The organism is Paenibacillus sp. 2RAB27 (genome assembly GCF_052115445.1).
Taxonomy (GTDB): domain Bacteria; phylum Bacillota; class Bacilli; order Paenibacillales; family NBRC-103111; genus Paenibacillus_E.
On record NZ_JBFRGR010000004.1, the window covers coordinates 115,344 to 230,686 of the forward strand.

A 115,343-nucleotide genomic window follows, 5' to 3' on the forward strand; every position below is an offset into this window, starting at 1 on the left:
AACTTTCCGAAGAAAACGATCTTTCTAAATAGCGGTGCAGAAGCGGTTGAGAATGCTGTGAAAATTGCAAGGAAATATACAGGGAAGTCTGGTATCGTCTCCTTCTCGCGAGGATTTCATGGTCGGACACTCTTGGGCATGTCGCTTACAAGCAAGGTCAGACCCTATAAGTTCCAGATGGGGCCGTTTGCCCCGGCCACCTACAAAGCACAATTCCCGTATCCGTTGCATCGTCCGCAAGGCATGTCGGAGACAGATTACGCGCTCTATTGTGTTCAGCAATTTGAAGATTTCCTCTATACGGAAGTCGCACCGGAGGAGTTAGCGGCGGTTATTATGGAGCCGATCCAAGGTGAAGGCGGCTTCATCGTTCCTCAGAAGGAATTTGTTCAAGGTATATATGAGATTTGCAAAAGTAAACATATTTTGTTTATTGCCGATGAAATTCAAACAGGTTTCGGACGTACGGGAGAAATGTTCGCTTCCACCCATTTTGGTATTGAACCCGATTTGATGACGATGTCGAAATCCATTGCAGCAGGCTTGCCGATATCGGCCGTAACGGGTCGTTCGGAAATTATGGATTCACCTGCACCTGGCGAAATCGGTGGTACGTATGGTGGAAGTCCGCTTGGATGTGTAGCAGCATTGGCGGTTATCGAGAAGATGGAACGCGAGAATCTCGTTGTGCGATCACGTGTTATCGGTGAGACGATCCGTGGATTCTTTACGGACTTGCAGAAGACAGTCCCACATATTGCGGAGGTGCGTGGACTAGGTGCGATGTGTGCAATCGAATTCGTTCATCCCGATACGAAAGAACCAGATAAAGCGAATGCTGCTGCGATTCAAAAAGGCTGCTATGAAGCAGGCGTGATCCTATTAAGTGCTGGGGTGCATAGCAGCGTCATTCGTTTTCTAACCCCACTCGTCATCACAGATGAAGAGCTTGCTGAAGGCCTTGATATAATTCAACATGTTATAATTGAGCAGTATGCCGTAGAGAGAAAGTAGGGAGTACAGATGAAAAGGCATTTGTTTATTAATGGACAATGGAAAGAAGCTGCTCGTTACGAAGCACTTTACTCACCTTATTCAGGGGAATGGATTGCAGATGTGGGGCATGGGAATGAAGCGGAAACGGATGAAGCAATCCAAGCTGCGCAAGCAGCTGCACAGGTCATGGCTCAGATGCCAGCTCACGAGCGTACGACTATTTTATATAAAGTGGCTGAATTGTTGGAAAAACGCAAAGAGGAGCTCGCGCGTCTAGTGGCCCTGGAAGCGGCAAAACCGCTCAAGACTGCACGAGGCGAACTCGCTCGGACGATTCAAACCTACAAATTCGCAGCGATGGAAGCAAGTCGCATTCATGGAGAAACGGTACCGCTGGATGCAGCACCTGGCGGAGAGGGACGCATTGCCTTTACGCTGCGCAAACCGCTGGGGGTGATCGCGGCTATAACGCCATTTAACTTCCCCTTTAATTTGGTCGCACATAAAGTAGGCCCAGCGATTGCGGCGGGGAACACAATTGTACTTAAACCCGCAGGGCAAACGCCACTCTCCTCCTTGGTGCTTGCCGAAATTTTCCAAGAAGCGGGCCTCCCCAATGGGGCACTGAATGTCATACCCGGACCTGGTTCGGTCGTGGGAGAGAAGCTCGTGAGGGACCCGCGGGTGAAGGCTGTTACCTTCACAGGGAGTCCTGCAGTCGGGATTGCGATGAAAAACAAAGCCGGTTTAAAACGAGTTACCTTAGAATTAGGTTCGAATTCAGCTTTACTTATAGACAAAGCTTACGAGATTACAGATGAGTTAATCAGTCGCTGTGTGCTCGGTGCCTATTCATATAGTGGTCAAGTATGCATTTCCATTCAGCGGATTTTCGTCCACGAGCTTCTTTATGATGATTTTATGAAAAGATTCAAAGAGCAAGTGGAGAAATTGGTTATCGGTGACCCGCTAGATGAGACAACGGATGTTTCCGCGCTGATTAGTGAGAAAGAAGTTCGGCGGATGCAGGATTGGGTAGACAGTGCGGTCGCCAAAGGAGCCGTTGTGATTACAGGTGGCAAAGAGCTGAATTCTCGGATATATCCACCGACCATTTTGACGCATGTAGCTGCGGATGAGCCTGTTTCCTGTGAAGAGGTGTTTGGACCGATCGTTACGGTTGCCTCATTCAGCTCGCTGGATCAAGCCATTCAGGATGTCAATCATTCTCGTTATGGACTACAAGCAGGCATTTATACGAATGACATCCGTGCCGCGATGCGTGCTGCTGAGCAATTGGAGGTAGGAGGCGTTATGATTAATGATTTCCCTACATTCCGTGTGGATAACATGCCTTATGGCGGTGTGAAGGAAAGTGGCTTCGGACGGGAAGGTATTCGATATGCGGTCGAAGAGTTGACGGAGCTGAAGTTCATTTCGATTAAGTTATAGGCTACTCGAACCAATTAACTGGAAAATGTACAGCTATTTCAGCTGTTTTTCTTGCTTTTTCTTGAATAACTGGATTAGGTACAGCTAATTTAGCGTAATTTGAACATGCGGCAAGAAAAGGCTCGAATTAGCTGTATGAAATCCAGTTATTCCTAATAGATCAGTTTTTTCAGCGATATTAGCTACATATAATCCATCTAATCTTGAAGCGCTGCACGGAAAAGGGGGAAAAGTCTTCTCAAGGTGAAGATGTTCAGGAAAAGGAGGTTGAAACATCGGTGTCTCCAAGTTTAGGTGCAAAAAAAAGAAGAACCGGTATTTCTACCGGTTCTTCTTGCTAAATACTTATTTACACAAAAGGAAGCTATATGTTAGAATACAAAGACCATTGTCTATTTATTTATTAGTTGACATAATTAATACATCTTATCTTTAATTAAATTTTAGCACGAAGATTGGCTGGTTGTCAAACATTATTTTGTTTTTTTCACACAAGACCCATAAGGAGCGTGTTCGTGAAGATGATCAAGGTGAACGAATGGCAGCAAGAACAAGAGCGATTAGATATGGTTACGGACAAATTACGATCTGCTATTGTAGAAATCGAACCAGAGGTAGTCGGGTTGCGCGATCAGGTTACGGATTTCCGCAAGCGGTTTTGGGAAGAAGTGTCGATCAATACGAGTACACATGAAGATTTTGAAGAGGCCTTTTATAGTATTAGACAGCAAGAAGCGTTGTTATCGGAGCGGGAGCGCAGTCACCAGCAGCGGATGCAACGATTGAAAGGCATGAAGCGGTTGCTGCCGTCGCCTTATTTTGGGCGGATTGATTTTCAAGAAGATGATACTCGCTTCAGTGAGCAAATTTATATTGGCGTTTCATCTTTTGTTGACGAAGACGGCTTAAGTTTCCTAGTCTATGATTGGCGTACTCCCATTGCAAGTATGTATTATGACTATTCCCCAGGGGCTTCGGCCTATGAAACCCCCGGGGGACGCGTCGAGGGAGAAATGACGCTGAAACGGCAATATTTCATCGGCGACGGCCAGTTAAAGCGTGTGTTCGACACGAGTATAACCATCGGTGATGAATTGCTCCAGCAAGTGCTTGCCCAAGGTGCAAATTCACAAATGAAGAGCATTGTGGCGACTATTCAGAAGGAGCAAAATGCCATCATTCGCAACGATAAGACGCGCATGCTCATTGTGCAGGGAGCGGCAGGCAGTGGAAAGACATCAGCAGCTCTGCAGCGAGCTGCCTACTTATTATATAAACACCGTGATAAGCTTAAAGCGGATCAAATTGTTCTTTTTTCCCCGAATCCAATGTTCAACAGTTATGTATCAACCGTTCTTCCCGAGCTCGGTGAGGAGAATATGCAGCAGACGACGATTCAAGAATATTTGGTCTATTGGCTTGGAGCCACGTTGCAGCTGGAGAGTCCGTTTGAGCAAATCGAATATATCCTGACGTCATCCTCGACTCCCGATTGTGAAGCACGAACCAGTGGGATTCACTATAAAGCATCAGAGGTATTTCTCCATGCCCTGCAGCAATACGCGGTATGGCTGGGAAAAGAAGGCATGCTCTTCCGCAGCATCCAATTCCAGGATCGTGAGTTAATTACTGCGGAGCAGATCCAATCGCAATTTTATAGCTATGACCATACGATCCGTTTGGCTAATCGAGTCGCTCTTTTACAGGAATGGATCCTGCAAAGGCTGGCAACGCTCGAGCGTAAAGAACAAAAAGCGCATTGGGTCCAAGATGAACTCGATTACCTCGACAATGAGCAATATGCCGAAGCCTATAGAGAGTTGCTGAAGAAGTACCGGCAAGAAGAAGAAGTGGTCCTCCATATGAATGAGCAGCTTCTGGATGATTATGGACAGTTTCTTGGCAAGGAGCAAGACGAAGAGCATAATGTTGATTTTGCCATGCAGGAAATAGAAGGGCTGCTTCGGAAGATGATCGTGAGTGGGCATTATAAGCAATTGAGAAATGATGTAAAGCGATTTAAATTTATAGATATCATTGGATTGTACGATCAATTGTTCAGTGACGAGGCTACTTATCGGAACATGACGAACGAGACTGCGGTGCCTGAACAGTGGGCGGAAATTTGCAAGCAAACGAAGGAAAAGCTGAGTAGGCTCGAACTGTTTTATGAGGATGCGGCGCCATTCTTGTGCTTGAAAGAATTCGTAGAAGGAACTCGGAGGAACACGAATGTGCGGCATCTCTTTGTCGATGAAGGACAGGATTATTCACCATTCCAATTCTATTTCCTAAAGCAGCTATTTCCACGCGCCAACATGACCGTTCTCGGAGATTTCAGCCAAGCGATCTTCCCGCAAGCAACTAATCTATCTGAGGTGGATTCGCCACTTATTAAGCTATATGGTCAAAATGAAACGAGTCTGATTCGCCTTGTGCGAAGTTATCGCTCCACCCGCGAGATTGTGGAGTTTACGAAGGCGTTGTTGCCTAGTGAAGAAATCGTACCTTTTGAGAGGAGTGACCAGAAGCCCTATCTCATTCAGGCTAGCGGCAGTGCTGAGAGAGCTGAACGAATGATAGAGCATCTCGCTGAACTCAGGGCAGAGGGCTTCGAGTCAATTGCCGTTATTACGAAGACCGCAGCGGAGAGCCGTGAGGCTTATGACGTGTTGATGTCTCATGGCGCTGAGACGCTGCGACTCATTACGAAGGAAACATCAACTTTTGAGAAAGGGACGATGGTCATTCCAGCCTATCTGGCCAAAGGTGTCGAGTTCGACGCGGTGCTGATTTATGATGCATCCTCACAAGTGTACGGCCGAGAGAGCGAACGTAAGCTATTTTATACCGCGTGTACGCGCGCGATGCACCGGCTCCTGCTCTATACAACAGGGGAATGGACGCCATTTATTCAGTCACTGGATCCGAATTTGTATATTTTTGTAGATAGGGGTAATCTTCAAAATGTTACTGAAAAATGAGCGATCCGTCAGTGTGAAGGGGTTTTATTCAGGTACAGTTTGAGGTACGATGAGTAATGGGGGTATTTCCCAAGAAGTGAGGTAAGCTGCATTTGCAAACGGAGGGGACACAACTGGATAACTTTGCATGCTTATACGTTGTGCGCGGTGAGCCCTATCGAGCGGGCACTTGCGTGAATTTAAACCAGGAAGAAACAAATGTCGGCCGTGTATCCAATGAGTTAACGCCGGATTTGGCTTTTACGAACGCGTTTATATCCCGGAAGCATATCATTATCCGCAAAGAGCAAGACAAGGCGGTGCTTTATGATTTAGGAAGTCGCCACGGCACTGAAATTAACGGTGTACGGCTAACACCGCACACGCCGTATCCTTTGAACAATTTTGATATTATTAGGCTTGCCAAAGGGATGACCGTCATCCATTTCTCATATATGTTTGCCGATCAAACCCTTGAAATTGAACCGCTCAGCATCACCATGCAGTTAGAAATCCCCAAACTCCCGTTGGAAATAAGTTGGGAGAAACGGGAATGTGTGGTGGATGGCAAGCGAATCCTTATGTCCGAGAAAGAATATCTATTGATCCGTGTGCTGCATGAGCATACAAACCGCCTCGTTCCCATGGAGGAAATTAAGTCCAAGGTGTGGCCTGAACGATCACCGGGAGCAGAAGGCTACTCGGATGTGACGCTCGACGAACTAAATGCACTTGTCTATCGGGTGCGCAAAAAATACGGGAAAGACACCTTTCTCATTAGTGCCGTGCGCGGCGGTGGTTATATGCTCGAATCCGAATTGAAATCGTCATAACGAAAGTTGGGATCCCTTCATGAAGTATATACAAGCGGAGTACTCAGGCCCACTGAACGGAACGGTACACATACCAGGAGCAAAGAATAGCTCTCTTGCCATACTTGCAGCTGCATGTCTGGCGGATAATATCGTAACGTTAGAGGGTATTCCACACATCGATGATGTTCGTCTTATTACGGAAATTGGCCGAGAAATCGGCCTTAAACTCACACAGAATGCCGGACAAGTCATCATTGATCCACGCTGGATTCACAGCTCAGTCATTGATCCGGGCAAAGCATCGAGCTACAGAGCGTCTTATTATTTTGTAGGTGCTTTACTGTCCAAATTCGGTAAAGTCACAATCGGATTACCTGGTGGAGATGATTTCGTTTCAAGACCGATGGATCAGCATATCAAGGTGTTCCAAGCGCTTGGAGCTCAGGTGCGGCTCTACAAGGATTATTACGAGGTTGAAGCGGCGGAGCTGAAGGGGGCAGACATTTATTTCGATACCCTTACCTCGGGTGCGACGATGAATGCGATGATGATGGCTGTATTGGCCAAAGGACGTACTCAGTTGCACAACGCGGCTGTGGATCCGGAGGTGTGCGATACGGCAAGATTCCTGAATCAACTCGGCGCACGAATTTATGGGGCAGGGACGGATCGCATTCGGATTGAAGGTGTTCCTTACTTGAATGGAGGTATCCACACGGTAATTCCAGACAGACTCATCGCCGGAGCATTCTTGATGGCGGCTGGGCTCAATGGGGGACAAGTTACCGTTAAGGATGTCATTCCAGAGCATCTGGGCTCCTGTCTAGCTAAGCTGGAGGAAGTCGGACTGCATGTGGAATGCGGAGAAAACAGTATTACTGCTTATGGGACTAGTAGACTGAAAGCAACGCGAATTCGCGCCGGCATGTATCCGAGCTTCGCCACCGATTTACAGCAACCTATGACAGCACTCCTTTTGCAGGCTGAGGGCAAGAGTATCGTTACCGACCGTGTGTATCCAAAAAGGTTCGCTCATGTTCCGCAGTTAAGACGGCTTGGTGCAGAAATAGAGCTGCGCCAAGAATCTGCGTTTATTCGCGGCGGACTCCCCTTGCGAGGCGGTTGGGTGCATGCCACAGATGTGCGTGCAGGCATTTGCTTGCTGATGGCGGGTTTCACCGCGGAGGGCAGCACATGTATAACAGGTGTTGAGCACATCGAGCGCGGCTATGAGGATGTGATCGGCAGTTTTCGATCCATCGGAGCTAGGCTCTCGATGCGTGAGTTGGATGCTCAGGAGCTCTCCAGCCGAATCCACATGCCAGGGTAAATGTAATCAATGTCATCCCTTATATATGTTAACGAGTAACTCACTTAAGGATGGTGTCTTCCCCTGATGAATACGAATAGTCAAATTGAGAAGTATATGGAACGCATCGGATTTCATGGTTCGCTTGATGGCAGCGCAAAGACATTAGCTGATCTGCAGGAACGCCATCTGCACACGGTTCCCTATGAGAATTTAGACATTCTCGAAGGGAGAGCGTTATCACTTGATCCGCAGGATCTATATCAGAAGATTGTTATACGCCAGCGTGGCGGCTATTGTTTTGAAACCAACGCCTTGTTCGGTTGGCTGCTTCGTGAACTTGGCTATACGGTGACGGATTTGGTTGCCAGATTTTGGCGTGATGAGCCGAACTTGCCGCCCAAAAGGCGTCATCATGTCTTAAAGGTAGAAGCCGAAGGCGCCCACTACCTCTGTGATGTTGGAGTTGGCGGGATTGTCCCTCGCAGACCTCTTTCTTTCATCGAAGGCCTTGTCCAGCAACAAGGGGATGAGAACTACCGCCTCGAGAGAGATCCTTATGACGGTTGGGTGCTTTGTGAACAGAAACATAAGGTATGGCAACGCATCTACTCTTTCACAGAGGAGCCTCAGCTGCCGAAAGACTATTTATTTGCGAGTTTCTGGTGTGAAAAGTCCCCAGATTCAGTTTTCAACAAATCCCCGATTGTTGCGATACGTACGCCCGAGGGACGGCATACACTTGCTGACAAGGAGTTCCGAATATTCAGCGCTACAGACGTAAGAACCTACACTCCTGAGACAGATGAAGGGTATAAAGAAGCGTTGTTAACGTATTTCGGCATTCGTCTTAGCTAATAGAAGCGTGTGAGAAGGCAGCTGACCTCGTGGGTTGGTTGCCTTTTTGGACTACTATGGAAAGAACAACGAGGGACACTGTAAGGAGGCAAGGAATAGACTCACCCCCTAAAATCGACGAAATTCGACGAATTGTATACAAGTTATTGGATAAGGAGTGAATCACGATGGCGAACAATTACAAACGCTTCATTCATAATCAATTCGAAAAAGCGAAGTCTACCGCATCCGAGTTCATTTCTTCAAGAAGTGTGGAACAAGATGAAGACATGATCGATCTCGACCCGCGTTATGTTGATCAGTTAAAAGATATCGCTATTTTGCAGCATACAACTGTAGAAGCTATCGTTAATGGACTTATTGCACAATATCTGGCAAGCGCCTCTTACGAATTAACTCCCATCTCTGTGGATCAAAAGGAAGCAAATCCGCTGCTGTATTTGGATGGCATTTGCAAACATGAGGATTAAGGAGGTCTGATCTATGGATAATCAATTGCATGTTCAGGATGCCATTTTTCTGGACGAGACAGCTCTAGCCGCTTTAATGAACCCTAAGGACCCACGATATACCAAAGCACGTTCCATGTTTCTAGATTTGCATGATCTTGAACGTAATTACATGACGACGAATTCCATCGTATTCGATCTTCACGAATGGCTTCGTAATGAATACAGCTATGAGCAGGCGGAATATTTTCTGAAGGCGATTGAAAAAGCCGTAAGTAAAGGCAAGTTGGCAGTTATCTCAAGCGGACCTGAATTCGAGGGGGAATCGCGCAGATTGTTAATGGACAGGCCGGAGCTCCGCTTCTCGCTTAGCGAAGCCCTTACGGCTGTGACCATGTCGTACTACCAGGTGAAACGCATTTTTACATTTAATCGTAATTTCATGATGCTTGCTAATTTGGATAAGGATATTCGGATTATTCCATCCTATCATTTCGGCAACTAAGGCGTAACCGGATTTGCCTGAGCGATAGGCGCAACGCCGGAATGGACAGCAGTTACTTCCATTTGGTCATTGTAAGCTATCACATACCAAGGTTCTGATGCCGATTCTGATTGAACTCCAATGTCAATTTCCCATGGAGATTCATAACTGACGCCGAGGAATTGATTGCCTTGATAAATCGCGATGGCAAAGGGTGGTTTACCTTGTTCATTCGTAAGCTTGGGATAGACGAGAACGGTCTGTTGACCACTAGGAAGAGAACGGTCTAAGACTGGTGTATAGCGGTATTGAATGGGATCTACTCCTGGCTCTACCTTACTTAGAAACCAATCGGATGCAATCAGCCGTTGATAGTAGCCGTCCATAAATGGATTTTCCCCGATGTCGTAGACATAGGTCCCGTTCGTTCGAATCGCTTGAGCTTTGCTGAAATTAAAGTAAGTGATGGCTTTAACTTGAGGAAATAATCGCGGAAGAAGACCATACATGTAACCCAACTGGCTTTCTGCCCAGCTCCAATAAGCTTGGTTAGTCGGCAAATACGTATGAGCAACAGCACCCTCAGAAATCATAATAGGTTTATGGCTATATCGTTTATAAAGAGGAGCGAAGGTATCGATCACGGTACCCTTTAGCTGCTCTTTTTCTGCTGAGATCGGCGTGCTATATAACGAGAAGCCAACCCAATCCACGTAGGCGTCACCTGGATAGTAGCTATCGATCGTATCGGGCGGCCAGAAGTTAGGCGACCACACCATGGCGACATTAGGTGCTTCTTCAGACATAATGTCGTGAATCAGACGGAATTTCTCTATATATTTCTGGGGCTCTCCATGCCATGGCACCCAAGCTCCGTTCATCTCTGAAGCATAACGCAGGAAAATGGGGATGCCGGAGGCTTTGGCTTCACGTGCGAAACGGCGAACATATTCATCATCCTGCACGTCGTCTAAGCCAAACCGCGGTTCCCAACCGATCTGAAGGGCACCGTCAAGTTCCTTTACCCTTTCGGCAGTACGAGCCGGGAAATAAGTGTTGGTATCGGTCTGCACTTTGCGCCAACCAACATAAGACAAATACAGCGCGTGCTTGCGACCGTAGACGTCTTCAATCTTTGTAACATCGTAGCCGACTCTGCGATCTGCCCCGAGCATACCGATATAAACCCCTGATGCAGGCTCATGTTTGGCTAGCGTGGAAGCTGCGGGGATCGCTGATTGGGTTGGTTTAAGGGGTTGAGCAGACTGAACGGATTGAGCTGACATTGGAACGCGGAGATAGAGCTCCATATTCGTTGAAGGGGTTTGTATGTTAAGCCTATTAGGCTTCATCAGTGGCAACGACGGAAGTCCAGCTGTATATACATCGATCCGGTTACGATACGCTGCTGCGGTCTCTGTAAGTCCTGCTTGCTCGGATTTCTTCTCTTGGTTAGCCCAATAGGTTAAGATATCAGGCTGCTTAGCTCGTGAAGAAGGGACAGCGGCAGGCGGATTTTCCAGCATGGCAACTGCATCAAGTGAATTTTGCACGGGCACATTGCTTTCGCTTTCCAGAACGAATTGATATAACGCGATACAGCTCGCCAAGCCGAGAAGGGCTGTAAGTACCCAGACAACTTTATTTCGCATGATACAGGTTCCTCTCAAAGGGGATTCCTCTTAATAGTATGCCCTAACCTGAGAGGCGGTCAATGGGGCATATAAGATGAAAACGAGGTTTTCCCCGCCATCTACATGGCAAATAGGAAACCCTCGTTTATAGTGTCTAGGAATAGCTTATCCTTGTTTGGTTTGAAGACGAATAACATTCCAAGATGCTTTGCCAAGGTTGCTTTTGACGTGTCCATTGTCAAGAACGGATACACCGCCACGATGAGGCGTAACATGATGTGGGTTAGCCTTCGTGTTCACCGCTTTCAGGTCTTCGTGTTCCAGCACGATGTGCTCGCTCAAGCTAACATCGCCGAAGCTGCGGATGTCGAGATCCAGTTCCATAGCTTCTGAGAGATGGCGATTGACAGCAAAGACCGTAATATAACCTTGCTCCTCGTCGTACACGCAAATCGATTCCAGATAAGGGACATCTGTATAATCTTTGGAATCATATTTGGGTGAAGAATTGACGGTATGAAGGACAGTTCCTCGTCCATAGATGGAAGCATGAAGGAATGGATAGTAAGTCGTTTGCAGCCATAGCGGACCGCCAGTCTCTGTCGTAATTGGTGCGATAACGTTAATCAATTGCGCCATGCAAGCCATTTTGACACGATCAGCATGCTTAAGTAACGTAATAAGGAAACAGCCAACGGCCAGTGCATCTTCATGGGTATACACATCTTCAAATTCGGGTGGAGCAATCTGCCAACGCTCTTCCGCGCGACTTGATCCAATCGTATGCCAGACATTCCATTCATCTAAGGAGAGCATGAGTTTTTTCTTACTGCGCTTCTTGGCTTTCACATAATCACAAATGGCTGCGACACTGCTAATAAACTGATCTAAATTCAGTGATGTGGCAAGGAAATTGGCTGTATCGTTGCTATTATTATTGTAATAAGCATGCAGCGATAGATTGTCAACATTGTCATAACTCAAATCCAGAACGGTAGCTTCCCAATCGGCAAACGTACTCATACCGCTTGATGAGCTGCCACATGCCACTAACTCGATGGTAGGATCTACCCAGCGCATCACTTTGGCGGTTTCATTCGCGAGGCGACCATACTCCACAGCAGTCTTCGTGCCGATCTGCCAAGGTCCATCCATTTCGTTGCCCAGGCACCAGGTTTTGAAGCGATGAGGTTCCTTATAGCCATGTGAAATACGTAGATCACTATAGTAAGAGCCTGAAGGATGATTACAATACTCGATCAGATTTCTGGCATCGTCGATGCCGCGTGTGCCGAGATTAACCGCCATCATAACCTCTGAACCAACTAACTTCGCCCAATCAGCGAATTCATTCGTACCGACTTCATTCGTCTCTGTAGTCCACCAAGCAAGCTCTAGCAATCGCTTACGGTCTTTCTTAGGTCCGACGCCATCCTCCCAATTGTAACCAGAAACAAAGTTGCCGCCTGGATAGCGAATAATCGGAACTTGCAGCGTGCGGATAGCTTCAATCGCATCTTGTCGGAAGCCATTCGCATCCGCAGTTGGGTGATCTGGTTCGTAGATACCACCATAAACAGCCCGTCCCAAGTGTTCGATAAAGGATCCATATAGACGAGGGTCAATTTGAGCTAGAACAAAATTTTTGTCGATGAGCATTTGTGAACGTAAAGACATGATCGCTCGCTCCTTATATTAAGAATTAGCCTATTGACGAATTCATAACTTATTGATTTCATCTTTATTATGTACGATAATAGAGATAATCTTCAATAACTATTTTATAGGATTAACAAAATTGCATATTCTAAGGGTGTGAACCGATGTATCTAAAGACGGATGCTGCGTCGCTTCAGGTGTATGAAGCATTGGCGAGTGAAGTTCGCCTGAAAATCATAGATAAATTATTCATCAAGGAAATGCATATTAAGGAACTTGCTGCCGAGCTTTATCTCAGTAATGCAATTGTCAGCAGCCATGTGAACAAACTCGAACAAGCCGGACTCGTTGGGAGCAAGATGAGGCGAGTTAACGGCGGTACCTACAAATATTGCTATGTGAACACGTCCTATTTGCAAATCAAGCTATCGCCAGAAAGAACCTCCTTGCACAAATGTAAGGAAGTGTCTGTCCCTATTGGTCATTACACCGATTATGAAGCATGGCCGACATGTGGACTGGCGACTACCGAGAAGATGATTGGCCACTATGATAATCCGACCTATTTTATGGATCCGGAGAGGGTAGATGCAGGTATTCTCTGGTTTGCGAAGGGATTTGTCGAGTATAAAGTACCCAATTATTTGTTAAAAGATGACAGTTTAAAAGAGATCGAAATTTCGTTGGAAATTGGATCGGAAGCTCCTCAAGTGAATGAAAACTGGCCCTCCGATATTTGTTTTACGCTCAGTGATACGGTGCTGGGCAGATGGACTAGTCCAGGTGATTATGGGGAAACGAGGGGGAAGCTAACGCCAGAGTGGTGGCACTCCGACGTGAATCAGTACGGGCTGCTGAAGATTCTTCGCATTACGGAAAGTGGCACGTATATGGATGGTCAGCGCCTTTCGGATATCAGCATCACGGACCTGCGAATTGATCCGAAGTACTGGGTATTTCGAATTAGCGCGGAGGATACGAAACGTGGGCGCGGTGGTTTAACACTTTATGGTAAGGGATTTGGGAATTACGATCAGGATATTTGGATGAGATGTTTTTATGGGTGAAGTTTGTGACGCGGTTCCTGCTCGGGGGATCGTGTTTTTTTGTATGCAAAAGACGGAATGTTATTGGAAAAAAAAGGTATTGTTCTATGACTATGTGAGATAAAATAAGATGGTATATATGGTTTTACCTGAGGAGGGATTGCGTGCATTGGTCGCGTAAAGAGTTGAAGAGTCGAGCGAAACAAGTACTGCGAACAACGTATTGGAAAGCATTTCTGGTCAGCTTGCTGCTTGCCGTCGTTGGTGGCGGGGTTCCGAGTTGCAATTGGAATTCAAACAGTGGCTCGTCATCGTCCTTTAACTTAGGTAACTTAGATCTAGGCATGGGAGATATCTCGAATGGTGTAGGTGCACTTATTCTAGCTTTCATCGTGATCGTTGCGATTGTAGCTGGCTTGGCAGCACTTGCATTCAGTATCTTCGTGTTGAATCCGTTCAAGGTGAATGCGCAGCAATATTTTAAACAAGCCTCTCAAGGTGATGTCGACATGCACTATCTGCTTTACGCTTTTGGCAAAGGGAGATATATAGGCACGGTTGTTAGTATGTTTTGGAGTGCTTTGCTTAATTTCTTATGGTATTTATTGCTCATCATTCCAGGCATTGTGAAGTCCTATGCCTATAGCATGGTTCCGTATATCCTCGGTGACAATCCAACGATTGGTCGTAAAAGAGCCGTTCAACTCAGCAACCAGATGACGCGAGGCCATAAATGGCGGATGTTTGTTCTGGATCTATCGTTTATTGGGTGGTTCCTTCTCGGTGCCTTAGCACTTGGCGTAGGCGTATTATTCGTATTACCGTATTATAATTCTACGAAAGCAGAGTTATATGTGGTATTGCGTCAACAGGCATTATATGATGGACGGAGTACCCCTGAGGAATTAAATTTACCCCTTTCATAAGGAGCTGATTGTTGTGTCTGTCCAAATAGAGGTGAGTAGGGCACGTGTAACCACGACTACGTCCAAGCATTCGATCACGATGATCATGGGCATGTGGCTTATCATTGGTTTGTTTATTGATGGTTTTGCCCATAACCATGGTGCTGTAGAAACTTTTTTTACACCGTGGCACGCGATTCTGTACTCTGGCTATTTGGCTTGTGCGGTGTGGATCTTTATGATGATTCGTTCGAACAAAATCAGGACGCAATCAACCTCTTGGTTCACGGCAATTCCCGTCGGTTACAAACTTGGTGTTGCTGGTGTCATTCTCTTCTTTGTAGGTGGGCTTGGTGATATGTACTGGCATACGGTGTTTGGGATTGAAAAAAATATCGAAGCCCTGCTTAGCCCCACGCATCTTCTGCTGCTTTCGGGTGCTTTAATGATTCTGACAAGTCCCTATCGTGCGATCAGCGCTGCTGAAAAGGGGACTGCACCGACATTTCGCCAATTGTTACCGGCGTTAACTTCGATAGGGCTAACCTTTACGGTGTTCGCCTTCTTCCTTATGTACGCATGGTCGTTCCGACAGAATCTATGGATGGCTAGAGGCGAGGATGCTATTGGAAGAGCTGTGGTGGATTTCCTCATTACGACGATGATTCTTGTGATTCCATTGATGTTTGTTCTGCGCAGATGGAAACTGCCGTTCGGTACAGTTACTTTCTTTTTTCTATTTGAGTCGATATTCCTAGCTGTGCTGGACGGATTTAGAGACTCTAGCTCGATAATCATATTGCTCATAAGCGGTGTGATCGGTGATGTGTTATTTCGAGAAATCAAAGAGCGGGACGCTGCAGATTGGCGGTATAAAGCTGTCTTCTTTGTACTGCCTGTCTTGATCTGGGGGCTATATTTCGCACATTTGAAATTATTTGAAACGTTGAACTGGTCCCCAGAGCTCTGGGGTGGCTCGATCTTCCTGTGTGCACTGTCCTCGTTGGGATTAAGTATTCTTGCCGCACCAGTTTCATCCGACTCAAGCAAATGAGATTAAAGACATGGCCATTAACTTGCTTAGTTGTACTCCTATCCGCTTGCGGTTCGTCAGCCACCACGACGATTGATATGTCCGATATGTCGAGCATGTCGGGTATGACGATGTCATCGTCGTCCGTTACACATCAACATACGAGCGATGCGATTGCTCATTTTTCGGTGGATTCACCGAATTATTTACCGAAAGAGTTATTCGACATCACGATTCTGGTTCAAAATAAATGGAATCGCCCCATCGAGAAGTTCGAAGTGATGCACGAGAAACTTATGCACCTTATTGTGGTTAGCAAGGATTTGTCCTACTTCGAACACTTGCATCCAACCTATGCAGGCGCTGGGCGATTTGATGTCCAAACGTCGTTCCCAGCAGGCGGCTATTATCAGCTTATTGCTGATTTCACGCCAACGGGCTTAGGAGAAAGTGTGCAGTCCCATTGGTTAGCTATTAACGGGAAAGCTCCGAAGGCTGTTAAGTTGCAGCCGGATAAAAGCCTAACGAAACAGGTCGGCGACAAGGAAGTCACTCTAGCCTTCGATCATCTGATGGCGGGCATGACGCTGGACATGGTGTTCACGTTCAAGCAGGGAGCTGCCAAAACGCCTGTAACGAATCTGCAGCCATATCTTGGGAGTATTGGGCATGTTGTTGCCATTAGTGAGGATGGGAACGATTTTGTCCATGTGCATCCGGCTGACCCAACAGCGACTTCGGGGCCAACCGCGGCGTTCAAAGTTGTATTTCCTTCCAAAGGGATCTACAAAATTTGGGGCGAGTTTCAGCAAAATAACGAAGTTTTCATCGTTCCTTACGTGATCAATGTAAATTTGTAATATAAAAGAAATATAGTAGACATCTGCCATACATGTAAGTCGGTTATAATAAAAGACGACCCCCTTTTAAAATATAAATCTTTAGACCCGCAGCCCGTTGCTGTGGGTCTCTTTTTGTCCATCTATGGTGTACAATAGAATGCATACATCGAATAGGAGTGAGACGAATGACTGCAGGCGTGAATGAGCAGGAGCTTTTACAATTCATCATCAGCAAGACGAAGGCAGATCCGAAGCAAATTGAGTTAGTTTTGAAACATGAGAAAGCCTATATTGCCAAAGCGGAACAAGGCTCGAAAGGTGCTGTAGATATCGACAGCGATGATCTGATTGATCATATTCTAGGCCGTCCAGACGTGAAGCTAAGTGAACTTGCAGTGGATACGATTCTGGAAGCCGAGATGGAGTACTTGATGAAAAATGGCATGGCCGGCTACATCGACTAATTTATGAAATGAGGACCCTCACGTAGAGAATATCTATGTGGGGGTCTTTTTGATTTGGTGGCAACGCTAATGCGAAATAGCTGGAAAATATCCAGTTAAATTCTGCGGATTTCAAGCTTTTAAAGGAATAAATTAGTTAAACGTGCTTGTGGGTGGGGAAAGTATGAAAGGAGGAAAGGAGTAGCTTGTTGGAGTAGGAGGTGGATGGGGAGGTGGAAAGTGATGAAATTTTGGGGGGAGTGAGAAGGGGGAAGTATTAATGAGTAAGAAGTGAGTAATGAGGTAAGAAGTGAGTAATGAGTAATGAAGTAATAAGTAATGTGAAGAGTGAGTAAAAAGTGAGGTTAGTGCCATTAGATAAAACATTAGATTAACTTAAAAGTTAATTGAATAACATGTATTGACTTTATTTTCGGGCGATTGCATAATGAATTTAGGAATTATTACGTTATTTAGTTAACTTATATATTATCTAATTGGAGGTTTTCCTTTACAATGAGCAACCAACCGAGAGCTGAATATCCTAGACCGCAATTTGTACGAGATAGCTGGATTAACTTGAATGGAGAATGGCAGTTCGAGTTCGATGATGCTTCCGTAGGAACGAAACAAAAATGGCATAAAGGTGAAAAAGTGTTCTCGCAGACGATTCAAGTGCCGTTTGCTTTTCAAAGTCAATTGAGCGGGATTGGCAGTAATGAATTCCACGATATCGTTTGGTACCGCCGCGAGCTCGAAATTCCGCAGTCGTTTGCCGGTAAACGAATTCTGCTTCATTTTGGTGCGGTGGATTACCTAGCATCGGTTTGGGTGAACGGTATTCTAGTAGCCACTCACGAAGGTGGTCATACGCCATTCCATGCGGATATTACGGAAGCGCTTCAAGCGGGCACGAATATGCTTGTTGTGAAGGCTGTGGATTTTAGCAAAGACGTAACACTCCCTAGAGGAAAGCAGTATTGGAAAGCGGATTCCGCAAGTATTTTCTATACGAGAACTACAGGGATATGGCAAACGGTTTGGATGGAGGCAGTTTCTGAGAACGCCTACTTAGATAAGGTGAAGATGACGCCAGATATTGATGCCAAGCAGATCGAAATCAGCTACGCAATCGAAGGGATCGATGCACATTCGACATCCAAGTACCAGTTGAAGGTGGCTATATCTTTTAAAGGCGAGCTAGTTTCAGAAGATGTGTATGGGATTAGAAGCGGGACAGGTGCACGGAAGATACGTTTGAATGATTTTAATGATCATGGGCTTGGCGGATGGTGGACACCAGAGAAACCGAACTTATACGATGTTACTTTTACGCTGCTTGTCGATAATGAGGTTGAGGATGTTGTAGGAAGTTACTTTGGTATGCGCAAGGTTTCGATCGAGGATGGCAAATTGTGCTTGAATAATCGTCCTTATTTCCTGAAAATGGTGCTGGATCAAGGCTACTTCCCAGATGGAAACTTAACACCGCCGAGCGACGATGCGATTAAACAAGATGTTGAGCTTACCAAAGCGATGGGGTTCAATGGGGCTCGGAAGCATCAGAAGCTGGAGGATCCAAGATTCCTCTACTGGTGCGATGTGCTTGGGCTTGTAGTTTGGAGTGAAGCTGCAAATGCCTATGAGTATTCGGATAAATACGTAGGTCAATTTACGAAAGAATGGATCGCTTCGATGGAGCGGGATTACAATCACCCATCCATTATTGCTTGGGTACCGCTCAATGAAAGCTGGGGTGTCCCGAACATTCAAATCGATAAACTGCAGCAGCAGCATGCTTTAACGATGTATCATTTGAGCAAATCGTTGGATCCGATGCGCCCTGTTATCTCGAATGATGGATGGGAGCTGGTGACGACCGATTTATTCGCCATTCATGACTATGAGTGGAGGGAAGAGGTTCTGAGCGAGCGTTACAGCTCCAAGGAAAAGGCCGTTCATGCGATGCCGGCGAATCGACGTTTGTTTGTAGAAGGGTTCCCTTATCAAGGTCAGCCGATCCTGGTAACCGAATTTGGCGGAATTGCTTACAAGAAGAGTGAATGGGAAGGCTGGGGCTACTCCGGTGCAGATAATGACGAAGATTATGAGCAAAAGCTGCGTGCCGTCATTCGTCCACTGTTGAACTCAGGCGTTGTGCAGGGCTACTGTTATACGCAATTGACGGATGTTGAACAGGAAATCAATGGGTTGCTAACCTATGATCGCAAGCCGAAAATCCCTGTGGAAATCATCAAAGCGATTAATGATCGTAATTAATTAAACAAAGCCGAGGCTATTGCTGCCTCGGCTTTGTTTGCCATATAATGTATGTCCAGATTCCAAGGCAGACTCTGCGTCTGCCTAACCAAGTAAAATATTGAGCCTGTGCCTACGCTCAAAAAAAACGCCGTCCCTCCAGTACGGAGCGGACGACGTTTGTGGTAGTTACCCTTTGACAGCGCCAATCATGACGCCTTTCACGAAATATTTTTGAACGAAAGGATAGAGGATCAGGATTGGTACAGAGGCAACCATGATGGTGGCATACTTGATCGTTTCTCCGATCTGAAACTGATCAGCCTGATTCGCACCAGCGGACATCATCTCGGTGTTATTCGCGATCAAAATTTCCCTGAGCGTGAGCTGCAGTGGATACAGATCACGATCTTTGAGGAAGATGGAAGCGTAGAACCAGCCGTTCCACTTCTCAACCGCATAATACAAGATCATAACGGCGATTACGGGCATGGAGAGCGGGATAATGATTTTAAATAAGATGGTGAAATGATTGGCTCCGTCCATTTTGGCCGACTCTTCAAGGCTTTCTGGAACCGCCATAAAGGCTGTACGCATGATTATCAAGTTAAACGTGTTAACCGCGAAAGGTAGAATTGTCGCCCATAAGGAGTCGATTAAGCCAACGCCTTTCACAACGAGATACATTGGAATAAGTCCGCCGCTGAAAAACATCGTGAGAACAACAATGAACATAAATACGTTGTTCCACATCACATTTTTTCGAGAGAGTACATAGGCGCCTAAAGCTGTGACAATCAAGTTAGTGCAAACACCAAACACAAGGATAAACAACGTATTCCGGTATCCTCTTAGAATAGCAGGATTTTTAAACACACTGTTGTAAGCTTCTAAGCTAAAACCAAGCGGTCGATACAAGAAGCCTTTATGCGTAAGGAGTTGAGCGCCGTCGCTGATGGAAGAGAAGGCAACATAGATGAGCGGATATAAGGTTAACAAGACTAATACAAGTAAAAGAATATGGTTAATGGTGATGAATGCTCTGTCTGAAAAACTGATTTTCATCCTAGTTCCTCCTTCTTACCATAAGCTGTTTTCGCTGAATCGTTTACTTAGTTTATTGGCTGTAATGAGCAGCGCTAAATTGATGACGGAATTGAATAGACCAACCGAGGCAGAGAAGCTCCAACCAAATTCGAGCAAACCTTTCCGATACACGAAGGAGGAGATGACATCGGCTGTATCGTAGGTGCTTGGATTATAGAGCAGGATGATTTTCTCGAAGCCGACGTTTAATAAATTCCCCATACGAAGAATGAACATAATCGAAATGGTTGGGAGAATGCCTGGTAAGGTGATATGCCAAATCGACTTGAGTCGGGAGGCGCCATCCATTTTGGCCGCTTCGTACTGCTCCTGATCGATGCTCATTAGCGCAGCTAGATAAATGATTGACTCCCAGCCGATTTTTTGCCAAATTTCCGATAAGATATATATGGTTCGAAACAGCTCCGGCTTTTGCAGCATCGCTGTATCATTCACACCAAAATGAGTCAGAAACGTATTCACTAAGCCGCCATTGTTGGTAAAATCTTTAATCATTCCCGCGATGACGATCAGTGAGATAAAGTACGGCATATAAGTAACCGTTTGCACAAAGCGCTGAAACTTCTTGTTCGTCAATTCGTTGATCAAAATTGCCAGAATAATGGGGGCAGGGAATTCAAAACAAATGGAATAGGTAGAAATTAAGATCGTATTTTTGAGGATACGCCAGAAGTAGTAGCTGGTAAAGAAATCATGGAAGTTTTGAAATCCAATCCAGGGACTTCCTAGAATCCCTTTGATCGGGCTGTACTCTTTGAAAGCAATGATGGCTCCATACATCGGCGCATAATGGAAAGTAAAGTAGTAAGCCAGAACGGGAACCATCATCAAGTATAAATATTTATTTAAAAGAAAATCGCGTTTAAAGCGAACGGGAAAGCTAGCCTCCGCTGGTTTACGCATAATATCTCTCCTTTCGCCGCAGAAATTAAAGGCATGGAGGGAGGAGGTGTTACTCCCCGCCCCCCATGGAACACATTATCTTTTGTTGTAACGATCCAGGGAAGCTTTCTTAATTTCAATCGCGCGGCTTAATTTAACATTATTGAATTTCTCTACATACTTCTCGAAGCTGTCGACAGGCTCTGTTCCCAAAATGATTTTCAACGTCATCTCATCCACAAGTGTGTTAAGATCTGTCATGATTTTAGCAAGCTCTGTGCTTTCTTCTGGTGTAGCTGTGATAGGTGGCAATTTGTGCTTATCTACATTAGTTTTGGACCAGGTGGATACCGCATCACGTTGTGTTTGCATAGCCAAATATTGCTCAATGTAACGTTTGTCTTGAACAAATGGACCGTTGTAGTTACCGCGGATATACAGGGACAATGCTTGTGCAGGAGCCAGTTTATCCGGATTGTTCATTACTAAATCCGTGTACTTCGGATAGTTGTTTTCCATTTTGTAGGAAGTACCTTCAGTTCCGAAATTGAAATACATATGACCTGCTTCGGAGTAGCCATAGTCGAGCATCTTAGCTGCCAATTCGATATTTTTGGAGGAAGCTGTAATCGCAACAGATCCACCTGGCGCATTCGCAGGGTCTTTTTGACCGTAGAATGGAACGTCGCCTTTCTTGAGTACAGGATATGGAGCGCCAATGAGTACGCCTTTAGGGTCTTTTGCAGTAATGAGTGGCTGCCATTTGCCGATACCGCCGCCTGCATTTTGAACAGTTACACCAGTCGCACCAGAAGCGATGTTCGCATCCAAAGCTTTGCCGTCAGCTGTTGCAAAGTTTTTGTCAATTAAACCTTCTGCATACCATTTGTGAAAGGTTGCCAGATAGTCTTTGAAACCTTTTTCAGCTGGACCGAATTTAATAGCTCCATTATCATCAATATAGAAATCACGAACGACATTGAAAGCTTCAGCAAAGGCACCGTTGCCTGATTCTTGGAAAGGTCTAGGAACACTGACGACGGAGAAAGGTGCTGTTGCGCCTTTTTTCTCTTTGAATGCCTTGAGCGTTGTGTACCAATCGTCGATGGTTTCTGGAACAGGAAGTCCAAGCTCATCTAACCAATCTTTTCGAACAATTGGTCCTTGGAAGACACGCAGATAATCGTCGCCGCGAATGAAAGGGAACACATAGTAGCTGCCGTTATCTGTTTTGACTTGCTTATCCACTTCTGGATGCTCTTTCAGATATTTCTTCAAATTCGGGGCAAATTTATCGATCGTATCATTCAATTTTAAGATATATCCGTCTTTAATGGCTTTTTCAGGCCCACCTGGGAAATCTCCTTGCCAGTTATATTCGATCATATCCGGCAGATCACCAGTTGCTAACAAGACGTTAAGTGATTGTGTCGTTTGGTTCGTTGGCGGTGCAGTGAATTTTAAAGGTACACCCGTGACTTTTTGCCAATTCTGAAAGAAAGGAATGTCGGCATGCGTAGCTTTTACCCCAGTTACGTTACCTGGCAGTTCACCCCAATAGGTTAAGGTTTTGTCCGATTTGAGAGGATAAGTAACAGCTGCTCCACTTGGCGTTGTTGTCGTAGCCGTTGATGCACCGGGGGAAGCTGCTGGACTTGGACTGCTTGTGCTTGTTGATGAATTAGATGAACAGGCAACAACTAAGCTTCCCATTAAAGATGTGGTAATCAACATGGTGAACATCTTTTTACTGTTTCTTTTCATGAAATGACCTCCTAAATTTTTTTCGCCAGAAAAACTGGCTTCGAAAGGGGTGCTGAGTTTTTCGCCTGAAAATAAGGCTGGCTCGTGAGACTGACTAAAGAACTCGCCTCAAATGCTAGCTTTTGGAAGTCTAGCAACAAGGTGTCTGTGCTATCCTAATATATGACAACGCTTACAAAATAAATATCTTTAAAATCTCCAAATGCATATCGATAATTACTGAAATGCTCTACAAAATATCCAATTCCTTCGTGAAAATAGACAATTTGGGGTGATTTCTCTCATTTTTGAGGATGAAACAAGCCAATTAAAAGCAAAAGGGGCAGCTTGCAGCCACCCCTCAATGCCTTATTTTTCAAGCATTTCCTTATATTTTCCTGGTGTAATACCTTCTACTTTTTTGAATACACGGATAAAAGCGTTAATATCATTGAAGCCTACTCCGTAAGCTGCATCCCCAACGGATTGTTCATTCCCTTTGAGTAGCTGTTTAGACTTCTCAACCCTCACTTTATTAATCCGATCAAGCAATCCTTCGCCAACGTAGTCCTTGAAAAGCTTTGATAAATAAGTGGCTTTCCGATCAAAATGATTGCCGATCATCGTCACATTCAAATTGACATCGGTATAATTATGCTCAATGTACGAATTAACTTGCTCGACAAGCTGCTGCAGCGCTTTCTGTTTGGTCAGCGAGTTCGCATGCACGCGTTTGGCTGCTGTAAAAGCGCAGATTTGAGCGAACATGTCCCCTATCTGCAGTTCCATATCTTGCACGGTTTTGGTGTTCAGCAGACGATCAAGCTGCTTAGGATTGCGGATGAAGAAGCTTTCCTGGATGCCTCCGGTATCGTTAATGCTTTTCATGATCGTGGTGACAATACCTAGCATAAGACATTTGGTCAGGGAAACGGAAATGCCAGCGCCTTCGAAGTTTTTCTGGATAATCTCACTAAGTAATTGTCTTGCTTCTGTAAGTTCCCCGAATTTCAAAGCATTAAGCAGCTGCTGTTCGACCTGCATGGGATAATAATAGCCAGTAGGATTATCACAATGTGTAGGTGTATGGAGGTCATTGTAAGCAAGGATTTCGTGACCACCCATGACAAGTTTGTAAGTCATTGCGTCGAGCGCCTCCAAGAATGCTTGCGGCACAGATGCGATGTGCGGATAAATGCTACTGATCGCAATCGTCAGATGAATATCGTAAGTGGAAGCAAGGAACGTTTGCGCCTCATCTGCGATTCGAATTAATTCTTCTTTGGAGCTCTCGCCATAGTCCACCGACAAATTGACTAAACAGGCCAGCGTATCATCTATTTCGGCAGCATAGCCGCGGTGGCGTTGCGCTACTAATTCCTCCACCACATTGCTTACAATGAATCGAAGCAGTTTCCACTTCTCTTCATCTGATGTGTGCGTAATTCGTTCAAAAAAAGCCTCACTTTTATCGACAACGAATAGCATGACAGCAAATTCTTTACGGTCCAGCTTCATATCGAATGTAGTTAGCGCCTCGGCAATAGGTATTTTCCCATCAAGCTTGCCCCGCAATAACTTTTCTACGAAATGAGACCGAACGATATGTCGAGACTGCTCGACTTTGCTTTTGAAATCAGCCATCTCGATTAACGTACTGTCCAAGGCTTCTTGAATGAAGAGAAATTCATTGTACTTTTTACCGGAATCCGGAATTTGTTTCTTAGAAAACGCATGAACCAAACGACGAACAGGATTGTAATTTCTACGTAAGAAAAAGAAGGTTAAAATTCCGCCGCCCAGTAGACTGATCAGCATGCTTAAATAGGTCAAATTACGAACATGCGAGGCCTTTTGCCAATACGTTTGACTAGGCACGATGGAGATGTATTTTAGCTTGGAGCGCGGCGATTGAATAGTAAAGACTTCATATTCCTCACCATCATTGCTTTTAAAATAAAAGTTCTTCCCATTATCCAAGTCCCCATAAGGAAAATCGACAGGCATCGTACTGGAGGAGTTAGCAGCGAGAACTTGATTCTGTTCATTTAGTATGAGCACATGACCATTATTGAAGATCTCCATGTTCTGAATGGCGCCGAGAATACGCATTTGATCAACCATGATCACATTGGTGGCAGTAGGCTGATCGTGTTCCATTGGATATGTACTCACATAGGCGACTGTTTTCCGTAAGATATTATCGTCACCAATACGATACATAGGGATAAATCCTTTGAAATTGCTGCGCGTCATAATCGATTGCCAGGAAGTGAAGGGGAAATTATCGCTCATATGCAGGGTTTGGTAGGCAAAAGTGCTTGATCGAACAGTGGTTGGTAATATGACAGATTGATCTTTATTGAAATAAATATAAAAATTATCAATTAAGGGATAAGAGGTTTTGTAAATAGATAAGCTCTTTGCAATCTGATACATATCATAGGGTTTATCTTTGGGGAAGGTTTCATATTTGTTGGAATAGAGCATCTCTTGAATGTTCACATTCCATGTGATCTCAAAATTGAGCTGTTCCATGGCTTTGAATTGGTTGTCCATTACTTCCCGGACTTGCTTCAGCAAGGAGTCATTCGCTTGTTGAATTTCTTCCTTCAGTGTTCGGTTGGATTCCACATACAATAATAAGCCAACCACTACGGGGAGCAGCAGAATGACGATATAGGAGATTAACCACGTTAAGACGATGCTCTGTCCATTAAAAATGATTTTATTTCGCATAGGCAGGGCCTCCTGACATTGAGTCATTCGATTGAAGTTTTGTAAACAATGAATGCGCTCTCATTCTATTGTATTTCCTTTCCTCCGTCTACGTCAACGAGGGAAAGGAGCTTTTTTAGGTGGTTTATTCTAGGGTTTTAAAACGCTGCTTGCCAAAGAAAAAATAAAATAAAAATGAAATAACGGAGTATACAACGGCTGTGATGCAAAAGGCGTAGGCATATCCGAAATAACTGCCGTATCGGAAGACGAGGCCTGTACTAATCGGTGATGCGATAAACCAACCGAGGTTGAATACCGCTTCGCCAGAGCTTGAGGCTAGTCCGCGAAGCGAACGATGGACATAGCTCATTTTGATCGAATTATAAAAAGGATTGGCCGCATTCATTAGTGCTTGGCGGAATAGATAGCCACCGGACGATAAATAAAGGTTAGCTGAAAAAGCGGTGATGAGCAGAAAAGGAATCGAACTCAACTGCAGATAGACGACTGATTTCACTTCACCATAACGTTTGGCTATCATGGGCCCAATTAAGAAGGCTACGCCAGTAGCTGCTTGTCCTAAGGCAACGATGATACCAATTGCGGATTTCGATGCCTCAAAGCGATCTTCAAAATACACATTGAGATAGGGAACAATCATCCCCCCACCAAGTGAGGAGAGTAATCCAAGTAAACAGAAGATGGCGATGACTTGAATAGACGTTTTGTGCTCACGCCAAGTGGCTTTCCAGCTCAACGATTCACGTTGCGGTGTATTTTCTTCCTTCTCGAGATCACTTTTTTCAAAAAGAGACATAGGAATGACACCTAGTGCTGCGATGGCAACTCCAATGAGCAAGGTATACCGTAAGCTATGTATTTCATCAAAACCAATTAAGAATTGGAAGAAATCACAAAGCACGCCACCGATTGCAATGCCAATGACATTGGCCAGCATAACCAAAGCCATATTGAGGGAAAAGAGATGAACCCGCTGCTGAGGCGTTGAGTTATTGGCCATGAAAGGCAGAATCGTCGCGGAGACGACGGCTAACGCCATGCCACCTAAGAAAGCAGATATCAGCATACCTTCATGAAGCTGAATGAGTGATCGTGCGGTCAGTGCGGCAATTGTAAAAATGAGACCGAAAGAAATGACGCGCTTCGGACCGAAGCGATCGTTCATGATGCCCGCCGGGATGAGGATGATGGCTGCGGCCAATGCTGTCATCCCTACGATGCTGCCTACCATCGTTTGCTCGTAGCCCAAGCTTCTTACATAGAGGTTGTACACAAGCCCAAACATGCTAATGCCCAAATTCCAAACAAAATTAAACCAGAAAAATAGCTTAATATTTCGGCTATAGCCTTCGAGTTGAAGCTTCCATTCACGTAGCAAATTGATCATGCGATATTCCTGCCTTTGTATTTTGTGTCTAAATTGCAATCGCTTTGTCTATTCTACCACTGGTAAATACATTTGAACACGGGAAACACTTGATATTCGTTCCGATCTGTATAATAATAAGTAGTCTAATCTACGAAGCAGGGAGCACATAATTGAGATGTCTACAACAACGAGTATTGTAACGGAAGAGCAGAAACCAGAAGTTGAACAGATTGAGATTTGGAAATGTAAAGCAACAGAATGTAAAGCTTGGGTTCGTAAAGAATTCGTAACGGAAGCTTTACCAACTTGCCCGCTTTGTAAAACACAGATGGTACGCAGCTACAAGCATGTGCCGGTAGCAGCTAAAAAAGGAAATAAAAAGTTTCTTGTAGGAAAGAAACGGTTTTAATTGGAATTATTGCAAATTTTCCACTAAATAATAGGTCAAGATCAAGAGCATCTTCAGCGAGGCGTGAAGAGTGATGCTCTTGGTCTTTTTTTTATGGAAAGAATAGCCCTAGACAAGCATAGCATGGTAACGAGGGGGAGATGCTGTGATTGGGCCTACGATAAATGTGAGTGATGATACAGAAGTCATGTTGAAAGAGTTGCAGGACCGTAAGATGAAATGGGACAATATGAAAAAGAGGCAACCCATTCTATCGATCGCGACAGGGGTCATCTTATTAATCGCCATTTATATGTTATATCAGCAAGTCATCGTTCGTTCGAGCGGTAATGCTATCATGATATTGGATTTACTCATTTCGAATAAACTGTTATGCAGCTTGTTGCTCGTATGTATAACGCTGTTTCTGTATGCCTCTAACCGGTCGCGTGAGACGGAGAAAGCGAAGAGTAAATATGAAGATTTACGTATAGAAGCGATTGAACGTTTGGAGGCTTCCTGGTTGAAAGATGTGAAGTCAGAAGCAAGGGATCAAATTTCGAGCTTCCTTTCCAAGGAACATGATATTAATATAGTCTATAAGAATTGATTTGATAGAGTAGGGGAGCAAGGTATACAGATGAGATATATTTGTCGCTACACAGATGAAGTTAGTCGTATGAAATGGGAAGATGTACAAGTTGGTTACTTGCGTGACGTGGTGTCGGCGGATGCACCGAGACTGGAAACTCGCTTTCGCGCATGCTGGACTGCGGATAGTCTGCACATTCGATACGAATGTGAGGATGATCATGTGGTGTCGACGATGACACGGCGTGACGAGCATCTCTATGAGGAAGACGTCGTAGAGGTGTTCCTAGATCCATTCGGCGGCGGCACGACCTACTACGAGTTTGAAGTAAGCCCGGGTGGCGTCTTGTTTGATGCATTGATACATAATAGGCTGGATGGTAACAAGGATGTCGATACTTCGTGGATAGCGGAGGGATTTCAAGCAAACGTCATGAAAGGTACTGATGACGGTTGGCTTGTCTATGATGTGCGGATTCCATTCGCGGATTTAGATGAGGCAGGTGTGCCACATGCGGGAGCGGTCTGGCATTGGAATGTTTTCCGTATCGATGATGACCGCGATGGCGTTCGGCATTACTCAGCCTGGTCGCCTACAGGGCTCGTCAATTTCCATGTTCCTCAGCAATTTGGGGAGCTCGTGTTTGTGAAGGAATAGACTCCTGCACATTGAAAAGATACCCTTCGGAACGAATGGCTTCCCACTGTATAGCGCATTAGTCCGAAAATGCCGAATTAATCTCACTATTTGCATCCTTTCGATGGTAATAGTCCGAAATAGCCTGACTAAATCGCCCTAACCACCGCTCAGGCGGGGAAAAAGGGGGAATAAGTCGGTGAAATCGGACTATTGGTCTTTTGTAGCAAGGAATTCTCGATTTAGTTCGGAAATATCGGACTAAACAGATTTCTGTGAATACCAAATTCATCACTCACTATCCACCTACTTACCATCCCCCTCCAACAAGCTACTTTCTACCTACTGATCCAATTTCACACTCCAACAAGCTACTCTCTATATAGCAATTCCCTGCCACCTACTCCAACAAACTACTCTCTCCTAGTATTCCCTTGCCACCTACTCAAACAAGCTACTCTCTACCTGCAATTCCCTGCCACCTACTCCAACAAACTACTCCTTCCTAGTATTCCCCTGCCAACCACGCCAACTTGCCACTCTTTTCCTATCAATCCCGCGCAACCCCTCCAACAAGCTATTCTTTACCTATCCTCTAACTACACGTGTAAGTCGAAAAAATCGACTTAGAGGCCTCTCAAAGCCAAGCTGCGCTTGTGTAAGTCGAAAAAATCGACTTAGAGATGTCGCAAAACCAAGCTGCGCCTGTGTAAGTCGAAAAAATCGACTTACACGGCACACCAACGCAACTCACTCCACGCGCAACACTTCGTGTAGTTGCTGCCAAGCCCAATCCAGCTCATCCTTCGTGATGACCAGGGGAGGTGCCAAACGAATGATATGCTCGTGTGTTTCCTTGCACAGCAGGCCTTTATCCTTCAATGCTTCGCAGAATGGGCGGGCTGGGACGGTTAAATCGATCCCGATGAATAAGCCGCGGCCGCGAATCTCCTGAATGAGCGGATTCTTGATTTCCTGAAGCCGCTTCAGGAAATAAGCCCCAAGCGCATCGGAACGCTCCGCGAGCTGTTCCTGCTCCAACACTTCAAGTGCAGCAATCCCGACGGCGCAGCCGAGCGGGTTGCCGCCGAACGTCGAGCCGTGCGAGCCCGGCTCGAACACCTCAAGGACCTCACGATCTCCGGCCACAGCCGAGATCGGAAAAACACCGCCGCCAAGTGCTTTGCCCAGCACATACAGGTTCGGCGTGACGCCTTCCCAGTCGCTGGCAAAGCGGCGGCCCGTGCGGCCGAATCCCGTTTGGATTTCGTCCGCGACGAACAATACCTGATTCGCCTTGCAGAGCTCATAGCTTTCCCGCAGAAACCCTTCCTGCGGGATCACAATGCCAGCTTCGCCCTGAATGGGCTCCACGATAAATCCGGCGGTGTTCGGCCCAATCGCCTCCCGCAGCGCATCGACATCGCCGTATGGGATCATCCGGAAGCCTGGCGTGAAAGGCCCGAAGCCTCGTTTGTATTCCGGAGACGAGGAGAAGGAGGTGATGGTCACGGTACGACCGTGGAAATTACCCTCACAGACAATAATCTCCGCATGATTCTCCGGAATGCCTTTCACATCATAGCCCCACCGTCGGACGGCTTTGACAGCTGTTTCAACCGCTTCTGCGCCTGTATTCATAGGTAATATCAGTGGTTTACCCGTATATAGCGCCAATTTCTCATAGAACCGCCCAAGGATTTCGCTATGAAAAGCTCTAGAAGTCAAAGTAACCTTGCCTGCTTGTTCAATTAATGCGTTTATTATATGTGGATGACGATGTCCCTGATTCAGAGCGGAATACGCACTCAGCATGTCCATGTATCGTTGGCCTTCGGGATTTTCAACCCAAACGCCTTCGGCTTTGGAAATCACCAGCGGCAGCGGATTGTAATTACGTGCACCATATTTCTCTGTTTGTTCAATAATCTTCGAGCTTTGCGTTGGCATATAAGTTTTCCTCCTTATAACATATATCAAGGTTGTACTTCATTGTATTCATTATTAGCGTATGATGACTTCCTGAGTATATAATTGAGAAATAGGCGAGGATTTGCAATCTTAGCTACCCAGTGCATATCCTTCACTTTTAAGCTAAAAATAACCATGTTAGTGGACTTATTGCCTTTCAGGTTTGTTCTGATGTTTGGTTAGTTCTGATCTCTGTGTTGTTCAAATGTTCTATTGTTCTAGCTCGTTCTACGTTCAATCAAAGCTTTGGGAATGAAATATGAAGTGAAAAAGGATGGTAGTCGAATGACTTATCGCATCGAGAAAGACTTTTTAGGAGAAAAGCAGGTCCCCTCTCAAGCCTATTATGGCATTCAAACGATGAGAGCAATTGAAAATTTCCCGATTACAGGTGTTACCATTCATGGTGAGCTTATTACTGCGTTGGCGGAAGTGAAGCGGGCAGCGGCACAAGCGAATATGGATACACATATGCTGCCTAAGAAAATTGGTGAAGCCCTAGTTAAAGCTGCAGAAGAAGTAAGCAACGGACAGCTCTTGGGGGAATTTATCGTCGATTCCATTCAAGGCGGTGCTGGTACCTCCATCAATATGAATATGAACGAAGTGCTGGCCAATCGGTCCCTAGAGCTTTTAGGCGAGGAAAAAGGAAGTTACTTCCATTGTAACCCGAATAATCATGTGAACATGTCACAATCGACGAATGATGTGATTCCAACAGCGATCAAAATAGCAGCCTACCGCTTGTCGGAGCAATTAATAGAAGCATTAACTTCCTTACAAAGCGCTTTCGCACGGAAAGAAATTGAATTTGATGATGTGATCAAAATGGGGAGAACCCATCTCCAAGATGCCGTGCCGATCCGAATGGGTCAGGAGTTTGGGGCCTATGCACGTGTACTGTTGCGTGATATCCAACGAATCAAGCAAGCGATGCGCGGACTTCTGATCGTCAATATGGGAGCTACAGCCGTAGGAACAGGGCTTAATGCCAAGCCGGAGTACGTCGAGCGAGTTATGTTTCATTTGAAATCAGCAGTTGGTATTCCAGTTGAAATTTCGGAGCATTTAGTCGACGGCACACAGAATATGGATGCGTACACTGAGCTTTCTGCATCGCTTAAAGTATGTGCGGTGAACCTCTCGAAAATATGCAATGATATCCGCATGATGGCTTCAGGGCCTCGCGCAGGATTAGGGGAACTAAAGCTGCCACCAAGACAGCCAGGTTCGTCGATCATGCCGGGGAAAGTAAATCCGGTCATGCCGGAGGTCGTGAATCAAGTGGCTTTCCAGGTTATAGGCAACGATCATACGATTTGTTTAGCCTGTGAAGCAGGGCAGTTTGAGCTTAATGTGATGGGGCCAGTTCTTGCTTTTAATCTCTTGCAGTCCCTAAAAATATTACGCAATGCGGCAAGTGTATTCGAACGCTTCGCAATTGAAGGCTTGGAAGCGGATCGTGAACGGTGTAAGAATTATGTGGAGCAAAGCTTCGGTATCGTGACAGCCTTAAATCCTCATCTAGGCTACGAGGTTGCCGCACAGCTTGTGAAAGAGGCGGTACGTACAGGCCTCACATTGAAGGAACTCATCTTAGAACGAGGTCTTCTCACACAAGAGGAGATCGAAGAAATTCTGAATCCGATTCAAATGACTACTCCTGGTATCGCAGGTGACAGATTGCTTCGTCCAGCAGACTAGACGTAAATACCCCCGACTCCAAAAAAAGGAGCGGGGGTTATTTGTGCCTCATTATGCCGTTTTCTCATAAAACATAATCCGGTTTCCGAACGGATCAGTCACAGTCACTTCGCGGGTATGCCATGGTGTTTTTTCAATGCCTGGTCGGGAGAATTTGAATTTTTGTTCGAGTAAGCGAGTATGGAAAGCAGTAAGGTCTTCCATTTCTACACGTATTGCCGCTCCTGGACTGCAGTCACCGTAATGCTCCGTTAAATGAATAACAAGTGATCCTAAGGTAACTTCCATGTAGAGAGGTAAATCGGGCTCGAAACGGTGCTCAAAGCCTAGAGCGAAGCCTAAATAATCGATATAAAATTCCCTGGCTTTCGTTTCATCGAAAATGCGAAATATGGGAGTTACCCCGTTGATCGTTGGTATGAGATTCACCTCCTGCCCAAACTCATAAAATCTGCTCACCGAACAAGGAACTGATAAGGCTTACAGCCAACAGGGAGGTTTTGTTGCTGTCATCGAGCAGCGGATTCACTTCAACAAATTCGGCAGAAGTCACGATGCCAGCTTCATGCAGCATTTCCACAGCGAGATGAGCTTCGCGGAAATGAAGTCCTCCTTTGACTGCAGTCCCCGTTCCTGGTGCCTCGATGGGGTCCACGGAATCAACATCATAACTAAGATGAACGCCATCTGTTTTTATTTTAATATAATCAATGGCTTCTTGCATCACATGAGCCATACCTTTGCGATCAATATCGTACATGGTAAAACATTTGATACCTAGTGATCGAATCAGCTTTTTCTCACCTTCATCCAGAGACCGAGCCCCGATGAGTACGATATTCTCCGGCTTCACCTTGGGGTTAGTCCCATGTATACCTGTTAATAATGGATGCCCGATACCCAAGCTGACGGCAAGGGACATGCCATGGATATTACCAGATGGGCTTGTGTCCGGTGAATTTAGGTCGGAGTGGGCATCAATCCAGATGACCCCTAGATTCGAATAATGAGCGGATAATCCTGCAATTGTGCCAATCGCTATGCTATGATCGCCACCAATAATGAGTGGGAAATGACCTTGGCTGACAACCTGAGATACCTGCTCGGCAAGCTGAGTATTTATCGCTATAACCTCTGCGAAGTAATTAAGATTGGTTGAACCCACTTGCGCATCTAAGTGAGTTGCTGTGTCATTCACAAGACGAAGATCAGCAACATGATCTACTGTATAGGTTAATTGCTGTAGCTCTTGAAGTAGCCCGGCTTCAAAAATAGCTTTAGGTCCATGGCTTGCGCCTCGGCGACCTGCTCCAAGATCAAAGTTGACACTGATTGCCGCGATGTTCGGTTTGATACTCATCGGATCAACTCCTTTTGATTGGCTGACTAGACGATAAATTCTCGGGCCCATGCTCCTTTGACTAACATTCCCAATCTACATGTAACCATCCTTCTTTACTATATGAAGCTATATTTTCTTTGTTCGCTCGTGATTTCCTTTTTGTGTGAGGTAATAAAAAACAAAACAAGCCGGGACACATTAAATAGCGCCCAGCTTGTTTTTAATTGTGTAGCCACTTCGTCAATCGAATGGCGTTCGAACGTTAATCACTCGCGGGTCAGACAGATGTTTGCATTCGCGGAAGGCAAAGTGCTTGCACCCCAGACATTGCGCGTGGTTCAGTTTCGTTAAGGCGAAGTTAAGAGCATCCCCTGTCTTATCGTAAAGGTTCTCCTGCCCAATCCAGTCGTCCAATCTTGTTTTTCGCAACATGCGGCGTGGTTGGATTTGAACTTCAGAAATGATTACGGTGCAACCGTGATGGTCAAAGTGTCTGATAATACGTGATAAATGGGCTGTTCCTGTTGTGTCCATATAGGGGACATTCCCCATTTTCAGCAGTAATACTTTGGGGTTGGTATGGATTTCTGCCATAATGGATTGCTCAAACGCGCTGGCAACCCCAAAGAATAAAGCGCCTTCCACGGTGTAGATACTAATTTGAGGACAATTATGCTGCTCAGTAACAATATGTGCGGTTACGTGTTCATGCTTATCAGAAGGGTTAGGCAAAACCTTGGCAGTACGGAGTAAGTCGCTCATATGTTTCACAAAAATGATGCCAGACAGAAGCAATCCAACTTCGACTGCGGTTGTCAGATCGGTAAACACAGTAAGAAGAAAGGTAATAAGTAAAACGACGGACTCCGCAGTTTTAGTTTTTAAGACGTGAGCGAACTCTTTGCGTTCACTCATATTCCAAGCAACGACCATTAAGATCGGCGCCATACTTGCAAGCGGAATGCTTGAAGCATAGGGAGCGAATATGAGCAAAACCAGCAGCACCACAATGCCGTGGAAGATGCCGGAGAAAGGAGATTCCGCACCGCTCTTTATATTGGTTGCTGTTCGGGCAATAGCCCCGGTTGCAGGGATGCCGCCAAACAACGGCGTTATCATATTGGCGATACCTTGACCAATCAATTCCCGGTTGCTGTTATGCCTTGTTCTTGACATCCCGTCAGCAACGACAGCAGAGAGCAAGGATTCGATGCCGCCTAACATCGCGATGACAAGAGCAGGTTTTATTAGAAATTGCATACGTTCCATACTGAGTTCAGGGAAGTGAATACTTGGCAAGCTATTCGGAATTGCGCCGTAAGTTGACCCGATGGTTGCAACCTTGTCAGGATAGAAGAGGGATGCGATAACCGCTGAAATCAACAATCCCACTAAGGAGCCAGGTATTTTAGACGACACACGTGGTGTGAGAAGAATAAGCACCAGACAAATCACAGCAGTTAGGACGCTGTACATATTGATTGTTGAAATGTGAATGATTAATTCCTTCATATTGAAAAGAAATTCTTGGTGTTTTTGCAGATCATGCAAGCCAAGAAAATTGGCGATTTGTCCAGTGAAGATGGTAACGGCAATTCCTGTGGTAAAGCCGATCGTGACAGGACGTGGAATAAATTTGATGACCCCGCCTAATTTGAAAATCCCCATGAATAGCAAAATAACGCCCGCCATAAAACCTGCGATAAGCAAGTTTTCGTACCCATATTGCATGACGATCGCGAAGAGGATGGGGATAAATGCGCCTGTAGGACCGCCAATTTGAAACTTGGAACCACCGAATAATGAAATGAGGATGCCCGCTACAAAAGTCGTGTATAACCCGTATTCAGGCTTTACGCCTGAAGCAATTGCAAACGCCATTCCTAATGGGATGGCGACAATTCCGACAATCAGACCTGAAACCAAGTCTTTTTGAAATTTTTTTCGATTGTAGCCTTGGAATCTGCCTCTAAAAGAAAGTTTCATATCGAATCCCACCAATTTAAATATTTGATTATTTGAATATATATAAAATCATATATCTAAAACAAAGGGGTGTCAATTTGATATTTCTGCTAGGAAATCACCATAAAAAAAAGGATATAAATCGAGAACAATGGACCCGATTCACTCCTTATTGTGAAAATAGAAGTACTTATTGATTCTTTATGTTTTCTAACATGGAAATCGCATTCACAAGGTGGTTATCAAATATTTGCTTGGCAACAATAAGTAGGTCTTTAATTAAAGGATCTGTCAGGGAGTAGATCACAGAGGTTCCGTCTTTGATCCCACGGACAACGTTTTTATTTCTTAATACGGCTAACTGTTGTGATACGGCAGAACCTTCACTGCCCAATATCGTTTGTATCTCATTTACGTTTTTATCGCCATCCACTAAAACTTCAAGGATTCTTATACGCAAAGGGTGTGCTAATGCCTTGAAAAAATCGGCTTTAAAATGCTGTATTTCTTGATACATACCGTTCTCCTCTACTATCAATATTCGAACATTTGAATATATAGAATATCATAACATAAACCGGAATGTATGGAAGCAAGTTTTAAAATCCTTTGCGTTATTGAATACTTTTCAGTTATAGTATAAGTGTAATATTCAAAAAATCAAATATATTGTTATTTGAAAATAAGGAACTGGTATGCGTGTTAATTGGTGATGAATTCTATATTGCTTCAAGAAAGTATCTGATCGACTATGGCATGAGACAGTTGAATGGTTTAGGGGCAGATCATATTTGTAAGGTGTGTATTCAAAATGGTGGTTCTTGTTGCCGCGCTTGTTCTTACTTAGTAGACGGTGTGGGCTGTCTGAATAGAAATACTAGTTGCACATCTTGGTTATGCGGCTACCTTAAATTATTATTTTACAAAGCGGGACTAATAAAAGAGTGGAATACCTTTTGGAAGGAAGTTCCTGGCATCGATTTTCGGAAGGATTATACCCCTCCAATGGTGAAAATGACAAAACATCTTGAAGTGAAACACATGAGAGAGCTTGGCGAAGCACTGGCGAATGACATTAAAATGAAGATAAGTAAAGAGAAGGATAATATTGATTTCATCGTATTGGCGGGTGAATTAGATGAGCTAATTGATGAGATTGGTTTTGCTTGTACTTCGGATATTGCTAATCAATTAATAAAGAGGCTTAATTACTTAATTAAAGACTTTCATGCGTTTAAACAAATTCTCAAAAGCATCGATAATAGGAGGTGATCCTTGTGTCTGTGAAATCGCCATCTGGTGTCATACGTATATCAGACGATGTTATTTCTATCATAGCTGTGTTCGCTGCTCTACATACACCCGGTATTGATTCCATGTCGGGTGGCCTCTCCGAGGAGCTTACGAAGCGCTTGAGTGGTAAAAATGCCAAAAAAGGCGTAGTAGTCGAGGTCATGGAGTCGGATGTCGTCATCCATTTACGTGTCATCGTCAATTACGGCATGATGATTCATAACGTATGTCATGAGCTTCAAGAAAACGTTAGGGCAGATGTGGAGAATTTGACAGGGCTTCGCGTTCTGGAAGTAAACGTAAGGGTAGAGAACCTGGCAGTATAGAAAGTAGAAATGAATAGGCTCGGATCGTAGTTGAATAACTACAATCCGAGCCTTATTACATTTCCATGATTGATGGGGGTTGCTAACATTGATAAGTTTGGTCAAGAGAGATAAACTTATGGATGTAAACTAATATCTGAAAGAAGGTTACCATGCTAATCAATTTGGTTTTAATCTTATTACTGATTGTACTTACTGCTTTTTTTGTTGCGACAGAATTTGCCGTTATTCGGATTCGTCCAAGCCGTGTAGATCAAATGGTATTGGAAGGTAAGAAAAATGCACTAGCTGTTCAAACCGTTACTTCGAATTTGGATGGCTACTTATCCGCATGTCAACTCGGCATCACGATTACCGCGCTAGGCCTCGGTTGGTTAGGTGAGCCAACGGTCGAGAAGATCCTCGGTCCTTTGTTCCATGGGCTTGGTGTAGGGGAAACACTGTCGCACATCCTTTCTTTTGGTATCGCCTTTTTATCCATTACTTATATTCATGTTGTACTTGGTGAACTAGCTCCCAAAACGTTAGCGATTCAAAAAGCTGAAGCAATTTCAATTCTTACAGCTCCGTTTATTATTTTCTTTTATAAAATTATGTACCCATTCATTTGGATTTTAAATGGCTCAGCGACTCAACTCGTCAAGCTATTTGGCGTTAAGCCAGCAAGCGAACACGAAGAAGCTCATTCCGAAGAAGAAATACGCATTATTTTATCAGACAGCCTTGAGAGTGGAAAAATAAATAAGACAGAATACGGATATGTGAATCGCATCTTCTCATTCGATGAATTGTTGGCGCGTGAAATCATGGTCCCACGTACGGATATGATCTGTCTCTATGCGGATAAATCACTTGAAGAGAACATGAATATTATTATCAAAGAACAGTACACACGTTTTCCCGTAGCCAAAGAGAGCAAAGATCATATTATTGGATTCGTCAATACGAAGCAATTTTTCTTAAGTTACATCTCGAATCCCGATTTTAATTTCAAAGGTTTACTTCAACCGATTATGACGATTCCTGAAGGAATGCCTGTGAAGTCTCTGCTCAAAAAGATGCAGCGTGAAAATGTACATATCGCTTTGCTAATGGATGAGTACGGCGGAACGTCCGGATTGATTACGATCGAAGATATTCTGGAGGAAATTGTCGGTGAAATTCGTGATGAATTTGATAAAGATGAACTGAAAGAAATTGACAAGTTAGCCGAAGGACACTATGTCGTCGAAGGTAACGCCTTGATCATCGAGTTAAACGCTAGATTGGGACTTGACATTCAGGACGAGAATGTGGATTCTATCGGTGGCTGGTTATATAGTAAGCAGTCGGAATTGAAAATCGGTGAACTCTGGCAGCATCAGGATTGGACTTTCATTGTGCGTGCTAGAGACACGAATCGAATTCGTCAAATTGAGCTTATTAAAAATCAAATCATACATAAGTAGAAAAAGAGGGATCCCTCGCCACTTACATGGCTTTCAGGGATACCCTCTTTCTATTTAAAACGCCCAATTCCCCTTACGGAAGATCGGTTCTAACGTGCCATCCGCGTGTTCACCGTCAATATCCATCTCGGCAGAGCCGATCATAAAGTCGACGTGAATGAGGCTGTCGTTCAGTCCTGCTTGCAGCTGTTCTTCTTTGCTCATCTTTGTGCCGCCTTCAATACAAGTCGGGAAGGCACGACCGAGGGCCAGATGATTTGAAGCATTTTCATCATAGAGCGTACTGAAGAAGATTAAATTCGTGTTCGAAATGGGAGAGACATGCGGCACGAGTGCGATTTCGCCCAAGTAGTGCGCGCCTTCATCCATCTCAATCATCGCTTGCAATGATTCAAAGCCATGTTCCGCTGTGTAATGTGTGACGCGGCCGTGCTCGAAGGTGATCGAGAAATTGTCGATCAAGCTGCCTTGGTAGCTAAGCGGCTTCGTACTTCGAACCGTTCCATACGTTCCTAGGCGATTCGGGGAAATGAACACTTCCTCTGTCGGGATGTTCGGGTTGAAATCGTAGCCGCCTGTTTCGTTCGTCGCGGAACCGCCTCGCCAAATGTGCTGAGGTGGAAGTCCCACCGTAAGCTCCGTTCCAGGAGCGCGGTAATGGATTTTATGAAATTGTTTCTCATTCAATTGTTCCCGTTTGCTACGAAGAGTCGCGTTGTGATCCTGCCATGTTTGTACAGGATTTTCTTGATCTACGCGGGTAGCTTCGAAGATCGCATCCCATAAAGCAGTGACAGCAGCCTGATCTTCGAGATCAGGGAATACCTTTTGTGCCCAGGCCCGGGAAGGGGCAGCGATGATAGACCAAGTCATTTTGTAAGAGGACATGTATTCGCGCCATTTGACCAGCAGGGGACCTGCCGCCTTCGCATTCGCTGAGATTCGAGCAGGATCCACATCCTTCAGCAGCTCGGGGTTGTCCGCGTCAATCCATAAGTAGGCGCCATTGCTTTCAGCTAACTCGGTTAGTGCTTGCGCACGCCAAGCTGGGTACTCATTGAATGATTCGTCGGGCGCGTGTGTATAGCGAATTTGGGTGCAGATTTCATCCTGCCATTCAATATGTACATGCTTAGCGCCAACTTCGTACGCTTTACGAGTGATGAGTCTTACGAATTCGGGGTGCCCAATTGGCGCATTAATCCAAAGCGATTGACCAGCTTGAATGTTGAGTGCTACTCGAACAGTCAGCTCCGCATATTTCTCAAGATTGTGTTCAAACGTCATTAGAAAAATCCTCCTTTTTCCACATTAGAAAGTTTAAGTTTTCGGCTCCCGAAAACGTCTTTCTAATTGGCGATAATACTTACCTCTAAACGCGGTCGCTCATCTTTGAATGGCCTCGATAGAGGTTTTCTCACTTCGTCTTGTTTGAAGTTTATCGCTCTGCTCGCCGACTGTCAAATAAATTTTACCGTCTGTTGAATTCCATTTTCAAAATGTATCTGAGTTGTCATTGCATGGAATTTTGACATTTGTTTACACTATGGGCAGGAGGTGAATTGCGTTCATGCGCTATGAATGGCTATTGGGCTTGTTGCTGCTTGCCCAGCCCAAAGAATTGCCTTTTCAACTATCGGATAACTCGAATGGTGAAAAGATGGCTCAGATTAGGCGAGAGTCTATTGCGACCGACCTCTTGGATATTCCACTGGTAGATACACAGAAATTAAACCGGCTTGCTGAACAAATTGACAAATCGATTTACCGAAAGCCGATTAACGCTACAATTAGTGACAGTGGGGGCATCGTGAAAGAGAGTGCAGGCGTTCGGTTGAATCGAAGTGCTTTTATCAATCAATTCTATGGGCAATTTTATGCAGAAGGTCCCATGAATGTGGCGTTACCGCTGCAATCCCTGTATCCCAAAGTGGATAGTGAACTGCTTGCCAGCATTCGAGTCCGTCCAATAGGCTATTATGTTACCTATTTTAATTCCCGCAATAATCACCGTGTAACGAATCTCAAACTAGCTACACAGGCGATCAACAATTATGTTGTGCAGCCGAATGAGACGTTTTCTTTCAATCGCGTTGTAGGCGTTCGAACACCGAGCAGGGGGTATATGTCGGCAAAGGTGATTGTAAGGGGTGAATTCTCCGAGGGAATCGGCGGCGGTATTTGTCAAATATCCTCAACGTTATTTAATGCGGTTGACCGTGCAGGACTCACGATTATTGAAAGGTACTCCCACAGTCGTTCGGTGCCTTATGTGCCACATGGCAGAGATGCTACCGTGAATTGGGGCGGGCCTGATTTTAGTTTTAGAAACGACTATAATCAGCCAATCTTAATTCGCGCGCATGTATTGCCTGGTTCTGTCCACATCAGCATTTCTTCTTCGGATGGGATTAATGTGAAATCCCGTCATGTTCCTGGTGCTACAGAAGCGATACCAGAAGAAATTGAAACAAATTCAAATGTAAGAAATACACTCCCTTAGCCGCTATGAACCCTTCTAGAGGTCAAGATATGCATATTTTATGAAATAAAAGCACGAAATCGCAAGATTTCTGAGCTGATCTTTTGCTAATATAGATAGCAGATCATTCAGCTTGAGAAGGGTGGAAATCGCTTTATGAAAACGTTTTTAGACGAAAATTTCTTACTTAACAATGAAACTGCCGTACATCTTTTTCATGAATATGCCAAAGAACTGCCGATTATTGACTATCACTGCCACTTAAGTCCGAAGGAAATTTATGAAAATAAACAATTTAACAACATAACCGAAGCTTGGTTATACGGTGACCACTACAAATGGCGGATGATGCGTGCTAACGGTATCGATGAGTCCAAGATTACTGGTGAAGCTAGTGATTATGATCGCTTTGTAGCATGGGCTTCCACGCTTCCTATGGCGATCGGCAATCCGTTGTACCACTGGTCCCACATGGAGCTTCAAACCTATTTCGGTGTGTACGATATCATTAATGAGCAGAATGCACCAGCAATTTGGGAAAAAGTGAATGCGAAGCTGGCTGAGGGTGGATCCCGCGCTAGAGACCTAATCACAAACTCCAAAGTAACGGTCATTTGTACGACAGACGATCCTGTGGATTCCTTGGAATACCACATCAAAATTAAAGAGATTGAAGGATTCGATACGCAAGTATTGCCTTCCTACCGTCCCGATAAGGCGTTGGAAATCAACCGTGCTACATTCCTTCCATGGATTGCTCAACTTGAAAAAGCGGTAGGAACGCCGATCCGCACGTATGATGATTTATTGGCTGGTTTAGAAAGCCGTGCTGTCTTCTTTGACTCTGTCGGCTGTAAAGTGTCTGACCATGCGTTGGATTATGTGCCTTTTGCAACAGCGACCAAAGAAGAAGTTGACGCGATCTTCGCGGCAGTACTTGCTGGTCAAGCGGTAAGTCTGGAAGACGAGAAGAAGTACAAAGCCTTCACGCTGATCTTCCTTGGCGGCATCTACAAGAAATTGGATTGGGCGATGCAGTATCATATCAACGCTTCCCGTAACAACAATGGACAGGCTTTCGCTAAGCTAGGTCCTGATACAGGATTCGACTCCATTGGTGATAGCCCTGTTGCGGGAGCATTAACGGGACTATTGTCCGCACTAGCTGTAGCGGATTCCTTGCCGCGTACCATTCTCTATTCCTTGAACGCACGGGATAACGAGATTCTTGCTTCCTTGATGGGCAGCTTCCAAGGCGATGGTATCGCTGGCAAAATCCAATTGGGCGCCGCATGGTGGTTCAATGATACGCGCGACGGCATGATCTCCCAAATGAAATCCCTCGGCAACTTCGGTTTACTAGGACGTTTCGTTGGGATGCTAACGGATTCCCGCAGCTTCTTGTCCTACACGCGTCATGACTACTTCCGTCGCATTCTATGCAACATGATCGGTGAGTGGGTTGAAGCGGGCGAGTTCCCGAACGACGAGCAGCTGTTGAAACAGTTGGTTCAAGGTATTTCCTACAATAATGCTAAGCAATATTTCAGTTTCTAAATGACAACCCTTTGTGTGAGCGTGAGCTTGCACGAAGGGTTTTTGTTTTATGGAGGTTTCGCGGCGGGCAGTTGGTGGAGGCAGGCTTAGTTCGGTGAGAGAGTTAGTGGAGTTTAGCGTGAGGATGGGTGGGCTGGAAGCGAGAAATAGGCCAGAGCGAGGCTTCATGCCCGAATCTGCGCTCCACGGTGCGAATAAATGGATTTTCAACAGCTAATTTCACCTCAATTTCGCGAAAACTTCGATTAGATGGATTTCATGTAGTTAATTTAGCGAGTTTAGCCAAAATGACCTAATTTCCTAGAATTTAACTACATGTTTTCCATTTAAATCCTAAAATCGTGATAATTCCTCCGAAATAGATGTACATTTTCCAGCTAATTTCAAATTCCTGGTAACGGATTGAAAAGCGAAACTTCCCCTTCACAACAATGAAGAAGTGAAATGGAAGTCCTCACAGACTCAGATGCATCATCTTCCGGCATTCCAATGGGGTCTGCGACGTAACCTGCTTGAATACACGTCCAAAGTGAGCGACGCTGTCAAAGCCTGCTTGCTCGGCAATGTGGATCACTTTGAGTTTCGTTTCCCTTAATAAGCGTTGCGCCTCACGAATACGCAGGTTGTTCAAATACTCGACGAACGAGAAGCCAATTGTATCCTTGAAGGAGCGGCAAAAGTAACTCGGACTAATATGGAACTTTTCAGAGATGAGTGCCAGTGTCAGTCGTTCATTGAAGTGTTCATTGATATAGGTGACGATTTCGAAAATCTTCGGGTTATAAGCCTGGGGATGCTCAACTAACGTCCCGGGCTGGTCCATGAGTCGCGAGCAGAATATGAGCAACTGTGTAAGTAAGGCTTTGCTATTCAGCTCCCAACCGAGTTGCTCTTGCTGTTTTTCTCGCAATAAACTGAAGAGCAAATTCTCAACGAGTGTGCGATTTGCGCCGGAAAGGGAGACGATATAATGCTTTGGACGAAAAGGAGATAGCGCAATCGCATAAGTTTCATCATCTTTCATAGCGAGCCAGCGTTCTTCGAAATTGATTAAGATGCGCTCGTGCGGACGATCATTGGCATCAAGCGTTTTGTGGAGTGTATGTTTATCTATAAATACTAGATCACCCTCTTGCATGGCATAGACGCGGTCTTGAATGAAATAATTGCGTTTACCGCTGAGTAAATAATAAATTTCGTAATGGTCATGGAAATGATTCACTAGCATTGTGTAGGGCTGCTCTCTGCGAATTCTTTCAATCTCGTAATGAAACAACATAGACACCTCTCTAAGTTAGGTTGTGCCTCTCTATTTTACAGCAATATATGCAAGGAAATAAAGGCATCGGGTAATATTTGAATAGAAACACAACAAATATTGTATTAATCTTGCTATAAGAGATGAAATACTTTGTAATCGAGAGGGGCATTAACTGATGAAAACACGTTATGCGATTGTAGGAACTGGTGGACGAGCTGAATTCTTCTATGGCTCCATGGTGAAGGATTTCCGAGATACATCCGAGCTTGTTGCCATTTGTGATATTAACCAAACGCGCATGAACTTTACGAATGACTTACTTGCTAACAAGTATGAGTATCATGCTGTTCCTACGTATAAAGCCGATCAATTCGAAGAAATGATCCGTAATGAGAAGCCGGATGCGATCATCGTAACAACAGTGGATCGTACCCACCATACGTACATCATTAAAGCGATGGAACTAGGTTGTGATGTCATTTCGGAGAAACCGATGACGGTTGATGAAGAGAAATGCCAAGAAATCTTGGATGCGATTAAACGTACGGGCCGCCAGCTTCGTGTTACGTTTAACTATCGTTATGCACCGCACAATACGAAAATTCGTGAGTTAATTATGGATGGAACGATTGGTGATGTCCACTCCGTTCATTTCGAATGGTTGCTCAATACAGAGCATGGAGCTGACTATTTCCGCAGATGGCACCGCGATAAACGCAATGGCGGCGGGTTGCTTGTGCATAAGTCAACGCATCACTTTGACTTGGTTAACTTCTGGTTAGGGACGCAGCCTGAGACGGTTTTTGCTATGGGGGATCTGATGTTCTATGGTAAGGCCAACGCAGAGAAACGCGGCGAAACGAAGTTCTACCAACGTGCAACTGGAAATGAATACGCGAAAGAAGACCCATTTGGACTTCAATTGGATAAGAATGCACATCTGAAAGGTCTATATTTGGATGCGGAGCATGAGGATGGTTATCAGCGTGATCAGAGCGTGTTTGGTGATGGGATCTCCATTGAAGACACGATGGGTGTGATGGTTCGCTACAAAAATAAAGCGATTCTAACGTACTCCTTGAATGCGTACTTGCCGTGGGAAGGCTTTAATGTGAACATTAACGGCAGCAAAGGCCGTATTGAAATGAAAGTTGTTGAGAAATCATACGTGAATTCCGGTGGCGATAAAGCGGATGAGGGTGCGTTGAAAGCGAAAACGATTACGGTATTCCCGATGTTTGCGGCACCTTATGAAGTTGAAATTGAAGAAGGTGTTGGCGGCCACGGTGGTGGCGATCCAGTTCTGTTGAAAGATATTTTCGACAAGCCATCGGAAGATCGATTCAACCGCGCGGCATCCCATGTTGACGGAGCGATGTCCATTCTTACGGGTATTGCCGGCAATATTTCATTGCGTACGGGGCAACCAGTTGCTGTAGATAAACTTGTGAAATTTTAACCTATGACGGAGGTTGAGCTAGATGTGGAGTCCTGACGCGAGTATGGAACATCTCTATCGCACTTTCGAGTTGAAACGCGAGCAGAGTCGTACGGAATGGGCTGAACATGCGAAAGCTCATATGAAAAAGCGCTTGGCGGACTCCTTAGCGGTGACCATGGAAGAACAGGACGAACTTCGTCCTGTTCTTCTTGATCGTGTCGAGCTAGGGGATCATATCCGAGAACGAATTGAAATCAGTACTTTCTGGGGCTTTCGTGTCCCTGTGTATGTGTTGTTGCCAAAAGGCGATTCTCCTAAACGTGCTGCCGTGCTTGCACTTCATGGTCATGGCTATGGGAGCAGGCAGATCGTAGGCTTGAACGCTGATGGTACTGAGCATACGGGGGAATGGGATCTTCATGGCAACTATGCGCTAGAGTTGGTGAGGCGCGGCTTCGTCGTCGTTGTCCCTGAAATTCTAGGGTTCGGTGATCGGCGATTGGAAGATGACCAGAAGGATGGACAAGTGGGGAACTCTTCCTGTCAGATGCTTGCTTCTCATCTTATGCTATATGGGATCTCTCTAGCTGGTGTTCGTGTGCAAGAAGTGAGACGAGTGTTAGATTACCTCGTGTCACGCGAAGAGGTAGATGCGAGTCGAATCGGTTGTTTTGGGTTCTCGGGTGGCGGTTTACTTGCCGCTTACACGGCAGTAATAGATGAGCGCATCCAGGCCTCGGTCCTGTGCGCGTTCACCAATACATTTAAGCGCAGTATTATGGGCGTGCGGCATTGTATCGATAACTATCTGCCTGGCGCGCTCGACTTCGCGGAACTTCCTGAATTAATCGGTTTGCTTGCACCGCGTCCATTGTTCATTGCATCAGGTAAACAAGATCCGATTTTTCCTATTGATGGTGTGGAAGCAGCCGTTTCCTACTTGGAGCGGGAGTATGCGTTGGCGGGAGCATCTGAGCGATTGGGCGTTCATCTCTATGAAGGTGTTCACGAGGTTAATGGGAGTCAGGCGTACCCATGGCTGGTTAAAAATCTGTAAGTATTAATAGAAAGACTACTGAACAGGGTTCAGTAGTCTTTTTTGTCATTTATTTTACACTTTGACGGACGATGCTCTCAATTATCAATTTGTGTCCAACTACGACGCCAAGACGAATGACACCTGTTGTTCTTCCAGAAATGATGTGGCGATGTCTGAATTGAACGGGGCTGCCGATCCTTGCTTGATCTTTGCCATATGTCTATCATCCTTTCAAGAGAGATGATAGTAAGATATGCAAATCATAGAGGATTGGCTCGGTCGACAGGCTAGTTTGTTGGAATATTATCTTATTTTGAAAGGTAGATGGCAGTAGATTCTACTATAATTTCATATAATTTCAGGTAGTCTTATTTGTTATCCGTACCATTCAATCGTGGAGAATCATATTTGCGTATTTCTTCGCGCCAAGAGAGGAAGCCGTTTTCCATGGCTCTAATCAGCATTTCTGCTGTTCCAAGATTGGTTGCGAGAGGGATCTGCTGCACATCACAGAGGCGAAGGAGTGCTGTAATATCGGGTTCATGTCCTAATGCAGAGATGGGATCGCGGAAAAAGATAAGTAAATCAATATCATCCATCGCAATCATCGCACCGATTTGCTGATCCCCGCCAAATGGGCCTGAGCGCAAGCGAATGACATCGAGCTTTGCGGCTTCACTAATTCTTCTTCCTGTCGTACCTGTAGCATAGAGTTGGTGCTTTTGGAAAATATGCTTATAAGCTATGACAAAGTCTACGAGCAAGTTTTTGTAAACATCATGCGCAACGAGTGCAATATTCATTTTCTCTCCGCTCCTCTATTTGTGTTAGGTTAGTTAACGTACATTTGTGTGTTGAGAACAGAATAACTTAATTAGTTTGAAATTTCAATCATTATTTTGATATAATCAATCAATAAATTGTCCTATTGTGTGAAAATTAACGAATATGTCATATAATCTAACATATAAATGATTGAAGTCTGCACTTCTTCCTAATTCGATCTAACTATGCTAACCTGTTAGGATGATCAACAAGGAGGTGAGTTCATATGAAACGAGTGCTGATTACTGGGTACAAAGCGAATGAACTCGGTATTTTCTCATTGAAGCATCCAGGCATTCCGATTATCAAAAAAGCAATTCAAAAACGGCTTATCGCCTTGTTAGATGACGGGCTTGAATGGGTTGTCGTCAGTGGTCAATGGGGCGTGGAGCTATGGGCAGCGGAGGCAGTGCTTGAACTGAGAGAGAGCACGCATCCAGAAATTAAGCTTGCAGTGATTACTCCTTTTCTAGAGCAGGAAGAGAAGTGGAGTGATGACAAGAAAAGCTGCTATGCAAGTGTCATGCAGCGTGCGAATTACGTGAACAGTGTAACGAAGACCAAATATGAGGGGCCTTGGCAGTTCAAGGAGAGGGACAAGTTCCTCCTACGAAACTCTGACGGCATTTTGCTTGTTTATGATGAAGAGACAGAAGGCTCGCCGAAGTTTATGAAATTGCAGGCGGCTCAAATCGCCGCGCATCATACCTATCCGATCATAACGATCAACGCTTTCGATTTGCAAAATGTGGCCGAGGACGAGCACGGAGATTACGGCGGTGACATGCAGGATGACATGACTGGAGATTCAGTCAGTGGCGGAGATAAGTGGCAGTTCGATGATGATATATAGAAATAGCTATTCGCCGGGCATCCCCCGACACCATAGCTATTCAAAGAGTAGCAACTTGTCTCTATGCCCAATAGTAGCTACTCTACAATCCATCAAACATGTCCCTTACACCCTAGTTACTCAATAAACCTCAAACTTGCCCCCTTACACCATAGCTACTCAACAAATATCAAACTTTCCCCTTACACATAGCTACTCAACAACCATCAAACTTGCCTCCATACATCTAGCTAGTCAACAAATATCGAACTTTCCCCTCAATTCACCTTTTTGTTACTCAACGGATACCGAAGGGCGCCCCCAGCGGTCCCCTCCCTAATAAATGGAAAACATACAGTTGAATTCAGCATTTTAGTTGAAAAAATTAAATTAAATGGAAAAAATGTAGTTAATAGTTAGCTTTTTACCTGAATCAACGATTTCAGCTGAATATAGCTGTAGGTTATCCAGTTAATGTGAAACAAAAGGTGATTTCCCCGGTATTAGCTGTAGTTTTTCCAGTTATTACTCAGCTGGAGCGTCGTTATCAAATTCAGAAGAAAACCCACACATTCGCAGATTATCACAGGTAATGTTGCCCGTTGCTCTCAGTTTATTCCCGAAACCCTCCTTCTAAACTAGCCAACCTTTCATTTTTATACACAAAAGACGGACGAATCTGTGTTTTCTTCTCCATAAAACAAACATAAAAATAATTATTCAAAAATAAACAAAGATGTGTTAAGATAAAACCATCAAAAACAAACACATACACATGGGATGTAAAACTTAGGAGGGTACTTAAATGGTTGCGAATTTATGGGAAGCTTCAAAAGCGAATGCAGTATCGAAAGGTGTAGAAGAAATTGTATATCGTTCTAATTTATTAGGCACGGATCGCGCTGTATGTAACTGGGGCGGCGGCAATACTTCTTACAAAACGATCGAGAAAGATTTCCGTGGTCGCGATGTTGAAGTGATGTGGGTTAAAGGCAGCGGTTCTGACCTTGGAACGATGAAAGCAAAGAATTTTACAGGTCTTCGTATGGAAGATATCCGTCCTTTGATCGAGCGTGACGAAATGTCTGATGAAGAAATGGTTGCTTATCTTGCGAATTGTATGATCGACAGCAAGCACCCGCGTGCTTCCATCGAGACACTTCTACATGCGTTCTTACCATTCAAAAACGTTGACCACACACATCCAGATGCGATTATCTCACTCTGCTGCGCACATAATGGACGTGAGCTTGCGAAAGAAATTTATGGCGATCGTTTCGTATGGGTACCTTATGTACGTCCTGGCTTTACACTTTCCAAAATGATCGCAGATGGCGTTCGCAACAATCCAAAAGCTGAGCTTGTCCTTATGGAGAAACATGGTCTAGTAACTTGGGGTGAAACGTCTGAAGAGAGCTACTTGAAAACAATCGCTATCATTAATGAAGCAGCAAGCTTCATCGAAGCTCGCGTGAACGAAGCGAACCTATATGGCGGATCCAAATATGAATCTCTTAGCGTAGAAGCTCGCAGCGAACTATTGGCTCAAGTTCTTCCGGTCGTACGCGGTGCTGTAAGCAACGAGAAGAAAATGATCCTCACGATTGACAGTGCAGACGATGTACTTCAATTTGTAAATAGCCGCGATGCTGCTGTTCTTTCCCAAGTTGGTGCAGCTTGCCCGGATCACCTTGTTCATACGAAAATGAAGCCTCTATATATCGACTGGAATCCGACAACAGGTGATGCAGCTTCCTTGACTGAAGCACTTAAAGCCGGAATCGAAGCATACAAAGAAGAGTACAAAGCCTATTTTGACCGTAACAAAAATGAAGGCGACGTTATCAACGAAGCGGCTCCACGTGTTATCCTTATTCCAGGAATCGGGATGATCAACACAGGTAAAAGCTGGGCAATGGCACAAATTAGCGGCGCGCTTTACCACCGTGCAATCTCCGTTATGAGAGGCGCTACAGCGCTTGGAACGTTCGTATCCTTAAGCGAAAACGAATCCTACAATGTTGAGTACTGGCCTCTTGAACTTTATAAATTAACACTTGCTCCTGCAGAAGCTGAGTTCTCTCGTCAAATTGCCTTCATCACTGGCGGCGCGGGCGGAATCGGAAGCGTAACAGCTCGTCAATTCCTCAAAGATGGCGCACACGTTGTGCTTGCTGACTTGAACCTTGAAGGTGCACAGAAACTGGCAGCAGAACTTAACGACCAATATGGCGAAAACAGAGCGATTGCTGTTCGCATGGACGTAACGAAAGAAGAAGAAGTAATTGCAGCGTTCCGCGAGTCCATTCTTAGCTACGGCGGAATCGATATTATCGTGAACAACGCAGGTCTTGCGACTTCCAGTCCTTTTGACGAAACATCGCTTAAAGAGTGGAACCTGAACATGAACGTCCTTAGCACAGGGTATTTCCTTGTTGCTAGAGAAGCATTTAAAATTATGAAAACACAAAAAGTTGGCGGCAGCATGGTATTCGTCGGCTCCAAAAACTCCGTATTTGCTGGGAAAAATGCTTCCGCATACTCGACTGCAAAAGCAGCAGAAATTCACTTGGCACGTTGTATCGCAGCAGAAGGCGGCGAATTCGGTATCCGCGTAAACTCCGTATTGCCAGATGCCATTCTTCAAGGTTCCGCGATTTGGAACTCCGGCTGGCGCAATGAGCGTGCGGCTGCCTACGGAATCGAACCGGATCAGTTGGAAGAGCACTACCGTAAGAGAACGACGTTGCTTGTAAACATTTTCCCGAAAGACGTTGCAGAAGCTATCGTGTACTTCGCATCATCCAAAGCAGCTAAAACAACTGGTTGCATGATCACTGTTGATGGTGGCGTACCTGCTGCCTTCACGCGCTAATTCATCTAATAGGAGGCAATAAACCGATGAGCGACAAAGCCTACGCATTATTCGAAGAACAACAAGCCCTGAGAGGCATTGATATTGCTGCAGTAAAAGCGAAGCTGAAAGCATTGAAAGTTGAGACGCCTTCATGGGGTTACGGAGACTCAGGAACACGTTTCAAAGTCTACAAACAAACAGGCGTACCGCGTAATCCCTTCGAGAAATTCGAAGATGCGGCGCAAGTGCACAAACTGACGGGTGTTTGCCCGTCGGTTGCGATCCACATTCCATGGGATAAAGTAGATGACTACGCAAAGTTGAAGCAGCACGCGTCTGATCTAGGCGTTTCCATCGGTGCGGTGAACCCGAACCTTTTCCAAGAAGATGATTACATCTTCGGAAGTGTAACGAACTCGAACGCTGCGATTCGCCGTAAAGCAACGGACCACCTGTTGGAGTGCGTAGACATCGCCAAAACAGTAGGCTCCGACGTGTTGAGCTTGTGGTTCGCTGACGGCTCCAACTACCCAGGACAAGTGGATATCCGCGCTCGTAAAGCATGGATGTATGAGTCCCTGAAAGAAATGTACAATGCCATGTCCCCTAGCATGCGCATGTTGATCGAATACAAGTTCTATGAGCCTGCGTTCTATCATACAGATCTAGCTGATTGGGGTATGGCGTTCAATTTGGCGAACAAATTGGGTCCGCAAGCAGAAGTTCTTGTCGATACAGGACATCACCCGCAAGGAACGAACATTGAGCACATCGTAACGTACTTGTTGGATGAAAATAAATTAGGTGGATTCCACTTCAACTCCCGTAAATACGGCGATGACGATCTGATCGTAGGTTCAGTGAATCCGTATGAATTGTTCCTGATTTTCTATCAAATCATTGATGCAGCGAACGACAAGAATCCACTAATTCGTAAAGCATCTGACAATATTGCCTACATGATCGACCAAAGTCATAACATTGAGCGTAAAATCCCAGCGATGCTTCGTTCTGTACTTAACGTACAAACGCAATACGCAAAAGCGCTTCTGATTAACCTTGAAGAAGTTCGTGCTGCACAAGACAATCAAGATGTTCTTGGCGCTGAGGATGCGGTTCGTAAAGCATTTGAATTTGATGTAACGCCTCTGCTTCAAGCAGTACGTGAGGAAATCGGTGTGCCTGTTGACCCAATGAAGGCTTACTTGGCAAGCGGTTATGACGAGAAAATTAACGCGCGTGGCAAAGGCGGTGCAAGCTGGTGAGTACTTCTTCGACAGTTCTAGCCTTTGATTTGGGAGCAAGCAGCGGCAGAGCGATCGTCGGACGTCTTGATTCTGAAGCGGGCCGGATCACGATCGAGGAAATTCACCGCTTCTCCAATGATCCAGTGCAGGTGGGTAACCACCTTCACTGGGACATTTTGCGGTTGCTTCATGAGTTGAAGCAAGGCATTTTACAAACCAAGCATCTAGGCTATGCGAATATCGAAAGCTTAGCGATTGATTCTTGGGCAGTAGATTTCGGACTGTTGGCAGCGAATGGCGAGCTGTTGGGGAATCCCTACCATTATCGGGATCACCATACGGACGGCATCATGAGCGAAGTCATGGATATCGTCGGACGCGAAAAGCTGTATACGCTAACAGGGCTGCAGTTTTTGCAATTCAACTCCATTTTCCAGCTCTATACCCTTCAAAAAAACAATCCTGAGCTACTTGACCGCGCGGCGACGTTTCTCATGATTCCAGACCTGCTTCGCTATTTCCTAACAGGTGAAAAACATAGCGAATTCACGAATGCCACGACGACGCAGTTGTTTAATGCAACGAGCTTCACGTGGGACACGGCACTGATCGAGCAATTACGTCTTCCAGGAGACATATTCTTGCCGCCAGTCGCTTCGGGGACTCGAGTTGGATCACTAAGCCCAGCTGTTTGTAAAGAACTGGATGTTCCTTCTATTCCTGTTATCGCCGTTGGCGAGCACGATACCGCATCTGCGGTTGTTGCCGTGCCTGCGCTTGATGATGATTTTGCCTTTCTAAGCTGCGGGACATGGTCGTTGCTGGGAACTGAAACGGAGAAGCCGGTGCTCACGGAACAAGCCTTAGCGTGGAACTTCACGAATGAAGGCGGCGTTTATGGCACGAATCGCTTGTTGAAGAACATCATGGGGCTATGGCTGATTCAGGAATGCAAACGCGCATGGGAAAAAGAAGGCAAAATGGCCAGCTTTGCTGAGCTTGTGAAACAAGCGGAAACCGTGAAGCCATTCCAATTCTTCATCGATCCGGATGATGATATGTTCCTTAACCCTGCTCATATGCCTAAGCAAATTCAGCAATATTGTCGTGACACCCAGCAGACTGTGCCTCAGACCGATGGTGAAATCGTGCGCTGCATCATGGAAAGCTTATCACTGAAATATCGCTTCATTTTGGAGCGTACAGAGCAGCTTTCGGGCAAGACCTACCGCGGACTTCACATCGTTGGCGGCGGCATCCAGAATGAGCTGCTGTGTCAGTTCACAGCGAGCGCTACACAGCGTGAAGTGTGGGCGGGTCCAGTTGAGGGTAGTGCCTTAGGAAACCTTGTAGTACAATGGATAGCACTAGGGTATATCGCGAATTTGCGCGAAGCCAGGAAGCTGATTCGGAATTCGTTCCCAGTCAAGACGTATCATCCTCAGGATGAGGCGGGTTGGCAGGCGGCGTATGCAGTTTTCTGTCAGGTGGCCTCCCGATCGACGGTGAAATGAGGGGTAACGATGCTGGTAGCAGAAAGATGGCAGAGAATCGTTCAATTGGTTAATGAAAGAGGAAGCATCCGTGTGACCGAGTTAAGTGAGTTATGTCAGGTCACGGAAGAAACAATTCGACGTGACTTGGATCGCTTAGAAGCCGAAGGCAAGCTTATGCGCAGCCATGGCGGTGCGGTGAGTGTGAAGGAAGCGCAGACCGAAGTTCCTTTCATGGAGCGGGAGACGGCTCATGCGGATTTTAAGAATAGCATTGCGAAGGAAGCTGTTTCACATATTCAGGAGGGGGACCGCATCATTCTCGATGCGAGTACCACGGCTTGGTATATGGCGAAAATGATTCCCGATATGGCGATTACCATCATCACTAACTCGATGAAAGTTGCCTTGGAGGTAAGCGGCAAAGAGAAAATTCAAGTCATTTCAACCGGCGGCTTGCTTTCTCCGAAGTCTTTATCCTACGTAGGCCCCTTATCGGAGCGATCCTTGGATATGTACCATGCGCACAAGCTGTTCCTTTCATGCAAAGGGGTTCACGTGCAGCGCGGTATCAGCGAATCGAATGAGCTGCAAGCGTTGATTAAGCGCAAAATGATCAGCATTGCAGACGAAACCTATCTGCTCGCTGACCATAGTAAATTCGGCATGCAGGCTTTAACACAAGTTGCGGATTGGTCGGAGATTCAACATGTCATTACGGATCGCATGACAAGCAAGGATGCGCTCGAGCGCATTCGTGATAAAGGCGTGCAAGTACGTCAATTGGATTAGCAGCGCATGCACAAACAGCCGCCCCACGTATCGTGGGGCGGCTGTTTGCTTGCTTGCTTGGTATAAAGGTTAGTTACCCTTCATCTTCAGAAAGCAAGGGCAAGTGGAGACGCACAAGTGTTCCTCTGCCTAGCTGACTGTCGATGTCCCAGGTAAAGCTGTCATTGAAATACAAATGCAATCGCTGGAACACATTGATCAATCCAATGCCGGAATCGTTAGTCTCCCGTTGTTCCTCTTCGATCATTCGTAAATGTTGTAATTGTTCCGCGCTCATCCCCGCGCCATTATCGAGAATTTCGATATGCACATGGCTTCCATCGAGATACCCCTTGATCATCAGCAAACCGTCTGATTCTATCGTATCCAGGCCATGTACAATGGCGTTTTCTACGATTGGCTGCAAAATCAATTTGACCGTTAAGGAAGATTGTAGCGCGTCAGAGACATCCCAAATCACAATGAAACGATTTTTTGCTCTAATTTTTTGAATCCGTAAGTACTGTTCTAGGTGGTCCAGCTCTTCAGACATGCGAACTAAGCCACTTTTTTTGCTAATGCTTCCTCGGAAAAATTGCCCCAGTGCAGTTGTCATTTCAACGATTTCACCTGCACCCTGTCGGAAGGCCATCCATTTAATCGACTCCAGCGTGTTGTATAAGAAGTGCGGATTAATTTGCTGTTGCAAGGCATGGAGCTGGGCTTCTTTCTCCAGGAACAGGAGCTCCTTCTCGCGAATTTTCGATTGATAATTTTCGGTAATTAACTCGTTCAAGCGTTTAATCATATTGTTAAAATGGCGGGCTAGACTGGCAATTTCGTCTCGGCCTTTGTGATTCATCCTTGCTTCAAAGTTGCCCTCATTCACTTCATGCATCAAGTTCTGCAGCTTCCGCAGCGGTTTGCTAATTAGACTAGAGATCAGTGTTGCGATAAGCATAATCAGAATTCCGAATAAAGCGAAGAAAGCTGCGCTGTACCAGACCAGAGTCAACACCTTTTTCTTCAATTCGTCTGAAGGGACAATGCCAACCATCTTTACGCCAAAGTAGGACGCGGTGTCGTAGAAGACCATATACCTTTTATTTCTGTCGTTTTTGAAATAGGAACCACTCATCTGCTGCATCATCTCAGTTACGAGAGGATCTTCCTTCGTAAGCACATGTGAGGTGAGCTCGTCGTTATCATGCGATAGTATGGTGCCGTTCGCATCCATCAGAAAGAAATAACCAGAGTCTCCGATACGGATCGTTCGGAAGATATTGTTCAGCATGTCCTGTTCCACATTGACAATCATATACCCGAGCTTAGATCCGAGATTGGATTCGCTGGAAGAGCTAATTTTTCTGGCAAATGTGAGTACCGGAGTCATATACAAATTGCGATAGGTACCGATGAGCAGCAACTCACCTGAGCTATGATCCAGCTTCTCAAAGATCCGCGGATCGGTCTTCGATATCGGAACGGTGCCTGCATACATGCCTGTATAGATTCGCTCGCGGGTTTGATTGTAAAGTTCCATGGATAGAAACTCCCTTTTCCGCTGTTTGATGTTACCAAATTGAAGCTCTAGCATCATGTTATCAGTTGGTTGTAAAGAAGTCGTTTCTGATTTTCGCATCGTTTGTTGGACTTCAGGATGATAGATTAACTGTTGCGTTAATCTGTCGTAGTTCTTCAGACTGTAATTGATATTCCGTTTAACTTGTTGTATCGTGCTTTCCGTCAGCTGCATCACCTTATTTTGATAGTTGTCATAGTGAACGTAAGTCAGCAACAGGACAAACAGCAAGTTGGGCACAAAGGTTGTTAGGACAAAATAAGCAATTAACTTGGAACGTACACGATAATTAGGAAAAATGATGCGTGGTTCTAGTGGCGCGCGTTCGTTCATTGCAGCAAATCCAGCGGATAATCCTTGTGTTAATTCAAACAACGGTTTAGATAACGTCCCGGCAAACCAGAATGACAAGATCATAACAAATACTAGCGATCCCAGACCGAAAAAGAATAGGTAAGAGTGCGTTCCATCCTTGCTTGTTAAGATCGATGCGATAGGAAATTCACTCATGAGTTCAAACGGATAGGAGGGTAGCTGAAAGTGGGTAACCAGCACGTTACTTCCATTTTTTTTAATGATTTTATAAGAAGTATCATCGGATTGCAGGGAGGAAGAGAAGTCTTCTCTATCTAAGCTGATAGGCTTGTTGCTCCAAATCGGCAAGTGTTGATTGGTCAGCAATTGAAGTGTCTCATCAACATCAGAGCTATAAAATACTTCCTTCGCAAACTCAGGAATATTAAACGTCACTACCATCGTGCCAATCGTTTCATTTTCTAGCCGGATGGGACGGTAATAGGCAATGCGATGATCAAGCATATTAGCTAACGCCCGTTCGTCGAAGCCATTGGTGAGAGATGCACCCAAGGCATTGTAATAAAACGGAACACCTTCTTGCTGTTTATAAAGATAAGCCGCGCTTTCATTCAGCCAATGTGTAAACTTGAAATCGGTTCCCGCGTATTTGCCGCCATTATCATATTCATACAGAAAGACTAGATTGTTTTTACCCAAAATCATGATTTTGTCGATATAATCATGATAAAGTAATGTGTCATTTATTTCGCTCGTCAATCGCTGAACCCGTTGTCCGATTTGGATGAAATCGTTTTGCTGGAACGGCTCATTGACGGCTGTTTGTACCAATGCTGTGTTTACCAACTTGTTCGTATTCGCATCCAGATCTGCAAAGAGGGATTTGAAGTAATTGGCTGTTTGCTTAAATTCATTCACCTGGTATTCCGCTTTTTCTTGCACGATAAGCCGACTCACGAAGGCTTCAGATAACCAATAAAAGGTTGTGGCTAGCGTCAGTGTGAGTAGTACCGAACAGAACAGAAGCTTCTTGCGAATCGAATGATTATAGAGAAAGCTTTTGAGAAACAACTTCAAACTTTCCATGTAGACACCGCTTTCAATATGTGATGAAGGATTGACGGTACTCGAGCGGTGTTAGTTTCGTGTAACTTTTGAACGTTGTAGCGAAATACTTACGGTCTTGATAGCCGACTAATTCACCGATTTCATACACTTTGAGATCGATGCGGCGCAGTAATTCTTTGGCTTTTTCCATTCGGCAATTTTTTAAATAGTCGATAAAGTTAATGCCTGTTTCTTTTTTAAATTGAATGCTGAAATAGCTGGGATTGAGATAAACGAGCTCCGCCATTTGATTTAAGGTGATTTTTTCGCTGCAATGCTCTTCGATATATTTTTTCACTTGCTGGACTGCCGAATGCGAAGTCGTTTGCACGACGTCATTTAATTTTTTGATTTGCAGCGTAATGTCTGAAATTAAGCGATCCAACGCCATTTTCAACTGAGATAAGGTCTGAAATTGTTCAATAAATTCGCTGAAAGGCATATGGAGATTTGCCATCGCTTCAAAGGAAGCACCATGTAGATCCAACCTTCGTTCTAGCATCGTGAAGAGCGGCGTCAAGTATCTGAGGACGAGAGGGAGCTCCGCGCGTTCAGAGTCTAGGCCGCAGGTGTCCCAAAATTGTTGGAAATGCAGAGAGCTATTGTCGCGATTGCCTTCCAGTACCGCATCGAGAAATTTGGTTTCTAAGAGATAGGGGTATGGATATTCTTTGCGTTCCACTTGAAGCTCGTTCGCAGGATCCCAATGAAACAATCCGCTGCGTTCCCAGAAAATGTTTCGTTCCATGACGCTTCTCGCCTGCTTGTAGGAATCCGGGAAAGAGAGCAAACTCGGATAAACTTCACCTAGGCCTATAATGGATCGACAACCAGTCTCCTGTTCAATGGAGGAGATAATTTGCTCAAAAAGCAAGGAAAGGGATCGACGTGGCGGAACGGATGTCGCGTTCAGATTCAGAAAGACGGCTAGTTCACCAGCTTTTTTCTTAAGCGTATAACTATGACATTGACCTGCATCGAGATGGCGTTCAATAATTGTAATAGCCTTCGTAAACTTATTGGCATCAGGTAGACTAGCGTCAGGATGCTCATTGGATTCGAACTTCACAGCTGCGCAACAATAATACGTAGCGTTCATTTCAATTTCCAATAAGCTCATTTTTTCTTTGGCCTCATGATATTCAGGTAAGAGGTCTTGGATGAATGACTGGAAAAAGTGATCTCTGGCAGCAGGCAGGCTGTTCGCCAACTGGTTCTCATAGGATTGCAGCTTTAACGACGATTGCCGTTCGGTATCCAATAGAAGCTTTAACTTCATCATACTTTCACTGAGGTGCTTCAAATCCACGGGTTTCAACAAATATTCGGAGACGCCTGCTTGAAGGGCATCTCGCGCGTATGTAAATTCTTTATATCCAGACAAAATAACAATTTTGACATGCGGATAATGCACGGAAATGGCTCTACTGAGCTCGATGCCATCCATAACGGGCATCTTGATATCCGTAAGAACAATATCCACATCATTTCGCTGCATCAGGTCGAGCGCTTGCTTGCCGTTGGCGGCTAGGCCAATTACCTGGAATTGAAAGCGTTCCCAATAAAAGGAGTTTAGGCCTTCCCGAATCTCGAATTCATCGTCAACAATCATCATTTTATAGGTATCGTTCATCGGACTCACTCCTTTGACTCTATAATAATCACGCATTCTTTTCATGTAAAGGAACTTCGAAGAACTTCCGATCGAAATCGGCAACTGTCAAAAAGATCAAACCTAATCCAAAATCCATCCCCTATTTTTTAATCCGTATTCCCCCTAGAATGAAACTCGTAGCAAGACAAAACATGTGGCATACACAAAAATGGAGGCGCTTTTATGCAGGGGTTCAAGAGAAGTTGGGCATTAATAAGTTTGTCGTCGGTCGTCGGGTTAAGCCTTTTGAGCGGATGTGGTAGCGCTACCACAACGAAGAAAGAAACAGGAGCGGTAGCTTCTGCAAGTACTGCACCGAAGAAGGCTGATCCTGTAACATTGTCCATGTTCATTACTTCAGCGGGTCAGAAGGAGTGGGAAGATGGCACGCCTAACGATAAGTTAAAAAAACAATGGGAAACCAAAACGGGGAACAAGCTGGAACTTAATATATTGCCAGGTACACTAGATGAAGCGATGAAGAAAATCGATATTGCCATGCTCTCTGGTGACAAGACAGATATTATTGGCCTTTCGAATCCAATCGATCAGAATAAGTATGCATCCAGAGATTTCTTGTATCCGATGAAAGATTTAGCGAAACAGGCTAATTACGATATTGATAAAATATATGGGGACTCACTCACGAAATACAAGGATGAAGTGTACTACTTGCCAATGAATTTATCGATGTGGGCTGTCTTTTATAACAAAAAGCTGTTTGATGAAGCAGGTGTTCCGTACCCTACTGGAAACTGGACGTGGAGCCAGTACATTGAGACGGCTAAAAAATTAACGAAACCGGAAAAAGGTGTCTACGGCTCCTACATGCTGACGTTTGATAACTACTTGTACTTGCAGTCCAGACAAAAAAATGTGTCAGGTTATAAAGCGGACGGAACTTCCAACTATGATGATCCTGCATTTAAAGATGCGCTTAAATGGTACAACGATCTGAGTGCTGTTCACAAAATTCAGCCGTCCTGGATTGAGTTTAAGACGAAGAAGCTGTCTAATCTTGGATTCTTAGAAGGCAAGTATGCGATGCATTTCATCGGAACGTGGTACTTGGGTTCATTAAACAATTTCGAGAAATATCCGCGTGACTGGAAATGGGGCGTCGTTCAACCTCCTACACCAGATGATGGCAAAGGCAATAACAATATTGGGGTTACTTCGGCGCTTGCGATTAATAAAAAATCCGCACATCCGAAAGAATCGTTCGATTTCCTATCGTTCTTTGCTGAGAATAGCTATAAAGAAAGAGGCGAATTCCCTGCACAGAAAAATTTGAGCAAGGACGAAATGAATGCGGTACTGAAAAATATCGCTGATAAATCACAAGGCAGTGTGACAGCAGATGACCTTCGCAAAGCATTGCTTGATAATGGACTAGGCTTCACGCAAGAGAAATTGCTAGGTAGTGCGATGAGTGAGTATAGCAATATTATTATGCAGGAATCTGAGTTGTACTTTGCCGGACAGAAATCAGTGGATGATGCCGTTAAATCAATTAAACAAAGAGAAGACCAAGCGATTCAAGCGGCCAGCAAACAATAATTGAGAAGTGACGGAGGAGGACATCATGGTGGTGTCCTCCTTCCTACAAAGAGGAGAATGGAGCATGCTGCGGATTACGAACGAAGAAAAGGTTGCTTTCTGGTTTGTCACGCCTTTTGTGGCAGGATTTGCACTTTTTTATTTACTGCCAACCCTCTACGCATTTGTCATCAGCGTATTAGATTACAACAGCTTTAAAAGCTTATCGGACTTGCACTTTGCCGGACTTTCGAACTACATCGCTGTTTTGAAGGATCCCATTGCATTAAGTTCATTTGGAAGAAGCTTTCTATTCATGATTTGTTATGTGCCAGGCGTAATTATTGCAGCGTTGCTGCTCTCAATGCTATTTAATGCGACTTTTCACTTAAGAACATTAGCACGGACGTTGATTATGCTGCCGTATGTTACGAACATAGTGGCGATCGCGATTGTGTTTTCCATTTTGCTTAATCCGTATGATGGGGTTGTGAACAAACTGCTCGTAGCTGTAGGCGTGGAACATCCCCCGCTTTGGTTGGGAGGCATTCACACCTCGCTGCCAACGATTGCTGGCGTTGAAGTTTGGCATTCACTCGCTTTTCCAACCATTGTGTATTTAGCGGCGTTACAAGGGGTACCGAAAGATTTGTACGAATCTGCGGAACTCGATGGGGCAGGGCGATTTAAGAAGTTTATGAGTGTGACATTGCCTTTGATTTCACCAACGACTTTCTTCCTAGTGATTACGAATATTATTGGATCATTTCAGAACTATGCGATTTTCCGTAACTTGACGAATGGCGGTCCAGGTACTTCGTCGCGTGTTATTTCTTTGAATATTTACGAAGAAGCCTTTGCTTACAACAAATACAGCTTTGCTTCCGCTCAAGCGATTCTGTTGTTTGCCATTATTCTCGTTATTACGATCATCCAATGGAGGGGGCAAAAAAAATGGGTACATTATTAAAACCGAAATTAGTGTTAACCTACGTGATGCTTCTCATCGGCATTGTGATGATCATCCCGTTCCTGTTTATGATTTCCTTTTCACTGAAAACACCGCTTGAGATGACGCAGCATCCGGCCTCTCTTCTGATCAGCGATCCCTTTATGGGCAATTTCGCAACCATCTTCAAGCATAAAACCTATTTCATCTGGTATTTGAACTCCATTAAAGTCGTGCTTGGCGTTCTTCTGTTAAGGGGGCTGCTCGTGACCATGGCGGCTTATGCCTTCGCAAGGCTGGAATTCCGCTTTAAAAATGTTATTTTCATGATCTTGATCGCCAAGATGATGATTCCATCCGATACGACCATTGTAGCGAGGTTCTTGTTATATAAGTATCTTCATTTAAACAATACGCATTGGGCGATTATTTTACCGGCAGCTTTTGATGTCTTCTTCTTGTTCTTGCTTAGACAATTTTTCATCAGTATTCCCAAAGAAATATCGGAAGCGGCCATTGTCGATGGTTGTTCGCATTATAAAGTGTATTATCGGATCATTTTACCACTGGCTAAACCGGCACTTGTCACAATGGTGTTGTTTACCTTTTTATGGACGTGGAACGATTTCGCTTCGCCATTTGTGTTCATAACGGATATGAAGAAGCAGTTGCTAACGGTAGGCTTATCCTACTTCCAGACCGAAGCGGGCGCTGACTATGCGCTGCAAATGGCCGGAGCTGCTGTAGCCGTACTGCCAACGATTGTTCTGTTTATTTTCGCGCAAAAATATTTTGTTCATGGTGTTACGATGTCTGGGGTTAAGGGTTGATCGATATGATGACAACGATGCTATTTCCGCTTAAGGAAGCAAAGGTTGAACTTCACCATGTAACGGAATGGGTGGAAGACGAAATCAAAGGGCTGCGATTATGCCGGATTCCAGAGAAACTGCGGCTAACGTTGAATGAAATTGCTCAGCGAAACGCCCAGAGTGCTGCGGGCTCCGAAATTCGATTCCGCATGATCGGCGAAAGGGTAGAGGTCGGGCTATGGTGGGAGCCGCATCTTGAAACCCCAATTACAACAATGGCAGCACTTGTCATCGGTAGTTTGCAGGCTGAGATTTTTTATTTGCATACAGGATATAACAAGATTGTCATCAAGAAATATGAACGGCGACCAGAGATCGAGGGGATTCATCCGCAAAACTCCTATGATAGGGAACTGTATCGCCTCGTGCTTCCCTATCAAGGGAAGGTGTATCTCTCTTCTGTCGAAGGTGAAGTAGAGCCGCCCTATAGCTTGTCGGTCCCTGGTAAAGGCTACCTAGCCTACGGCTCTTCGATTACTCACGGAGCTTCAGCATGGTCGCCTACAGGTACGTATGCCTTTCGTCTGGCGCAACTACTTGGTTCAGAGTTGCGTAACTTTGGTCTTGCTGGTGGAGCAAAGCTCGAGCCGCAATTGGCTGATTATTTGATAGAACTGGAAGGCTGGGATATCGCCACCATTGAGCTTGGGATTAATGTGGTCTACGACTGGACGGCTGAAGTGTTTCGTCAAGCTGTTAATATCTTTCTGGAAAGATTAGCTGCTGGGCTTGGCGAGCGTAAACTGTTTGTCACGGATATGTTCTGGTTTGCCATGGATGCTGCAGGGGATCCCAAGTCTGATCTGTTTCGTGACATTGTTCAACAGGCGGTCCTGAAGCGTAATCATCCAGGGATTATTGGTATTCCTGGCAGGGATCTGTTGGATCCCGAGAACCAAACACATGATTTGGTGCATCCCTCTCAGGCTGGAATGGAGCAAATAGCTCAGCGGCTATACTCGGCGATCTCTGTCCATTTGTAAAACGTCTGAATTGAAGGGAGGTGAGGAAGCAGCATTCGTGTAAAAAAGTGAGACTTGCCTGATGATAGACATAGCGTCATTAGGCGAACTGGCTATTGAGAGCGTTATCAAATTTGTGAACTAACACGTAAAGGGGAATGATTCATGTATTCTGCCAAAAAAATATTTACCATCTTCGCTGCCATACTTATGTTGCTTTCCTTCCTAGGAACCTTGCCTAAAGCCGCTATGGCTGCGGGTACAATTTATTATGTAGATTCTTCGAGACCTGATGACAGCGGAGATGGGAAAAGCACGGCAACTGCTTGGAAAAGCTTGACCAAGGTTAATGCGACAACGTTCGTGGCTGGCGATCAGATCTTATTTAAATCCGGAGGTACTTGGACCGGACAGCTTTATCCGAAGGGTTCTGGCGTGTCTGGCAGCCCAATTACCCTCTCAAGCTACGGCAGCGGAAGTAAACCGCTCATTAACGGTAATGGGCTTACGATGAATGCGGATGGCAGCGGTGGATCGGCCGTCTATTTGTACAATCAAGAGTACTGGGAAATTATGAACCTGGAAGTGACGAATAAAGGGACAACTGCTGCCAAACGTTTAGGCGTCAACGTGGTAGCCTCGGATTATGGAACAGCCAACTACATCCATATTTCTAATCTCACCGTTCACGATGTAAACGGAATTAATACCGATAAGAAAAACGGCGGCATCGCTGTACAGGCATTAGGAACTTCTGTATCTACCAAATGGAACGATGTTAAAATCGAAGGAAATACCGTGTACACGGTGGATTCAACGGGTATTCAGACGCATTCCCGCTGGATGAATCGGGGCGGCATGGTCGATTCCGGACCGTGGTCGGGTTTCACCAACGTGCTTATTCAGTATAATACGGTATACGATATCGGGCGTGATGGCATTCTGGTTCGGGGTAAGCTCGGCTCCTGTCATTCAATACAATGTCGTTCATCATGCCAATATGCGTTCCGGCGCTGAGGGAGTTGCCATCTGGCCGTTCAATACGGACGATGCGCTCGTACAATACAACGAAGCGTATAGCACGCATGGAAGCTTGGATGGTCAAGGATTTGACTCGGACTATGTCTCTAATCGAACGATTATTCAGTATAACTATAGCCATGACAATGAAGGCGGCTTCGTGCTGATTTGTAATAACGGTACAAGTAATTTCAATAATGGCACCATTGTCCGTTATAACATCAGTCAGAACGATGGCACACGTATTTTTCAATTGGCTGGTCCAGTTACGAATACGAGCATCTATAACAATACGATCTATGTTGGCGCGGGAGCGGGCACTAATATTTTATTAATCAACGATTGGGGAGGGTACGCGAGTAATACTTCTTTTAAAAATAACATCTTCTATAACCTAGGCAGCGGCGGATATTCTTATGGCAGTGGTACGAATACTGTGTTTGATTATAACGTTTTCTACGGCAATCATCCCGGTTCGGAGCCAAGTGATGCACATAAGCTTACGTCCAACCCATTACTAGTTAGCCCTGGAACAGGCGGGTTTAACAGGAGTGAATGGTTACAAACTGCAGACTGGTTCGCCAGCCATGGGGCGTAATCACAGATGGTAGCAAAGTGTTCAATCAATCTTTGATAACAGGTGAGGCTCTTGCCTTTGCAGGTAGTGCTTGGACGAATTACACGTATTCCACGAAAGTGAAGTTAAATAACGCTTATGCCAACGCAGGACTGCTTTTCCGTGTCACAGATGCAAACAATTACTATATGCTGCGTATCAACAACAGTACGAATTCTCTTGATTTGTATAAAAAGGTAAGCGGGACTATGACCTTGCTAACAAGCACTTCCTTTAGTTCAAGTATCAACACATGGTACGAACTCAAGGTGAAGGTAACGGGCAATACGATTGATGGAACGGTCAATAATACGCAGCTTATTACTTGGACAAATGGAACAACGGAGCTGAGTACAGGCAAAATCGGTTACCGCATGGCTTCCTCGACGGCAAGCTTTGATGATGCTGTGGTTACACAGTAAATTTGCTGGTTAGAGTCTCGCGCTAAAACACGTATTTGCATTCCTACTTTTTCCTGACTAGTATATTCTTAACGACTAGTTGATATTGGAAGGAGTGAAAGGTGATGCGAATAGGTGTGATAGCAGATACGCATTTATCCTACCGTGCCACGAAGTTGCCTGATGCGCTTATAGCAGGCTTACAAGGTGTCGATCTGATTATTCATGCAGGTGATTGGGTGAGTGAGCATGTCATCGAGCTTGTCGAGCAGATTGCACCTTGTGAGTCAGTTGCTGGCAATAACGACGGTGATGACATTGTGGAGAGGTTTGGGAAAAAGAAACTATTAACCTTCGGTAATTTCCGAATAGGTCTTATCCATGGGGATGGTTTCCGGAAAACGACCGAAGAAAGAGCACGTGAAGCGTTCGAGGCTGATCGGCCAGAGATGGTGATTTTTGGACATTCACACATCCCGTTTCTCCAAAATGTTCAAGGGACGATCATGTTCAATCCAGGTTCACCTACGGATAAAAGAAGACAGCCTCGCTACTCGTATGGCATTCTCCAATTAGGGGAGCAATGGAAGGCGGAGCATTTCTTCTACGATTCTAAAGAGTAGTCTACTGTGAAGCGATGCTTATCAAATGTTCGGCACATACTGAGCTTGGGCGTAGTATTGAGGTTGGATTGTGGCTGGGTTGAGGTTGGTTGGAGGCTTGTGAACGCAGTGTGACTGCCAATTCGTGTTTAGATGTATAAACTACAGCTAATTCGATCGAATCTGACGTATTTTGAGCATTAGATGGAAAAAGTACATTTAATTTGTCTGAAATTTGAAGAAACGAGTAAATCGAAGGGATTTAACTACAGGAAATACAGTTAATCTTTCAAATTCGAGAATGCCACTTCAAATAGATGGAGAAAATCCAGTTATATGAGGGAAGCAGGTTTAGTACTCATCGGACATTAACGAAAAAAGAGGCTATTTCAAAAAGTCAAAACTGACTTTTGAGACAGCCTCTTTCGCTGTTTCTACCGCTCATACCACTCGCCGGACACCCAGTCCGTCGATTTCCACTTCAGCACATCCGGATTCGCCAGATGCATAATTTCCTTCAAGAAATCAAGCTGCTCGAGATCGGTCATCGGCTTGAAGTTTTTCGCTATCGCAAGATTCTGCTCTAGCTGCTCCATAGACTCCATGCCAACGATAGCCGTAGAAATCGGCAACGACAATGTGTAGCGCAAAGCTTTCTCATACCACGGCGCCAATTTGCCCAACGCCATGACTTTCATGCCGATCACCGCGATACCCTTTTCATTGGCTTTGGGCAGGAACTCATGGGCGAAGCTATAAACAAGGTGATCCGCTGCGGACAGTGCGACAAGTGCGCTATCGAACGGATAGCGGTCAATCGCTTCGAGCTGCACCTGAGGATTCGTATGACCACTGATCGAGATATGCTTGATCATCCCTTGTTCCTTCGCTTCAATTAAAGCTTCGAGTGCGCCTCCTTTGGCCAAACACTGATCGAGCTCTTCCATTTTCATAATATTATGTAGACGCCACTCTTCGACGTGATCCGTCTGCAGACGCTTCAAGCTGTCTTCGAGAAGTCGCAAGGAACCGTCCCGCGTACGGTCATTGGTCTTGGTTGCAATCCATACCTCGTCCCTGCGATTATGCAGAGCTAGTGCTTTACCTAAACGCTCTTCCGATTGCCCTTTAGAATAGCTAGGCGCTGTGTCGAAGTAAGTAATTCCCTCATCGAGGGCACGATTCACAATCTGAATCGCCTGTTCCTCCGTGCAGTTATGTTCATCTACAATACGTTGGGCGCCAAAACTTAATAGTGGGAAATGTGCCCCTGTCTGTCCAAAAGGTCTTTTCTCCAATCCAATCATTCCTCCTACAATGGCAAGCTGAAGTTATTATGTCCTATCGTTCCCACAATGGATACCAAGACATACCAATTTTACCACAAGGGTTGAATTTTGAAAGAGAGCGAAATAAGGAGGAATCCGATTGAACCTTATATAATTTAAACGGTAGAGGTTTTCGTCAGGATTCGACCCAATTGGTTCGAAATGATGAACAAATGGGTCTTTTGGCCTAATATTTTTACGGAAAAGGATTGTAGTAATTCGAAATTAAACTTATTATGAATATAGGACTCAGTTAATGTCGAAAGCTTGGTCTAACAAGTTGAAATACATAAATCGATTACTTGAAGAGGTGCATGAAGCATGGAGAAATCATCAATTATTGGTATTGTGCTGGCTGCAGTATCCATTGGCTTTGGTATGGTACTAAAGGGAGCAAGTCTAGCGGCCTTATTAAATCCTGCGGCTGCATTAATCATTTTCGGTGGAACAGCTTCAGCGCTGCTCATAGCCTTCTCGCTAGATGAAATCAAGAAAATTCCGGTCTTATTAAAAATTATTTTTACGGAACAGAAACTAATGCCCAAAAAAGAATTGATCGAAACGTTCATTAACTGGGTGAGCATTACGCGTCGTGAGGGGTTGCTTTCTTTGGAAAAGCAAGCTGAGGAACTTTCGGATCCTTTTATGAAAAGCGGTATGCGACTGATTATCGATGGGAATGACCCTGACTTTGTGCGGGATGTTCTACTTGAAGATATTGCTGAGATGGAAACGAGACATAAGAAATTTGCAAGTATTTTTACACAAGCAGGTACGTATGCGCCTACATTAGGTGTACTTGGAGCCGTTGTAGGGCTTATCGCAGCACTGGGTAATTTGAGTGAAGTTGAGAAGTTGGGTCACTTGATTTCAGCAGCTTTCGTTGCTACCATGTTCGGTATTTTCTTGGGCTATGTTATTTTTCACCCTTTTGCAAATAAACTTAAGCAGAAGTCCAAGAAAGAGGTTGAAATCAAGTTGATGGTCGTAGAAGGTTTACTTTCCATCCAATCTGGTGTGTCTGCCAATTCCGTGAAGCAGAAGATGATGATTTTTGTTGCTAACAAGGATCGTGAGTCCTATGAAGAAAGCATGGAGGGAGGGGCATCCGGACAGTGAGTAAAAAAAAGAAGCACGAGGATCATGAAGAACATGTCGATGAAACCTGGTTGATTCCCTATGCGGATTTATTGACTTTACTACTGGCCCTTTTTATTATTCTATTTGCATCAAGTCAACTTGACTCTAAAAAATACGACTCCATTATGCGATCGTTAAATAATGCTTTCACAGGTGGCGAAGCGCCATTCGCCATGTCAAATTTAATTCCAATTGATGATGCTGCGAATTCGACGAAAAATAATTTTAAGAACCAGAATCCTCCTTCCAAAGAAGAGAATAAAATTGAGAGCCAGCTAGCCGCTAAGCTTCAGAAGGAAGAGAAGGATCTGGAAGAACTAAAGAAAAGTATGGATGCGTTTATAAAAGAAAATAACATGAGTGAACAGTTGACAACCAAGTTGGATAATGAAAAGTTGACGATTACCATAAGCGATCGAGCACTGTTCGATTCTGGATCTGCGATAATTAAGCAGGAATCCCAAATCCTAGCCACATCGATGTCGAATTTATTGGGGCAATATCCTGGCTATCAGGTCGAGGTAGCTGGACATACGGATAATATACCGATTCATCGGGCGGATTTTGAGACGAATTGGGATTTAAGTGCCAAGCGCGCGGTGAACTTTATGAAATTACTGCTTGTTAACACCAAGATTCAGCCAGCATCTTATTCCTCCGTTGGCTATGGCGAGTATCGTCCTATTGCTGAGAATACGACAACCGATGGCCGGGCCAAGAATCGCCGAGTCGAAGTGAGCATCCTCCGAAACATCAAGGCAACGGATGAGATTGCGAAATAAAATGTTAAAAATGATTGAAAAGCAAAGGAGCTAAGCGGCTTAAAGGCGCTTAGCTCTTTTGCTTGTGTGCAAGCCCGAGTTAGTCGGAGAAACCGACTAACTCGGGTCAAGAAGAGGGCAGCTGTTCTACCGTTGAAACAGCTTCTTCTTATATAATCCTTACTTGACCCCGACTAATTCTTTCTTTTCTTGTCGTAACTCCTCGTCCTTGTGTGCCTTCTGTTGCTGGATGTCACGACGCTGTTCAAATACGGTCTCTGCATTCAATTCCTGTTCAATCGCTCCGATTTGTTCCACAATTTGTTCCACGATGAGCTCTCCACCCGCACGGATTTCTATTGGCTCGTCCACACTAAGAACCTCTGCAATTTGAAACTTGCTAATTTCTGCAAAAAGTTGCTCAGCCAGCTCAAGAATATCATCTGACTCTTCGGCAATACGGCGGATCGATGCGTCCTGTTGAATACTGGTCGAGTTCACCTCTTCAACACCTGCAGCTGTTTCTTGCGCAATAGCGGCAACGAATTGGACGGAATCGACAAGGTGATCGTTTTTCGATTGGGCTTGTTCGATTTTCTGGTGAATCTGCACAATCTGCTCACGGATGACTAACGTCGATTGCTCAATTCTACTGAAGGAGCCGAAGGTTTCCTCCACATGGTTACTTTGCGTTAGCGCAGATTCACGCGCATCGCCAAGTGAAAGCTGCAGCTCCTGAATCTGTCCCTGCAGCGTCCCGATGATACCGCTGATCGTCCTCGACGATCCGTTCGTTTGCAGGGACAGCTCGCGCACTTCGTCCGCGATCACCGAGAAGCCGCGGCCGTGCGCACCAGCTCTTGCCGCTTCGATCGCGGCATTCAACGCTAGGACATTCGTCTGCGTTGAAATTTCCATGATCGAGCGCACGATGGCGCCGATCTGCTTCGAGCTTGCGCTCAGCGTCTGCATCGCTGCATCAACCTTTTGCAGCAGGAGCTGCGACTGCGCAGTCGATGCTTTGAGCGCTTGCACGTACGCAGTACCTTGCTGCGTATTGGCAGCAGCCTCGTCGCTGCTGCGTTTCATTTCATTGGTATACGCGCTGATACCGCGGATCTCATCCTCTAGCTCAGCAATGAGCAGCGAGCTGCTCTCTGTTTTCATCGCTTGTTCATCTGCACCTGTTGATATCTCGTGGATCGCTTTGAGGATATCTGAGTTAGCCGATGCCGTTAGCTGTGAGAAGCGATGGAATTCATGCGAATGGGCAGATAAGGAAGAAGCGATGCCCTTGGTTGCGCCAAGCATGAGCCTAACCTGTTTAATCATTTGGTCGAAGTTATTACTTAATTGTCCAAGCTCGTCTTTGGCAGAGGAATTAATGGTGTGGGTTAAATCTCCGGAAGCAATGCGAGCGACGGCTTTTTGCAGAACGGAAATCGGACGTGTGAATGATGTAATAATGAGAAAAGCGATGACCAAGGTTAGGAAAAAGACGAAAGCAGAAGCCACAATCATGATCGTACGGCTGTCATTAAGTGCTTTGGAGGAGTCAGCAATTGCAGCTGCGGCGCCGTCCGCGTAGGTTACATAAAACTTATCAACCAATCCAAAGATGTTATCCTTCAACTCTTGTGATTCACTATATAAGTACAAAAGATTAATCTGAAGATCGGATGGCTTGATGCTGGTATCCTGAACCATTTTAGCTGCTGAATCGAAATTGTTTATGTAATCAACCGAGGCTTGGATTAACTGGCTTCGCCATTTTTGCTGATCTGGGGTGCTGGCGGTATCCCCTATCTTCTGAATGAAATCATTGTAAGGCTTTCGTTTACTGTTGTATTTCTCGATAAATTCAGGTTTCTTCGAAATTTCAAGACCGGATGCGATGATGTTCATCTCCTGAACCAAATTTTTCAGCTCAAGCGCCATCACTTTCAGATCTACTTTATCATTCTGATCGGTCATATGATGCTTAATTTGTGTCACCTGATTCAGATTGAACAGGGCCACGGCCAAGAAAATGAGCAATACGCCGCTGAAGCTTGCGATTAATTTTGCACGCATAGAAAAGTTGGACAATGACATAATACGCATATGTATACCTCCTATAAATAGACAAGCTTAGACATTTTTCCGCCTAACTACTTATTAATATAGGGGGTTTCTATTAACTTAAGCGTCGAACTATGTAAATGATTTGTAAATTAAAAGTTTTACATTACGTTTACGTTTCGTGGGTTTGTATTTAACATTCGCTTGTTACCATATGGAAGTAAGGTCGTTCGACACACAAGCAGATGGGGATCGAACAATCGAGAAACATAAAATCAAAGGAGGACATGCTTACTATGTTTAAGTTCATGTCGAAAAAAGGAATTACATTCACACTTTCAGCGGTACTAATGATGGGGTCCTTAGTTGGATGCGGCGCTAAAACAGAAACTAAAGATGCTGCTTCCGCAACACCTGCTGCAACTGCAGCTGCTTCAGTAAAGCCAAGTGAAACGCCAAAAACAGAATTGAGCGGAACGGTTACAGCTTCCGGGTCCAGCGCACTTCTTCCATTAGTTAAGCAAGCAGCAACAGAATTTATGGAAAAGAACCCGAAGGTAACTGTTAACGTTACTGCTGGTGGTTCAGGTACAGGAATTAAAAACGTAGCAGACGGAACTTCAGACATTGGTAACTCCGACGTAGAACCTGCTGCTGAATATAAAGATAAAGGCCTTGTTGATCACCAAGTTGCTATCGCACCTTTTGCTTTGATCGTGAACAAAGATGTAAAAGTGGATAACGTAACGAAACAACAAGCAGCAGACATCTACACAGGTAAAATCACGAACTGGAAAGAAGTAGGCGGCAATGACGCGAAAATCGTTCTTGTTCACCGTCCGGATAGTTCAGGTTCCCGTACACTAGTTAAACAAATTATTTTGGATGGCAAAGAGTTCACGAAAGACGGAATCACACAAGAAAACAGCGGTGCGATGAAAACTGCAGTTGTAGGCCAATCCGGTTCCATCGGTTACGTAGATACACCTTATATTGATGACACTGTAAAAGCTTTGAAAATTGATGGCGTAGCTTTCTCTGAAGAGAATATCAAAAATGGTACGTACAAATTGTTCGGTGTAGAACACATGTATACAAAAGGTGAAGCGACTGGCGCTGCTAAAGCTTTCATCGACTACATCTCCAGTAAGGATTTCCAAGGCAAACAAGTACGTGAGTTGAAATTCTTACCAGCTGATTTGTTGAAAAAATAATAATCAAATAGAACATACTAAGAGCGCTCGCATACTATGGAGCGCTCTTTTGTTTTGTTCAAAAGAGAAAAACTTTTACATTCCCTTAACAATTCATTTACGATCCAATGACATTCATATTCTATGATAATACTAAGTCTTGTGTACTGAATAGAAAGGGGAATCACGCAGTGAATTCCATAGTAGATCAACTAACGAGCGCCAAATCGGACGAGAAGAATCGTCCAATCATCACCAAATGGACCCAAGGACAGCATAGACAAGATAAAATAATGAGATGGATATTTGTTGGCAGTGCTGCATTAGTTTCTGCCATTATTTTCTCTATCATTGTTTTCGTGGGTATGCAAGGCATCAAGACCTTTCAAGGTGTTAGTCCTCTCGAGTTTTTCTTTTCAACAGATTGGACACCTGGTCAAAATAAATTCGGAGCGTTTCCTTTTCTATACAGCACGCTGCTCATGACACTTGTGGCTGTCGTTATCTCGGTTCCGCTAGCCTTATCAGGTGCCTTGTTTATGGCGAAAATTGCACCTAAATGGATGCGTGAGATCATGCGTCCTGCGACAGATTTATTTGTTGGAATTCCATCTGTTGTATATGGATTGATCGGGATGACGGTCATTGTACCTGCGCTTGGTAAATTTACAGGCGGGGTGGGCTACGGAATTTTACCAGCGGCTATCATCTTAGCGATTATGATCCTTCCTACTATTCTGTCTATTTCCGAAGATGCGATTCGTTCACTTCCTGGTCGATTGGAAGAGGCTTCGCTTGCACTGGGAGCAACAAGATGGCAGACCATGTGGCGTGTACTCTTGCCAGCGGCGAGACCTGGTATTCTGACAGCCATTATCCTTGGAATGGGCCGCGCGATTGGCGAAACGATGGCGGTATTCATGGTTATTGGGAACTCGCCTCAAATGCCGAAATCGCTTCTTGACTCCACCACAGTGTTAACAACAGCGATCGTGAAAGATATGGGGAATACGAATTACGGGTCAACTTGGAACAATGCACTCTATTTGATGGCGCTGCTTCTACTTGTTATCTCCTTATCTCTCATTCTCATCATTCGAATTGTAGCTAAGAGGAGTGAACTCAAATGACAAGTAAAACAACGGATCGCATCGCGACCATATACTTCTGGGCATCAGGTATTATTATTATCGGGATTCTCGCATGGTTTCTCGTTCGCATACTAGGGGATGGCATACCTCACCTATCTTGGCATTTCATCTTTGGTAAGCCGGAAGAAATCAAAGCTGGCGGCGGGGTTGGACCACAGCTGTTCAACTCATTCTATGTCCTGTTCTTATCTCTCGTGATTTCGATTCCGATCGGTTTATTTTCAGGCATCTACTTAGCTATTTATGCACAAAAGAACTGGTTCACTGACCTTGTAAGAATATCGGTTGAGGCACTTTCTTCTGTACCATCTATCGTTTTTGGTCTATTCGGATTTTTATTGTTCGCTAATTTGCTAGGGCTTAAATTTTCAATCATTGGTGGCGCGGCCACCGTGGCACTCTTGAATCTACCCGTCATGGTGCGGGTTACGGAGGAAGCTATTCGCACTGTGCCTGACTCCTATTGGGAAGCCAGCTTAGCGCTGGGTTCGACGAAATGGCAAGCGATCCGTAAGGTGCTCATTCCTGCCGCTTTACCTAACTTAATCACAGGAATCACCCTAATTGCTGGCCGTGCACTTGGTGAATCAGCGATTCTTATTTACACAGCCGGGCTATCTGTTTCACGCTTTTTCCCTGATTTCAATCCGCTCAAAATGGGAGAGACGCTCTCCGTTCATCTTTGGTACATTGGTGCAGAATCACTTGTTCCAGATGCGAAAGAAATCGCTAAAGGTAGTGCTGCGCTACTACTCATCGTTGTCTTAATCTTTAATCTGCTAGTTTCGATACCAAGTCGAATCTTACAAAAAAGACTTTCCGGGGGGAAATAACATATGGCTATCGCGACGAAGTATAAAATTAAAGCAGAGAAATTAAATTTATTTTATGGAGATAATCAGGCGCTTCACGACGTAGATTTAAGTATTGAAACAGGAACCATTGCCGCGTTGATCGGACCATCAGGTTGTGGGAAATCCACGTTCCTTCGTACATTGAATCGAATGAATGATCTCATTGACAATGTGCGGATCACAGGAAATGTAGCCGTGGACGGACACAATATTTATGGTTCGGATTCCGATGTCGTTTCGCTGCGCAAACGTGTGGGTATGGTATTTCAACGTCCCAATCCATTCCCAATGAGTATCTATGATAACATCGCTTATGGACCACGAATTCACGGGATCAAGAAGAAATCAGTTTTAGATGAAATAGTAGAACGCAGTCTCAAACAAGCTGCGCTTTGGGACGAAGTCAAGGACCGACTGAATAAGTCTGCAATGGGTTTATCCGGTGGACAACAGCAACGTTTATGTATCGCACGACTACTCGCCGTAGAGCCAGATGTATTGCTAATGGATGAGCCAACATCGGCGTTGGATCCTATTTCAACATTGAAGGTAGAAGAACTAACACAAACGTTAAAAGAGAAATATACGATCATTATCGTGACCCACAACATGCAGCAGGCAGCGAGAATTTCAGATAAAACCTCTTTCTTCCTGAACGGTTATTTAGTTGAAACCGACCAAACCGATAAGATCTTCACGAATCCGAATGATCAACGTACAGAAGATTACATTACCGGACGTTTCGGTTAAAACACATAAAGGGAGAGATACACATGGATGCAAGACCTGGGTTTCATCAGTCGTTGGCACTACTGCAGAAGGAATTACAGCAAATGGGAGAAAGTGTCGAGGATTTAATTTACAAGTCCGTAGAGTCGCTTGCCAAGCTGGATGAGAAAGCCGCACAGCAAGTCATCCAGAAGGACGATATCATTGATGATTATTTAATGACCATTGATGAACTATGTTTACGATTAATTGCTCTTCAACAACCCATGGCTAGTGATCTGCGAATTATTGGAACGGCGTTGAAGATTGCGACAGACTTGGAACGTATTGCCGATCATGCTGTCGATATCGCGAAGATCACGATTCGATTTGCAGGTGAAGAATTGGTGAAGCCGCTAGAAGTCATTCCGCAAATGGCTGAAATCGCTATCGAAATGTTGCACGAGAGCCTTCTATCCTATACGGAACGCGATGTACATAGGGCGGCATCGCTGGCTGAGAAAGATGACCGTGTAGATAAGCTATACAGTACGGTGATGCAGGAACTTATGGGGATGATGGGAACCGATTATCACCGGAACCGTCAATTGACCCATCTGTTGTTTGTTGCTCACTTCTTGGAGCGTGTGGCTGATCATACCACGAATATCGGTGAAGGTGTCATCTACATGGTTACGGGGAAACGGAAAGATCTGAACGTGTAAGCGATATAGAGAAGGGCCATCTCCAAAAGTAGATCAAATCTACTTCTGGAGATGGCCCTTTTCTCATTTAGAATGAAGCGGAAAGCGGATGATGAAGGTTGTCCCATTCGAACTGGTACTCACTTCAATCGTAGCGTGATGCCTGGCAGCAATACTATAGCAAATGGCTAAACCGAGTCCAGTGCCTTCATCCTTCGTTGTGAAGAAGGGTCGGCCTAGCTTCTCGAGATGCTCGGCTTTAATGCCACTGCCCTGGTCAGCAATTAAGAGGACAACGTGTTCAGGCTCCTGGTAGGTTTCGATCGATAGCGTTCCGCCTATGCTCATAGCTTCAAGACCATTCATACACATATTCAGAATAAGCTGTCGCATTTCTTTGTCGTCAAGTTGTATCTCCGGACAATAACCGAATTGACCATTAACATGCTTGCCTGACATGACGGCTTCTGCTTGAATCAGAGGCAGCAAGCTCTCAATGATCCGATTGATACTCTCAGGACGTTGATAGGATTGCTTGTTTTTGGCGAGAGAAAGATACTCCGTAATAATATCGTTGGCCCTATCCAACTCTTCCAACATGATGGGGATATATTCTTTTTGCATATGGCGATCATTTTCTTGAAATAGTTGAAGGAAGCCACGGATCGTCGTCATCGGATTCCGTATCTCATGCGCGATACCTGCGGCCATTTCGCCGACTAGGTTTAATTGAGCAAGACGTGCCATTTCAGTTTCAAATCGAAGACTTTCCGTAATATCAACTGCGACATGCAGCATGCATTTTTCATCCTCGATATCAATGATCTCTGTGGATAAGAGCGCAGTCCGAATGTCCCCAGTTTTGGTCACATAACGAACTTTCTCATTACGGACAATATCGCCATATTTAGCAATATTATTAAGATCATCACGCAATAGATTCAAGGATGTGCCAATAACCTCGTCTCCATAGCCTGTATGCTGCTTCCAACTTTCGTTAACATCCAGATAGGTAAGATCAGGAAGTCGGCGGATGGCCATTAAGGAAGGTGAGAGGATGAACATTTTTTTGAAATGCTCTTGGGAGTTCATTAGCTTCTCATGAGCATCGACCAGCTCAGACGTACGTTCTTCAACCCAATTCTCGAGAAGTAAGTTTTGCTCTATTAATTTCTCCTCAGCCTCTGCAAGCTTGCGATTCGTTTCTTCTAGATCCAATGTGCGTTTATGTAAAAGCTCACTTTGAGCCTTCAGCTTCTGATGGTTCAGATGCATGTTAACGAAGCCATCCACCTTCATGCGCAGCATTTTGGGATGTACCGGTTTAAATAAATAATCAATGGAACCCACATGATAGCCACGTAATACATGCTCAATCGAGGTGCTTAAAGCTGTTAGGAAAATAATCGGGATATCTTGACAGGCTTTCCGTTGCTTTATTAATTCTACGGTTTCAAAACCGCTAAGACCTGGCATCTGCACATCCATCAAAATAACTGCAATATGGTCTGCAGGTTCTTTTAATAAATAGCGAAGTGCTTCTTCCCCAGATTGCAATGAAATCACGTCATAAGAAGAAGAGGCCAGAATGCTATTCAGAGCCAGCAAGTTTTCATAGCGATCATCTACCGCCAAGATTTTTACTTGTTGTTCCATCGGTCGTCCTTTCCGCACAAGATCTGCTATACGCACCTACAATCCATATCACACCTTTTCGCGGAAAAAGTGTAATTCCCTCTTTTTTTCTTAAAGTCTTTACATACATTTTACATATGGTTAATCTTACCTATCATTTGGTTTGATAGACTTGGGATACATGCAGAAATAGATGGGGATGATGCACATGCTTACTCAGTCAGAAGTCGCGATAGAGTTTCATAAATTAATAGAAGAACAGCGTATTTCTTCCGTCTATCAACCCATTGTATCCTTGCAAGATGGGCAAGTGATGGGGTATGAAGCTTTAACTCGCGGTCCGGTGGACGGCCCTTTTCATTCACCACTCGCGATGTTTCAGTATGCGGAGCAGCAAGGCGAGCTATATCGTCTAGAGAGGCTAGCACGTGAGAAGGCGATACAAGGATCCATTTTGGAACATGGCCAGCAATTGTTATTTATTAATATCTCGTCACACGTTTTAGAGGACCCTGGCTTTATTCCAGGTAAGACGCTTGAGATTCTGCAGCAGTATGGACTTCGTCCGAGCAATGTCGTGTTCGAAATTACGGAAAGAAGCTCGATTGAGGACTTTACTTTGGCTAAGAAAATTCTAGCCCATTATCGGACACAGGGGTATCGCATTGCGATTGATGACGCGGGGGCAGGGTATTCTTCACTCCAAGCGATTGCCGAGCTTCAGCCTGATTTTATTAAAATCGATCGTTCACTGATAGAAAATATTCATTTGAATAAAGTGAAAGCCTATATTCTCGAAACCTTCGTTACATTTGCTCAGAAAATGAACATTTCGTTGATCGCTGAGGGCATTGAACAGGTAAAGGAACTAGCCAAATTAACTCAAATGGGTGTGCATTATGCGCAAGGTTTTTTACTCGGGAGACCTTCTACATCCATTGCGACTGTTCAAGACACACATAAAATGACCATCTGGCAGCATCGCAACGTACAAGGAGGCACTATGACTTGGCATATTGGCGAGCTGAAAACACCTGTTGGTGTATTCCAAACGAAAGCGCAAATTTCTGAAATCGCGGAGTTTTTCAAAAAGAATCAAGAGGCTGTCGGGGTTGTTATTGTTCATGATGATGAGCCGCGCGGACTTATGATGCGAGATCGCTTATTCCAACATTTGGCTGGCCAATATGCCTACTCACTGTACTGGAATCGTACGATTGATAGCGTGATGGATGCTTCACCTTTGATCGTAGACGAGTTAACCCCTGTGGAGCAAGTGTCCCAGTTGGCAACTTCACGGGCGATTCATCATTTATACGATCTTGTCATCATTACAAGCCAGGGGAAAATGGCGGGATCAGCGTCGATACGAACAATTTTAGAGAGTATTACGAATGTGAAAATGGAATCAGCACGCGTTGCGAATCCACTAACAGGTCTTCCTGGGAATTTGCAAATTAATCGAGAATTGAACAAACGAATTACGGCGAGAGTGCCTTTTCACGTGATCTATGCTGATTTGGATTATTTTAAATGGTACAATGATCGTTTTGGTTTTCAAAAAGGGGATCAATTAATTCAATATATGGCGGACTTAATGCAGCAAGCTATCGCTTTCTATGGAACACCAAACGATTTTGTCGGTCATGTCGGCGGTGATGATTTTATTGCAATTTCAAGCTCATTATCACCGAAACTCTTGTGTCAGGAAATCATCAATCGGTTCGAAACCGGCGTCCGGATGTTCTACGAAGGTGAAGATTGGGAGTATGTGGTGGATCGGGGGGGCCAACAAGTGAAAAGCGAAGGGGTCACGGTGTCCTTATCCTTAGTCATCTGCAGCTGTGAATCCCCTATTTCACTAGACTATATTTCTCAAACAGCGGCTCAGCTCAAAAAGAAAGCGAAGGCGCATCAAGGCAGTATTTATTGTTTTCAAACGATTGGCTAACGAATGCTGGAAGGTGTTTCAGAACGTATAGATTAATTGTTTAAATGAACGAACGATGATAACTTTCTGCTTCCCAATCCTCCGCTCAGAGATTTTCTTAATATTGGCTGGGTGAATCCAGACTGCATCCATCCCGGTAGAAGCCGCACCTACCACATCGTTACGCCATGAATTTCCCACCATCACACTCTGGCCGGAAGCCGTGTTCATCGATTTCAGGGCTTGCTCAAAAATCGCGGGATGTGGCTTTCGTGGTCCATCATTCTCCGTTGTAAATAAACGTTCTTGGTCGAACCATGAGGTCAGCTTCATTTTCTCCAAATTACGTTGTAGTCGATTTCGATTTCCATTGCTGATAATCGCCAGTTTATACTGACGTGCCAGCACCTCTAGTGTGTCTTCTACCCCTGGGAATAAAGCAACGAAATGGTCTTCTTTCTCTTCGATTTGATTGAAAAAGGATCGCGTAAACGCTGTACTCACTTGCATCGGTAAAGGATGGAGTGCTTTGATCAGACAAATATGTCGCAACTCATCTGGCGAGATAGGGCTTCGGATAGGCGATTTGCGATGGCGGCTCCACTCGGACTTATAGCTAAGCAGTGCCTCTTGCGCGGTCAGTTTCGAATCCTCTGTTTCCCACCGTGCGGTGAAATCCTGCATAACTTCAAGAAAAGCGGAGTCGAAGCATTGCCTGCGATCAAGGATCGTGTTATTCATATCAAAAAATATAACCTTTTTACGTGTGGGTGAGAAAAAAGGACTCATACGGAGAACCTCCTTCTGAAGACCTGACCGTCCTACCTTGTAAAATTTCGGCTCCTTACATGTTTATGTAGGGAACCGTTTTTTTATTTTAATTTCGTATGCTATGATGAAGGAAGTATGTTTAAAATTGGGGTGGAACTTATGGATAAGCTTATAATAATTGATGGGAACTCAATCGCGTTTCGTGCTTTCTATGCGTTACCTTTGCTGAGCAATTCAAGCGGTTTACATACCAATGCGGTTTATGGCTTTACGACCATGCTGCTGAAATTGATTGAAGAAGAAAAGCCAACCCATTTTCTTGTTGCATTTGATGCGGGGAAAATTACGTTCCGACATAAAGAATATACCGAGTATAAAGGTGGTCGTGCGAAAACGCCGACAGAGCTTTCTGAACAATTTCCTTTAATTAAAGAACTGCTGAAGGCTTTCAAAATCCCGCAATTCGAGCTGTCTGGCTATGAAGCAGATGATATTATCGGAACGTTGACGAAAGAAGCGGATGCGAGAGGGGAGAAAGTTCTCCTCGTATCTGGTGATAAAGATATGCTCCAACTTGCCTCGGAGCAAGTGACGGTTGCGATTACCCGCAAGGGTATCAGCGAGATGGATCGCTTCGATCCTGAAGCCATTAAAGAGAAATACGGGCTGACGCCGAATCAAATCATTGATTTGAAAGGTCTTATGGGCGATACGTCCGATAATATTCCGGGTATTCCCGGCGTAGGTGAGAAGACAGCGCTTAAAATGCTGCATGACTTTGGCACGGTCGAAGAAGTGTTGGCGAACACAGCAAGTCTGAAAGGTAAAATGAAAGAGAAAGTGGAAGAGCATGCCAAGAGTGCACTCATGAGCAAAGAGCTGGCCACAATTTTCCGTGAAGTTCCGATGGAAACAGCTTGGGATTCGTTCCGTTATGATGGCTTCGATGGACAAGCGTTGTCGAGTATGTTTCGCAAGCTGGAGTTCAAGTCGCTGCTGGAGAAGATGGATTTCGGTTCTGTCAGTGTAGAAGCTGAAGATCTCGTCGTCGAGAGTCTGGAAGCCGTTGCGGTTACAGAAGCTAATATGGGTGAGCTTGTTGCCAAGTTGGATGACCATGCCGCTATCCATGTGGAAGCAGTTGGTGAGAATCCACATCAGGCTGTGATGGTCGGGGTTGTATGGTTTATCGATGATGGTGCTGACAACACTTCGTATTATGTGCCGTTTGCCCTTCTGCAAAGTGATGCAGGTAAGCCGCTGCGCGATTGGCTCAGCGACGCTTCCAAGAAGAAGCAGCTTTTCGACCTGCACCGCGCACAGCTGGCGCTGGCCTGGCAGGGCATCCACCTGGCAGGGGTGGATTTCGACGTGCTGCTGGCCGCTTACCTCCTCGATCCGACGGAGTCGAATCTCAGCTTGAGCGGCCTGTCGGTGAAGTACGGTCTGCCATCTGTGAAGGCAGACGAGGATGTGTTCGGCAAGGGCGCGAAGTTTCGCCTGCCGGAACTCGCTGCGCTTAGCGACCACGTGGGTCGCAAAGCGATGGCGATGGCGCGCATGGTTCCCGTGCTGCGCGATGAATTAGAGAAGAGTGAGATGCATCAACTCTTCTACGAGCTTGAGCTGCCTCTCTCCGGCGTTCTAGCGGAGATGGAGATGCGCGGCATCGCCGTGGATGCCGAGGGGCTCAAATCGCTCGGTGTGGAGCTTGGCAAGCAGCTGGACACGATCATGTCCAGCATCTACAAGCTCGCCGGCGTCGAGTTCAACATCAACTCACCGAAGCAGCTCGGTGAGATTCTGTTCGAGAAGCTGGGGCTGCCAGCTTCGAAGAAGACCAAGACCGGCTACTCGACGGATGCCGAGGTGCTGGAACGTCTTGCGCCCTACAACGAAGTTGTCGGGCAGATCTTGCACTACCGCTCGCTAGCGAAGCTGCAGTCGACGTACGTCGAAGGGCTGCTCAAAGAGGTGCGGCCAGAGACCGGTAAGGTGCACACCTATTACCGGCAGACGATTGCCGCGACGGGACGTCTCAGCAGCCAGTTCCCGAACCTCCAGAACATTCCGATTCGTCTGGAGGAGGGCCGTAAGATCCGCAAAGTCTTCGTTCCATCCGAGCCTGGATGGTACATTCTCGCTGCGGATTACTCCCAGATCGAGCTGCGCGTGCTAGCGCACATCTCGCAGGATGAGAAGCTGAAGGAAGCGTTCCTTCAGAATATGGACATTCACACGAAGACAGCGATGGACGTCTTCGGCGTGGAAGAAAGCGCCGTCGACAGCAATATGCGCCGTCAAGCGAAAGCCGTTAACTTCGGTATCGTATACGGCATCAGCGACTACGGCCTGTCTCAGAACTTAGATATTACCCGTCGGGAAGCCGCTCAGTTCATTGAACAATATTTCGCGGTGTTCCAAGGGGTTCGCCGATATATGGATGAAATCGTCAAGGATGCTCGTCGTGACGGCTACGTAACTACGTTGCTTCAGCGTCGACGCTTATTGCCTGAAATTACGCATTCGAACTTCAATATACGTTCATTCGCAGAGCGTACTGCCATGAACACGCCGATCCAAGGGACAGCGGCAGACATCATCAAGCTTGCCATGGTTCAAATGGCTGATCGCTTGATGAAAGAAGGGCTGAAGAGCCGCATGCTGCTTCAAGTACACGATGAGCTTGTCTTCGAAGTGCCAGCCGATGAGCTGGAAACGATGAAGGGGCTTGTGCCTGAAGTCATGGCAGCTGCACTGAAGCTGGACGTTCCTTTACGTGCAGATGTTGATTTCGGTTTAACTTGGTATGATGCGAAGTAACAAGGGGGCTAGCGGCATAAACTGCCGCTCCCAACACCTAGAAGGAGGTGAACACCTTGCCTGAGTTGCCTGAGGTCGAAACCGTCAAACGAACACTTAATGAGCTAATTACAGGGAAAACGATCGCCCATGTGGAGGTGAGGCTGCCTCGTATTATCCAGAAGCCGGATGATATTCAGCAGTTTGAAACATTGCTGCAAGGACAAACCGTTGAAACGATTGAACGAAGAGGGAAGTTTCTTCGCTTCGTGCTCACGGATTATGTGATGGTCTCCCATTTGCGTATGGAAGGCCGCTATGGCTTGTACGCAGGCGACGATCCGCTAGAGCCGCATACGCATGTTCTGTTCCGTTTTACAGATGAAAGTGAGCTGCGGTACAAAGATGTGCGGCAATTCGGCACGATGCACCTGTTCCCGAAGGGCGATGAGCTAACGCAGCCGCCTCTCATGAAGCTCGGTATGGAGCCGCTTGACGAGGCGTTCACCTTTGAAGCATTTCGAGGGGTGATAGGCCATCGAGCTACGAAGATCAAGCCGTTGCTGCTCAATCAAGCATATATCGTGGGCATCGGGAATATTTATGTAGACGAGTCCCTCTTCTTAGCGGGAATCCATCCCGAACGGGAAGCTTCCTCACTGAGTAAGAAGGAGTTAGCCTTGCTGCATGAGGCGATTATTCGTACCCTACAAGATTCCGTTGAGGTAGGCGGATCATCCATTAAATCTTATGTGAATGGGCAAGGCGAAATCGGCCTTTTCCAGCACCAATTAAACATTTATGGCAGACAATCACAGCCATGCAAAACGTGCGGCCAGGAGATTGTGAAAACCGTCGTGGGAGGCAGAGGAACACACATATGTCTCACTTGTCAACCATTAAAGCCCAAGCGGTCGCGAAAGAAGTCTGAGAAATAGGCACGAGAAGCGTACCCTCCCCATATGATATGGAGTACTTAACCTAGGTAACAGCCCATGAGGCCTGTTAGTTGGGTAAAACGCTTAGGAGGGTTTGTATGCTTCCTGTCATATCTCTGCTCATTTTGGCATTTGCAGTTTCTTTGGACGGTTTCGGTGTTGGTGTGATGTATGGGTTACGTAAAATACGAATACCCCTTATCTCAATTGGAATTATATCGCTTTGGTCTGGCATCATTATTTTTACTTCGATGCAGATCGGCGTTTTGATGTCTTCCTTCATGTCCCCTGGGTTTGCCAAACGGATTGGGGCGCTCATTTTGATCGGTATTGGCGTTTGGGCTCTTATTCAAATGAGACAAGGGCAGAAAAACCAAACGCAACAAGAGCAAACAGCTGCTGCGACAGATCAAGCGATGGTTAGCAGCATACCCTATGGAGAGATTCGCAACTCGGGTTACGTGGAGCCGGTGACATTCGATACGTTACAGCGGACCAAAGAGATTCTCAGTATTGAGCTGAAACGTTTTGGGCTTGTGATTCAAATTCTACGAACGCCTTCCATAGCGGACGTTGATAAATCAGGCAATATATCAGCCTCTGAGGCTACTTTGCTCGGCTTAGCGCTCTCTTTGGATGCCTTCGGAGCGGGAATCGGCGCTGCGCTTATTGGCTTCGTGCCGTTGTTAACGGCTTCCGTCATTTCGATTTCGAGCGGATCCTTACTTGCCGTCGGCTTGCGGATTGGTTTCCGATATGCAGAAATGAACTGGATGAAGAAGCTGTCTATTCTCCCAGGCTGTGTACTTATTGTCATGGGACTTTTGAAAATGCTATAGTTCACTAACAATGAACCTTTAGGAGAGAATCGCTTATGAATATCGGCTTAACTGGAGGTATTGCTTGTGGAAAAAGTACGGTTAGCCGCATGCTTGTTAGCCGTGGCGCACTTTTAATCGACGCCGATCAGATCGCTCGTGATGTCGTAGAGCCTGGCAGCCCTGTTCTCGAACAGGTTGCTGCGCAATTTGGACAAGCTGTGATCGGACCCGATGGATCTCTGCAACGGAAGAAGCTTGGTGAAATTATCTTTGGATCGCCAGAAGCGCGAAAGCAGCTAGATGGCTTGTTGCATCCCCCTATTCGGGCAAAGATGCGTGAACAAATGACTTTGTATGAACGGGACTACCCCACCAAGCTGGTGGTGGTCGATGTTCCTTTACTTATAGAATCGAATCTGGTCTCGATGTTTGAGGAGATCATGGTCGTTTATATTCCGCGTCACTTGCAATTGGAGCGTCTGATGCAGCGAGATGGCTTGTCAGCCGAGAATGCTCAGCTTCGACTTGATGCACAGATGTCGATTGAGGAGAAACGAAAGCTAGCCGATATCGTGATTGATAATAGCGGAACTTGGGAAGAAACCAACATGAGGGTGGAGCTGTTCTGGGTAGGGAAGGGATTGGCATGACGTTCTTTCGGAAAAAGCGAATGTTTGCTCTTCTGCTTATCATATTTGTCATGGTTCTCTTCATGAATAGCGGAATTATAGGTAGAAAGCTATATCCCATCTACTTTCAGCAGGAGATTAAGCAAAGCGCGGCGAAACACAAGATAGACCCGTTTCTAATTGCAGCCATTATTCGCGTCGAAACGAATTATAAATATCATTTAGAATCAAGCAAAGGGGCATTAGGGCTCATGCAGCTTATGCCTGATACCGCTGATTGGATTGTTGAATCCTCGAATCTAGGGCCTCATACACAAGAAGATTTGCTTCGAGTCGATATTAATATTTATTTAGGGTCATGGTATCTAAATTGGTTAATTAAGCATTATAATGGGAATTTAGTCTATGCCATTGCAGCGTATAATGCAGGTCAAGGTAATGTGAATAAATGGAAAAATGGAAACGTGTGGGACGGTTCTGAAGACAATATTCGGGATATTCCATTTGGTGAAACCCGTCATTATGTGCAGCGCGTTCTTTACTACTATGAGAAGTATACGAAGCTATACACGGACACGGAGCAATGGCAGGGTGCAGATGCTTAAGTTAGCCCCACAAAACAAAGAAGCATTGGACTAGCTCCGAATGGAGCGCAAAGTCCAATACTTCCTGTTTTGCAGAGTCAAAAGCGTGTGTTATTCAAGATTACTTGAATTGACCTGCTAGAGATTGTTCTGCGATTTGTACCAGGCGACGAGTGATGCTACCACCAATAGAGCCAGTGTCACGAGAAGTCATGTTGCCATAGTAGCCATCTTGTGGGATAGCGATACCTAGCTCCTGAGCTACCTCATACTTCAACTGATCCAAGGCTGCATTAGCTTGTGGAACGACTAAAGTATTGCTGCTTCTGTTTGAACTCATGTCTGTTCACCTCCTTGTCGGTTGGTAAATCTATTGTGTGCAGAACTCCAAACTTCAAGACATGTAACATATGGTAATGATATTTCCAAGTGTGAAAGGAGATGAAAGCGAATGAAATGCCCGTTCTGTGACCATTCTGGTACGAAAGTGCTTGATTCCAGGTCTGCCAATGAGAATAAATCCATCCGTCGGCGCCGTGAATGCGAGAAATGCGCGCGAAGATTTACAACTTTCGAAATGGTAGAAGAAACACCTTTAATTGTGATTAAAAAAGATGGAAGTCGGGAAGAATTTAGTAGAGAGAAAATTTTACGGGGCTTAATTCGTGCTTGTGAAAAAAGACCGGTTTCCATGGAGCGGCTGGAGATGCTTGTCTCCGAAGTCGAAATGCAGCTTCGTACGACGGCACATGCTGAAGTCGATAGCCTTGGCATTGGTGAAATTGTGATGGAGCAATTGTACCCCGTCGATGAAGTGGCCTACATTCGCTTCGCCTCTGTATATAGGCAGTTCAAAGACATTAACATGTTTTTGAAGGAGTTAACGCAAATATTGGGAAAGCATGATGTCGGGCTGCTCCGAGACAAATAAGCAGCACATGCAATGCTTCTAAGTAAAAGCCGCATCGCCCTATGAATGATTTCATGAGGTGACGCGGCTTTATGTTTCCTTTTGAGCTAATTCGTATGAATAGTTGTTGTGACAACCAGATTGTTCGTTGTAGTAGTAGAGGAAGAAGAAGCTGTTTGATTGGGAAAATCAGAGGGTGACACGAATTGATTCGTTTTTTTTCGAAATGTGACAAAAAATCAACAAAAGACAGCGCGAGGTGCGCTGTCTTTTGTTGATTCATCAGAGAAAAGTCAATAACGACGCGCCTTCATGAGCTTTTGAAAAAAAATTATTCTAATGACATCAACCGACTGTATTTTTGATAGCGATAAGGCATAATTCGGTTATTGAGTGCGTTTGTCCAATTCACTTCGAAGAAATTGAATAAATCGAATGGCTTCATCAGATGTTAATAGGTTGCCGCTGAATGAAAAGGAGTACATGTCCAAAATATCATCATCGGGGAGATGCAAGTTTTCGATTAAATGCTTTATGTCTATGCTCATGTTGCCGTCAATTACCATTTTATTCATGAAGCTGATTCCTCCTTTGTCGAACTGCCATTATCGGATGGAGGCGGTAGCTGGCTGACATATTGGACACTAACAAGAAGGCCAATTTAGTCCCTTTAGCTTTGCGTCACCACTTTTCAGCGGTTTTGCCCTTATCATACCGATAACGTCTTATATGAAAACTATATCACAGGTTAGGTTTACCATGCTATTAATTACATTAATTCGAAGGATGGTTGAAACATATGTCCGTCAATAGCGCAAAATTAAGTAAAATTATTCACGAATTGGATATTGTTAAGGTAGCGGAGGCGCTTGGTCTTGATCAGGCTCGTTTACTCGCTTATGTCTTTAATCGTCCAGAAGTTATTCATGTCTATGTGCTAGATGAGCCAGCATCTCCTTCGGATCCTTCTTAAATGTAAAAAGCACCGCAACATGGAAGTTGCAGTGCCTAATACATAGCATGGGGTTATACCATTATTTTACAAATATCGTTCGTGAATTCAACTGGATCCTGCAGCGGCAGACCTTCGATAAGAAGAGCTTGATTGTACAAGAGCGCTGTGTACAGGTTCAATTTCTCTTTATCTTTCTCAAAAGCATCCTTCAAGGAAGCGAACACGTCATGATTGACGTTGATTTCTAAAACTTTCTCTGCCTTAACATTCGGGTTGTTCGGCATAGCGTTCAAGATTTTTTCCATTTCGATGGTAACATCACCATCTGTAGACAAGCATACCGGATGCTTTCTCAGGCGCTTGGAAGCTTTAACGCTCGTTACTTTACCAGCCAATAAGCCATTCATGTAGTCGAATAAATCTTGATTTTCTTTTTTATCAGACTCAGAATCGTTGGCGTTATCCTCAACATCAATACCAAGATCCCCGCTTGACACCGATCTGAATTCCTTCTCTTTGTAGGTCATAATCATTTTGATTGCGAACTCATCAATATCATCTGTGAAATATAGAATCTCGTAGCCTTTATCGGTTACAAGCTCCGTTTGTGGAAGCTTATCGATTCTTTCCATCGACTCACCGGAAGCATAGTAAATGTACTTCTGATCTTCTGGCATTCTCGCAACATACTCGTCCAACGTGACAAGCTGTTTCTCCTTGGAGGAGGAGAACATCAAAAGATCCTGCAGAAGCTCTTTATGCGTGCCGTAGTCGCTGTAAACGCCGAATTTAAGCTGTCTGCCGAAGGACTTGTAGAATTGCTCGTATTTCTCTCTCTCGTCCTTCAGGAGGCTTTGAAGTGAGCCTTTGATTTTACTGGAAATATTCTTCGCAATTAATTTAAGCTGACGATCGTGCTGCAGCATCTCACGGGAGATGTTCAGCGACAAACTTTCGGAATCGACCATTCCTTTGACGAAGCTGAAATAGTCAGGAAGCAGGTCTGCACATTTATTCATAATGAGAACGCCGTTTGCGTAAAGCTCAAGGCCTTTCTCGTATTCTTTGGAATAGTAGTCATAAGGCATGTTTTCAGGGATAAATAGGATCGCTTGGTAGACTACCGCCCCATCTGCACTCACATGAATATGCTTAAGCGGCTTGTCGAAGCCGTAGTGTTTCTCGTGGTAGAACTTCTCATAATCCTCAGGAGTAAGCTCGCTTTTGTTTTTGCGCCAGATCGGCACCATACTATTCACGTGCTGCTCTTCTTGATAGTCCTCGAATTCGCTCTCGCTACCTTCTTTGAGACGCTTGCCCGTGATGTCCATTTTAATAGGATAGCGGATGAAATCCGAATATTTCTTGATGATCGCTTTCAGGCGATACTCGTCCAAGTATTCGTCGTAGTTATCATCTTCGGTATTCGCTTTTATGGAAAGAACAATCTCCGTACCAATTGAATCTTTCTCAGCTGGTGCAATCGTGTACCCGTCTGCGCCATCGGATTCCCACTTGTAAGCTGTGTCGCTGCCAAGCGCTTTACTTGTTACGGCAATGTGGTCAGCGACCATGAACGCGGAGTAGAAGCCTACCCCGAACTGTCCGATGATGTTGTGGCCGTCTTTGGCTTCGTTCTCTTTCTTGAAAGCAAGAGAGCCGCTCTTCGCGATAATCCCCAAGTTGTTCTCAAGATCTTCTTTCGTCATCCCGATACCCGTATCGCGAATCGTTAAGATGCGATTGTCTTTATCGGCTGTAATTTTGATGAAGTAGCTATCTTTGTCAAAAACGAGCGAGTCGTCGGTAAGTGCCTTGTAGTAAATTTTGTCAATCGCATCGCTGGAGTTGGAGATAAGCTCTCTTAGAAAGATTTCACGTTGTGTGTAAATCGAATTGATCATCATTTCCAAAAGACGCTTGGATTCGGCTTGAAACTGTTTCTTTTCCACGGATAGATCTCCTTTCGATATGTAGCAGGGTTTATATAATTAGCACTCGCACGCTGTGAGTGCTATACACTAACTTTATAACATCCCTGAAATTTAATGTCAATTGGCTTGGAGAGAAAATATGTGAAGTTGCGGGTAGTTATTCGTTGTGATGGCGAATAAGTGGCGCGATGCATGGAGGGGCTAACTACTTTCACAACTCTAACAACTCTAGCAACTCTAGCAACTCTAGCTACTCTAGCTACTCTAGCTACTCCATGTCCCACTTAACTTATTCTCAGGTTACCCCCGCCATCGTCCAGTATGACTAATTAGGAGTATAGCGAGTAGGGGGGAGCAATTGAGTTAGGATAGTGGTGAGAAGTAGGGAGTGTAATGAGGAGAGGTGTGTGTAATGAGAGTAATGTGAAGTAATGAGTGTAAGAGGAGAGTAGTGAGGATAAGAGAAGAATGTGTGAAAAGTGAAGTGAAATGTAGTGTTGAGAGTGAGTGTAGTGAGTAACAAATGAGAAGTAAGGAGAGAAAAGTGTAGTAAAGTAGAGTAATGTGGAGTATTGAGAGTAGTAAGAGTAATGAGAGTAATGAACAGTAATGAGTAGAAAGGGAATGGAGGCAACAAATGTAGTGCCCGATGGACTAATGTTGTTAATTTTCTGTTGACCCAGAAGTCCTCAAGTCATCTAGCACTGTCAAAAATGCAAAAGAGCACTTTTGGAATAGGTTTCCCATCCGAAATTGGAAATTGATGCAAAAAGGCATCAATTTGGAGCGATTTGAGGAGTTTCTCTTGAAATTCGTTAAAAAGGTTGCCTATTTGCACGCATTTGCCAAATACGACCATAAATTAGTAGAAAAGGTTGTATATTTGCATTTTTGAGAGTAGGGAGGATTTGCTTTAATGATCACCCCCCGCACCGATCCATCCCGCCATCGCATCACATCATTCGTATATGATCCCTTTTTACTAACTCATAACGAAGCACATGTTTGCCTTCAGCTCCGGCGTGCGGGATAAACCAGCCTTTGTCGCAGAGTGATTGGAGCACTCGAACGGTTGAGCGGTAGTTGATGTCCAGATGTGTTCGAACATCAATGGGCCGAATAGGTTGAGCCAGCGTATAAGCTAGCCTAACAATCTCCCGTTCCATCACATTGTCTAGACTGACAGGTGATGTGATAGCCTGAAATCGACTAATCAACATGCGCAGCAGTGTGATACATAGGTCAGGGCGATTCGCGACATCATCGTATGAAAATGAAATGACCTGATACCCCATCGCAGCCAAAAAGGTTTCCCTGTTCAGCTCATTGCAGTACTTCTGCCTGTCCATATCTCGCACGTGCGGGCCGTATCCTTTGATCTCGATGATTAATTTCACAAATTTCGTCAGCCAAGCGAAGTCGCAGAAATACGAACGTCCACGCCAATCTAATACTTCGAATTCTGGGTGCAACTCATCGAAATGTCCTCGGAGCTCCCACCAGACTCCCTGACAAAATAGTTTTTCTGCTTCCCGATGCCCACGCTCCAAGCGGCCTCTGCGTTCTCCGGTTCTGCGGTCCAGATGGTTTTGAATCCATACAGCATGCATGTCCTCGTAATTCATACGTCACTCTCCTCCTTTAAAATGAGAAAAACGCCCCTATCCACTCATGAAAAATGGACAGGGACGTTCTTCGTCTCTTGCAACTAAGTATAAAGGAAATCCCCTGATATCACGAGAGAACATTTTCGACATTTCTCCCCCCACCCAGATGATAACGAAGTTGGGGCAGCTGGAACGTTATTCGAACTTGCACAACGCGGTTGTCAAATCGTTTACATTACTATTTCAGATGGAAGTGGCTCAACTGGAGAGGTAGAACCAGAAGCGATCGCAGCGATTCGCCGCCTGCCGCGGCGATGCTCATGGGCGTCGTCGGGCTGTATCCTCGCTTGGATGCGGAGAAGGTGCATCTGAAATTCCACCACGATGGTGTATGGACGATTGAGTCGGGAGATGGGGCGAGTGAGCATCCATTTGTGGTCGGTAGCGAGGGAAGTAAGTAGCTGCCAAAGCATAGGATTGAGTCATTCACCGCGACAGCAGGTGTGCAAAGATTGGCCAATAGAGAAGTGGCCGAAATGAACAGAACCTCCCGAATGGGGAGGCTCTTTTGCATGCTAGAATCAACTAGGGCCGTCTCCGACTGCTCGCAACAGCGTTCACAACCGAGTAACCGTAAAATCTACAGTTAAATCTGACGATTTTCTGTCTTTTCCCGATTACCTGTAAAAAATGAAGGTAATTCGGCTGCTATGGCACTTTTGGCATAGAATGGTTAAGATTACCTGCAGAAAATACAGCTATTGCTCATGAACAGCTGATTTCGACGAAATTAACGACAGAAAATCCATCTAAATCAAAAGTCAGTCTATCTAGTGGGCGTTTATGCCTCCCCCTATTTCCCCGACGCCTCACGAATATCGCTGCTCTCCAGAATGGCTTTCGGATATCCGTCTCGCGCGACGGCGATCATGGCACGGCCAATTTGCTCGGAGTCAATGACGGCATTCGGGAACCATTTCTGTAGCAGAGGGAAAATGGGACGCAAGATGACAATGAAGGTCTGGTATAGCTTAGTTTTGGATTTGACGCCATTCTTCGGCAGAATTGCGCCAGGACGGAACATGAAGGCTGACTTAAAAGGCAGCTTGAGGAGCGCATTTTCCGTTTTACCTTTGACACGTGCCCACATGCTGCTGCCTTGCTCTGTGCTATCGGTGCTGGCACCAGTCACGTAGACGAAGGTCATGTTAGGTTGGATTTGGACGAGCCCGTTAGCAATACTCATGGTCAGATCGTAGGTGATTGCCTGATACTTTTCCTCGCTCATACCTACAGATGAAACGCCGAGGCAGAAGAAGCAAGCATCAATATTTGAAAGCTCATTCGTTAATGCAGATAGATTAGTAATATCCTTGAGAACATGCTCACGGAATTTCGATTGCTTCTGATGCGTAGAGCTTCGACCGATCGAAACGACGTTGTTAACCTGAGGATCCAGCAAACATTCACGCAATACACTTTGTCCGACCATCCCCGTTGCGCCAAAAATGAGAACGTTCATAAAAAGAGAGCCACCTTTCGCAAATAAATTAAGAGAGAAGAACAGCTAGAGACATAGTATAGCGTTTATCACCATGATGCTGATTTGGATGGGGTGCTTTTTGACAGTGGTAATAAAGTTAAGCAGTGTTGGACTAATAAATAGGACTCGATATAAGCTTTTCCTGATATGTGAAAAATACCCGCAAACGTCAAGGAGGTGGCTCGCATGTTCATAGGCGATGAAGCTTGCGGTAGGAAGATGGTGGTATATGCATGCGTTTTTTGAATACACGGCTCAAATAAAATTCGTTCTCAAAGCCGCATTGCCCAGCGATCTGCCCCAAGGTCATATCACTATCCAGCAAGAGCTGCTGTACCTTCTGCAGACGTAGCGTGGTTAAGTAATCGATCGGCAGCATGCCTGTCGATTTTTTGAATCTGCGGGTAAACTGCACCTGTGTCAATCCAAGTTCCGTGGCGATGTCTTTCATGATGCAGGTGGATGACGCTAGTTCATGCAGACGTTGAGTTGCTCCAGAAATGAGGGCATCCTTATTGTTCGTAATCCCTGCTGTCCAAGGAGATAATGCCTCTGGGCTTGCTGAATAAGCCTCTTCCACAACCAGCATCCATAGGTCTGTGAGCACATGTTGACGCAGGGAGGAGGCAATGTTTCCTTCGTGTTGGAACCATTTTTTCAAGTAGGCATAGTTAGATGACAGTCGATTGAGATCTTGGATGGAAATTTTCCCTGAGGGGATATGCGTTTCCATTGCTAACGAATGACCTAACGGATCGCACCATTGCAGCAGCATGACGTGAAAAGATAAGGGCTGAATGACTTCTCTTCGAAAAATAACCCCCGGTGGACATAGCACCAGATCTCCGAATGCAGCGATCCCTTCGTGCTCTTGAATCTGGTAGGAGAAGCTCCCATTCTCTACAGCAAACAGCACCCAAAATTCATTCAAATCCTCCTGAAGCTGAAAGGCCGATTTTTCCCTCCAATACATATGACTGAGCAACTTTGGCAGTGTCTGAGCGGCATCTTGAAGTTGCATCGCGCTTACCTATCCTCTCTCATTCCGAATCATTATGGGTATGAATTACCCCCTTTCATCTTAGTGGATTAGCTTGGCAGAAGAAAGGCATGTTACTGAAATTTTGTATAAGTTTATGCTAAAAGCGTGCATGGTTTATAGCGCCGATAATCCTATAAAATAAGGGTAATCACAGATTTCATGGAGGTTATCCAATGAGAGAAGAATCGGTAAAAAAAGATATTACGGTCATCGGTGGCGGACTTTCAGGCGTGTGTGCAGCCATAGCTGCTGCAAGATTAGGTCAGACTGTGGCACTGATTCAAAATCGACCCATACTCGGGGGCAATTCGTCAAGTGAAGTCCGTGTGTGGGTTTGCGGAGCAACAGCGCATGGCATTAATCGGTACGCACGTGAAACGGGCATTATGGGCGAGTTGTTTGTAGAGAATCAGTTCCAGAATCCTGACGGGAATCCGTATCTATGGGATCTCATCGTGCTGGAAGCCGTACGCGCTGAAGCGAATATACAGCTTTTCCTTAACACCGATGTACATGAGGTGGAAGCAGATGGGGATGAGAACAATCGAATCATTCACTCTGTTACAGGGTGGATGATGGGTTCGGAGCGGCGCATTCGATTCGAGAGCGACGTGTTTCTAGATTGTACGGGGGATGGCCTAATTGGATTCTTGGCGGGGGCCCAATTTCGTATCGGCCGGGAGGCGCGAGAAGAGTTTCAGGAGGCGTGGGCGCCTGAGATCGCAGATGACATTACACTCGGGAGTACGATTTTATTTTATACCAAAGAAGTGGGGCATCCTGTTAAATACCATCCGCCGAGTTTCGCCAAAGACATCACAACGACCTCGATCCCGATCAAACGTGTCATTCGCAGCGGCGATTCGGGCTGTCATTATTGGTGGATTGAGTGGGGCGGCGAGCTAGATACCGTACATGAGAATGAGCGTATTCGCGATGAATTATGGTCAGTTATTTATGGGATTTGGGATTATATCAAAAATTCAGGTCAATTTGATTCAGCGAATATGACGTTAGAATGGGTAGGGGCTTTACCAGGCAAAAGAGAATATCGTCGTTTCATCGGGGATTACATGCTGAACCAGAATGACATTCTAGCTCAAACGAGGTTTGAGGACACCGTCGCCTTCGGCGGTTGGTCCATTGATCTGCACCCGCCGCAGGGGATGTATGCAACGGAGAGCGGTTCGAAGCATTTGCATGCGGATGGCGTCTACCATATTCCTTTTCGCAGCTTATACTCAGTCAATGTATCCAACATGCTAATGGCTGGGCGTAATATAAGCGCATCCCATGTGGCTTTCGGTACGACACGCGTCATGGCGACTTGCGCTGTGATTGGGGAGGCCGCAGGAACGGGGGCGGCGCTATGCGTTCAGAAACAAGTGACACCGCGTGAACTGTATCAGAAACATCATAAGGAGCTCCAGCAAGTGCTGTTAAAGCAGGATGCCGCGTTGATTGGTATACGCAACGAGGATGAGCAGGATCTTGGGCGGCTGGCCAGGTTGGAGGCGTCCACTACGTTAACACGCTTGAGTGTGTCGCGTGCCGTGGAGCCTAGGCGACTGATCGACGATGTGGCGGTGCTATTCCCTGTTGAACCGCAGCTAAATGGCTTTGAGCTGCTGGTTGATGTAAGCCAAGCAACGACGATTCAAGTAGAGCTGTGGGATACAGGGAGAGCGGAGAACTATGTGCCATCGATGATGATCATGCAGACGGAGACAGCTGCGCAAGCTGGGGAACAGCAGTGGATCAGCTTTCCTCTGGATTGGGAGCCAGACGAGATGCAGAACGCTTTTGTCATTATCAAAGCGAATGAACACGTCGTGGTCTATCATTCCAATCAACAGCACACGGGAGCGATTGCTTTTGTACGAGGAACGAAGCCGATTGTGGATCCGAAGCTAGAGAATCATCAACCGGATCAGCCGGTTGTTCAGTGGAGCATGAAAAATGGCGTGGATCGCAAGCCAATCTGCTTCCGACTCACGTCGGAGACGAATGCATTCTCAGCGAAAAAGGTGACGAATGGCTATCTGCGGCCGTATGGCGCCCCGCATCTATGGATGTCGGAGCCGATGACGGCAGCCAAGGAAGAGTGGCTGGAGTTTCATTGGGACGAAGAACAAATTCTGAGGTATCTACAAGTAACCTTTAATGACAATGTGCACGAGGATTTAATTAATCTTCACGCATTCAGGACGAGTGAGGAAGTTAGACCCGAGTTAGTGAAGGACTACCGTTTAGAAGCATGGGCGGATGGGGAATGGAAAGTCCTGCAACGTGTAACAAACAATCGGAAACGTACAAGAAGGTTACAATTGGAGGCCGCCATTGCCACGGACCGTTTGCGACTTGTCGTGGAAGCGACGAATGGTTGTCCTTGCGCGGAAGTGGTTGAAGTACGGGTGTATGGGTAGGGAATTAGGTCCTCTGGGGAGCGGTATTTCAGCTTATCGTGTCATTATCTTATTCCATTTGGTTCGATAGTAATGAACATTGAGGCAGTCTCATATATCAATTAGGATGAGATACAAGGTATGTTCAGCTTATTGGAAAGGAGACGACCAGATGGATACTCCGAATAGGAATCAGCGTATATATGGCAATGTACCTCAGCCGATCCGACCAGACGGAGCTGGCGGGATCGATAGCGGTCCTCGAGATGTTATGAGGGATATGGAAAACCCCAATATGTTAGTTCCGCCAGTAACAGACTCTGGCTTGCTGCCGAATTTGAAATTTTCATTTTCCGATACGTCGATGAAATTAAATTTTGGAGGCTGGTCACGAGAAGTTACGGTTAGGGAATTACCAATTGCAACCACGATGGCGGGTGTCAACATGAGTTTGACGCCTGGTGGTGTTCGCGAATTGCATTGGCACCAACAAGCAGAATGGTCCTATATGATTTTAGGATCAGCTCGGATCACGTCGATTGACCAAGAGGGGCGGAATTTTATTGCCGATGTGGGTCCAGGGGATCTTTGGTATTTCCCTCCAGGACTCCCTCACTCCATTCAGGGATTAGAGCATTGTGAATTCCTCTTGGTATTTGATGATGGTAATTTCTCGGATCTTAACACAATCTCCATCTCCGATTGGTTTTCACGAACGCCGAAAGATGTGCTTTCCGCCAATTTTGGCGTTCCCATGAGTGCTTTTAACAACATTCCCCAAGAGCAAGTTTATATCTATCAAGACAAGGTTCCTGGTCCAATCGAAAGCCAGAAAGTAGATTCCCCTTATGGGACGATTCCGCTTAGTTTTAAGCATCGACTGCTCGCGCAACCCCCGATCAAAACACCAGGCGGCAGCGTCAGGATCGTAGATTCTACTAATTTTCCGATATCCAAAAATATTGCAGCAGCGCTAGTTGAGATTGAACCTGGCGGAATGAGAGAGTTGCATTGGCATCCGAATAACGATGAATGGCAGTACTATCTGACAGGACAGGGACGCATGACCGTTTTCGCTGGGAATGGCAATGCTCGTACATTCGATTATCGCGCTGGTGATGTTGGTTATGTGCCATTTGCATTGGGACATTATATACAGAACACGGGTACACAATCGTTATGGTTTTTGGAGATGTTCAAGAGTGATCGGTTTGAGGATGTGTCGTTAAATCAATGGATGGCGCTTACGCCACGCGATCTGGTTAGTACGAATTTGAACGTCGGTCCAGAGGTGTTGAATGCGCTGCGCAAAGAAAAGTGGCCTGTCGTCAAATATCCGGGATTCTCATATTACCCGAAATAAAAAATAAGGCTATTTCAAGTAGAATATCTACAAGAGATAGCCTTTTCTCATTTTAACGAATGCTTAATTCATTCCTTTTTTGTGAGGCTAGCCTTTCAATCCCGAGCTTGCAATTCCCTCTACGAACCATTTTTGACAAACAACCACGACGATGAGCAGAGGAACAAGCCCAGAAACGGAAGCTGCCATGGTGAGGACATAATTCGTACCGAACTCTTCAACATAACTCGTTAAGCCTAATGGAATCGTGTACAAGTCTTTCTCTCGAAGCATAATCAGCGGGGTTTCGTATTCGTTCCAATGCCAAGTAAAAGAGAGAATCAAGAGTGTGACTAGCGCAGGCTTGATCAACGGCAAACAAATTTGCCAGAAGGTTCGCCAGTAGCCCGATCCATCAACACGACCTGCTTCCAGCAGTTCGTTCGGAAGGCTGATGAAGAACTGACGCATCAAGAAGGTGCCGAATACGGTAAATAAACCTGGTAAAATAATGGAAGCGTGTGTATTGATCAGCTGCAGCTGATCGAACAAGATGAAGCGAGGGACAAGCAACACCTGGCCCGGAATCATCATCGTTGATAAATAAAGCAGAAACAGAAAGTTACGGCCTTTGAAGCGTATTTTGGCAAAAGCGTAGCCAGCCATGGCACTCGTAAGTAGGTTGCCAGCAACAGTGATTCCCGTAATTTTGATTGAGTTCCAATAGAATAAATAGAATGGATCTGTGCCGGCCCAGACTTTCTTATAATTCTCAAAATGCCATGTATTCGGAATCCAATCGATCGGATATTGGAATACTTCGCCATTAATTTTGAAAGAGGTAGATATCATCCAGAGAAAAGGCAGAATCATAACGATGGAGATCGCTCCCAAGATGATGGTAAGGAGGATCTTCAACCAGAAGCTGCCCTTTCTGATAGTGGCAATAGTTGTTTTTCGTGTAGTTTCAAGAGGTACGATCGTTTCCATAGGGGTTGCTCCTTTACAATTAGAAGTGCTGCTGCCAACGTTTCTGGCTCTGCCATTGAATGATCGTGACGACGAAGATGATGGCGAATAGTACCCAAGACACGGTAGCGGCATAGCCCATTTTGTAGAATCGGAATGCGAGTAAGTAAATGTGATAGGAAAGTACCATTGTCGAATCTATAGGACCACCCTGTGTCATAATGTTGACGGGTCCGAATATCTGGAAGGAGCCGATAATGAGAGTAATGGCAACGAGAAAGGTGGTTGGCGTGAGCATAGGAATAGTAATTTGGAAAAACTGACGAATTTTCGAAGCACCATCAATATCGGATGCCTCGTACAAATCCTTGGAAATCCCTTGCAATCCGGCCAAGTAAATGACCATCGCGTATCCGATCGTTACCCACACCTGCATAATGATTATCGCGAAAAGAGCAGAATTCGGGCTCGACAACCAACCTGGTGGATGATCAATGCCAACGGACTTGAGCAACTGGTTGATCGGACCATCGGACGCACGATACATAATACTCCAAATGACAGATACAGCGACGAGCGAGCTGACATAGGGCAGGAAGATCAGTGTTCGCAGTGTCTGCTTGAAAAACACATACTTGTTCAGTACGACAGCAAACAGGAGTCCTATAATGATAGAGCCTGGAACGCTGACTAATGTAAAGACCATATTATTTTTGAGTGCTTTCACGAATTTCGGATCACTGCCCAGCGCTTTGAAATTATCTAAGCCCACCCATTCGATCCCCGCAAACCCTTTGAGATATTCCCAATCTACGAATACGAGGTACAAACTGAATAGGATCGGCAGCAATATAAAGATAAGGTACCCTGAGAAGTTGGGCAAAATGAACAGGTAGCCTGCAAGGTTTTCCCTGAATTTGGCGTTCTGCCAGAAATGTCGTTTCATTCGTAAGCCACCCTTTCGAATTCATGTGTTAACGTAACTTTACCAAGCGAATGAAAGAATTCCCATAGCGTGAACGTGATCTTTTCTGTAGTTTCATTGAAAAAACCTCCAGCAAGAATCTGCTAGAGGTTTCCAAATGACTGAGAATGAATTTGCCTTATTTTTTAGCGCCTTTGATCGTCGTATCCGCACGCGTTTTCATTGTGTCCAAAGCCTTGTCAAGCGGTTGAGCACCAAGCAGATATTTCTCCATCTCATCTTTAAAGATGGCTCTTAGTTCAGTTGGAACAGGTACGTTGTAGGACGTTGGGAATGTGTAATTGCCAGCTAGCAGTGCTTTCAAGGAGGCTTCGTCTATCAGATCCTTCGCATCACCGATGAGGATAGAAGCGATTTTACCAGCATCTGCTTTTTTATTCGTTGGAATACGGCCGCCTGGCACCATGGCCATGTTGCCTTCTTGTAAGTACCAAGAGATAAATTTAAAGGCAGCTTCTTTGTTTTTACTGTTTTTATTAATGGACATATAATCACCCATACCGCCGCCTGGATTAATGTTGCTGCCTGCTGTGAATTGCGGATAAGGAGCGAATGCGACTTTGAAATCATGCGGGAAGCTCTTAATGTCCTTGATATAGCGGATGATGTAAATAGCGGTAGCAGACATTGCTGTTTTACCTGTCAGAAGCTCATTTTGCACCGTAATCTTACCGGCAACAGCTTCGGAATATTTCATCATAACACCTTTGTCTTCCAAGCTCTTCTGCATTTCCAAGCCTTTCTTCATAGCTGGGCTATTGAAATTGGAAGTGCCATCTGCAGCGATTACCCAGTCTTGCGGTTTGGCTGTTTGTAGAACCGTATCACCAAACCAATTCAAAGCTGGATCTAGCATTGTACCCTTCATAGCACCTTTGTTAAGCTTGGTGGCCATTGCACTGAAATCGTCCCATGTCCATGCCGTAGGCAGTTTCTCGCCTGCTGCATCCAAGGCTTTCATATTGAAAAGGACAGCGCCTACGTTCTTGTTAGCAGGCAGATAATAATATTTGCCGTCTGCGAATTTCTTAATGTTCGCTGCCCCGATAATGCCCTCCACATCGAAGCCTGCTTTGGCAATCAGATCATCCAATGGCTCTGCCATGCCAGCAGCTTGGCGTTTCGTCATATAGGCATCACCGTAGTTCATATAAATATCTGGCGCATCCGTATTGGAGAGCAGGGCTGTTTCGAGCTTCAGGTTGCCCGGGTCGTCATTGACATACCGTGTATATTCTACTTTAATGTTCGGATTCGCTTTATTCCAAGCGTCGACGGCATCTTGTGGTCCGCTTTCTGGCGGAACGCCTCCCCAGAATTTAAGGGTAACTGGTTTCTGTGCTTCAGGTGTAGGAGCAGCTGTGGCAGCCACTGTTGCAGCTGCGGAAGGTGAAGCTTCGGGTGTTTTGGAGCAACCGGTTACGAGAACGCTTACAGCAAGGGCGATTGATGCCCCCATGCCAAATACTTTTTTCATTTGTTCATCCCCTTTTCTTTTGGTAGTTAAATCGTAATGCATATTTTCCCAAAAAGACACGGAGTATTCTTTACGAAGTAAGCATTATTCTATGATGTTCGATGACCGAAGATGAGCTTTCGGAATTCGGTTGGATACATGCCTTCCATTTGCTTGAAGCTGCGGCTGAAATGATTCGGATCGGCATACCCGATGAGCTCAGAAATTTCGAAAATTTTGTAATCCGGATTCTTGAGCAGCTCGCGGGCATTTTTCATCCGAACATTCGTCATATAATCGGTGATCGTTTTGCCGGTTTCTTTTTTGAACAAAATACTCAAATAATTCTCTGTATAACCAACGGTACTGGCTAAATCAGCTACTTTGAGGGGTAAATTGTACTTCTCCATAATTTGACGGATCACCATTTGAATCTCCGGTCGGAGTTTCTCTTTCCCATGCTCACGCTTGTACGCCAGAAAGACGGGCAGCCATCCGATGAACCAGTCGGATATCGCCTGCAAAGTTTCAGCATTGCGAATGACGTGGTACGGATATTGCTGCTCATGAAGGGTAACGGAGTAAATATCGCCGCCTTCGGCCTTCAGGCAGCGTGCGAAAATATGAAGCAGACCAAGCCACTGCTCTCGCAATAGGGCAGGAGGAATATTCTTATTGCGGCAAAGCTCCTCTGTCCAGGCGGTAATCTTCTCACGTAAGCCGATTTCGTCACCTTCTTCGATACGTTTCATCCATTCTTCTTCCTGCCATGGCTCAGATAGCGTGGGAGGTGAACCATGTAAATGATCATAGTAAACGATGCATGAGCCCCCGTAGTAGAACCGGTAGCTTAAGGCATGGTCTGCTTTTTCATAGGCTTGATGCAGAGCAAATGTATCCTCGTTGGAGGGGGACACACCGATGGCTAGCGATATTTTCAAAAAAACTTGTACAGCATTCTGCATTTCGACCAACATGTTCGCGTTGATTTGACCAGTAAGGACGCAGAACTTTCCAACTGCCATCTCAACTAGCTCGCCATTGCCATACTTCTTAAGAATCTCATTGAGGACATTTTTTACCGTGTATGTCAAAAGACGATCGCTTTGGAAACGGTTATTTTGCGTTAATTCATCGTAAGAATCGATCTGGATCACCGCCGCTGATAAGGGGGTATTGAATAGTTCCAGTTGGAATTCTCGCCATACTTGTTCGATTTCCCCGCGGGAAACATGGCCTTGGAGGAGCTCGCGCAACCGTTTTTCTTTGACCTCGTTGCTATATTGATTCACCTTCTGCTCAAGCTGCGTTCTTGCATTCTGGCCTTGTTTCTCCAGTTGTAATTGATCCTGGATTGCGCGGAGCTTCTCCATTAGCTCGGAGGGATTGATTTCTAATTTCGTGACATATTCGATGGCACCTAGGCGTAATGCCTGTTGGACATAGTTGAAGTCGTTATGATTGGATAAAATGAGACATTTGATCGCCGGCCAGCGTTCACGAATCTGTCTCAATAGTTCAAGCCCGTCCATCTCCGGCATCCGAATATCCGTAAGTACGACGTCGCAAGCCTGCGATTCTAATATTTTCAAAGCTTCCAACCCATTAGCAGCTTCTCCTATGACCTGGAACTCTTCGTTATCTCTCGGAATGATCGTTTTTAAGCCAATGCGCACAAGGATCTCATCATCAACGATCAGAATTCTCAGCATCTGTATTCCTCCTTTTCAAAGGCAGTACCAATAATAGTCGGACGCCTTCGCCCTCTACGCTTGAGATGTGCATGCCGTACTGCATGCCAAAGTGGAGCTTAATTCGTTCATTTACATTGCGTATACCGATGCCGCTGAACTTTGCGTGTGGCTGATTCAGAGAAGATTCGACTTGCCCAATCATCTCCATACTCATGCCTACACCGTTATCCTGCATCACAATATGCAGATTCCCATTAACTTCTTCAGCTTGAAGCTCAATAAGAAGCGGGAACCGATTGCCATGAATAATACTGTTCTCTACGGCAGGCTGCAGCGTGAATTTTAGCACTTCGCAGTCAAGCAGCGCTTCCGGAATGTGATAAGTAAATGTGATCTGATCATGATATCGAATTTCCTGGAGAGATAAGTACACTTGTAAATAGTCCAGTTCTTCTTGCAACGTGACGAATTCTTGTTCATTCCGCATGGTGAAATTCAGCAGTTTACCCAGTTTGGTAATCATTTCACTGATATGATCAGCACCAGAAAGCAGTGCCATCCATTTGATTGAATTGAGTGTATTGAGTAGAAAATGCGGATTAATTTGCGCTTGAAGTGCTTGGAACTGTGCTTTCTGCTTGCGCCGCTGCTCATCATATAAGTCGGATATGAGATCTTGCAGATGCAGCACCATGCGATTGAAGTTATTGCCAAGCAGGGCAATCTCGTCTTCCCCTTTTATCGTAACCAGTGTATTAAATTCCCCTTTACCAACCTTGGTCATGGATTTGGCCAATTGTTTGAAAGGACTCGTTACACGAAGCATGAGTATGATGAAGGCGATGGCAAATAGAAGGAACCAGGCGACAACCCAGGTGATGGATTTGTCTTTTTCCCGACTAAGCTGGGTGACGAAATCCTTCTGATTCATGAATTGGACTAGCCGCCAACCTAGCTGTGGTACGAAAGCGTCATTCATAAAATAAATATGGTCATTGATTTTCACTTCTTGAATGCCATTTACATTGGTACGAACGTTCTGAAGGGCATGATTCGCCAACAAATCTGCAGCTGCACGATCACCGATTAAGAGATTCTGGTCTTCATCGACGAGGACAGAGGTTATGCCTGCAGCTTGTTGCTTCTGGATCTCGGCTTTCGGGTAGAAGAAAACTGGGATCGGTACGCTGATAAAAAACACACCATAGTTACTCGTATATTCGCCATTAATTTGTCTCGTCATGACGATCAGATCTTGTTTATTATTGGATGAAGGAAGTGAGTAGGGAACCGTCCAATAAGGAAAACCATTGCGTTTCAGCGTAGGTTCGTACCAGCTTTCCTTATAGAAGGATTGAACATTCGTTGGCGTAACGGCAGACCAGGTCGTATGTGTAAAACCTCTGTTGTCGTATAATCCAAGCTGTGTCGTACTGTCGAGAAGGAGATCTTTGACGTTAGACATTTTTTTTTGCAGGCTTGTGAGCTTAATGAAGGAAAGGTAGTTATTGGACCAATCCGCAGGCTCTTTCAGAAACTTCTCCGTCTCTGGATCATTAATAATCAGACTAGACGCGGTGATCATGCGAACGGCCATCTCATTCATGGCTGTGGCTTTTTGGGATACGGCGGCTTGATTGGATTGGTTGAGCTGAATTTGCACAATATCTTCAGAAGACTTATAGAATCGGTATAGGATGATCACAACTGGAAGTATGATCAGGAAAAATAAGGAGATCAGAATCTTGCCACGCAAAGTCTTGATTGGACTGCGAAGTTTCATCATGGATGTCACCATTAGCCTCATCTTCTAGGATTAGGAATCTCTTCTATCATACAACGACGACCCTTATCCTGCTAGAGAGAGTAGGAAGAAGCGCAGTATTTCAAAGAATATGCCGTATAAAACAAAGAATATGCTTGGTCAATGTTGGGCGATTGAAGGGGCAATAGGCGGATAAGGGAATACGTATAAAAAGAGGCGTGAGATTCTCTCACCACCTCTTGTATGCTAATTGATTCACAGCTTTCGGATCCATCCAGAATAATTCCCATTGATGGCCGTCAAGATCTTGGAAAGTGCGTGTGTACATAAAGCCGTGATCCGATTTGAAGCTCACCGAAAATAGTCCGTGTTATGAGAAAAAGTGGGCCCCCTAGAAGCCATGGTACTGGTGGGGGACCCTCTTTTGGTGACAAGTGCGATAATAAAGGATGACATTTCTCCATTTCACCTTGTGCGTGATGCGACTAAAGTAGCTGTAAATATGCAAAATTGCGAAAGTGCAACCTTTTGTAAGGGAAAGAGCCCACGAGCAGAAATGGTTGCAAATGTGCAACTATTTCTGCCCGTGGGCTCATTTATGTGGCGTTTCGGTGCAAAAGGTTGCCTTTTCGCACGCATTTGGCGATGAGTAGTCGTTTTCGCTGAAAATAAGTGTTCTTTCGCATCTTTGGGGCATTCCGACATGCCATGCGCCGCTGTAACGATGTTTTTCATCGTTACAGTGCGGAGAGTGAGCGAAACCGGTCCAATGCGCTGCTGTAACGATGTTTTTCATCGTTACAGTGAGGAGAGCGAGCGAAACTGGTCCAATTCGCTGATGTAATGATGTTTTTCATCGTTACAGCGCAGAGAGCGAGCGAAACTGGTCCAATTCGCTGCTGTAACGATGTTTTTCATCGTTACAGTGAGGAGAGTGAGCGAAACTGGTCCAATTCGCTGATGTAACGATGTTTTTCATCGTTACAGTGAGGAGAGCGAGCGAACTGGGCCGAATTCGCCCCCGTTGCTGCTTCTTTTCGTACTTATCCCTCGTAAGCTTGCTTAAGCGCGGCGATATCAATCTTTTGCATGCCGAGCATCGCGTTCATCACACGAGCCGCTTTCACGCGATCTTCGGCATTGAGTAGTTCCCCTAGGGTGCTCGGGATGATCTGCCAGGACAGGCCGAATTTATCCTGTACCCAACCGCAACGTTGAGGCTGGCCGCCTTCAGACAGTTTCTCCCACAAGGTGTCGATCTCATCCTGTGACTCGCAGTTGACATATAGCGAAAAGGCAGGAGTTAATTTATAATGAGGCCCGCCATTTAACGCCATATACCGCACTCCACCAAGCACAAATGTTCCTGATATAACTCTTCCCTCAGGCCCAGAGCGATTGATACTTTCAATTTGGGAATCGCTGAAAATGGACGTGTAGAAGTTCATTGCCTCTTCGGCATTGCCGTCGAACCATAAGAATGGAGAGATTTTTTGCATGTTAGCAGCTCCTTTTATTAGGTATTGTATCACAAATATTGTTTAATTCATGCGCATCGTAACTGATATCTCATCCCAGCTAATTCCTAAACCAAGGTGATGCCAACACGACAGCCGCGATAAAAACGAGTTGCAGTACGATCCGAACTGTCAATCGAGGCACTGGTTTGCCGCCAATGGTCAACTTCTTGCGAGCAGCAAGTACATTTGCGGGAAACATAGCGAGCAGCAGAAGCAATAGACCAATCGAGGCAGCCAGTGACACAACGGGAATCAGTATCCCGATAGCACCTGCGATTTCTAAGTAGCCCGTAATGGTTACGATCGAGGCGGGTCTTGGGAAAGCAGGAGGGACCATCCGAATCAGATCTAGACGTCTTTTACCCCAATGTGCGGAGGCTGTAAGCAGAAACATGACAGCGACTGCGCCTTGCAGTGCGGTGTGCCAATCATCGAAATAAGACCATCCGAGAGAACCTATTCCGCAAAAAAGTAGAAAAGATGACATCAAGGCAATGAAAGGTGCCATGCGAATACCTCCTAGAGAACTTATTTGGATTGGTTTTTCAAAATGGTGGACATAAATGTAGACACCTCAGTGGAGATCTGAGTGGTTGTCGAGGCAAAAGATGAACGGACACGTAATCCAAGGGAGAGCAGGACGAACATTTCAGCTGTTTGGTCCGGGTTAACGTTATCCATAATGACACCGTGGAGTTGACCAATTGTGATCCAATTTTTAGCAAATGAAACGGATCGCTCATAAAAATGCTGCAACACATCCGCAACGGTAGGATCATCTTCCTTGCCAAGTAAGTATTTGAGTATTTTATTCGTGATATCATGAGAATCTTCTAGCGCGATGAGATTATGAGTGATGCTTTGCATTGGTCCCTCAAAGGATTTGGCAGCGTGTTCCGTCTCCTTCATGAATTTCGTATTCGTTTCTTCAAGTCGCTCGTGCAGCACCATCGCATAAATTTCGTCCTTACTCTTCACATAATGAAAGATTGCTCCTTTGGAAAGCGATGATTGATCCATGATGTCTTTCATCGTGATAGCGTGGCAGCCTTTTTCCTTCAACAGCGCTTTCGTCGCTTCGAGGAGCTTTCGTGTGGTGATTTCTCTACGTTCCTCATTCTTCATAGGCACAATCCTCCGTCTTTTGGAAATAAATCCATAACCTCATTATATAAACAGACCGTCGGTTTGTAAATGGATAAAAAGAAATACGCCACAAGAGTCAAACCCCAGCAGCGTCGTTCCCCATCATTTGATTGAGCAACATCCTCAGCCATTCACGCGCATTTGTCCACTTTGGATCGTAGCTCGATATTGTCCAGGCGTTAAGCCAGTCCATTTTTTAAAAGCATTTTGAAAGGCACTAGGTTCGGAAAAATGGAGCACATAAGCGATGTCCCCAACGGAAAACTCCCATTTGCGAAGGTAGCCCATGGCTAATTCTTTACGTACTTGAATAGAGAGATCGTTATATGTCGTATTCTCTTCTTTCAATTTATGTTGGAGTGTACGTGAGCTCATTTGGAGGAAATCTGCCGTTTGCTGCAAGGATGGGAAATAGGACGGCATACACGTGCGTATCCACTGGATAACTTGCTCAGTGAGTCGACTAGCTTGCGTCAGCTCCTGTCTAGTTTCTTGTGCGATATTCTCAAATATGCTCAGTAACTTAGCATCGGAATAGAGGACAGGGTAATGCAATACATCCTTACTGAAACGCAAGTAATTGCTATTCGCAGCGAAGCGGGGGATTCGTCCAAATACGGGTTGATAAGGAGTTAATTCTACCGTTGCTTCGTGCCGAAATGCGACCTCCAGAAGTGGGATTACACGGTTACTGAGTCTCCCTATCAATCGGAATAAGGAGCTGGCCATATCTTCTATACAATGACGGGACATCTGCCCCTGTCCGGGATGCTGTAGAAACATGGATATCCGTACATCTTCGCCATCCACGTCCCAATCCAAATTGAATCCGCTGCATAGCAGCACATTATATCGTTGGTAAGCTGCTAACGCATCGCCAACGGTTTGGGAATGCATCATGACATAGCCAAGGATGCCCATATCGGCGAATTCCATGATCTGTCCTTGATGTAAGCCGAAATGAGTATCCTGCGTATAATGGGCCGCGGCTATCGTTAATCGCTCCAATTCCTCGCCTGAGATGCGTGCCTCTACATCCTGGAGAAGACTGCCGTCAAAGGAAGCATACTTACAAAATTGCTCCGAATCAAAGCCTTTTTGTACCACTGTTTTCAGAATGGGGTACACCATAGAAATGGCAACACCTTGGCTTTTCAAGTTGAAAATCCCTCCTTTGCGTGAATCAGCAATTGGTTTGCGTGTTTCATCATTCCAATCAAATCGCATTCATTCTATGCTGATTATAGTCGCAAATAAGGAGGAAATCATCTTGAAATCGAATATTCTAGTCATTAATGGACATCCGGACCCGCAAAGCTATTGTGCAGCGCTAACGAATGCGTATATCGAAGGGGTCTCACACAATAAGGTTGACATTCAGAGGATTGATCTTCATTCCTTAACGTTTGATCCGAATCTGCAGTTTGGTTATCGTAAGCGTACAGAGCTCGAAGAGGATTTACTGCAAGCGCAGGATCTCATCCGCTGGGCTGATCATCTAGTCTTCGTTTATCCAACCTGGTGGGGGGCGATGCCAGCGTTGCTGAAAGGATTTGTTGATCGTATTTTCTTATCTGGCTTCGCTTTCAAATATCGGGAGAAGTCTGTACTCTGGGATAAGCTGCTCGTAGGTAAATCAGCGCATCTCATTGTGACAACGGATACCCCAGCTTGGTACAGTCGATGGATCTATAAGCATGCGGGTTATCGAATTATGAAAAATAATATATTACAATTCTGCGGGATTACGCCTGTACGTCTTACCGAGATAGGACCAGTTAAGTCATCTTCGCTAGAGAAACGAGTCCAGTGGTTGGAGAAAGTAAAGCAGCTTGGAACGAAGTTAGCCTAATTAAACGCACGTAAACAATCGAGTTCTAAGCGGAGTAAGCAAAGAGGGAGGTCCCTAAGGACCTCCCTCTTAGTCTTACCAACCTAACGATGTTCCACCAAATCAATTGCTCCAAGAATCACATGAGCAACGCCGAAGCCAAGCACACCAACACCAAGAAGCTTATACTTGCTTTTTAGCATAGTAGCACCAGATGCAGAAACGACAGTTCCAAGAACAGTAGGAATCAATCCCTCGCGCATGAACATCACTCCTCCAAGTTTGTTTGGGTTAGGCAAGACATCTTAGTTTGTATCAAAGTCATTAATATATGCAGGATGGACGAATTAATGGAACATAATCGCATCATAACTGAGTAGAAACAGACATTGGCAGGTTATTCCATAACAGCTACCATGTGAGGAGGAATAAGTGATCACAACCTTCACACAAAAAGGAGATACACATCCATGTCTCATTTTCCAACAAAAGGTTCACAAGGTGTACGGTTCATGTTTACGACGGATAACCAGATAGAAAGTGTTGCGGTTGCAGGGACTTTTAACAATTGGAATGGCGATAGGAACTTTATGTATAAAACGGAGGGGGAGAATGTCTGGGAGCTTGAACTTCCGATTCCGAAGGGGAGGCATCTCTATAAATTCGTTGTGAACGGGGATGATTGGATACTTGATCCCCAGAATCCGAGTGTATCGGAAGATGGGCAAAATAATTCAGCGATCACAGTGACGGAACATGGCGATGTTCTGCTTAGAACAAGTGACATATCAGTGGAACAGCCGGGTTATATGTATGAAAATTATACGGCGCTCCCAAGCCCAGATTGGATTAAGAAAGACGATAGCCTGGTAGATGAGGATGATATCCATGATTGGAAAAATGTGATCTATCAAACAGGGACGGGCAACTACCGGTTAGCGGAGGACTCTTCTGAGCTGTGGCTGGAAGGTTACGAGAGTGTTATTTTTAGAAAATAGCTATTTCGAGGGGTTTTTCTTTATGCTCAGAGGACTACCGAGGCTCCAAGGGCACTGCGGTATTCTAGGAACGCATATGTTCAGCCATCTTGAATCTGAAACACATATCGTTATGAATTTTGGTTCAAGTACGTCAATTGTGCGGAGCTAGAGAGCTTTAATAGAAGTAGTAATGACGTTGAAAAGGATACGAGTATTGGCGTAGACGATATGCGCGAAGAACATGGAATGGCGATGCAGAGAGTAAGGGACCATTCATCGACTAGGTGAATATCATGGATCAACATACGAAAATGGAGGTCCACCAATGATTCCGATCTACCCTTACTACAGCCAAGAAACGAAATGCAAGCAGGTACCCATTACGTTCCCACCCCAGCATCAAGACCAACAGCCTGGGCTGGAATATATAATGAACCCTATTCCCATATCGGATAACCCCGCATACAAGGGGAGTGAGAAATTGTCAGGCAAAGTTGCCATTATTACAGGTGGGGACAGTGGTATTGGACGTGCGGTAGCGATTGGATTTGCCAAAGAGGGTGCAGACGTAGCTATTGTCTATCTGTACGAACGTGAAGACGCAGTCGCGACCAAGCAGATGGTAGAGCAATACGGTGGTCGTTGTTTGTTGATCGAAGGCGATCTTCGCCATCCGGACTTCTCTATGGAAATAGTCCAAAAAACCTTGGAGTGTTATGGGAAAATCAACGTATTAGTATTAAATCAAGGTGTCCAATTCCCTCAGAAAAGCATTATGGACATCACGAACGAACAGTTGGAAGATACGTATCGTACCAATATTTTCCCTCACTTTAATTTGACAAAAGCAGCACTTCCTTACCTGCACCCCGGAAGCGCGATCATTAGTACAGCCTCTGTTACTGCCTATGCTGGAGCACCATTACTGGTTGATTATTCATCAACGAAAGGAGCTGTGGTATCCTTTACGCGCTCTTTGTCCCTTCAACTAGTAGAGCGTGGAATTCGGGTAAACGCAGTGGCACCAGGTCCCATCTGGACACCATTAATCGTATCTAGCTATTCAGCTGAATATGTGAAAACCTTTGGACTAGAAACGCCAATGAAGCGAGCTGGTCAACCGTTCGAATTGGCTCCTACCTACATTTATTTAGCTTCGGATGACTCCTCTTTCGTTACAGGTCAAGTTCTCCATGTAAATGGAGGTATTATGACAGAGACCTAACAACCTAAAATGCACACGAAGGGTTGACTAAAACCCTCATGATCTCATGGGGGTTTCTGAGTTGAGCATTTGGATGGAGGATGGGCATTGTGCCTATCCTTCTTCTCGATAAGCTTTGGGAGACTTCAAGATTTAAATTTTGATCGGCTATAATTAAACGATTTTCATGATCTTTCCATCTTGTGTGGACAGGTAAAGCTCGCCTGCCGCGTCCGTACCGAAGGAAGCAATATTCAAACCGGATGCTAGTAAAATTCGGTTCTTGATTGTTCCGTCACTTTGTTGAGATAATGCCCAAATGTTCCCCGTACCATAATCTGCGTACACGTACCAGCCGATAAGCTCGGGGAGTTTCGTGCCCCTATACACATAACCTCCGGTAATGGATACGCCTTGATCACGACCATAGGTAAACAGCGGTTGCTCTAAGCCAGTCTTATTGCAACCTTCTTTTGGTTCGTAGCATTCAAATCCTTCTTGAATATGCCACCCATAGTTTTTACCTTTTTCAATGAGATTAATTTCTTCGAATCGATTCTGGCCAACATCGGCTGCCCAAAGCTTTCCTGTTACGGTATCGAAACTGAATCGCCATGGATTCCGCAGTCCGTAGGCATAGATTTCCTTTGCCCCTTTGCCAATAAAAGGATTGTCAGCTGGAATTGCATAAAGAAGCCCATTGGCTGGCTTGTCGACGTCGATACGAAGTATTTTGCCTAGCAGGGACTGAAGGTTTTGACTATTATTCTGAGGATCCCCGCTGCTGCCACCGTCTCCCGTCGCTATGTACAAATAACCATCTGGACCGAAAGCAAGTTGCCCGCCATTGTGATTCGGGTAGGGCTGCTTAATGGTAAGGAGCACTTGCTCACTGTTTGGATCCAGTAAAGAGGGATTGTTAGGAAGCGTGTTGTAGCGAGCGATGATTGTATGGGTCTCCGTCGTGTAGTTCATATAGGCCAACGTTGGATCCTTCGGATGGAAGGCTAGTCCTAGCAAGCCTTGTTCGTTTCCACTATCATTGACGCGACCCGTAATATCGAGCATAAGTGCGGGCTTTTCCTTCGGCTTATCCAAGTTCACGCTGAGGATCCTACCAGGCTGCTCTACGATATACAGGAGTTGTGGTGAGTTAACGCGATGCTCAAGTCCAACGGGATGGTCAAAGTTATTTGGCTCGAAAATAGGAGTCAGGGAAATGCTGCTCGATGTCGTGGAGGAAGGTTCGGAATCTGTGGACCAGAAGCATGCAGGTAGTACAAGTAGTAGGATTAAGCTCATACATGCAAGGTTATAACGCTTATTCATAATCGATCTCCTTCATGAAGACGACGTTAATGATCTTCTTCGGCGTGCATTTTCTTCATTTTCTTAAAAAACCATAGGTAATACCAATAGGATAATAATAACGTGATCGTTATCGTGATGAAACTCAGATACCATGTCCAATTTAAGTATTTTATTAAATCGGTGTTCTTTTCTAGTAAAACCTCGACTACTGTCATGATGGATGGGAAACTAAGTGTATACATCGTTTTAATCAGCCATGATTTATTACGAGGGAAGTGAACGTTGAAAATGGCACTTATAGCTGGGAAAACAAAGTATTCAAAGGTAAAACTTGCTTTATAGACAACGCTAAGAAAACCAACAGGGTATTCTATTAATCTTCCCTTAACAACTAATGTACCGAATAACCAAGTTGGGACTTGCATGAACATGAAACTTAATTGCGCTCTTAATAAATTCTTTCTTCTTATGAAAATAACTAAGAAAATTGCTGTCACGATCCACACGGAATAGAGAATAATCGTATCCATAGTTCAATCTCTCCTAATTATATACTAAATTAAATTATAGTCATAACTAGGACTTGTTAATCACGGATGCTCGGAAACCAGTAGCCGATTATGCTCGTGAAATAAAAAAAAGGGATATTCCAGATTACCTTGAATACATATTACTTCATCAAAATGAATCTTGTATGTGAGGAGAATGGTGAAATGATCTTTGTATACATAGTGATTCTAGTCCTATTGGTTTATATTCTTTTCATCTTACCTACACAATGGCTAAAAATTGAACGGATTAGCTATCCGCTGGATTTAAATTTAAAAATCCTACAGATTAGTGACTTGCATGTAGAACGATTAAGAATAAGTCCTACAAAACTAACTACAATTATCAATAATGAAAAACCAAACCTTATTTGTATTACGGGTGATTTTACCAAACAACGTAAAAGTCTCTTCAAATTAGAAAAGTATCTAAGAGCTATGACTATTGGTCAAATACCGATATATTGCGTACTCGGCAATCATGATTATCAGCAAAAAAATGTCATGGATGTAATCAAACTATTAAGGAAGTATGGCTTACATGTATTAAGAAATGAAACGGTGCATCTAGATCAAATCGAACTAATTGGCATTGATGATTTTGATTCAGGCAAGAGCAATATAGAAAAATCCTTTCAAAAAGTTGATCAAACTAAAACAAAAGTCATTATTACGCACGATCCGAATATCGTTCTAGATTTAAATAAGTCATACGACTATTTAATGGCTGGACATCTGCATGGCAAACAATTTAATCTGCCATTTTTATTTAGAATAAAAGACGCGGGTAAATTGCCTCGCATGGGGATATATAAGGGTCTACATAAGAATCAATATGGGGTTTACTACATTTCTAAGGGAATCGGGCAGACGGGTATTAATGCAAGATTTTTAGTTCGAAGTGAGGTAACGATGCATTATTTGTAGGTTGGGAGAATAAAAAGACAAATCAACCAGAGTTATGGCTGATTTGTCTTTTAATTTTTGGAGCCAAGTGCTCGATTGTAAAATTCACCCTTACATAAAGGAAAATCCTATACACCGACAAAGAAGGGAAAAGAGAAATGAGCTTACAAGAAAGTGCCTTATAGGCTTAGTAGACCAACAGTTGGGGGGTTATCTAGCCCTAAGTGAGGTAAAAATTGGATATTAGAGGAGGAAAGCACGACGCTACTCACGAAAGTTGGAAAGGTGTACAAATATTTATCTGATTACGGAAAAGACCCTGACTATATTGAAGATGAATTAGAGGACTGGCAAAACGATTTAGAGAAATATATCGCTTTGAAACTATTGTAGAGGAACTATGAAAGAGACAGTTTAGGACTGAAATAGCACACGTGCAGAACAACACAAATTTCAAGAGGCGCGAACCCCTGACCACATCGCTGCTAGCGATGCATTCTCCCGAGTGAGGAGGTTACATTACCAATAGTTTAGAGCAAGCTGCTCCAGTGCCTTTTCCCGTAAAGAATCCGAATAATTGTAACGGTTTCTTCTTTCTCCGAGATGACATAGAACACGATGTATGAGTCCACAAGTAAATGTCGAATGCCGCTCGCTGCTAATCTCTCATCGTGGACTAATCCGTTTCTGAAAGGCATTTGCTCCAATTGAGAAGCGGCTTCAGCGATTCTGCCAATGATTTTTCTCGCAGTCGTCGGGTCCATTAATTCGTTGGCAATATAGTCAGCGATGTCTCGTAGATCTGCTTCTGCCAGCTCAGTGATTTCTAAACGATATTTTGGAATCACTCCGAAATTCCCTTCTGAATGTCTGCTATTGCCTCATGAAAAGGACGTACTTTCAGCTTTTTCATTGCATCCATACCTTCATCCAGAAGCTGATACAGTTCGAATTTTCCAACCAACTTTTCGTATGTTTCAATACTCATTACAGCAAGATCACCGTGGCCATTCTTCGTAATATAGACAGGTTCATCATATTTATGGCAAATTTCAGATATCTCGTTGTAATGATTTCTTAAGTCCGAGCTCGGTCGAATCGTGGGCATATTCATTCTCCTTCCGTGCATATAGCGTTATTTTATCAAAATAACGATACATACTCAAGGGCAATAAACCAAATGGTATGAACGGGATGTCCG

Annotated in this window: 101 protein-coding genes and 1 riboswitch (1 of these 102 only partly in view); of the genes, 60 read left to right on the top strand and 41 right to left on the bottom strand. The window is 44.9% G+C overall.

Features of this window, described 5'->3' with window-relative positions; all coding sequences use genetic code 11:
- From gabT to AB4114_RS07715, 8 genes are all read left to right on the top strand, one after another.
- On the top strand, positions 1 to 1,014 hold the 3' portion of the coding sequence (gene gabT / locus AB4114_RS07680; RefSeq protein WP_441987928.1) for a 4-aminobutyrate--2-oxoglutarate transaminase. 342 nt of this gene lie to the left of the window's left edge; 1,014 of the gene's 1,356 nt are visible here — the last part of the coding sequence; the start codon falls outside the window, past its left edge; its stop codon occupies positions 1,012 to 1,014.
- Between the two features lie 9 nt (positions 1,015 to 1,023).
- On the top strand, positions 1,024 to 2,448 hold the full coding sequence (locus AB4114_RS07685) for an aldehyde dehydrogenase family protein (RefSeq protein ID WP_441987929.1): 1,425 nt from the start codon (positions 1,024 to 1,026) through the stop codon (positions 2,446 to 2,448).
- A 521-nt stretch (positions 2,449 to 2,969) separates the two neighbouring features.
- Positions 2,970 to 5,432, top strand: coding sequence for an RNA polymerase recycling motor HelD (gene helD, locus AB4114_RS07690; RefSeq protein WP_441988144.1), 2,463 nt, complete (start codon positions 2,970 to 2,972; stop codon positions 5,430 to 5,432).
- A gap of 173 nt (positions 5,433 to 5,605) precedes the next feature.
- Complete coding sequence (locus AB4114_RS07695) at positions 5,606 to 6,244, top strand: FHA domain-containing protein (protein ID WP_441987930.1); 639 nt, start codon at positions 5,606 to 5,608, stop codon at positions 6,242 to 6,244.
- A gap of 19 nt (positions 6,245 to 6,263) precedes the next feature.
- Positions 6,264 to 7,556 (top strand): UDP-N-acetylglucosamine 1-carboxyvinyltransferase, encoded by a 1,293-nt coding sequence (murA, locus tag AB4114_RS07700; protein WP_441987931.1) that lies wholly within the window; start codon positions 6,264 to 6,266, stop codon positions 7,554 to 7,556.
- A gap of 66 nt (positions 7,557 to 7,622) precedes the next feature.
- On the top strand, positions 7,623 to 8,393 hold the full coding sequence (locus AB4114_RS07705; RefSeq protein WP_441987932.1) for an arylamine N-acetyltransferase family protein: 771 nt from the start codon (positions 7,623 to 7,625) through the stop codon (positions 8,391 to 8,393).
- A 167-nt stretch (positions 8,394 to 8,560) separates the two neighbouring features.
- Entirely contained in the window at positions 8,561 to 8,863 is a 303-nt protein-coding gene (locus AB4114_RS07710; RefSeq protein ID WP_441987933.1) for a hypothetical protein, read from the top strand.
- A 13-nt stretch (positions 8,864 to 8,876) separates the two neighbouring features.
- Entirely contained in the window at positions 8,877 to 9,347 is a 471-nt protein-coding gene (locus tag AB4114_RS07715) for a type II toxin-antitoxin system VapC family toxin (protein WP_441987934.1), read from the top strand.
- Here AB4114_RS07715 and AB4114_RS07720 read toward each other — a convergent pair.
- Complete coding sequence (locus tag AB4114_RS07720) at positions 9,344 to 10,978, bottom strand: glycoside hydrolase family 26 protein (protein ID WP_441987935.1); 1,635 nt, start codon at positions 10,976 to 10,978, stop codon at positions 9,344 to 9,346. The two genes, AB4114_RS07715 and AB4114_RS07720, sit on opposite strands and share 4 nt — an antisense overlap.
- Before the next feature lie 147 nt (positions 10,979 to 11,125).
- Positions 11,126 to 12,637: an arabinosylfuranosidase ArfA gene (gene arfA / locus AB4114_RS07725; protein WP_441987936.1), complete on the bottom strand. Its 1,512-nt coding sequence runs from the start codon at positions 12,635 to 12,637 to the stop codon at positions 11,126 to 11,128.
- Positions 12,638 to 12,783: 146 nt separating this feature from the next.
- Between arfA and AB4114_RS07730 the strand changes: the two genes are divergently transcribed.
- The 6 genes from AB4114_RS07730 (at position 12,784) to AB4114_RS07755 (ending at position 19,168) form a co-directional block, all read left to right on the top strand.
- Positions 12,784 to 13,686: an ArsR/SmtB family transcription factor gene (locus AB4114_RS07730; protein ID WP_441987937.1), complete on the top strand. Its 903-nt coding sequence runs from the start codon at positions 12,784 to 12,786 to the stop codon at positions 13,684 to 13,686.
- A gap of 143 nt (positions 13,687 to 13,829) precedes the next feature.
- Positions 13,830 to 14,591, top strand: coding sequence for a DUF975 family protein (locus tag AB4114_RS07735; RefSeq protein ID WP_441987938.1), 762 nt, complete (start codon positions 13,830 to 13,832; stop codon positions 14,589 to 14,591).
- A 13-nt stretch (positions 14,592 to 14,604) separates the two neighbouring features.
- The gene (locus AB4114_RS07740; protein ID WP_441987939.1) at positions 14,605 to 15,624 is read left to right on the top strand and encodes a hypothetical protein; all 1,020 of its coding nucleotides are present in this window, start codon (positions 14,605 to 14,607) and stop codon (positions 15,622 to 15,624) included.
- Positions 15,621 to 16,463 (top strand): hypothetical protein, encoded by an 843-nt coding sequence (locus AB4114_RS07745; protein WP_441987940.1) that lies wholly within the window; start codon positions 15,621 to 15,623, stop codon positions 16,461 to 16,463. Before AB4114_RS07740 ends, AB4114_RS07745 begins: the two co-directional genes overlap by 4 nt.
- 167 nt (positions 16,464 to 16,630) lie before the next feature.
- Positions 16,631 to 16,909 (top strand): hypothetical protein, encoded by a 279-nt coding sequence (locus AB4114_RS07750; protein WP_057310523.1) that lies wholly within the window; start codon positions 16,631 to 16,633, stop codon positions 16,907 to 16,909.
- A 495-nt stretch (positions 16,910 to 17,404) separates the two neighbouring features.
- On the top strand, positions 17,405 to 19,168 hold the full coding sequence (locus AB4114_RS07755) for a glycoside hydrolase family 2 protein (RefSeq protein WP_441987941.1): 1,764 nt from the start codon (positions 17,405 to 17,407) through the stop codon (positions 19,166 to 19,168).
- Between the two features lie 168 nt (positions 19,169 to 19,336).
- Here the strand turns inward: AB4114_RS07755 and AB4114_RS07760 are convergent, their stop codons facing one another.
- The 5 genes from AB4114_RS07760 to AB4114_RS07780 all read right to left on the bottom strand — a co-directional run bounded on the left by AB4114_RS07760 (position 19,337) and on the right by AB4114_RS07780 (position 27,008).
- On the bottom strand, positions 19,337 to 20,212 hold the full coding sequence (locus tag AB4114_RS07760) for a carbohydrate ABC transporter permease (protein ID WP_441987942.1): 876 nt from the start codon (positions 20,210 to 20,212) through the stop codon (positions 19,337 to 19,339).
- 15 nt (positions 20,213 to 20,227) lie between these two features.
- Entirely contained in the window at positions 20,228 to 21,157 is a 930-nt protein-coding gene (locus AB4114_RS07765) for an ABC transporter permease (RefSeq protein WP_441987943.1), read from the bottom strand.
- A 75-nt stretch (positions 21,158 to 21,232) separates the two neighbouring features.
- Entirely contained in the window at positions 21,233 to 22,900 is a 1,668-nt protein-coding gene (locus tag AB4114_RS07770; RefSeq protein WP_441987944.1) for an extracellular solute-binding protein, read from the bottom strand.
- A gap of 348 nt (positions 22,901 to 23,248) precedes the next feature.
- Positions 23,249 to 25,618: a helix-turn-helix domain-containing protein gene (locus tag AB4114_RS07775; protein ID WP_441987945.1), complete on the bottom strand. Its 2,370-nt coding sequence runs from the start codon at positions 25,616 to 25,618 to the stop codon at positions 23,249 to 23,251.
- 124 nt (positions 25,619 to 25,742) lie between these two features.
- Positions 25,743 to 27,008 (bottom strand): MFS transporter, encoded by a 1,266-nt coding sequence (locus tag AB4114_RS07780; RefSeq protein WP_441987946.1) that lies wholly within the window; start codon positions 27,006 to 27,008, stop codon positions 25,743 to 25,745.
- Between the two features lie 157 nt (positions 27,009 to 27,165).
- Between AB4114_RS07780 and AB4114_RS07785 the strand changes: the two genes are divergently transcribed.
- The 3 genes from AB4114_RS07785 to AB4114_RS07795 all read left to right on the top strand — a co-directional run bounded on the left by AB4114_RS07785 (position 27,166) and on the right by AB4114_RS07795 (position 28,627).
- Positions 27,166 to 27,399 carry a cold-inducible protein YdjO-related protein gene (locus AB4114_RS07785; protein ID WP_056616791.1) on the top strand — a complete coding sequence of 78 codons (234 nt, stop codon included), beginning with the start codon at positions 27,166 to 27,168 and terminating at the stop codon, positions 27,397 to 27,399.
- Positions 27,400 to 27,544: 145 nt separating this feature from the next.
- On the top strand, positions 27,545 to 27,988 hold the full coding sequence (locus AB4114_RS07790) for a DUF2663 family protein (RefSeq protein ID WP_441987947.1): 444 nt from the start codon (positions 27,545 to 27,547) through the stop codon (positions 27,986 to 27,988).
- Between the two features lie 30 nt (positions 27,989 to 28,018).
- Positions 28,019 to 28,627: a carbohydrate-binding family 9-like protein gene (locus AB4114_RS07795; protein ID WP_441987948.1), complete on the top strand. Its 609-nt coding sequence runs from the start codon at positions 28,019 to 28,021 to the stop codon at positions 28,625 to 28,627.
- Positions 28,628 to 29,356: 729 nt separating this feature from the next.
- On the opposite strand, the gene AB4114_RS07800 is transcribed toward AB4114_RS07795, so the two are convergent.
- On the bottom strand, positions 29,357 to 30,556 hold the full coding sequence (locus tag AB4114_RS07800) for an ornithine--oxo-acid transaminase (RefSeq protein ID WP_441987949.1): 1,200 nt from the start codon (positions 30,554 to 30,556) through the stop codon (positions 29,357 to 29,359).
- A gap of 306 nt (positions 30,557 to 30,862) precedes the next feature.
- Between AB4114_RS07800 and AB4114_RS07805 the strand changes: the two genes are divergently transcribed.
- A complete protein-coding gene (locus tag AB4114_RS07805; RefSeq protein WP_441987950.1) occupies positions 30,863 to 32,281 on the top strand; it encodes an aspartate ammonia-lyase in 1,419 nt (472 codons plus the stop codon).
- Positions 32,282 to 32,332: 51 nt separating this feature from the next.
- Here AB4114_RS07805 and AB4114_RS07810 read toward each other — a convergent pair whose 3' ends face one another.
- From AB4114_RS07810 to AB4114_RS07825, 4 genes are all read right to left on the bottom strand, one after another.
- On the bottom strand, positions 32,333 to 32,710 hold the full coding sequence (locus AB4114_RS07810; RefSeq protein WP_441987951.1) for a glyoxalase superfamily protein: 378 nt from the start codon (positions 32,708 to 32,710) through the stop codon (positions 32,333 to 32,335).
- Positions 32,711 to 32,723: 13 nt separating this feature from the next.
- A complete protein-coding gene (gene rocF / locus AB4114_RS07815; RefSeq protein ID WP_441988145.1) occupies positions 32,724 to 33,635 on the bottom strand; it encodes an arginase in 912 nt (303 codons plus the stop codon).
- A 228-nt stretch (positions 33,636 to 33,863) separates the two neighbouring features.
- Positions 33,864 to 35,609, bottom strand: a complete 1,746-nt coding sequence (locus tag AB4114_RS07820; RefSeq protein WP_441987952.1) for a SulP family inorganic anion transporter — start codon at positions 35,607 to 35,609, stop codon at positions 33,864 to 33,866.
- Positions 35,610 to 35,778: 169 nt separating this feature from the next.
- Positions 35,779 to 36,105 carry an ArsR/SmtB family transcription factor gene (locus AB4114_RS07825; RefSeq protein WP_056616766.1) on the bottom strand — a complete coding sequence of 109 codons (327 nt, stop codon included), beginning with the start codon at positions 36,103 to 36,105 and terminating at the stop codon, positions 35,779 to 35,781.
- Positions 36,106 to 36,287: 182 nt separating this feature from the next.
- Here AB4114_RS07825 and AB4114_RS07830 point away from each other — a divergent pair, with 182 nt between their 5' ends.
- The 3 genes from AB4114_RS07830 to AB4114_RS07840 all read left to right on the top strand — a co-directional run bounded on the left by AB4114_RS07830 (position 36,288) and on the right by AB4114_RS07840 (position 38,655).
- On the top strand, positions 36,288 to 36,860 hold the full coding sequence (locus tag AB4114_RS07830; RefSeq protein WP_441987953.1) for a hypothetical protein: 573 nt from the start codon (positions 36,288 to 36,290) through the stop codon (positions 36,858 to 36,860).
- Between the two features lie 5 nt (positions 36,861 to 36,865).
- Positions 36,866 to 37,207 carry an Asp23/Gls24 family envelope stress response protein gene (locus AB4114_RS07835; RefSeq protein ID WP_441987954.1) on the top strand — a complete coding sequence of 114 codons (342 nt, stop codon included), beginning with the start codon at positions 36,866 to 36,868 and terminating at the stop codon, positions 37,205 to 37,207.
- A 152-nt stretch (positions 37,208 to 37,359) separates the two neighbouring features.
- A complete protein-coding gene (locus AB4114_RS07840) occupies positions 37,360 to 38,655 on the top strand; it encodes a hemolysin family protein (RefSeq protein WP_441987955.1) in 1,296 nt (431 codons plus the stop codon).
- Positions 38,656 to 38,709: 54 nt separating this feature from the next.
- Here AB4114_RS07840 and AB4114_RS07845 read toward each other — a convergent pair whose 3' ends face one another.
- Positions 38,710 to 39,942 carry an aminopeptidase gene (locus AB4114_RS07845; protein WP_441987956.1) on the bottom strand — a complete coding sequence of 411 codons (1,233 nt, stop codon included), beginning with the start codon at positions 39,940 to 39,942 and terminating at the stop codon, positions 38,710 to 38,712.
- 283 nt (positions 39,943 to 40,225) lie between these two features.
- Here AB4114_RS07845 and AB4114_RS07850 point away from each other — a divergent pair, with 283 nt between their 5' ends.
- Both AB4114_RS07850 and uxaC read left to right on the top strand, forming a co-directional pair.
- Positions 40,226 to 41,158 carry a VanW family protein gene (locus AB4114_RS07850; protein ID WP_441987957.1) on the top strand — a complete coding sequence of 311 codons (933 nt, stop codon included), beginning with the start codon at positions 40,226 to 40,228 and terminating at the stop codon, positions 41,156 to 41,158.
- Positions 41,159 to 41,293: 135 nt separating this feature from the next.
- Entirely contained in the window at positions 41,294 to 42,694 is a 1,401-nt protein-coding gene (gene uxaC / locus AB4114_RS07855; protein ID WP_441987958.1) for a glucuronate isomerase, read from the top strand.
- A gap of 454 nt (positions 42,695 to 43,148) precedes the next feature.
- Here uxaC and AB4114_RS07860 read toward each other — a convergent pair whose 3' ends face one another.
- On the bottom strand, positions 43,149 to 43,973 hold the full coding sequence (locus AB4114_RS07860) for a helix-turn-helix domain-containing protein (RefSeq protein ID WP_441987959.1): 825 nt from the start codon (positions 43,971 to 43,973) through the stop codon (positions 43,149 to 43,151).
- A gap of 154 nt (positions 43,974 to 44,127) precedes the next feature.
- Here AB4114_RS07860 and AB4114_RS07865 point away from each other — a divergent pair, with 154 nt between their 5' ends.
- Both AB4114_RS07865 and AB4114_RS07870 read left to right on the top strand, forming a co-directional pair.
- Positions 44,128 to 45,414 (top strand): Gfo/Idh/MocA family oxidoreductase, encoded by a 1,287-nt coding sequence (locus AB4114_RS07865; RefSeq protein WP_441988146.1) that lies wholly within the window; start codon positions 44,128 to 44,130, stop codon positions 45,412 to 45,414.
- A 22-nt stretch (positions 45,415 to 45,436) separates the two neighbouring features.
- Positions 45,437 to 46,453, top strand: a complete 1,017-nt coding sequence (locus AB4114_RS07870; RefSeq protein WP_441987960.1) for a dienelactone hydrolase family protein — start codon at positions 45,437 to 45,439, stop codon at positions 46,451 to 46,453.
- Between the two features lie 350 nt (positions 46,454 to 46,803).
- Here the strand turns inward: AB4114_RS07870 and AB4114_RS07875 are convergent, their stop codons facing one another.
- Positions 46,804 to 47,238 (bottom strand): methylglyoxal synthase, encoded by a 435-nt coding sequence (locus AB4114_RS07875; RefSeq protein WP_441987961.1) that lies wholly within the window; start codon positions 47,236 to 47,238, stop codon positions 46,804 to 46,806.
- A gap of 248 nt (positions 47,239 to 47,486) precedes the next feature.
- On the opposite strand from AB4114_RS07875, the gene AB4114_RS07880 reads away from it, so the two are divergent.
- The 5 genes from AB4114_RS07880 (at position 47,487) to AB4114_RS07900 (ending at position 54,481) form a co-directional block, all read left to right on the top strand.
- On the top strand, positions 47,487 to 48,113 hold the full coding sequence (locus AB4114_RS07880) for a DUF1273 domain-containing protein (protein ID WP_441987962.1): 627 nt from the start codon (positions 47,487 to 47,489) through the stop codon (positions 48,111 to 48,113).
- Positions 48,114 to 48,897: 784 nt separating this feature from the next.
- Positions 48,898 to 50,967 (top strand): bifunctional aldolase/short-chain dehydrogenase, encoded by a 2,070-nt coding sequence (locus tag AB4114_RS07885; protein ID WP_441987963.1) that lies wholly within the window; start codon positions 48,898 to 48,900, stop codon positions 50,965 to 50,967.
- A gap of 26 nt (positions 50,968 to 50,993) precedes the next feature.
- Positions 50,994 to 52,214, top strand: coding sequence for an L-rhamnose isomerase (gene rhaI, locus AB4114_RS07890; RefSeq protein ID WP_441987964.1), 1,221 nt, complete (start codon positions 50,994 to 50,996; stop codon positions 52,212 to 52,214).
- Entirely contained in the window at positions 52,208 to 53,710 is a 1,503-nt protein-coding gene (gene rhaB, locus AB4114_RS07895; protein WP_441988147.1) for a rhamnulokinase, read from the top strand. Before rhaI ends, rhaB begins: the two co-directional genes overlap by 7 nt.
- 9 nt (positions 53,711 to 53,719) lie before the next feature.
- Entirely contained in the window at positions 53,720 to 54,481 is a 762-nt protein-coding gene (locus AB4114_RS07900; RefSeq protein ID WP_171633916.1) for a DeoR/GlpR family DNA-binding transcription regulator, read from the top strand.
- A 73-nt stretch (positions 54,482 to 54,554) separates the two neighbouring features.
- On the opposite strand, the gene AB4114_RS07905 is transcribed toward AB4114_RS07900, so the two are convergent.
- Positions 54,555 to 57,443 carry a sensor histidine kinase gene (locus AB4114_RS07905; protein ID WP_441987965.1) on the bottom strand — a complete coding sequence of 963 codons (2,889 nt, stop codon included), beginning with the start codon at positions 57,441 to 57,443 and terminating at the stop codon, positions 54,555 to 54,557.
- 13 nt (positions 57,444 to 57,456) lie between these two features.
- Complete coding sequence (locus tag AB4114_RS07910) at positions 57,457 to 59,097, bottom strand: response regulator (protein WP_441987966.1); 1,641 nt, start codon at positions 59,095 to 59,097, stop codon at positions 57,457 to 57,459.
- 204 nt (positions 59,098 to 59,301) lie between these two features.
- On the opposite strand from AB4114_RS07910, the gene AB4114_RS07915 reads away from it, so the two are divergent.
- From AB4114_RS07915 to AB4114_RS07950, 8 genes are all read left to right on the top strand, one after another.
- On the top strand, positions 59,302 to 60,678 hold the full coding sequence (locus AB4114_RS07915; protein WP_441987967.1) for an ABC transporter substrate-binding protein: 1,377 nt from the start codon (positions 59,302 to 59,304) through the stop codon (positions 60,676 to 60,678).
- A 64-nt stretch (positions 60,679 to 60,742) separates the two neighbouring features.
- Entirely contained in the window at positions 60,743 to 61,627 is an 885-nt protein-coding gene (locus tag AB4114_RS07920; RefSeq protein WP_441987968.1) for a carbohydrate ABC transporter permease, read from the top strand.
- Positions 61,612 to 62,436 carry a carbohydrate ABC transporter permease gene (locus AB4114_RS07925; protein ID WP_441987969.1) on the top strand — a complete coding sequence of 275 codons (825 nt, stop codon included), beginning with the start codon at positions 61,612 to 61,614 and terminating at the stop codon, positions 62,434 to 62,436. The genes AB4114_RS07920 and AB4114_RS07925 overlap by 16 nt, the downstream gene beginning before the upstream one ends.
- A gap of 5 nt (positions 62,437 to 62,441) precedes the next feature.
- Entirely contained in the window at positions 62,442 to 63,461 is a 1,020-nt protein-coding gene (locus AB4114_RS07930) for an SGNH/GDSL hydrolase family protein (protein ID WP_441987970.1), read from the top strand.
- Positions 63,462 to 63,605: 144 nt separating this feature from the next.
- Complete coding sequence (locus tag AB4114_RS07935) at positions 63,606 to 64,457, top strand: hypothetical protein (protein ID WP_441987971.1); 852 nt, start codon at positions 63,606 to 63,608, stop codon at positions 64,455 to 64,457.
- Positions 64,375 to 65,058, top strand: a complete 684-nt coding sequence (locus tag AB4114_RS07940; protein WP_441987972.1) for a hypothetical protein — start codon at positions 64,375 to 64,377, stop codon at positions 65,056 to 65,058. The genes AB4114_RS07935 and AB4114_RS07940 overlap by 83 nt, the downstream gene beginning before the upstream one ends.
- A gap of 17 nt (positions 65,059 to 65,075) precedes the next feature.
- Positions 65,076 to 65,498 (top strand): family 16 glycoside hydrolase, encoded by a 423-nt coding sequence (locus AB4114_RS07945; RefSeq protein WP_441987973.1) that lies wholly within the window; start codon positions 65,076 to 65,078, stop codon positions 65,496 to 65,498.
- Between the two features lie 104 nt (positions 65,499 to 65,602).
- Positions 65,603 to 66,100, top strand: coding sequence for a metallophosphoesterase family protein (locus AB4114_RS07950; protein ID WP_441987974.1), 498 nt, complete (start codon positions 65,603 to 65,605; stop codon positions 66,098 to 66,100).
- Positions 66,101 to 66,513: 413 nt separating this feature from the next.
- Here AB4114_RS07950 and AB4114_RS07955 read toward each other — a convergent pair whose 3' ends face one another.
- Positions 66,514 to 67,386, bottom strand: coding sequence for an aldo/keto reductase (locus tag AB4114_RS07955; protein ID WP_441987975.1), 873 nt, complete (start codon positions 67,384 to 67,386; stop codon positions 66,514 to 66,516).
- Between the two features lie 342 nt (positions 67,387 to 67,728).
- On the opposite strand from AB4114_RS07955, the gene motA reads away from it, so the two are divergent.
- Together motA and motB are read left to right on the top strand one after the other, a co-directional pair.
- On the top strand, positions 67,729 to 68,526 hold the full coding sequence (motA, locus tag AB4114_RS07960) for a flagellar motor stator protein MotA (protein WP_441987976.1): 798 nt from the start codon (positions 67,729 to 67,731) through the stop codon (positions 68,524 to 68,526).
- The gene (gene motB, locus AB4114_RS07965) at positions 68,523 to 69,329 is read left to right on the top strand and encodes a flagellar motor protein MotB (RefSeq protein WP_441987977.1); all 807 of its coding nucleotides are present in this window, start codon (positions 68,523 to 68,525) and stop codon (positions 69,327 to 69,329) included. Before motA ends, motB begins: the two co-directional genes overlap by 4 nt.
- Positions 69,330 to 69,488: 159 nt before the next feature.
- Here motB and AB4114_RS07970 read toward each other — a convergent pair whose 3' ends face one another.
- Positions 69,489 to 71,411, bottom strand: coding sequence for a methyl-accepting chemotaxis protein (locus AB4114_RS07970; protein WP_441987978.1), 1,923 nt, complete (start codon positions 71,409 to 71,411; stop codon positions 69,489 to 69,491).
- Positions 71,412 to 71,665: 254 nt separating this feature from the next.
- On the opposite strand from AB4114_RS07970, the gene AB4114_RS07975 reads away from it, so the two are divergent.
- The 5 genes from AB4114_RS07975 (at position 71,666) to phoU (ending at position 76,000) form a co-directional block, all read left to right on the top strand.
- Positions 71,666 to 72,583, top strand: a complete 918-nt coding sequence (locus AB4114_RS07975; protein ID WP_441987979.1) for a phosphate ABC transporter substrate-binding protein — start codon at positions 71,666 to 71,668, stop codon at positions 72,581 to 72,583.
- Between the two features lie 170 nt (positions 72,584 to 72,753).
- Complete coding sequence (gene pstC, locus AB4114_RS07980) at positions 72,754 to 73,692, top strand: phosphate ABC transporter permease subunit PstC (RefSeq protein WP_441987980.1); 939 nt, start codon at positions 72,754 to 72,756, stop codon at positions 73,690 to 73,692.
- Complete coding sequence (gene pstA / locus AB4114_RS07985) at positions 73,689 to 74,546, top strand: phosphate ABC transporter permease PstA (protein ID WP_171633932.1); 858 nt, start codon at positions 73,689 to 73,691, stop codon at positions 74,544 to 74,546. The genes pstC and pstA overlap by 4 nt, the downstream gene beginning before the upstream one ends.
- A 3-nt stretch (positions 74,547 to 74,549) precedes the next feature.
- Complete coding sequence (pstB, locus tag AB4114_RS07990; protein ID WP_441987981.1) at positions 74,550 to 75,317, top strand: phosphate ABC transporter ATP-binding protein PstB; 768 nt, start codon at positions 74,550 to 74,552, stop codon at positions 75,315 to 75,317.
- Positions 75,318 to 75,340: 23 nt separating this feature from the next.
- Positions 75,341 to 76,000: a phosphate signaling complex protein PhoU gene (phoU, locus tag AB4114_RS07995; protein ID WP_441987982.1), complete on the top strand. Its 660-nt coding sequence runs from the start codon at positions 75,341 to 75,343 to the stop codon at positions 75,998 to 76,000.
- 63 nt (positions 76,001 to 76,063) lie between these two features.
- Here phoU and AB4114_RS08000 read toward each other — a convergent pair whose 3' ends face one another.
- The gene (locus AB4114_RS08000; protein WP_441987983.1) at positions 76,064 to 77,635 is read right to left on the bottom strand and encodes a response regulator; all 1,572 of its coding nucleotides are present in this window, start codon (positions 77,633 to 77,635) and stop codon (positions 76,064 to 76,066) included.
- Between the two features lie 187 nt (positions 77,636 to 77,822).
- Here AB4114_RS08000 and AB4114_RS08005 point away from each other — a divergent pair, with 187 nt between their 5' ends.
- Positions 77,823 to 79,565, top strand: coding sequence for a GGDEF domain-containing protein (locus tag AB4114_RS08005; RefSeq protein ID WP_441987984.1), 1,743 nt, complete (start codon positions 77,823 to 77,825; stop codon positions 79,563 to 79,565).
- An 18-nt stretch (positions 79,566 to 79,583) separates the two neighbouring features.
- On the opposite strand, the gene AB4114_RS08010 is transcribed toward AB4114_RS08005, so the two are convergent.
- On the bottom strand, positions 79,584 to 80,333 hold the full coding sequence (locus AB4114_RS08010) for an HAD family hydrolase (protein WP_441987985.1): 750 nt from the start codon (positions 80,331 to 80,333) through the stop codon (positions 79,584 to 79,586).
- Between the two features lie 141 nt (positions 80,334 to 80,474).
- Here AB4114_RS08010 and polA point away from each other — a divergent pair, with 141 nt between their 5' ends.
- The 5 genes from polA to AB4114_RS08035 all read left to right on the top strand — a co-directional run bounded on the left by polA (position 80,475) and on the right by AB4114_RS08035 (position 86,110).
- Positions 80,475 to 83,138 carry a DNA polymerase I gene (polA, locus tag AB4114_RS08015; protein WP_441987986.1) on the top strand — a complete coding sequence of 888 codons (2,664 nt, stop codon included), beginning with the start codon at positions 80,475 to 80,477 and terminating at the stop codon, positions 83,136 to 83,138.
- Between the two features lie 56 nt (positions 83,139 to 83,194).
- Positions 83,195 to 84,055, top strand: coding sequence for a DNA-formamidopyrimidine glycosylase (mutM, locus tag AB4114_RS08020; RefSeq protein WP_441987987.1), 861 nt, complete (start codon positions 83,195 to 83,197; stop codon positions 84,053 to 84,055).
- A gap of 98 nt (positions 84,056 to 84,153) precedes the next feature.
- On the top strand, positions 84,154 to 84,894 hold the full coding sequence (locus AB4114_RS08025) for an MntP/YtaF family protein (RefSeq protein ID WP_441987988.1): 741 nt from the start codon (positions 84,154 to 84,156) through the stop codon (positions 84,892 to 84,894).
- 35 nt (positions 84,895 to 84,929) lie between these two features.
- A complete protein-coding gene (coaE, locus tag AB4114_RS08030; RefSeq protein ID WP_441987989.1) occupies positions 84,930 to 85,526 on the top strand; it encodes a dephospho-CoA kinase in 597 nt (198 codons plus the stop codon).
- On the top strand, positions 85,523 to 86,110 hold the full coding sequence (locus tag AB4114_RS08035) for a lytic transglycosylase domain-containing protein (protein WP_441987990.1): 588 nt from the start codon (positions 85,523 to 85,525) through the stop codon (positions 86,108 to 86,110). The genes coaE and AB4114_RS08035 overlap by 4 nt, the downstream gene beginning before the upstream one ends.
- A 100-nt stretch (positions 86,111 to 86,210) precedes the next feature.
- On the opposite strand, the gene AB4114_RS08040 is transcribed toward AB4114_RS08035, so the two are convergent.
- A complete protein-coding gene (locus AB4114_RS08040; RefSeq protein WP_057310565.1) occupies positions 86,211 to 86,429 on the bottom strand; it encodes an alpha/beta-type small acid-soluble spore protein in 219 nt (72 codons plus the stop codon).
- A 111-nt stretch (positions 86,430 to 86,540) separates the two neighbouring features.
- Here AB4114_RS08040 and nrdR point away from each other — a divergent pair, with 111 nt between their 5' ends.
- Positions 86,541 to 87,020 carry a transcriptional regulator NrdR gene (gene nrdR / locus AB4114_RS08045; protein ID WP_056616650.1) on the top strand — a complete coding sequence of 160 codons (480 nt, stop codon included), beginning with the start codon at positions 86,541 to 86,543 and terminating at the stop codon, positions 87,018 to 87,020.
- 365 nt (positions 87,021 to 87,385) lie between these two features.
- On the opposite strand, the gene AB4114_RS08050 is transcribed toward nrdR, so the two are convergent.
- A complete protein-coding gene (locus AB4114_RS08050; RefSeq protein ID WP_441987991.1) occupies positions 87,386 to 87,574 on the bottom strand; it encodes a hypothetical protein in 189 nt (62 codons plus the stop codon).
- Between the two features lie 42 nt (positions 87,575 to 87,616).
- A riboswitch (cyclic di-GMP riboswitch) is annotated at positions 87,617 to 87,714 on the bottom strand.
- An 84-nt stretch (positions 87,715 to 87,798) separates the two neighbouring features.
- Between AB4114_RS08050 and AB4114_RS08055 the strand changes: the two genes are divergently transcribed.
- Positions 87,799 to 87,972 carry a hypothetical protein gene (locus AB4114_RS08055; RefSeq protein WP_441987992.1) on the top strand — a complete coding sequence of 58 codons (174 nt, stop codon included), beginning with the start codon at positions 87,799 to 87,801 and terminating at the stop codon, positions 87,970 to 87,972.
- A 53-nt stretch (positions 87,973 to 88,025) separates the two neighbouring features.
- Here the strand turns inward: AB4114_RS08055 and htpG are convergent, their stop codons facing one another.
- Together htpG and AB4114_RS08065 are read right to left on the bottom strand one after the other, a co-directional pair.
- Positions 88,026 to 89,906 (bottom strand): molecular chaperone HtpG, encoded by a 1,881-nt coding sequence (gene htpG, locus AB4114_RS08060; RefSeq protein WP_236285892.1) that lies wholly within the window; start codon positions 89,904 to 89,906, stop codon positions 88,026 to 88,028.
- A 935-nt stretch (positions 89,907 to 90,841) separates the two neighbouring features.
- Positions 90,842 to 91,513 (bottom strand): DUF559 domain-containing protein, encoded by a 672-nt coding sequence (locus AB4114_RS08065; protein ID WP_441987993.1) that lies wholly within the window; start codon positions 91,511 to 91,513, stop codon positions 90,842 to 90,844.
- A 108-nt stretch (positions 91,514 to 91,621) separates the two neighbouring features.
- Between AB4114_RS08065 and AB4114_RS08070 the strand changes: the two genes are divergently transcribed.
- Positions 91,622 to 91,867 carry a PIG-L family deacetylase gene (locus tag AB4114_RS08070; RefSeq protein WP_441988148.1) on the top strand — a complete coding sequence of 82 codons (246 nt, stop codon included), beginning with the start codon at positions 91,622 to 91,624 and terminating at the stop codon, positions 91,865 to 91,867.
- A gap of 481 nt (positions 91,868 to 92,348) precedes the next feature.
- On the opposite strand, the gene AB4114_RS08075 is transcribed toward AB4114_RS08070, so the two are convergent.
- Together AB4114_RS08075 and AB4114_RS08080 are read right to left on the bottom strand one after the other, a co-directional pair.
- Complete coding sequence (locus AB4114_RS08075; protein WP_441987994.1) at positions 92,349 to 93,017, bottom strand: NAD-dependent epimerase/dehydratase family protein; 669 nt, start codon at positions 93,015 to 93,017, stop codon at positions 92,349 to 92,351.
- A 211-nt stretch (positions 93,018 to 93,228) separates the two neighbouring features.
- Entirely contained in the window at positions 93,229 to 94,059 is an 831-nt protein-coding gene (locus tag AB4114_RS08080; RefSeq protein ID WP_441987995.1) for a helix-turn-helix domain-containing protein, read from the bottom strand.
- Positions 94,060 to 94,253: 194 nt separating this feature from the next.
- On the opposite strand from AB4114_RS08080, the gene AB4114_RS08085 reads away from it, so the two are divergent.
- Positions 94,254 to 96,506, top strand: a complete 2,253-nt coding sequence (locus AB4114_RS08085; RefSeq protein WP_441987996.1) for an FAD-dependent oxidoreductase — start codon at positions 94,254 to 94,256, stop codon at positions 96,504 to 96,506.
- Between the two features lie 151 nt (positions 96,507 to 96,657).
- A complete protein-coding gene (locus AB4114_RS08090) occupies positions 96,658 to 97,848 on the top strand; it encodes an oxalate decarboxylase family bicupin (RefSeq protein WP_441987997.1) in 1,191 nt (396 codons plus the stop codon).
- 87 nt (positions 97,849 to 97,935) lie between these two features.
- Here AB4114_RS08090 and AB4114_RS08095 read toward each other — a convergent pair whose 3' ends face one another.
- The 9 genes from AB4114_RS08095 to AB4114_RS08135 all read right to left on the bottom strand — a co-directional run bounded on the left by AB4114_RS08095 (position 97,936) and on the right by AB4114_RS08135 (position 108,520).
- On the bottom strand, positions 97,936 to 98,817 hold the full coding sequence (locus AB4114_RS08095) for a carbohydrate ABC transporter permease (protein ID WP_441987998.1): 882 nt from the start codon (positions 98,815 to 98,817) through the stop codon (positions 97,936 to 97,938).
- 19 nt (positions 98,818 to 98,836) lie between these two features.
- Entirely contained in the window at positions 98,837 to 99,742 is a 906-nt protein-coding gene (locus AB4114_RS08100; protein WP_441987999.1) for a carbohydrate ABC transporter permease, read from the bottom strand.
- Positions 99,743 to 99,899: 157 nt separating this feature from the next.
- Positions 99,900 to 101,258, bottom strand: coding sequence for an ABC transporter substrate-binding protein (locus AB4114_RS08105; RefSeq protein WP_441988000.1), 1,359 nt, complete (start codon positions 101,256 to 101,258; stop codon positions 99,900 to 99,902).
- 89 nt (positions 101,259 to 101,347) lie between these two features.
- Positions 101,348 to 102,949, bottom strand: coding sequence for a response regulator transcription factor (locus AB4114_RS08110; RefSeq protein WP_441988001.1), 1,602 nt, complete (start codon positions 102,947 to 102,949; stop codon positions 101,348 to 101,350).
- Positions 102,927 to 104,729 (bottom strand): sensor histidine kinase, encoded by a 1,803-nt coding sequence (locus AB4114_RS08115; RefSeq protein WP_441988002.1) that lies wholly within the window; start codon positions 104,727 to 104,729, stop codon positions 102,927 to 102,929. The genes AB4114_RS08110 and AB4114_RS08115 overlap by 23 nt, the downstream gene beginning before the upstream one ends.
- A 1,010-nt stretch (positions 104,730 to 105,739) precedes the next feature.
- Entirely contained in the window at positions 105,740 to 106,195 is a 456-nt protein-coding gene (locus tag AB4114_RS08120) for a VOC family protein (protein WP_441988003.1), read from the bottom strand.
- Positions 106,196 to 106,274: 79 nt separating this feature from the next.
- Entirely contained in the window at positions 106,275 to 106,724 is a 450-nt protein-coding gene (locus tag AB4114_RS08125) for a DoxX family protein (RefSeq protein WP_441988004.1), read from the bottom strand.
- 20 nt (positions 106,725 to 106,744) lie between these two features.
- Entirely contained in the window at positions 106,745 to 107,341 is a 597-nt protein-coding gene (locus AB4114_RS08130; protein ID WP_441988005.1) for a TetR/AcrR family transcriptional regulator, read from the bottom strand.
- A 144-nt stretch (positions 107,342 to 107,485) separates the two neighbouring features.
- Positions 107,486 to 108,520: an AraC family transcriptional regulator gene (locus tag AB4114_RS08135; RefSeq protein ID WP_441988006.1), complete on the bottom strand. Its 1,035-nt coding sequence runs from the start codon at positions 108,518 to 108,520 to the stop codon at positions 107,486 to 107,488.
- 112 nt (positions 108,521 to 108,632) lie between these two features.
- On the opposite strand from AB4114_RS08135, the gene AB4114_RS08140 reads away from it, so the two are divergent.
- Positions 108,633 to 109,214 carry an NAD(P)H-dependent oxidoreductase gene (locus tag AB4114_RS08140; RefSeq protein WP_246302931.1) on the top strand — a complete coding sequence of 194 codons (582 nt, stop codon included), beginning with the start codon at positions 108,633 to 108,635 and terminating at the stop codon, positions 109,212 to 109,214.
- 83 nt (positions 109,215 to 109,297) lie between these two features.
- Here the strand turns inward: AB4114_RS08140 and AB4114_RS08145 are convergent, their stop codons facing one another.
- Entirely contained in the window at positions 109,298 to 109,456 is a 159-nt protein-coding gene (locus AB4114_RS08145) for an asparagine synthase (protein WP_441988007.1), read from the bottom strand.
- Between the two features lie 207 nt (positions 109,457 to 109,663).
- Here AB4114_RS08145 and AB4114_RS08150 point away from each other — a divergent pair, with 207 nt between their 5' ends.
- The gene (locus AB4114_RS08150; RefSeq protein WP_441988008.1) at positions 109,664 to 110,191 is read left to right on the top strand and encodes a hypothetical protein; all 528 of its coding nucleotides are present in this window, start codon (positions 109,664 to 109,666) and stop codon (positions 110,189 to 110,191) included.
- 307 nt (positions 110,192 to 110,498) lie between these two features.
- Entirely contained in the window at positions 110,499 to 111,398 is a 900-nt protein-coding gene (locus AB4114_RS08155) for an SDR family oxidoreductase (protein WP_441988009.1), read from the top strand.
- 153 nt (positions 111,399 to 111,551) lie between these two features.
- On the opposite strand, the gene AB4114_RS08160 is transcribed toward AB4114_RS08155, so the two are convergent.
- Entirely contained in the window at positions 111,552 to 112,706 is a 1,155-nt protein-coding gene (locus tag AB4114_RS08160) for a PQQ-dependent sugar dehydrogenase (protein WP_441988010.1), read from the bottom strand.
- A 26-nt stretch (positions 112,707 to 112,732) separates the two neighbouring features.
- Positions 112,733 to 113,218, bottom strand: coding sequence for a CBO0543 family protein (locus AB4114_RS08165; protein WP_441988011.1), 486 nt, complete (start codon positions 113,216 to 113,218; stop codon positions 112,733 to 112,735).
- A gap of 183 nt (positions 113,219 to 113,401) precedes the next feature.
- Here AB4114_RS08165 and AB4114_RS08170 point away from each other — a divergent pair, with 183 nt between their 5' ends.
- Positions 113,402 to 114,163 carry a metallophosphoesterase gene (locus AB4114_RS08170; protein WP_441988012.1) on the top strand — a complete coding sequence of 254 codons (762 nt, stop codon included), beginning with the start codon at positions 113,402 to 113,404 and terminating at the stop codon, positions 114,161 to 114,163.
- 509 nt (positions 114,164 to 114,672) lie between these two features.
- Here the strand turns inward: AB4114_RS08170 and AB4114_RS08175 are convergent.
- The gene (locus AB4114_RS08175; RefSeq protein ID WP_441988013.1) at positions 114,673 to 114,990 is read right to left on the bottom strand and encodes a type II toxin-antitoxin system RelE/ParE family toxin; all 318 of its coding nucleotides are present in this window, start codon (positions 114,988 to 114,990) and stop codon (positions 114,673 to 114,675) included.
- Positions 114,987 to 115,250 (bottom strand): type II toxin-antitoxin system Phd/YefM family antitoxin, encoded by a 264-nt coding sequence (locus AB4114_RS08180; RefSeq protein WP_441988014.1) that lies wholly within the window; start codon positions 115,248 to 115,250, stop codon positions 114,987 to 114,989. Before AB4114_RS08180 ends, AB4114_RS08175 begins: the two co-directional genes overlap by 4 nt.
- Positions 115,251 to 115,343: the final 93 nt, after the last annotated feature.

Bases quoted from the DNA above. Each gene is read 5' to 3' on its own strand.
- AB4114_RS07875 (WP_441987961.1), bottom strand. From the start codon at position 47,238: ATGAATATTGCACTCGTTGCGCATGATGTTTACAAAAACTTGCTCGTA.
- AB4114_RS07845 (WP_441987956.1), bottom strand. From the start codon at position 39,942: ATGACGTTTGAACACAATCTTGAGAAATATGCGGAGCTGACTGTTCGA.
- AB4114_RS07795 (WP_441987948.1), top strand. From the start codon at position 28,019: ATGAGATATATTTGTCGCTACACAGATGAAGTTAGTCGTATGAAATGG.
- pstB (WP_441987981.1), top strand. From the start codon at position 74,550: ATGGCTATCGCGACGAAGTATAAAATTAAAGCAGAGAAATTAAATTTA.
- AB4114_RS07885 (WP_441987963.1), top strand. From the start codon at position 48,898: ATGGTTGCGAATTTATGGGAAGCTTCAAAAGCGAATGCAGTATCGAAA.
- AB4114_RS07900 (WP_171633916.1), top strand. From the start codon at position 53,720: ATGCTGGTAGCAGAAAGATGGCAGAGAATCGTTCAATTGGTTAATGAA.
- AB4114_RS07915 (WP_441987967.1), top strand. From the start codon at position 59,302: ATGCAGGGGTTCAAGAGAAGTTGGGCATTAATAAGTTTGTCGTCGGTC.
- rhaI (WP_441987964.1), top strand. From the start codon at position 50,994: ATGAGCGACAAAGCCTACGCATTATTCGAAGAACAACAAGCCCTGAGA.
- AB4114_RS07950 (WP_441987974.1), top strand. From the start codon at position 65,603: ATGCGAATAGGTGTGATAGCAGATACGCATTTATCCTACCGTGCCACG.
- AB4114_RS07705 (WP_441987932.1), top strand. From the start codon at position 7,623: ATGAATACGAATAGTCAAATTGAGAAGTATATGGAACGCATCGGATTT.
- AB4114_RS07930 (WP_441987970.1), top strand. From the start codon at position 62,442: ATGATGACAACGATGCTATTTCCGCTTAAGGAAGCAAAGGTTGAACTT.
- AB4114_RS07730 (WP_441987937.1), top strand. From the start codon at position 12,784: ATGTATCTAAAGACGGATGCTGCGTCGCTTCAGGTGTATGAAGCATTG.
- AB4114_RS07775 (WP_441987945.1), bottom strand. From the start codon at position 25,618: ATGCGAAATAAAATCATTTTTAATGGACAGAGCATCGTCTTAACGTGG.
- AB4114_RS07750 (WP_057310523.1), top strand. From the start codon at position 16,631: ATGACTGCAGGCGTGAATGAGCAGGAGCTTTTACAATTCATCATCAGC.
- nrdR (WP_056616650.1), top strand. From the start codon at position 86,541: ATGAAATGCCCGTTCTGTGACCATTCTGGTACGAAAGTGCTTGATTCC.
- AB4114_RS08150 (WP_441988008.1), top strand. From the start codon at position 109,664: ATGTCTCATTTTCCAACAAAAGGTTCACAAGGTGTACGGTTCATGTTT.
- AB4114_RS08080 (WP_441987995.1), bottom strand. From the start codon at position 94,059: ATGCAACTTCAAGATGCCGCTCAGACACTGCCAAAGTTGCTCAGTCAT.
- uxaC (WP_441987958.1), top strand. From the start codon at position 41,294: ATGAAAACGTTTTTAGACGAAAATTTCTTACTTAACAATGAAACTGCC.
- AB4114_RS07825 (WP_056616766.1), bottom strand. From the start codon at position 36,105: ATGTATCAAGAAATACAGCATTTTAAAGCCGATTTTTTCAAGGCATTA.
- arfA (WP_441987936.1), bottom strand. From the start codon at position 12,637: ATGTCTTTACGTTCACAAATGCTCATCGACAAAAATTTTGTTCTAGCT.
- AB4114_RS07910 (WP_441987966.1), bottom strand. From the start codon at position 59,097: ATGAACGATACCTATAAAATGATGATTGTTGACGATGAATTCGAGATT.
- AB4114_RS08005 (WP_441987984.1), top strand. From the start codon at position 77,823: ATGCTTACTCAGTCAGAAGTCGCGATAGAGTTTCATAAATTAATAGAA.
- AB4114_RS07860 (WP_441987959.1), bottom strand. From the start codon at position 43,973: ATGTTGTTTCATTACGAGATTGAAAGAATTCGCAGAGAGCAGCCCTAC.
- AB4114_RS07955 (WP_441987975.1), bottom strand. From the start codon at position 67,386: ATGATTGGATTGGAGAAAAGACCTTTTGGACAGACAGGGGCACATTTC.
- AB4114_RS08055 (WP_441987992.1), top strand. From the start codon at position 87,799: ATGTCCGTCAATAGCGCAAAATTAAGTAAAATTATTCACGAATTGGAT.
- AB4114_RS08085 (WP_441987996.1), top strand. From the start codon at position 94,254: ATGAGAGAAGAATCGGTAAAAAAAGATATTACGGTCATCGGTGGCGGA.
- AB4114_RS08065 (WP_441987993.1), bottom strand. From the start codon at position 91,513: ATGAATTACGAGGACATGCATGCTGTATGGATTCAAAACCATCTGGAC.
- AB4114_RS07720 (WP_441987935.1), bottom strand. From the start codon at position 10,978: ATGCGAAATAAAGTTGTCTGGGTACTTACAGCCCTTCTCGGCTTGGCG.
- AB4114_RS07785 (WP_056616791.1), top strand. From the start codon at position 27,166: ATGTCTACAACAACGAGTATTGTAACGGAAGAGCAGAAACCAGAAGTT.
- AB4114_RS07970 (WP_441987978.1), bottom strand. From the start codon at position 71,411: ATGCGTATTATGTCATTGTCCAACTTTTCTATGCGTGCAAAATTAATC.
- AB4114_RS08120 (WP_441988003.1), bottom strand. From the start codon at position 106,195: ATGCAAAAAATCTCTCCATTCTTATGGTTCGACGGCAATGCCGAAGAG.
- AB4114_RS07685 (WP_441987929.1), top strand. From the start codon at position 1,024: ATGAAAAGGCATTTGTTTATTAATGGACAATGGAAAGAAGCTGCTCGT.
- AB4114_RS08160 (WP_441988010.1), bottom strand. From the start codon at position 112,706: ATGAATAAGCGTTATAACCTTGCATGTATGAGCTTAATCCTACTACTT.
- pstA (WP_171633932.1), top strand. From the start codon at position 73,689: ATGACAAGTAAAACAACGGATCGCATCGCGACCATATACTTCTGGGCA.
- coaE (WP_441987989.1), top strand. From the start codon at position 84,930: ATGAATATCGGCTTAACTGGAGGTATTGCTTGTGGAAAAAGTACGGTT.
- motA (WP_441987976.1), top strand. From the start codon at position 67,729: ATGGAGAAATCATCAATTATTGGTATTGTGCTGGCTGCAGTATCCATT.
- AB4114_RS07870 (WP_441987960.1), top strand. From the start codon at position 45,437: ATGTGGAGTCCTGACGCGAGTATGGAACATCTCTATCGCACTTTCGAG.
- AB4114_RS08165 (WP_441988011.1), bottom strand. From the start codon at position 113,218: ATGGATACGATTATTCTCTATTCCGTGTGGATCGTGACAGCAATTTTC.
- AB4114_RS07770 (WP_441987944.1), bottom strand. From the start codon at position 22,900: ATGAAAAGAAACAGTAAAAAGATGTTCACCATGTTGATTACCACATCT.
- AB4114_RS07935 (WP_441987971.1), top strand. From the start codon at position 63,606: ATGTATTCTGCCAAAAAAATATTTACCATCTTCGCTGCCATACTTATG.
- AB4114_RS08035 (WP_441987990.1), top strand. From the start codon at position 85,523: ATGACGTTCTTTCGGAAAAAGCGAATGTTTGCTCTTCTGCTTATCATA.
- AB4114_RS08145 (WP_441988007.1), bottom strand. From the start codon at position 109,456: ATGCGCGAGGGATTGATTCCTACTGTTCTTGGAACTGTCGTTTCTGCA.
- AB4114_RS08170 (WP_441988012.1), top strand. From the start codon at position 113,402: ATGATCTTTGTATACATAGTGATTCTAGTCCTATTGGTTTATATTCTT.
- AB4114_RS08130 (WP_441988005.1), bottom strand. From the start codon at position 107,341: ATGAAGAATGAGGAACGTAGAGAAATCACCACACGAAAGCTCCTCGAA.
- AB4114_RS08100 (WP_441987999.1), bottom strand. From the start codon at position 99,742: ATGAAACGACATTTCTGGCAGAACGCCAAATTCAGGGAAAACCTTGCA.
- AB4114_RS07780 (WP_441987946.1), bottom strand. From the start codon at position 27,008: ATGATCAATTTGCTACGTGAATGGAAGCTTCAACTCGAAGGCTATAGC.
- AB4114_RS07940 (WP_441987972.1), top strand. From the start codon at position 64,375: ATGGCATTCTGGTTCGGGGTAAGCTCGGCTCCTGTCATTCAATACAAT.
- AB4114_RS07880 (WP_441987962.1), top strand. From the start codon at position 47,487: ATGAAACGAGTGCTGATTACTGGGTACAAAGCGAATGAACTCGGTATT.
- AB4114_RS07710 (WP_441987933.1), top strand. From the start codon at position 8,561: ATGGCGAACAATTACAAACGCTTCATTCATAATCAATTCGAAAAAGCG.
- AB4114_RS07975 (WP_441987979.1), top strand. From the start codon at position 71,666: ATGTTTAAGTTCATGTCGAAAAAAGGAATTACATTCACACTTTCAGCG.
- AB4114_RS08000 (WP_441987983.1), bottom strand. From the start codon at position 77,635: ATGGAACAACAAGTAAAAATCTTGGCGGTAGATGATCGCTATGAAAAC.
- AB4114_RS08115 (WP_441988002.1), bottom strand. From the start codon at position 104,729: ATGGTGACATCCATGATGAAACTTCGCAGTCCAATCAAGACTTTGCGT.
- AB4114_RS07805 (WP_441987950.1), top strand. From the start codon at position 30,863: ATGACTTATCGCATCGAGAAAGACTTTTTAGGAGAAAAGCAGGTCCCC.
- AB4114_RS08050 (WP_441987991.1), bottom strand. From the start codon at position 87,574: ATGAATAAAATGGTAATTGACGGCAACATGAGCATAGACATAAAGCAT.
- AB4114_RS07850 (WP_441987957.1), top strand. From the start codon at position 40,226: ATGCGCTATGAATGGCTATTGGGCTTGTTGCTGCTTGCCCAGCCCAAA.
- AB4114_RS07800 (WP_441987949.1), bottom strand. From the start codon at position 30,556: ATGCCAACGCAAAGCTCGAAGATTATTGAACAAACAGAGAAATATGGT.
- AB4114_RS08125 (WP_441988004.1), bottom strand. From the start codon at position 106,724: ATGGCACCTTTCATTGCCTTGATGTCATCTTTTCTACTTTTTTGCGGA.
- AB4114_RS07715 (WP_441987934.1), top strand. From the start codon at position 8,877: ATGGATAATCAATTGCATGTTCAGGATGCCATTTTTCTGGACGAGACA.
- helD (WP_441988144.1), top strand. From the start codon at position 2,970: ATGATCAAGGTGAACGAATGGCAGCAAGAACAAGAGCGATTAGATATG.
- AB4114_RS07745 (WP_441987940.1), top strand. From the start codon at position 15,621: ATGAGATTAAAGACATGGCCATTAACTTGCTTAGTTGTACTCCTATCC.
- AB4114_RS08180 (WP_441988014.1), bottom strand. From the start codon at position 115,250: ATGCCCACGATTCGACCGAGCTCGGACTTAAGAAATCATTACAACGAG.
- AB4114_RS07765 (WP_441987943.1), bottom strand. From the start codon at position 21,157: ATGCGTAAACCAGCGGAGGCTAGCTTTCCCGTTCGCTTTAAACGCGAT.
- AB4114_RS07840 (WP_441987955.1), top strand. From the start codon at position 37,360: ATGCTAATCAATTTGGTTTTAATCTTATTACTGATTGTACTTACTGCT.
- AB4114_RS08155 (WP_441988009.1), top strand. From the start codon at position 110,499: ATGATTCCGATCTACCCTTACTACAGCCAAGAAACGAAATGCAAGCAG.
- murA (WP_441987931.1), top strand. From the start codon at position 6,264: ATGAAGTATATACAAGCGGAGTACTCAGGCCCACTGAACGGAACGGTA.
- AB4114_RS08105 (WP_441988000.1), bottom strand. From the start codon at position 101,258: ATGAAAAAAGTATTTGGCATGGGGGCATCAATCGCCCTTGCTGTAAGC.
- AB4114_RS08090 (WP_441987997.1), top strand. From the start codon at position 96,658: ATGGATACTCCGAATAGGAATCAGCGTATATATGGCAATGTACCTCAG.
- polA (WP_441987986.1), top strand. From the start codon at position 80,475: ATGGATAAGCTTATAATAATTGATGGGAACTCAATCGCGTTTCGTGCT.
- AB4114_RS08095 (WP_441987998.1), bottom strand. From the start codon at position 98,817: ATGGAAACGATCGTACCTCTTGAAACTACACGAAAAACAACTATTGCC.
- AB4114_RS07905 (WP_441987965.1), bottom strand. From the start codon at position 57,443: ATGGAAAGTTTGAAGTTGTTTCTCAAAAGCTTTCTCTATAATCATTCG.
- AB4114_RS07820 (WP_441987952.1), bottom strand. From the start codon at position 35,609: ATGAAACTTTCTTTTAGAGGCAGATTCCAAGGCTACAATCGAAAAAAA.
- AB4114_RS08025 (WP_441987988.1), top strand. From the start codon at position 84,154: ATGCTTCCTGTCATATCTCTGCTCATTTTGGCATTTGCAGTTTCTTTG.
- AB4114_RS07755 (WP_441987941.1), top strand. From the start codon at position 17,405: ATGAGCAACCAACCGAGAGCTGAATATCCTAGACCGCAATTTGTACGA.
- AB4114_RS08040 (WP_057310565.1), bottom strand. From the start codon at position 86,429: ATGAGTTCAAACAGAAGCAGCAATACTTTAGTCGTTCCACAAGCTAAT.
- phoU (WP_441987982.1), top strand. From the start codon at position 75,341: ATGGATGCAAGACCTGGGTTTCATCAGTCGTTGGCACTACTGCAGAAG.
- AB4114_RS08075 (WP_441987994.1), bottom strand. From the start codon at position 93,017: ATGAACGTTCTCATTTTTGGCGCAACGGGGATGGTCGGACAAAGTGTA.
- AB4114_RS07760 (WP_441987942.1), bottom strand. From the start codon at position 20,212: ATGAAAATCAGTTTTTCAGACAGAGCATTCATCACCATTAACCATATT.
- AB4114_RS07920 (WP_441987968.1), top strand. From the start codon at position 60,743: ATGCTGCGGATTACGAACGAAGAAAAGGTTGCTTTCTGGTTTGTCACG.
- AB4114_RS07925 (WP_441987969.1), top strand. From the start codon at position 61,612: ATGGGTACATTATTAAAACCGAAATTAGTGTTAACCTACGTGATGCTT.
- AB4114_RS08110 (WP_441988001.1), bottom strand. From the start codon at position 102,949: ATGCTGAGAATTCTGATCGTTGATGATGAGATCCTTGTGCGCATTGGC.
- AB4114_RS08010 (WP_441987985.1), bottom strand. From the start codon at position 80,333: ATGAGTCCTTTTTTCTCACCCACACGTAAAAAGGTTATATTTTTTGAT.